At 68.6% G+C, this 113985-nt stretch carries 109 protein-coding genes (2 of these 109 running past the window's edge); 36 read left to right on the top strand and 73 right to left on the bottom strand.

Translation table 11 applies throughout. The features are described 5' to 3' along the window. A protein-coding gene (locus tag QNI14_RS12260; protein ID WP_283716908.1) for an alpha/beta fold hydrolase crosses the window boundary here: on the top strand, nucleotides 1–335 show its end. 358 nt of this gene lie to the left of the window's left edge; the window shows 335 of its 693 coding nt (coding positions 359–693); its start codon lies beyond the left edge, outside the window; it ends in the stop codon at nucleotides 333–335. Between the two features lie 6 nt (nucleotides 336–341). Here the strand turns inward: QNI14_RS12260 and QNI14_RS12255 are convergent, their stop codons facing one another. Further along, nucleotides 342–1052 (bottom strand): beta-ketoacyl-ACP reductase, encoded by a 711-nt coding sequence (locus tag QNI14_RS12255; RefSeq protein ID WP_283716907.1) that lies wholly within the window; start codon nucleotides 1050–1052, stop codon nucleotides 342–344. Between the two features lie 91 nt (nucleotides 1053–1143). On the opposite strand from QNI14_RS12255, the gene QNI14_RS12250 reads away from it, so the two are divergent. Genes QNI14_RS12250 through QNI14_RS12235 form a run of 4 tightly spaced genes read left to right on the top strand, consistent with a single transcriptional unit; the run spans nucleotide 1144 to nucleotide 3071 of the window. After that, a complete protein-coding gene (locus tag QNI14_RS12250) occupies nucleotides 1144–1677 on the top strand; it encodes a DUF4190 domain-containing protein (RefSeq protein WP_283716906.1) in 534 nt (177 codons plus the stop codon). Between the two features lie 16 nt (nucleotides 1678–1693). Next, nucleotides 1694–2044, top strand: a complete 351-nt coding sequence (locus QNI14_RS12245; protein WP_283716905.1) for a DUF3099 domain-containing protein — start codon at nucleotides 1694–1696, stop codon at nucleotides 2042–2044. Then, entirely contained in the window at nucleotides 2041–2244 is a 204-nt protein-coding gene (locus tag QNI14_RS12240) for a hypothetical protein (RefSeq protein ID WP_283716904.1), read from the top strand. Before QNI14_RS12245 ends, QNI14_RS12240 begins: the two co-directional genes overlap by 4 nt. Next, nucleotides 2241–3071: an SURF1 family cytochrome oxidase biogenesis protein gene (locus QNI14_RS12235; protein WP_283716903.1), complete on the top strand. Its 831-nt coding sequence runs from the start codon at nucleotides 2241–2243 to the stop codon at nucleotides 3069–3071. The genes QNI14_RS12240 and QNI14_RS12235 overlap by 4 nt, the downstream gene beginning before the upstream one ends. A gap of 45 nt (nucleotides 3072–3116) precedes the next feature. Here the strand turns inward: QNI14_RS12235 and QNI14_RS12230 are convergent, their stop codons facing one another. Beyond that, a complete protein-coding gene (locus tag QNI14_RS12230) occupies nucleotides 3117–4715 on the bottom strand; it encodes an ABC-F family ATP-binding cassette domain-containing protein (protein WP_283716902.1) in 1599 nt (532 codons plus the stop codon). A 160-nt stretch (nucleotides 4716–4875) separates the two neighbouring features. Between QNI14_RS12230 and QNI14_RS12225 the strand changes: the two genes are divergently transcribed. The 6 genes from QNI14_RS12225 to QNI14_RS12200 all read left to right on the top strand — a co-directional run bounded on the left by QNI14_RS12225 (nucleotide 4876) and on the right by QNI14_RS12200 (nucleotide 10490). Continuing rightward, nucleotides 4876–5508 (top strand): biotin transporter BioY, encoded by a 633-nt coding sequence (locus QNI14_RS12225; protein WP_283716901.1) that lies wholly within the window; start codon nucleotides 4876–4878, stop codon nucleotides 5506–5508. Between the two features lie 126 nt (nucleotides 5509–5634). Further along, complete coding sequence (locus QNI14_RS12220; protein ID WP_283716900.1) at nucleotides 5635–6651, top strand: iron-siderophore ABC transporter substrate-binding protein; 1017 nt, start codon at nucleotides 5635–5637, stop codon at nucleotides 6649–6651. Further along, complete coding sequence (locus tag QNI14_RS12215; protein WP_283716899.1) at nucleotides 6648–7703, top strand: FecCD family ABC transporter permease; 1056 nt, start codon at nucleotides 6648–6650, stop codon at nucleotides 7701–7703. Before QNI14_RS12220 ends, QNI14_RS12215 begins: the two co-directional genes overlap by 4 nt. Continuing rightward, on the top strand, nucleotides 7703–8767 hold the full coding sequence (locus QNI14_RS12210) for a FecCD family ABC transporter permease (RefSeq protein ID WP_283716898.1): 1065 nt from the start codon (nucleotides 7703–7705) through the stop codon (nucleotides 8765–8767). Before QNI14_RS12215 ends, QNI14_RS12210 begins: the two co-directional genes overlap by 1 nt. After that, a complete protein-coding gene (locus QNI14_RS12205) occupies nucleotides 8764–9570 on the top strand; it encodes an ABC transporter ATP-binding protein (RefSeq protein ID WP_283716897.1) in 807 nt (268 codons plus the stop codon). Before QNI14_RS12210 ends, QNI14_RS12205 begins: the two co-directional genes overlap by 4 nt. Before the next feature lie 14 nt (nucleotides 9571–9584). Then, nucleotides 9585–10490 (top strand): siderophore-interacting protein, encoded by a 906-nt coding sequence (locus tag QNI14_RS12200; protein ID WP_283716896.1) that lies wholly within the window; start codon nucleotides 9585–9587, stop codon nucleotides 10488–10490. 6 nt (nucleotides 10491–10496) lie between these two features. Here the strand turns inward: QNI14_RS12200 and QNI14_RS12195 are convergent, their stop codons facing one another. From QNI14_RS12195 to sufB, 6 genes are all read right to left on the bottom strand, one after another. Continuing rightward, nucleotides 10497–11657 (bottom strand): MalY/PatB family protein, encoded by a 1161-nt coding sequence (locus QNI14_RS12195; RefSeq protein ID WP_283716895.1) that lies wholly within the window; start codon nucleotides 11655–11657, stop codon nucleotides 10497–10499. A 79-nt stretch (nucleotides 11658–11736) separates the two neighbouring features. Beyond that, entirely contained in the window at nucleotides 11737–12066 is a 330-nt protein-coding gene (locus tag QNI14_RS12190) for a metal-sulfur cluster assembly factor (protein WP_283716894.1), read from the bottom strand. A 9-nt stretch (nucleotides 12067–12075) separates the two neighbouring features. Continuing rightward, entirely contained in the window at nucleotides 12076–12846 is a 771-nt protein-coding gene (sufC, locus tag QNI14_RS12185; protein WP_283716893.1) for a Fe-S cluster assembly ATPase SufC, read from the bottom strand. Between the two features lie 14 nt (nucleotides 12847–12860). Then, nucleotides 12861–13190: a non-heme iron oxygenase ferredoxin subunit gene (locus QNI14_RS12180; RefSeq protein WP_283716892.1), complete on the bottom strand. Its 330-nt coding sequence runs from the start codon at nucleotides 13188–13190 to the stop codon at nucleotides 12861–12863. Continuing rightward, nucleotides 13187–14386, bottom strand: a complete 1200-nt coding sequence (sufD, locus tag QNI14_RS12175) for a Fe-S cluster assembly protein SufD (RefSeq protein WP_283716891.1) — start codon at nucleotides 14384–14386, stop codon at nucleotides 13187–13189. Before sufD ends, QNI14_RS12180 begins: the two co-directional genes overlap by 4 nt. Continuing rightward, nucleotides 14386–15804, bottom strand: a complete 1419-nt coding sequence (gene sufB / locus QNI14_RS12170; protein WP_184218125.1) for a Fe-S cluster assembly protein SufB — start codon at nucleotides 15802–15804, stop codon at nucleotides 14386–14388. The genes sufD and sufB overlap by 1 nt, the downstream gene beginning before the upstream one ends. Nucleotides 15805–16029: 225 nt before the next feature. Here sufB and QNI14_RS12165 point away from each other — a divergent pair, with 225 nt between their 5' ends. Together QNI14_RS12165 and QNI14_RS12160 are read left to right on the top strand one after the other, a co-directional pair. Then, the gene (locus QNI14_RS12165) at nucleotides 16030–16947 is read left to right on the top strand and encodes a COX15/CtaA family protein (protein WP_283716890.1); all 918 of its coding nucleotides are present in this window, start codon (nucleotides 16030–16032) and stop codon (nucleotides 16945–16947) included. An 83-nt stretch (nucleotides 16948–17030) separates the two neighbouring features. Next, a complete protein-coding gene (locus QNI14_RS12160; protein WP_283716889.1) occupies nucleotides 17031–17447 on the top strand; it encodes a dinucleotide-utilizing enzyme in 417 nt (138 codons plus the stop codon). A gap of 154 nt (nucleotides 17448–17601) precedes the next feature. On the opposite strand, the gene QNI14_RS12155 is transcribed toward QNI14_RS12160, so the two are convergent. Beyond that, on the bottom strand, nucleotides 17602–18528 hold the full coding sequence (locus QNI14_RS12155) for a heme o synthase (protein WP_283716888.1): 927 nt from the start codon (nucleotides 18526–18528) through the stop codon (nucleotides 17602–17604). A 214-nt stretch (nucleotides 18529–18742) separates the two neighbouring features. Here QNI14_RS12155 and tkt point away from each other — a divergent pair, with 214 nt between their 5' ends. The 5 genes from tkt to pgl are packed head-to-tail and all read left to right on the top strand — an operon-like array spanning nucleotide 18743 to nucleotide 25193. Further along, nucleotides 18743–20824 (top strand): transketolase, encoded by a 2082-nt coding sequence (gene tkt, locus QNI14_RS12150; protein WP_283717126.1) that lies wholly within the window; start codon nucleotides 18743–18745, stop codon nucleotides 20822–20824. Continuing rightward, nucleotides 20821–21933: a transaldolase gene (tal, locus tag QNI14_RS12145; protein WP_283716887.1), complete on the top strand. Its 1113-nt coding sequence runs from the start codon at nucleotides 20821–20823 to the stop codon at nucleotides 21931–21933. Before tkt ends, tal begins: the two co-directional genes overlap by 4 nt. A gap of 2 nt (nucleotides 21934–21935) precedes the next feature. Next, nucleotides 21936–23483, top strand: a complete 1548-nt coding sequence (gene zwf / locus QNI14_RS12140; RefSeq protein WP_283717125.1) for a glucose-6-phosphate dehydrogenase — start codon at nucleotides 21936–21938, stop codon at nucleotides 23481–23483. After that, nucleotides 23480–24415 carry a glucose-6-phosphate dehydrogenase assembly protein OpcA gene (locus QNI14_RS12135; RefSeq protein ID WP_283716886.1) on the top strand — a complete coding sequence of 312 codons (936 nt, stop codon included), beginning with the start codon at nucleotides 23480–23482 and terminating at the stop codon, nucleotides 24413–24415. The genes zwf and QNI14_RS12135 overlap by 4 nt, the downstream gene beginning before the upstream one ends. A gap of 7 nt (nucleotides 24416–24422) precedes the next feature. After that, nucleotides 24423–25193 (top strand): 6-phosphogluconolactonase, encoded by a 771-nt coding sequence (gene pgl, locus QNI14_RS12130; protein WP_283716885.1) that lies wholly within the window; start codon nucleotides 24423–24425, stop codon nucleotides 25191–25193. A gap of 54 nt (nucleotides 25194–25247) precedes the next feature. Here pgl and QNI14_RS12125 read toward each other — a convergent pair whose 3' ends face one another. From QNI14_RS12125 to QNI14_RS12075, 11 genes are all read right to left on the bottom strand, one after another. After that, nucleotides 25248–25604: an RNA polymerase-binding protein RbpA gene (locus QNI14_RS12125; RefSeq protein ID WP_283716884.1), complete on the bottom strand. Its 357-nt coding sequence runs from the start codon at nucleotides 25602–25604 to the stop codon at nucleotides 25248–25250. Further along, nucleotides 25604–25852 carry a preprotein translocase subunit SecG gene (gene secG, locus QNI14_RS12120; protein ID WP_283716883.1) on the bottom strand — a complete coding sequence of 83 codons (249 nt, stop codon included), beginning with the start codon at nucleotides 25850–25852 and terminating at the stop codon, nucleotides 25604–25606. Before secG ends, QNI14_RS12125 begins: the two co-directional genes overlap by 1 nt. A gap of 101 nt (nucleotides 25853–25953) precedes the next feature. Next, nucleotides 25954–26745 carry a triose-phosphate isomerase gene (tpiA, locus tag QNI14_RS12115; protein ID WP_283716882.1) on the bottom strand — a complete coding sequence of 264 codons (792 nt, stop codon included), beginning with the start codon at nucleotides 26743–26745 and terminating at the stop codon, nucleotides 25954–25956. Beyond that, complete coding sequence (locus tag QNI14_RS12110; RefSeq protein WP_283716881.1) at nucleotides 26733–27950, bottom strand: phosphoglycerate kinase; 1218 nt, start codon at nucleotides 27948–27950, stop codon at nucleotides 26733–26735. The genes tpiA and QNI14_RS12110 overlap by 13 nt, the downstream gene beginning before the upstream one ends. 2 nt (nucleotides 27951–27952) lie before the next feature. Continuing rightward, a complete protein-coding gene (gene gap, locus QNI14_RS12105) occupies nucleotides 27953–28963 on the bottom strand; it encodes a type I glyceraldehyde-3-phosphate dehydrogenase (RefSeq protein WP_283716880.1) in 1011 nt (336 codons plus the stop codon). 140 nt (nucleotides 28964–29103) lie between these two features. Continuing rightward, a complete protein-coding gene (locus tag QNI14_RS12100) occupies nucleotides 29104–29730 on the bottom strand; it encodes a superoxide dismutase (protein WP_283716879.1) in 627 nt (208 codons plus the stop codon). A gap of 111 nt (nucleotides 29731–29841) precedes the next feature. Further along, a complete protein-coding gene (gene whiA, locus QNI14_RS12095; RefSeq protein WP_283716878.1) occupies nucleotides 29842–30819 on the bottom strand; it encodes a DNA-binding protein WhiA in 978 nt (325 codons plus the stop codon). Between the two features lie 40 nt (nucleotides 30820–30859). Next, nucleotides 30860–31735, bottom strand: a complete 876-nt coding sequence (gene rapZ, locus QNI14_RS12090) for an RNase adapter RapZ (RefSeq protein WP_283716877.1) — start codon at nucleotides 31733–31735, stop codon at nucleotides 30860–30862. A 33-nt stretch (nucleotides 31736–31768) separates the two neighbouring features. After that, nucleotides 31769–33688: an excinuclease ABC subunit UvrC gene (gene uvrC, locus QNI14_RS12085; protein ID WP_283716876.1), complete on the bottom strand. Its 1920-nt coding sequence runs from the start codon at nucleotides 33686–33688 to the stop codon at nucleotides 31769–31771. Between the two features lies 1 nt (nucleotide 33689). Continuing rightward, the gene (gene uvrA, locus QNI14_RS12080; protein WP_283716875.1) at nucleotides 33690–36575 is read right to left on the bottom strand and encodes an excinuclease ABC subunit UvrA; all 2886 of its coding nucleotides are present in this window, start codon (nucleotides 36573–36575) and stop codon (nucleotides 33690–33692) included. Nucleotides 36576–36629: 54 nt separating this feature from the next. Further along, nucleotides 36630–37082: a MarR family winged helix-turn-helix transcriptional regulator gene (locus QNI14_RS12075; RefSeq protein ID WP_283716874.1), complete on the bottom strand. Its 453-nt coding sequence runs from the start codon at nucleotides 37080–37082 to the stop codon at nucleotides 36630–36632. Nucleotides 37083–37123: 41 nt separating this feature from the next. Here QNI14_RS12075 and QNI14_RS12070 point away from each other — a divergent pair, with 41 nt between their 5' ends. Beyond that, nucleotides 37124–37360, top strand: coding sequence for a hypothetical protein (locus tag QNI14_RS12070; protein WP_283716873.1), 237 nt, complete (start codon nucleotides 37124–37126; stop codon nucleotides 37358–37360). Nucleotides 37361–37396: 36 nt separating this feature from the next. Here the strand turns inward: QNI14_RS12070 and uvrB are convergent, their stop codons facing one another. From uvrB to QNI14_RS12040, 6 genes are all read right to left on the bottom strand, one after another. Then, nucleotides 37397–39478: an excinuclease ABC subunit UvrB gene (uvrB, locus tag QNI14_RS12065; RefSeq protein WP_283716872.1), complete on the bottom strand. Its 2082-nt coding sequence runs from the start codon at nucleotides 39476–39478 to the stop codon at nucleotides 37397–37399. 58 nt (nucleotides 39479–39536) lie between these two features. Beyond that, entirely contained in the window at nucleotides 39537–40136 is a 600-nt protein-coding gene (coaE, locus tag QNI14_RS12060; RefSeq protein ID WP_283716871.1) for a dephospho-CoA kinase, read from the bottom strand. A gap of 49 nt (nucleotides 40137–40185) precedes the next feature. After that, entirely contained in the window at nucleotides 40186–41373 is a 1188-nt protein-coding gene (locus QNI14_RS12055; protein WP_283716870.1) for a diguanylate cyclase, read from the bottom strand. Further along, a complete protein-coding gene (locus QNI14_RS12050; RefSeq protein WP_283716869.1) occupies nucleotides 41373–43091 on the bottom strand; it encodes a sensor histidine kinase in 1719 nt (572 codons plus the stop codon). The genes QNI14_RS12055 and QNI14_RS12050 overlap by 1 nt, the downstream gene beginning before the upstream one ends. A 98-nt stretch (nucleotides 43092–43189) precedes the next feature. After that, complete coding sequence (rpsA, locus tag QNI14_RS12045; RefSeq protein WP_283716868.1) at nucleotides 43190–44641, bottom strand: 30S ribosomal protein S1; 1452 nt, start codon at nucleotides 44639–44641, stop codon at nucleotides 43190–43192. A gap of 146 nt (nucleotides 44642–44787) precedes the next feature. Beyond that, entirely contained in the window at nucleotides 44788–45084 is a 297-nt protein-coding gene (locus QNI14_RS12040) for a YchJ family protein (protein WP_347177837.1), read from the bottom strand. Between the two features lie 243 nt (nucleotides 45085–45327). Here QNI14_RS12040 and QNI14_RS12035 point away from each other — a divergent pair, with 243 nt between their 5' ends. The 3 genes from QNI14_RS12035 to QNI14_RS12025 all read left to right on the top strand — a co-directional run bounded on the left by QNI14_RS12035 (nucleotide 45328) and on the right by QNI14_RS12025 (nucleotide 47601). Next, a complete protein-coding gene (locus tag QNI14_RS12035; protein ID WP_283716866.1) occupies nucleotides 45328–45828 on the top strand; it encodes a hypothetical protein in 501 nt (166 codons plus the stop codon). Nucleotides 45829–45938: 110 nt separating this feature from the next. Continuing rightward, nucleotides 45939–46667, top strand: a complete 729-nt coding sequence (locus QNI14_RS12030; RefSeq protein WP_283716865.1) for a hypothetical protein — start codon at nucleotides 45939–45941, stop codon at nucleotides 46665–46667. A gap of 16 nt (nucleotides 46668–46683) precedes the next feature. Beyond that, complete coding sequence (locus QNI14_RS12025) at nucleotides 46684–47601, top strand: 5'-3' exonuclease (protein WP_283716864.1); 918 nt, start codon at nucleotides 46684–46686, stop codon at nucleotides 47599–47601. Between the two features lie 3 nt (nucleotides 47602–47604). Here the strand turns inward: QNI14_RS12025 and QNI14_RS12020 are convergent, their stop codons facing one another. Next, on the bottom strand, nucleotides 47605–48594 hold the full coding sequence (locus QNI14_RS12020; protein WP_283716863.1) for a PHP domain-containing protein: 990 nt from the start codon (nucleotides 48592–48594) through the stop codon (nucleotides 47605–47607). A gap of 4 nt (nucleotides 48595–48598) precedes the next feature. Then, the gene (trpD, locus tag QNI14_RS12015; protein WP_283716862.1) at nucleotides 48599–49651 is read right to left on the bottom strand and encodes an anthranilate phosphoribosyltransferase; all 1053 of its coding nucleotides are present in this window, start codon (nucleotides 49649–49651) and stop codon (nucleotides 48599–48601) included. Between the two features lie 123 nt (nucleotides 49652–49774). On the opposite strand from trpD, the gene ctaE reads away from it, so the two are divergent. The 5 genes from ctaE to QNI14_RS11990 all read left to right on the top strand — a co-directional run bounded on the left by ctaE (nucleotide 49775) and on the right by QNI14_RS11990 (nucleotide 54730). After that, the gene (gene ctaE, locus QNI14_RS12010) at nucleotides 49775–50419 is read left to right on the top strand and encodes an aa3-type cytochrome oxidase subunit III (RefSeq protein WP_283716861.1); all 645 of its coding nucleotides are present in this window, start codon (nucleotides 49775–49777) and stop codon (nucleotides 50417–50419) included. 24 nt (nucleotides 50420–50443) lie between these two features. Further along, nucleotides 50444–51244 carry a cytochrome bc1 complex diheme cytochrome c subunit gene (qcrC, locus tag QNI14_RS12005; protein ID WP_283716860.1) on the top strand — a complete coding sequence of 267 codons (801 nt, stop codon included), beginning with the start codon at nucleotides 50444–50446 and terminating at the stop codon, nucleotides 51242–51244. 40 nt (nucleotides 51245–51284) lie between these two features. Continuing rightward, nucleotides 51285–52364 (top strand): cytochrome bc1 complex Rieske iron-sulfur subunit, encoded by a 1080-nt coding sequence (qcrA, locus tag QNI14_RS12000; protein ID WP_283716859.1) that lies wholly within the window; start codon nucleotides 51285–51287, stop codon nucleotides 52362–52364. Continuing rightward, a complete protein-coding gene (qcrB, locus tag QNI14_RS11995; protein WP_283716858.1) occupies nucleotides 52361–54205 on the top strand; it encodes a cytochrome bc1 complex cytochrome b subunit in 1845 nt (614 codons plus the stop codon). Before qcrA ends, qcrB begins: the two co-directional genes overlap by 4 nt. A 93-nt stretch (nucleotides 54206–54298) precedes the next feature. Continuing rightward, nucleotides 54299–54730, top strand: a complete 432-nt coding sequence (locus QNI14_RS11990; RefSeq protein ID WP_283716857.1) for a rhodanese-like domain-containing protein — start codon at nucleotides 54299–54301, stop codon at nucleotides 54728–54730. Nucleotides 54731–54736: 6 nt separating this feature from the next. On the opposite strand, the gene QNI14_RS11985 is transcribed toward QNI14_RS11990, so the two are convergent. From QNI14_RS11985 to QNI14_RS11960, 6 genes are all read right to left on the bottom strand, one after another. Further along, nucleotides 54737–55528, bottom strand: a complete 792-nt coding sequence (locus tag QNI14_RS11985; protein ID WP_283717124.1) for a PP2C family protein-serine/threonine phosphatase — start codon at nucleotides 55526–55528, stop codon at nucleotides 54737–54739. Between the two features lie 17 nt (nucleotides 55529–55545). Further along, on the bottom strand, nucleotides 55546–55980 hold the full coding sequence (locus QNI14_RS11980) for a cytochrome c oxidase subunit 4 (RefSeq protein ID WP_283716856.1): 435 nt from the start codon (nucleotides 55978–55980) through the stop codon (nucleotides 55546–55548). Continuing rightward, the gene (ctaD, locus tag QNI14_RS11975) at nucleotides 55980–57722 is read right to left on the bottom strand and encodes an aa3-type cytochrome oxidase subunit I (protein ID WP_283716855.1); all 1743 of its coding nucleotides are present in this window, start codon (nucleotides 57720–57722) and stop codon (nucleotides 55980–55982) included. The genes QNI14_RS11980 and ctaD overlap by 1 nt, the downstream gene beginning before the upstream one ends. Continuing rightward, entirely contained in the window at nucleotides 57722–58627 is a 906-nt protein-coding gene (gene ctaC / locus QNI14_RS11970; protein ID WP_283716854.1) for an aa3-type cytochrome oxidase subunit II, read from the bottom strand. Before ctaC ends, ctaD begins: the two co-directional genes overlap by 1 nt. Nucleotides 58628–58741: 114 nt before the next feature. Continuing rightward, nucleotides 58742–59107: an iron-sulfur cluster insertion protein ErpA gene (erpA, locus tag QNI14_RS11965; RefSeq protein ID WP_283716853.1), complete on the bottom strand. Its 366-nt coding sequence runs from the start codon at nucleotides 59105–59107 to the stop codon at nucleotides 58742–58744. An 81-nt stretch (nucleotides 59108–59188) separates the two neighbouring features. Beyond that, complete coding sequence (locus tag QNI14_RS11960; protein ID WP_283716852.1) at nucleotides 59189–60583, bottom strand: dipeptidase; 1395 nt, start codon at nucleotides 60581–60583, stop codon at nucleotides 59189–59191. Nucleotides 60584–60635: 52 nt separating this feature from the next. On the opposite strand from QNI14_RS11960, the gene QNI14_RS11955 reads away from it, so the two are divergent. After that, nucleotides 60636–61196 carry a DUF3043 domain-containing protein gene (locus QNI14_RS11955; RefSeq protein ID WP_283716851.1) on the top strand — a complete coding sequence of 187 codons (561 nt, stop codon included), beginning with the start codon at nucleotides 60636–60638 and terminating at the stop codon, nucleotides 61194–61196. Between the two features lie 74 nt (nucleotides 61197–61270). On the opposite strand, the gene QNI14_RS11950 is transcribed toward QNI14_RS11955, so the two are convergent. The 5 genes from QNI14_RS11950 to dnaE all read right to left on the bottom strand — a co-directional run bounded on the left by QNI14_RS11950 (nucleotide 61271) and on the right by dnaE (nucleotide 68807). Beyond that, nucleotides 61271–62299, bottom strand: coding sequence for a quinone-dependent dihydroorotate dehydrogenase (locus tag QNI14_RS11950; protein ID WP_283716850.1), 1029 nt, complete (start codon nucleotides 62297–62299; stop codon nucleotides 61271–61273). Between the two features lie 25 nt (nucleotides 62300–62324). Further along, nucleotides 62325–62798, bottom strand: a complete 474-nt coding sequence (nrdR, locus tag QNI14_RS11945) for a transcriptional regulator NrdR (RefSeq protein WP_283716849.1) — start codon at nucleotides 62796–62798, stop codon at nucleotides 62325–62327. 12 nt (nucleotides 62799–62810) lie between these two features. Next, complete coding sequence (gene hisD, locus QNI14_RS11940) at nucleotides 62811–64112, bottom strand: histidinol dehydrogenase (protein WP_283716848.1); 1302 nt, start codon at nucleotides 64110–64112, stop codon at nucleotides 62811–62813. Between the two features lie 20 nt (nucleotides 64113–64132). Then, nucleotides 64133–65176, bottom strand: a complete 1044-nt coding sequence (locus QNI14_RS11935; protein WP_283716847.1) for a hypothetical protein — start codon at nucleotides 65174–65176, stop codon at nucleotides 64133–64135. Between the two features lie 112 nt (nucleotides 65177–65288). Next, the gene (dnaE, locus tag QNI14_RS11930) at nucleotides 65289–68807 is read right to left on the bottom strand and encodes a DNA polymerase III subunit alpha (protein ID WP_283716846.1); all 3519 of its coding nucleotides are present in this window, start codon (nucleotides 68805–68807) and stop codon (nucleotides 65289–65291) included. Between the two features lie 47 nt (nucleotides 68808–68854). Between dnaE and QNI14_RS11925 the strand changes: the two genes are divergently transcribed. Further along, complete coding sequence (locus tag QNI14_RS11925) at nucleotides 68855–69328, top strand: NUDIX hydrolase (RefSeq protein ID WP_283716845.1); 474 nt, start codon at nucleotides 68855–68857, stop codon at nucleotides 69326–69328. Nucleotides 69329–69477: 149 nt separating this feature from the next. Here the strand turns inward: QNI14_RS11925 and QNI14_RS11915 are convergent, their stop codons facing one another. The 21 genes from QNI14_RS11915 to QNI14_RS11815 all read right to left on the bottom strand — a co-directional run bounded on the left by QNI14_RS11915 (nucleotide 69478) and on the right by QNI14_RS11815 (nucleotide 89967). Then, nucleotides 69478–71082, bottom strand: a complete 1605-nt coding sequence (locus QNI14_RS11915; protein ID WP_283716844.1) for a hypothetical protein — start codon at nucleotides 71080–71082, stop codon at nucleotides 69478–69480. Next, nucleotides 71054–71644: an RNA polymerase sigma factor gene (locus tag QNI14_RS11910; RefSeq protein ID WP_283716843.1), complete on the bottom strand. Its 591-nt coding sequence runs from the start codon at nucleotides 71642–71644 to the stop codon at nucleotides 71054–71056. Before QNI14_RS11910 ends, QNI14_RS11915 begins: the two co-directional genes overlap by 29 nt. Nucleotides 71645–71703: 59 nt before the next feature. Further along, nucleotides 71704–72624 carry an RluA family pseudouridine synthase gene (locus QNI14_RS11905; RefSeq protein ID WP_283716842.1) on the bottom strand — a complete coding sequence of 307 codons (921 nt, stop codon included), beginning with the start codon at nucleotides 72622–72624 and terminating at the stop codon, nucleotides 71704–71706. Between the two features lies 1 nt (nucleotide 72625). Then, nucleotides 72626–73207 carry a signal peptidase II gene (lspA, locus tag QNI14_RS11900; RefSeq protein ID WP_283716841.1) on the bottom strand — a complete coding sequence of 194 codons (582 nt, stop codon included), beginning with the start codon at nucleotides 73205–73207 and terminating at the stop codon, nucleotides 72626–72628. An 11-nt stretch (nucleotides 73208–73218) separates the two neighbouring features. Further along, nucleotides 73219–73824, bottom strand: coding sequence for a DivIVA domain-containing protein (locus tag QNI14_RS11895; protein WP_283716840.1), 606 nt, complete (start codon nucleotides 73822–73824; stop codon nucleotides 73219–73221). Nucleotides 73825–73935: 111 nt separating this feature from the next. Next, a complete protein-coding gene (locus QNI14_RS11890; protein ID WP_283716839.1) occupies nucleotides 73936–74238 on the bottom strand; it encodes a YggT family protein in 303 nt (100 codons plus the stop codon). A 4-nt stretch (nucleotides 74239–74242) separates the two neighbouring features. After that, a complete protein-coding gene (locus QNI14_RS11885; protein WP_283716838.1) occupies nucleotides 74243–74689 on the bottom strand; it encodes a cell division protein SepF in 447 nt (148 codons plus the stop codon). Nucleotides 74690–74720: 31 nt separating this feature from the next. Next, nucleotides 74721–75407: a YggS family pyridoxal phosphate-dependent enzyme gene (locus QNI14_RS11880; protein WP_283716837.1), complete on the bottom strand. Its 687-nt coding sequence runs from the start codon at nucleotides 75405–75407 to the stop codon at nucleotides 74721–74723. Between the two features lie 6 nt (nucleotides 75408–75413). Further along, nucleotides 75414–76562, bottom strand: a complete 1149-nt coding sequence (gene ftsZ, locus QNI14_RS11875) for a cell division protein FtsZ (RefSeq protein WP_283716836.1) — start codon at nucleotides 76560–76562, stop codon at nucleotides 75414–75416. Nucleotides 76563–76719: 157 nt separating this feature from the next. Further along, nucleotides 76720–77688 carry an FtsQ-type POTRA domain-containing protein gene (locus tag QNI14_RS11870; RefSeq protein ID WP_283716835.1) on the bottom strand — a complete coding sequence of 323 codons (969 nt, stop codon included), beginning with the start codon at nucleotides 77686–77688 and terminating at the stop codon, nucleotides 76720–76722. Nucleotides 77689–77690: 2 nt separating this feature from the next. Next, on the bottom strand, nucleotides 77691–79088 hold the full coding sequence (gene murC, locus QNI14_RS11865; protein WP_283716834.1) for a UDP-N-acetylmuramate--L-alanine ligase: 1398 nt from the start codon (nucleotides 79086–79088) through the stop codon (nucleotides 77691–77693). Between the two features lie 53 nt (nucleotides 79089–79141). Next, complete coding sequence (locus QNI14_RS11860; protein WP_283716833.1) at nucleotides 79142–80215, bottom strand: UDP-N-acetylglucosamine--N-acetylmuramyl-(pentapeptide) pyrophosphoryl-undecaprenol N-acetylglucosamine transferase; 1074 nt, start codon at nucleotides 80213–80215, stop codon at nucleotides 79142–79144. 10 nt (nucleotides 80216–80225) lie between these two features. Continuing rightward, complete coding sequence (gene ftsW, locus QNI14_RS11855) at nucleotides 80226–81443, bottom strand: putative lipid II flippase FtsW (protein WP_283716832.1); 1218 nt, start codon at nucleotides 81441–81443, stop codon at nucleotides 80226–80228. Then, entirely contained in the window at nucleotides 81394–82950 is a 1557-nt protein-coding gene (gene murD / locus QNI14_RS11850; protein WP_283716831.1) for a UDP-N-acetylmuramoyl-L-alanine--D-glutamate ligase, read from the bottom strand. The genes ftsW and murD overlap by 50 nt, the downstream gene beginning before the upstream one ends. Then, the gene (mraY, locus tag QNI14_RS11845) at nucleotides 82947–84056 is read right to left on the bottom strand and encodes a phospho-N-acetylmuramoyl-pentapeptide-transferase (RefSeq protein WP_283716830.1); all 1110 of its coding nucleotides are present in this window, start codon (nucleotides 84054–84056) and stop codon (nucleotides 82947–82949) included. The genes murD and mraY overlap by 4 nt, the downstream gene beginning before the upstream one ends. Next, nucleotides 84053–85465, bottom strand: coding sequence for a UDP-N-acetylmuramoyl-tripeptide--D-alanyl-D-alanine ligase (locus QNI14_RS11840; protein WP_283716829.1), 1413 nt, complete (start codon nucleotides 85463–85465; stop codon nucleotides 84053–84055). The genes mraY and QNI14_RS11840 overlap by 4 nt, the downstream gene beginning before the upstream one ends. A gap of 27 nt (nucleotides 85466–85492) precedes the next feature. Then, the gene (locus tag QNI14_RS11835) at nucleotides 85493–87304 is read right to left on the bottom strand and encodes a peptidoglycan D,D-transpeptidase FtsI family protein (RefSeq protein ID WP_283716828.1); all 1812 of its coding nucleotides are present in this window, start codon (nucleotides 87302–87304) and stop codon (nucleotides 85493–85495) included. Between the two features lie 5 nt (nucleotides 87305–87309). After that, nucleotides 87310–87885 (bottom strand): cell division protein FtsL, encoded by a 576-nt coding sequence (gene ftsL, locus QNI14_RS11830; protein ID WP_283716827.1) that lies wholly within the window; start codon nucleotides 87883–87885, stop codon nucleotides 87310–87312. Further along, entirely contained in the window at nucleotides 87882–88841 is a 960-nt protein-coding gene (gene rsmH / locus QNI14_RS11825) for a 16S rRNA (cytosine(1402)-N(4))-methyltransferase RsmH (RefSeq protein WP_283716826.1), read from the bottom strand. Before rsmH ends, ftsL begins: the two co-directional genes overlap by 4 nt. Nucleotides 88842–88938: 97 nt before the next feature. Further along, a complete protein-coding gene (gene mraZ, locus QNI14_RS11820) occupies nucleotides 88939–89370 on the bottom strand; it encodes a division/cell wall cluster transcriptional repressor MraZ (protein WP_283716825.1) in 432 nt (143 codons plus the stop codon). A gap of 222 nt (nucleotides 89371–89592) precedes the next feature. Continuing rightward, a complete protein-coding gene (locus QNI14_RS11815) occupies nucleotides 89593–89967 on the bottom strand; it encodes a DUF3040 domain-containing protein (protein ID WP_283716824.1) in 375 nt (124 codons plus the stop codon). A gap of 60 nt (nucleotides 89968–90027) precedes the next feature. Here QNI14_RS11815 and QNI14_RS11810 point away from each other — a divergent pair, with 60 nt between their 5' ends. Continuing rightward, on the top strand, nucleotides 90028–91128 hold the full coding sequence (locus QNI14_RS11810; RefSeq protein ID WP_283716823.1) for a polyprenyl synthetase family protein: 1101 nt from the start codon (nucleotides 90028–90030) through the stop codon (nucleotides 91126–91128). A 32-nt stretch (nucleotides 91129–91160) separates the two neighbouring features. Here QNI14_RS11810 and QNI14_RS11805 read toward each other — a convergent pair whose 3' ends face one another. Next, nucleotides 91161–91505: an Rv2175c family DNA-binding protein gene (locus QNI14_RS11805; RefSeq protein WP_283716822.1), complete on the bottom strand. Its 345-nt coding sequence runs from the start codon at nucleotides 91503–91505 to the stop codon at nucleotides 91161–91163. Nucleotides 91506–91679: 174 nt separating this feature from the next. On the opposite strand from QNI14_RS11805, the gene QNI14_RS11800 reads away from it, so the two are divergent. Then, nucleotides 91680–92894: a LysM peptidoglycan-binding domain-containing protein gene (locus tag QNI14_RS11800; protein ID WP_283716821.1), complete on the top strand. Its 1215-nt coding sequence runs from the start codon at nucleotides 91680–91682 to the stop codon at nucleotides 92892–92894. An 86-nt stretch (nucleotides 92895–92980) separates the two neighbouring features. Beyond that, the gene (pknB, locus tag QNI14_RS11795) at nucleotides 92981–94918 is read left to right on the top strand and encodes a Stk1 family PASTA domain-containing Ser/Thr kinase (protein ID WP_283716820.1); all 1938 of its coding nucleotides are present in this window, start codon (nucleotides 92981–92983) and stop codon (nucleotides 94916–94918) included. A gap of 105 nt (nucleotides 94919–95023) precedes the next feature. Here the strand turns inward: pknB and QNI14_RS11790 are convergent, their stop codons facing one another. Genes QNI14_RS11790 through QNI14_RS11780 form a run of 3 tightly spaced genes read right to left on the bottom strand, consistent with a single transcriptional unit; the run spans nucleotide 95024 to nucleotide 98024 of the window. Beyond that, nucleotides 95024–96352 carry a class II 3-deoxy-7-phosphoheptulonate synthase gene (locus QNI14_RS11790; protein WP_283716819.1) on the bottom strand — a complete coding sequence of 443 codons (1329 nt, stop codon included), beginning with the start codon at nucleotides 96350–96352 and terminating at the stop codon, nucleotides 95024–95026. Between the two features lie 47 nt (nucleotides 96353–96399). Further along, nucleotides 96400–97089, bottom strand: a complete 690-nt coding sequence (locus tag QNI14_RS11785) for a lysophospholipid acyltransferase family protein (protein ID WP_283716818.1) — start codon at nucleotides 97087–97089, stop codon at nucleotides 96400–96402. After that, nucleotides 97086–98024, bottom strand: a complete 939-nt coding sequence (locus QNI14_RS11780; RefSeq protein ID WP_283716817.1) for an ROK family glucokinase — start codon at nucleotides 98022–98024, stop codon at nucleotides 97086–97088. The genes QNI14_RS11785 and QNI14_RS11780 overlap by 4 nt, the downstream gene beginning before the upstream one ends. Before the next feature lie 151 nt (nucleotides 98025–98175). On the opposite strand from QNI14_RS11780, the gene QNI14_RS11775 reads away from it, so the two are divergent. Further along, nucleotides 98176–100011: an AMP-dependent synthetase/ligase gene (locus QNI14_RS11775; RefSeq protein ID WP_283716816.1), complete on the top strand. Its 1836-nt coding sequence runs from the start codon at nucleotides 98176–98178 to the stop codon at nucleotides 100009–100011. An 88-nt stretch (nucleotides 100012–100099) separates the two neighbouring features. On the opposite strand, the gene QNI14_RS11770 is transcribed toward QNI14_RS11775, so the two are convergent. Genes QNI14_RS11770 through QNI14_RS11760 form a run of 3 tightly spaced genes read right to left on the bottom strand, consistent with a single transcriptional unit; the run spans nucleotide 100100 to nucleotide 105459 of the window. Further along, nucleotides 100100–100588 carry a peptide deformylase gene (locus QNI14_RS11770; RefSeq protein ID WP_283716815.1) on the bottom strand — a complete coding sequence of 163 codons (489 nt, stop codon included), beginning with the start codon at nucleotides 100586–100588 and terminating at the stop codon, nucleotides 100100–100102. 1 nt (nucleotide 100589) lies between these two features. Then, the gene (locus QNI14_RS11765) at nucleotides 100590–101999 is read right to left on the bottom strand and encodes a MinD/ParA family ATP-binding protein (protein ID WP_283716814.1); all 1410 of its coding nucleotides are present in this window, start codon (nucleotides 101997–101999) and stop codon (nucleotides 100590–100592) included. Nucleotides 102000–102051: 52 nt separating this feature from the next. After that, nucleotides 102052–105459, bottom strand: a complete 3408-nt coding sequence (locus QNI14_RS11760) for a pyruvate carboxylase (protein WP_283716813.1) — start codon at nucleotides 105457–105459, stop codon at nucleotides 102052–102054. Nucleotides 105460–105557: 98 nt separating this feature from the next. Between QNI14_RS11760 and QNI14_RS11755 the strand changes: the two genes are divergently transcribed. Beyond that, nucleotides 105558–106370 carry a ParA family protein gene (locus QNI14_RS11755; RefSeq protein WP_283716812.1) on the top strand — a complete coding sequence of 271 codons (813 nt, stop codon included), beginning with the start codon at nucleotides 105558–105560 and terminating at the stop codon, nucleotides 106368–106370. A 66-nt stretch (nucleotides 106371–106436) separates the two neighbouring features. Here the strand turns inward: QNI14_RS11755 and QNI14_RS11750 are convergent, their stop codons facing one another. From QNI14_RS11750 to QNI14_RS11740, 3 genes are all read right to left on the bottom strand, one after another. Then, nucleotides 106437–106985 carry a MerR family transcriptional regulator gene (locus tag QNI14_RS11750; RefSeq protein ID WP_283716811.1) on the bottom strand — a complete coding sequence of 183 codons (549 nt, stop codon included), beginning with the start codon at nucleotides 106983–106985 and terminating at the stop codon, nucleotides 106437–106439. A gap of 99 nt (nucleotides 106986–107084) precedes the next feature. Then, complete coding sequence (ftsR, locus tag QNI14_RS11745; protein ID WP_283717123.1) at nucleotides 107085–107717, bottom strand: transcriptional regulator FtsR; 633 nt, start codon at nucleotides 107715–107717, stop codon at nucleotides 107085–107087. A gap of 44 nt (nucleotides 107718–107761) precedes the next feature. Next, nucleotides 107762–108250, bottom strand: a complete 489-nt coding sequence (locus tag QNI14_RS11740; protein ID WP_283716810.1) for an FHA domain-containing protein — start codon at nucleotides 108248–108250, stop codon at nucleotides 107762–107764. 106 nt (nucleotides 108251–108356) lie between these two features. Here QNI14_RS11740 and lpdA point away from each other — a divergent pair, with 106 nt between their 5' ends. After that, on the top strand, nucleotides 108357–109757 hold the full coding sequence (gene lpdA, locus QNI14_RS11735; protein WP_283716809.1) for a dihydrolipoyl dehydrogenase: 1401 nt from the start codon (nucleotides 108357–108359) through the stop codon (nucleotides 109755–109757). Nucleotides 109758–109864: 107 nt separating this feature from the next. Here the strand turns inward: lpdA and QNI14_RS11730 are convergent, their stop codons facing one another. Both QNI14_RS11730 and QNI14_RS11725 read right to left on the bottom strand, forming a co-directional pair. Next, complete coding sequence (locus tag QNI14_RS11730) at nucleotides 109865–110497, bottom strand: CYTH domain-containing protein (RefSeq protein ID WP_283716808.1); 633 nt, start codon at nucleotides 110495–110497, stop codon at nucleotides 109865–109867. Continuing rightward, nucleotides 110487–110732 carry a response regulator gene (locus QNI14_RS11725; RefSeq protein WP_283716807.1) on the bottom strand — a complete coding sequence of 82 codons (246 nt, stop codon included), beginning with the start codon at nucleotides 110730–110732 and terminating at the stop codon, nucleotides 110487–110489. Before QNI14_RS11725 ends, QNI14_RS11730 begins: the two co-directional genes overlap by 11 nt. A gap of 100 nt (nucleotides 110733–110832) precedes the next feature. Between QNI14_RS11725 and QNI14_RS11720 the strand changes: the two genes are divergently transcribed. Then, nucleotides 110833–111564: a glutamine amidotransferase gene (locus QNI14_RS11720; protein WP_283716806.1), complete on the top strand. Its 732-nt coding sequence runs from the start codon at nucleotides 110833–110835 to the stop codon at nucleotides 111562–111564. 1 nt (nucleotide 111565) lies between these two features. Here QNI14_RS11720 and QNI14_RS11715 read toward each other — a convergent pair whose 3' ends face one another. Beyond that, nucleotides 111566–113985, bottom strand: the 3' portion of a protein-coding gene (locus QNI14_RS11715; protein WP_283716805.1) for a glycogen/starch/alpha-glucan phosphorylase. Its footprint extends 76 nt past the window's final position; the window shows 2420 of its 2496 coding nt (coding positions 77–2496); its start codon lies beyond the right edge, outside the window — the gene reads right to left on this strand; its stop codon occupies nucleotides 111566–111568.

Here is a 113985-nt window from a genome sequence, read left to right as displayed (position 1 = left end):
TCCCGGGGTGGGACTTCTTCGACGACGAGGACGTCGACGACCTCGACCAGGCGACGCGTGAGCGCACCGCGCCGTTGACCGGCTCCGTCCCGGCGAAGGTGCCCACCGATGCGCTCACGCTCGAGGGCACGGCGCGCCACACCGTCCCGGTCACGATGCTCATGGGCGGGATGGACGAAGCGACCTTTCGGAGCGTCGTCGCCCAGTGGGGGGCGTTCGCAGCCGAGTTCGAGGCGATCGAAGACGCCCACGTCGTCCGGCTCGGAACCGGCCATTGGCCCCAGTTCTCGAACCCGACGGTCCTGATCCGAGAGCTGCTCGCCGCGATCGGATGACGCGGGTCAGTGCCCCATCCCGAGGCCGCCGTCGACGGGGATGACGGCACCGGAGATGTAGGCGGCGTCGTCGGAGGCGAGCCAGGCGACGACGGATGCCACCTCGGCGGCATCGCCGAAGCGGCCGGCCGGGATGTTCTTCTTGTACTCGGCCTGCGTGTCTTCGGGGAGCGCGGCGGTCATGTCGGTCTCGATGAAGCCGGGTGCGACCACGTTCGCGGTGATCGCGCGAGCACCGAGCTCACGAGTCAGCGAGCGGGCGAAGCCCACAAGCGCGCTCTTGGACGACGAGTAGTTGATCTGCCCGGCCGAACCATAGAGCCCGACGACCGAGGAGATGAGGATGACGCGTCCCCAGCGTGCGCGGAGCATGCCCTTCGCCGCGCGCTTGACGACGCGGAACGTCCCACCGAGGTTGGTCGAGACGACCGAGTCGAAGTCGTCCTCGCTCATGCGCAGCAGGAGCGTGTCCTTCGTGATCCCGGCGTTCGCGACGACGATCTCGACCGGCCCGAGCTGCTGCTCGACCTCGGCGTATGCGGCGTCGAGCGACGCGGCATCCGTCACGTCGGCACGCACCGTGAGCGTGCCCTCGGGGCCTTCGCCCGACCGCGCGGTGACGGCGACCTTGTAGCCGTCGGTGACGAAGCGCTCGGCGATGGCGCGGCCGATGCCGCGGTTGCCTCCGGTGACGAGGACGACGCGATCAGAGGACATGGTGCTCCTTGCTCGGGCAGCGGTGAACCGAACCAGCCTAGCCGCGTCGCGACGAGTACGCTGGTGGTGCAGCCGCATGAAGGAGATGTCCGTGACCGACGACACGAACCCCACCCCGCCGACGCCGCCCGAGGGCGAGGTCCCGCAGCCGCCTTCCGGTGCCGTGCGGCCGCCTGTCGGTGACGCGCCCACCCCTCCGCCCGCAGGATACGACGCTCCCCCGTCCGGGGCGTATCCCCCGCCGGCCGCACCGGTCTACGGCGCACCCGGATACGCGGCCCCGCAGTATCCGCCGCCGGCCTACGGCCAGCCCGCACCCGCATACGGCTACACGTACGCGCCACCTCGCCCGACCAGTGTGCTCGCGATCGTGTCGCTCATCGCATCGGTCGCCGGGCTTTCGCTCATCCCGTTCATCGGCTCGATCGCCGGCGTGATCACCGGGCACATGGCGCTCAAGAACCTGAAGACCTCGGGTGAGAACGGTCGTGGCATCGCTCTTGCCGGCACGATCGTCGGCTGGGTCGGCACCGGCATCTGGCTGCTGTTCATCGTCTTCTGGGTGATCTGGTTCGTCTTCGTCATCGGGCTCGCGGCATCGTCGGGCTCGGGTTCTTGGAGCTGATCACACGTCACGCCGCATGAGATCGAGCTCCACACCGTCGGCGACCTCCCTCGCCACGGCGCCGGAGGACGACGCCCGCGCGCGCTCCCGCAAGTACTACATCACCATGGGCGTGCGCATGGTGTGCCTCGTCCTGATGGCCACCGTGACGCCGTACAGCTGGTACACCTGGGTGTTCGCGCTCGGAGCGGCAGTGCTGCCCTACGTCGCCGTCGTGGTGGCGAATGCCGGCAGCGCACCGACCGCGCGGCGCGCGGTGGACCCGCGACGCGCGGTCGAGGCGCCTCCTGGTGCGCCGCGCGCGGCCGAGCCCGACGACCCCGGCGTCTTCCGGATCAACGAATCGCCACGATCGGAAGACTCGTGAGCGGCGCCCAGTGCTCCCGCGCCGGATGCCGCGCCGTCGCCGGATGGCAGGTGGTGTGGCGCAACCCCCGGATCCATGGACCCGAACGACGGAAGATCTGGGCGGCCTGCGACGCGCACCGCGAGTTCCTCCACGACTACCTCGCCTCGCGCGAATTCCCCGTGGAGGTCATCCCCATGCCCGTCTCGGATGCCTCGTGAACAGTCGCACCGCGCTCCGGTGGAGCGGCTACGTCGCTGTCGCGATCGTCTTCGCGATCGCCTGCGCCATGTTGTCGAACTGGCAGTTCGCGCGCACCGCCGAGCGCGACGCGGAGCTCGCCCTCGTCGCCGGGAACTACGACCAGGCTCCCGTCGCACTCGCTGAGGTGATCGCTCCCGGCGCGAGCTTCGACGCCGACGACGAGTGGCGCCCGGTGCTGCTGCGGGGCACGTACCTCACCGACGAAACGGTGCTGGTGCGGAACCGGCCGCGCGGTGGCACCAGCGCGTTCGAGGTCCTCGTACCGTTCCTCACCGATGACGGACGGATCGTCGTCGTCGATCGCGGCTGGGTTCCGCCGGGTCGAGACCAACCCGAGCCGGATGAGATCCCCGCCGCCCCCGACGGAGAGGTCGTCGTGACCGGCCGCCTGCTTCCCGGGGAGCAATCCGCCCGCGATGGCCGTTCCGCCCCTGACGGGCAGGTGCCCACGATCGATCTCCCGCTGATCTCGGACGGGATCGATGCCGGCGACGCGATGCTCACGTCGGCCTACGTCCTCATGTCCGCGGAGGATCCCGCCCCGGCGACGGCGCCGAACCAGCTCGAAGCGCCGTCGGAGGACCCCGGACCGCACCTGTCGTACGCCATCCAGTGGATCCTGTTCGCCGTGATGGGCTTCGCGTTCATCTGGTACATGATCCGCACCGAGGTGAAGCATCGCCGCGAAGACGACGAGGACGAGGCATCCGCTCCCCAGCGCACACCGCGCGCACGTCGCGATCGCGACATGGAAGCCGAGGACGAGCTCCTCGACGCCCGCTGAGCCCGGGTCAGCCGGACCGCGTCACGCCAAGGTGCCCGGACCGCGTCACGCCAAGGTAATCAGGTCGATGTAGTCGCGACCCCAGATGTCCTCGACACCGTCGGGGAGGATGAGCACGCGCTCGGGGTTCAGCGCCTGCACCGCACCCTCATCGTGCGAGACCAGCACGACCGCGCCCTCGTAGTGCGCGAGTGCGCCGAGGATCTCTTCGCGCGACGCCGGGTCGAGGTTGTTGGTCGGCTCGTCGAGCAGCAGCATGTTCGCCGACGACACGACGAGCGTCGCGAGCGAGAGTCGGGTCTTCTCACCGCCCGAGAGAACACCGGCCGGCTTCAGGACGTCGTCACCGGTGAAGAGGAACGACCCGAGCACCTTGCGCGCCTCGGTCGCCGTGATGTCGGGGGCGGCCGACATCATGTTCTCGAGCACAGACCGGTCGACGTCGAGGTTCTCGTGCTCCTGGGCGTAGTACCCGACCTTGAGGCCGTGCCCGGGCTCGATGACACCGGTGTCGGCCTTGTCGACGCCCGCGAGGATACGCAGCAGCGTGGTCTTGCCGGCACCGTTGAGGCCGAGCACGACGACCTTCGAGCCGCGGTCGATTGCAAGGTCGACGCCCGCGAAGATCTCGAGCGACCCGTACGACTTCGACAGGTCCTTCGCCATGAGCGGCGTCTTGCCGCACGGCGCAGGCTTCGGGAACCGGAGCTTCGCGACCCGGTCTTCCTGGCGAACCTCCTCGAGGCCCGACAGCATCTTCTCGGCGCGCGCGACCATCTGGTGGGCAGCAGCGGCCTTCGACGCCTTCGCACCGAAGCGGGCGGCCTGCAGCTGCAGCGCGGTCGCCTTCTTCTCGATGTTGACGCGCTCCTTCTTGCGGCGCTCCTCGTCTGCGACGCGCTGACGCAGGTAGTTCTTCCAGTTCATGTTGTAGGTGTCGATGACCTGACGCATCGCGTCGAGGTAGAACACCCGGTTGACCGTCTCGCCGACGAGCTCGATGTCGTGACTGATGACGATGAGGCCGCCCTTGTAGCCCTTCAGGAACTCGCGGAGCCACACGACGCTGTCTGCGTCGAGGTGGTTCGTCGGCTCATCGAGGATCATTGTCTGCGCGTCGGAGAACAGGATCCGGGCGAGCTCGATGCGGCGGCGCTGGCCGCCCGACAGCGTCTTGAGCGGCTGGTCGAGGATGCGGTCGGGCAACGAGAGGTTGTGGGCGATGGATGCCGCCTCCGCCTCGGCCGCGTAGCCGCCGAGGGCCTCGAACCGCTCGGTGAGGTTGCCGTACCGGCGCATCGCTTTGTCGGCGACGGCAGGGTCGTCGTGGCCCATGAGCTCGGTCGCCTCACGCATGCCGAGCGCGAGCGTCCCGAGCCCGCGGGCGTCCAGGATGCGGGTGCGGGCGAGCATCTCGGGGTCGCCGGACCGGGGGTCCTGCGGCAGGTAGCCGAGTTCGCCGGATCGTTCGACCTTGCCGTCGGCCGGGATGAGGTCGCCGGCCAGGACCTTGGTCAGCGTGGTCTTGCCGGCGCCGTTGCGACCGACGAGGCCGATCTTGTCTCCGGGCGACACACGGAAGGAGACCTCGGACATGAGGGTGCGCGCGCCCACGCGGATCTCGAGATCGTGCACGGCGAGCACAGCGGACGTCCGTTCTTCGGGAGGGAAAGCGGCCGATCGGCCAAATCCCCAGTATAGATCTTGTCTCGTGTCCACATCGTTTCGCGCGCCCGGGGAAGCGGCCCATAGGATTGCGCCGAACGAGCGCGCCCCCGCGCGCACCGACGCTCCAGGAGGCCGCATGTCCCTGTCCACCGCCGTCCGGCGCCCCGTCCTCGCCGATCTGATCGCGCAGCCCACGACGCGTGCACGGTCGCTCGCGACAGATGCCGCGCTCGTCGTCGCGGGCGTGGCCCTCGTCGCCCTGCTCGCCAAGGTGTCGTTCTTCATCGGTCCGGTGCCGATCACGGGGCAGACCCTCGGCGTGATCGTCGTCGGTGCGGCGCTCGGCGCACGACGCGGTGCGATCGCACTCACCTCGTACATGCTTGCGGGCCTCGCCGGAGCGCCGATCTTCGCGGGCGCCCTCGCCGGCCCTGCATACGTGCTCAGCCCCTCGTTCGGGTTCATCCTCGGATTCATCCCCGCCGCGTTCCTCGCCGGCTGGTTCGCCGAACGCGCGTGGGACCGGAAGCCCGTGCTCGCATTCGTCGGCTTCGTCGCCGCCTCGATCATGCCGTTCCTCGTGGGCGTCCCCTACATGGCGCTGATCCTCGGCGCCGTCGTCGGCACCGACGTGACGTTCGCGCTCGTCATGAGCTCCGGCGTGCTCCCGTTCATCGTGCCCGGCCTCATCAAGGCGGCGTTCGCCGCGCTGCTCGTCCCGGCCGCATGGCTCGGCGTCCGGGCGGTGGAGCGCCACCGGCGCCGCTGACCGACGACGTCTCGACGAAACGGCCTCCACTTGGGTGGGGGCCGTTTTCGCGTCGTCACGGATTTCGTCAGGGGTCTGCGCGGTTGTAAGGTTAGGCGACCCTAATCAATCGAACCAGGAGCATCCGTGCCTCGCATTCGCTCTGCCGTCGCCCTCTCGGCGGCATCCCTCCTCTTCCTCACCGGTTGCGCGACCACGCCCACCGGTGACGCCACTCCCGGTGCCGCTGCCGACGACGCGTTCCCCGTGACCATCACGCACGCGTTCGGCGAGACCGAGATCGCCGCGAAGCCGGAGCGTGTCGCGACGGTCGGGTGGAGCAACCAGGACGTCGCGCTTGCGCTGGGCATCATCCCGGTCGGCACCGACACCCAGGTCTGGAACTGGACCGGCGACGCCGAGCCCGGCCTCTACGAGTGGAGCCTCGACAAGATCGAGGAGCTCGGCGGCGAGATGCCCGCCCTGTTCACGACGTCCGCCGGCACCGACTTCGAGGCGATCGCCGACACCGACCCCGACGTGATCCTGGCCGCCCAGTCCGGTCTCGACGAGGCGAGCTACGGCACGCTGAGCGACATCGCCCCGGTCGTGGCGTACCCCGAGGTCGCCTGGTTCACCTCGTGGCGCGACACCATCACGATCAACGCCGAGGCGCTCGGCCTCGCTGCTGAGGGCGACCAGCTCGTCGCCGACCTCGAGACCGAGATCGCGGATGCCACCGCCGACGCCGACTTCTCGGGCAAGACCGCCGCGTTCTTCTCGGCGAGCGCCGCCGACCTCTCGAAGGTCTCGATCTACACCGAGGGTGACGCGCGCACCGCGTTCCTGGGCGACCTCGGGTTCGACATGCCCGCCGCCGCCGACGCGAGCGACGGCTCGTTCTACAAGGACTTCAGCGCCGAGAACGCCGACCAGCTCGCCGACATCGACGTCATCGTGACGTACGGCGACGGCGACGTGGCGGCTGCCCTCCAGGCAGACCCGCTGTGGAGCACCCTCCCCGCGGTCAAGGCGGGCGCGATCATCGAGGTCGGCATGGGCGACGCACTCAGCGCCGGTGTCAGCCCGACCGCGCTGTCGATCCCGTGGGTCCTCGACCGCTACGTGCCGCTCCTCGAAGAAGCCGCCGCAAAGGTTCAGTGACCACCGCAGTCAGCACCGCACGCCGCGCGCCCACCACCTCGGTGGGCGCGCGGCGCCGCGTGGCGATCCTGCTCGTCGGGGCCGCCGCGCTCCTCGTGTCGATCGCACTCTCGCTCGCGTTCGGCTCCCGCCCCGTCTCGATCGGCGAGGTCGTTGACGGCATCACGATGTGGTTCCGTGGCGAAACCCCGACCGAGATCGGTGCGATCGCGGTGCAGAGCCGCATCCCCCGGACAGTGCTGGCCGTCATCGCCGGAGCCGCCCTCGCGCTCTCCGGCGCGCTCATGCAGGCGATCACCCGCAACCCCCTCGCCGATCCCGGCATCCTCGGTGTGAACACCGGCGCAGCGCTCGCGGTCGTCTCGGGCATCGCGTTCTTCGGCATCTCGAGCGCCACCGGCTATCTCGCACTCGCCTTCATCGGCGCCGCGATCACCGCGATCTTCGTGTACTTCATCGGCTCGATCGGCGCCGGCGGCACCACGCCGATCAAACTCGCCCTCGCCGGCGCTGCGACGACCGCCGCGCTGAGTTCGCTCATCTCGGCGATCCTCCTCCCCCGGCAGAACGTCATGGACGAGTTCCGCTACTGGCAGATCGGCAACGTCGGTCGCGCCTCATGGGAGACGATGGCCGTCGTCGCGCCCGTGCTCCTCATCGGCGCGCTCGTCGCGATCCTCTGCGCCTCGGCGCTCAACGCCCTCGCCCTCGGTGACGACCTCGCCGTCGGCCTCGGCGTCCATGTCGGCCGCATCCGCCTCATCGCCGCGATCGCAGGCGTCGCGCTGTGCGCCGCCGTCACCGCCGTCGCGGGACCGATCGGGTTCGTCGGGCTCATGGTGCCCCACATCGTCCGCATGGTGTCTGGACCCGACCAGCGGTGGCTCCTCCCGTTGTCCGCCGTCGGCGGCGCCATCCTGCTGGTTCTCGCCGACACCATCGGTCGCGTGATCGGCTTCCCGAGCGAAGTCGAGGCGGGCATCGTCACCGCGTTCCTCGGCGCACCGGTCCTCATCGTCATCGCACGCCGCACCCGACTGAAGGGGCTGTGATGGCGACCCTCCTCGCTCCCCTCGACCTCGCCTCCGCGCCACAGATCGAGCGCGTGCGCGCTGGACGCCGCCACCGCACCCGCCGCCGCGTCATCGCCATGTCGGCGCTGGGGGTCCTCCTGCTCGCGCTGATCGCAGCGATGCTGATGCTCGGCAACACGATCTACCCGCCCTCGGACGTGCTCGCCGTCATGTTCGGCCAGCAGGTGCAAGGTGCCACGTTCACCGTCGGCACACTGCGCATTCCTCGCATGATCATCGCAGTCCTCGCGGGCATCGCGTTCGGCGTCGCCGGCGCGACCTTCCAGACCATGCTCCGCAATCCCCTCGCGAGCCCCGACGTCATCGGCATCACCTCGGGCGCGAGTGCCGCCGCGATCCTGTCGCTGATCGTCCTCGGTTGGAGCCACGGCGCGACGAGTGCGCTCTCGCTCGCAGCAGGCGTCATCACCGCCCTCGCGATCTCCCTCGCCGCGCGCGGAGGCACCTCGACCGGCGGCCGACTGATCCTCATCGGCATCGGCATCGGCGCGATGCTCGACTCCGTCGTGTCCTTCCTCATCGTCCGCGCGAACGTGTACGACGTGCTCGTCGCCGCGCGGTGGCTCACCGGAAGCCTCAACGGCTCGCGCATGGAGGACGTGCCGACCCTCGGGATCGCCGTCGCGATCCTCGTTCCGATCGTGCTGTTCCTCAGCCGTGATCTGAGCGCGCTCGAACTCGGCGACGCATCCGCCACCGCGTTGGGCGTGAAGGTCGATCGAACCCGCATCCTCCTTGTCGTCGCCGCCGTCGCCCTCGCATGCTTCGCCACCGCGACCACCGGCCCGATCGCGTTCGTGTCCTTCCTCGCGGGTCCGATCGCCGCGCGCCTCGTGGGACCGGGTACGCCCGTGATCCTGCCCGCCGCATTGACCGGCGCCTGCCTCGTCCTGGCAGCCGACCTGATCGGACAGTTCGCGTTCGGCACGAAGTTCCCCGTCGGCGTCATCACCGGCATCCTCGGGGCGCCGTACCTCATCTACCTCCTCATCCGTACGAGTCGCCGCGGAGGATCTTCATGACCGTGCAGCACGCGATCCGCACCGAGCGCCTCGTCGCCGGCTACGGCGGGAAGACCATCGTCGACGGGATCGATCTCGAGATCCCGCCTGGACGCGTCAGCGTCATCGTGGGCGCGAACGCGTGCGGCAAGTCCACACTCCTGAAGACGCTGTCCCGCCTGATCACGCCGCTCGAGGGCGGTGTCGTCCTCGACGGCAAGCGCATCGATCAGATCCCCACGAAGGAGCTCGCCCGGACGCTCGGACTGCTCCCGCAGCAGCCGGTGTCTCCCGAGGGCATCGTCGTCGCCGACCTGGTCGGTCGCGGGCGGCATCCGCACCAGAAGCTGTTCCGCTCCTGGACGCCGGACGATGACCGCGCCGTCACCGAAGCGCTCGCAGCGACCGGCGTGCTCGAACTCGCCGACCGCGCCGTCGACGAACTGTCGGGTGGGCAACGCCAGCGCGTCTGGATCGCCATGGCCCTCGCGCAAGAGACCGAGATCCTGCTCCTCGATGAGCCGACGACGTTCCTCGACGTGTCCCACCAGATCGAGGTGCTCGATCTTCTGACCGATCTCAATGCCGCGCGCGGCACGACGATCGTGATGGTCCTGCACGACATCAACCTCGCCGCACGCTACGCGGACCACATCTTCGCGCTTCGCGCCGGCTCCGTCGTCGCCAGCGGAGCACCAGCCGACATCGTGGACGCCGACCTGATGCGCGAGGTCTTCGACCTCGACTGCCGTGTCATCCCCGACCCGGTGTCCGGCGCACCCCTCGTCCTCCCCCGCGGTCGCCACCGCCTCCTCGCCGACTGACCAAGGAACGCATCATGTCCACCGTCACCAGCCGCTTCTTCCGAGTCCGCGTCACCGCGATCACCGACCTCACCGCGAGCTTCCGTCGATTCACGCTCGCCGGCCCCGACCTCGCCCACTACGGCGACCCGGGCTTCGACCAGCGCATCAAAGTGGTGTTCCCCACCGCGACAGTGAGCATCGACGACATGCCCATCGGCGAGGACTGGTACACGGAGTGGCGAGAGCTGCCCGAAGACGCTCGCCCGCCGTTCCGCACGTACACGACCCGCTACGTCCGCAACGAGGCGTGCGAGGTCGACATCGACATGGTCGCGCATGATGTCCTCGGTCCCGCCTCGGACTGGATCGCGCGTGCCGAGGTCGGCGACGAGCTGCTCGTCTTCGCACCCACGACGGCCCACCGTGGGGTGAGCTTCGGCATCGACTTCGTCCCCCCGAAGCAGACCGACGGCATCCTCCTCGCGGGCGATGAGACCGCCGCACCGGCGATCGCGGTCATCCTCGAGCAGCTCCCCGAGACCGCTCGGGGCACGGTGGTCCTCGAGGTTCCCCACGAATCGGATGCCGCCTACCTCCCGACCCACCCCGGCTTCGAGTACCGCGTGGCCGCCCGTCCGACCCACGACGCCCGCCACGGCCACCTCGTGCCGGCGGTGGAAACCGCAGCCGCGCTCCTCGCGCCCGCGGGCAAGGGGGCGGAGGTCGAAGAAGTCGACATCGATGGCGGCATCCTCTGGGAGGTCCCGCGGACGGCGAAGGGCGGCGCCGCGCTGAAGAGCGCACATCTCTACGCTTGGCTCGCGGGCGAGGCCGGCGCGATCAAGTCGCTCCGGCGGCACCTCGTGTCGCAGCTCGGCGTCGACCGTCGGGCCGTCGCCTTCATGGGTTACTGGCGACTCGGGCGCGCCGAGAACTGACGCGGCTCAGCCCCGCGTCATCGCGCCGATCTTCGCGACCGCGGTCCGGAGCAGGTCGGGCGAACACCCGAAGTTGAGCCGCACGTGTCCGATGCCCTGCGGGCCGAAGAGCGGCCCGTGGTGGAGCGCCACGCCCACCTCGCGCAGGATGCGGCGAGCCGGGTCGTCGCCCCAGCCGTAGGCCGACAGGTCGATCCACGCCAGGTATCCGGCATCCGGGATCCGATACGTGGCCTCGGGCAGGTGCTCGGCGAGCAGATCGGCGAGGAGCCTGCGGTTCACGTCGAGCGCGGCGAGAAGTCCGTCGAGCCACGCGTCGGACGCCACGTCGAACGCCGCGATCGCGGCACGCGCGCCGAACAGGCCGGTGCGCCACTCCACTTCCTTGGGCAACGCGCGGACGACCCTCCGCGTATCGTCCGCCGCGGTGACGATGACGGCACACTTGAGCCCCGCGAGGTTGTAGGCCTTCGACGCGCTCGTCACGGTGTACCCGACCGCCGCGGCGTCGTCCGACACCGCGAGGAACGGGGTGAACGTCCCGGGCGTGTGGACGAGCGGCGCGTGGATCTCATCGCTGATGACAACGGCGCTGTGCCGGCGAGCGGATGCCGCGACGGCCGCGAGCGCCTCGCGGGAGTGCACCGTCCCGGTCGGGTTATGCGGGTTACTGAGGAGCACGGCCCGCGCGCCGGCCGCGAGGGCCGCATCGATCCCCTCGACGTCGAGCTCCCACCCAGTTCCCGTGTCGCGGAGCGGCACGGCCTCGACGACCGCACCGGACTCCTCCGTGCACATCGCGAAGGGCGGGTACACCGGTGGGGTCGTCACGACCCGCTCGCCGGGCGCCACGACGGCGCGGAGCACTTCGACGACACCCATCATCACGTCGCCGGTCGTCAGGACGTGCGACGCATCGACCTGCCAGCCGAAGCGCCGGTCCGCAAACGCCGCGAAGGCCTCGCCCACGCCGGGACGCGGTGGGGTGTATCCGGTGTCGCCGAGCTCGACCGCCTCCGCGAGCACACGCGTGATCTCGGGCGCGAGCGGGAAGTCGGTCTCGGCCACGAACATCGGAATGACGTCGTCACCGTACGTGCGCCACTTCGAGCTCGAACGGCGTCGAAGGGTCTCCAGCGGGAGGGATTCGAGGGGTGGGACCGTCACCGTTCGAGCCTATTCAGCACGCCGACGGATGCCACGTCGATGACGACCTGTGACAGTCGCGGCGCCGACCGGGGCGACCTCAGATGGCGAAGCCGAGCGCCCGCATCATGTCGCGACCGTCGTCGGTGATCCGCTCAGGTCCCCACGGCGGCATCCAGACCCAGTTGATCCGGAACCGGTCCACGACACCGTCGAGTGCCTGTCCGGTCTGCTCTTCGAGCACATCGGTGAGGGGGCAACCGGCCGAGGTGAGCGTCATGTGGATGACGAGGGCGTCGTTCTCGTCGTCCCAGCCGAGGTCGTAGATCAGCCCGAGGTCGACGACGTTGATCCCGAGCTCGGGATCCATGACGTCTTTGAGCGCTTCGGTGACCTCGTCGTACTTCTCAGGTGCGAGGGTCTCGGTCATGCCTCGATCCTAGGCCTCGTCGGTGCCCGCCGGGGCGAGGAATCGGTCGTAGCCCTCGTCCTCGAGGCGAGCGGCGAGCTCGGGGCCGCCCTCTTCGGCGACGCGGCCGTTCACGAGGACGTGCACGAAGTCCGGCTTGATGTAGCGGAGGATGCGCGTGTAGTGCGTGATCAGGAGCACGCCCATGTCGGACTTCTCCTTGGCGCGGTTGACGCCCTCGGAGACGATCTTGAGTGCGTCGACGTCGAGGCCGGAGTCGGTCTCGTCGAGGACGGCGAGCTTCGGCTGGAGGAGCTCGAGCTGCAGGATCTCGTGACGCTTCTTCTCGCCGCCCGAGAACCCCTCGTTGACGTTGCGCGCCGCGAACTTCGGGTCCATGCGGAGGTTCTGCATCGACTCCTTCACGTCCTTCGACCACTGGCGGATCGAGGGCGCCTCGCCCGAGATCGCGGTCTTCGCGGTGCGCAGGAAGTTCGTCACGGTGACACCGGGGATCTCGACGGGGTACTGCATCGCGAGGAAGACGCCGGCGCGGGCGCGCTCGTCGACGGACATCTCGAGGACGTCCTGGCCGTCGAAGGTGATGCTGCCGCTGGTCACCGTGTACTTCGGGTGTCCGGCGATCGTGTAGGCGAGCGTGGACTTGCCGGAGCCGTTGGGGCCCATGATGGCGTGGGTCTCACCGGTGCGGACGGTCAGCGTGACGCCGTTGAGGATCGGGGTCTCGCCGGCTTCGGTCTCGACCGTCACGTGCAGATCGCGGATCTCGAGGACAGACATGTCAGCTACTTTCTTCAGTTCGATGCTTTGGTCACGGCGGGGTCGATGAGGATGTCGTCCCCGTCGATCGTGACCTCGTAAACGGGCACCGGCTCGTACGCCGGCAGATTCAGGGGGCGGCCGGTCCGCAGCGAGAACGCGGAGCCGTGCGCCCAGCACTCGAGCGACTCGCCTTCGACGAAGCCGTCGGCGAGTGAGATGTCACCGTGCGTGCAGGTGTCGCCGATCGCGTGGACCTCGCCCTGGCTGTCGAGGACGACAGCGATCGCGACGCCGTCGACCTCGACGCGCACGGCGGTGTCCTGCGTCAGCTCACTGAGCTGCAGCACCTTCTGTGCGGTCATGCCTGCGCACCGCCGGCGAGCTCCGCCTCGATCGCGGCGGTGAATTCCTCCTCCAGCGACGGGATGCCGACCTTCTGCACGATCTCGACGAGGAAGCCGAGGACGACCAGGCGACGCGCTTCCTCCTCGTCGATGCCGCGGGCCTGGAGGTAGAAGAGCTGCTCGTCGTCGAAACGCCCGGTCGCACTCGCGTGCCCGGCGCCCTGAATCTCGCCGGTCTCGATCTCGAGGTTCGGGATCGAGTCGGCGCGCGCACCGTCGGTGAGCACGAGGTTGCGGTTCGCCTCGTAGGAGTCTGTGCCCACGGCATCCGGTCCGATGAGGACGTCGCCGATCCAGACGCTGCGGGCGCTCTCGCCCTGGAGCGCGCCCTTGTAGAGCACGTCACCCGTGGTGTGCGCACCCTTGTGGTGGAGGTAGACCTGGCTCTCGAGGTGCTGCCCGGCATCTGCGAAGGAGAGGCCGTAGAGCTTGCCCTCGGAGCCCGCGCCGGCGAGCTCGACCGACGGGTTCACCCGCACGACGCCGCCACCGAGGCTCGCGACGATGTGCGTGAGTTTCGCGTCGCGGTCGACGCGCGCCTGGTGCGCCGAGAGGTGCACCGCGTCGTCGTCCCAGCGCTGCACCGACACGACCGTGAGTGCGGCGCCGTCGCGGACGATGATCTCGACGTTCTGCGACTGCTGCGCGGTGCCCTCGTGGCGGAGGATCACGGTGCCGCGCGAGTTTGGCTGCGCCTCGATCACGACGTGCGCGTGCGCGACCCCGCCCGTGCCGGTCAGCCGGACGATGACGGGCTCGTCGAGCTCCACGTTCGCGGGGATGCGGATGAGCGGCGCCTCGGCCTCCTGCGACCAGGCGATCGCGCTGGGCAGGTCTTCGGGGCGGAACACCTCGCCGCGCGGGGCCTCGCCGGGAGCCAGCCGAAGCTGCACGACCTCGTCGGGGGCGGTCACCTCGACGCCGATGACGCCGTGCGGCGCGGCCTCGTCGACGAGGAGCGCCTTCACCCGATCGAGCGGGGTGTGCTTCCAGTTGACTTCACGGCCAGTCGGCGCGCCGAAGTCGGCGGGGTCGAACGACCACGGCCGCTCGGAGCGAGTCTGGACCGGCACGAACGCGCCGTCGGAGAGCGTCGCCGCAGGGTCGATGTGGCCCTTCGCGTCGTTCGCGGGGGCCTGCGTCGCGGTCGTCATCAGCCGACGGATCCTTCCATGCCCATCTCGATGAGCTTGTTGAGTTCGAGCGCGTATTCCATGGGCAGCTCGCGGGCGATCGGTTCGATGAAGCCGCGCACGATCATCGCCATCGCCTCGTCCTCCGGCATCCCACGGCTCATGAGGTAGAACAGCTGTTCCTCGCTCACCTTCGAGACGGTCGCCTCGTGGCCGAGCTGCACGTCGTCGACGCGGATGTCGATCGCGGGGTAGGTGTCGGAGCGCGAGATCGTGTCGACGAGCAGGGCGTCACAGCGCACGGTGTTGGCCGAATGGTGGGCGTTCGCGTCCACGCGCACCTCACCGCGGTAGCCGGCGCGACCGCCGCCGCGGGCGATCGACTTCGAGACGATCGACGACTGCGTGTACGGCGCCATGTGGATCATCTTCGCGCCGGCGTCCTGGTGCTGGCCGGGGCCCGCGAACGCGACCGACAGGGTCTCGCCCTTGGCGTGCTCGCCCATCAGGTAGATCGACGGGTACTTCATCGTCACCTTGGAGCCGATGTTGCCGTCGACCCACTCCATCGTCGCCCCCTCGTGCGCGACCGCACGCTTGGTGACGAGGTTGTAGACGTTGTTCGACCAGTTCTGGATCGTCGTGTACCGAACGCGCGCGTTCTTCTTCACGATGATCTCGACGACGGCGGAGTGCAGCGAGTCGCTCTTGTAGATCGGCGCGGTGCAGCCCTCGATGTAGTGCACGTAGCTGCCCTCGTCGGCGATGATCAGCGTGCGCTCGAACTGGCCCATGTTCTCGGTGTTGATCCGGAAGTAGGCCTGGAGCGGGATCTCGACGTGGACGCCCGGGGGCACGTAGACGAACGAGCCGCCCGACCAGACGGCCGTGTTCAGCGCGGCGAACTTGTTGTCGCCGGCGGGGATGACCGTGCCGAAGTATTCCTCGAAGAACTCCGGGTGCTCGCGAAGCGCCGTGTCGGTGTCCATGAAGATGACACCCTGCTTCTCGAGTTCCTCGTTGATCTGGTGGTAGACCACCTCGGACTCGTACTGCGCGGCGACGCCGGCGACCAGGCGAGCACGCTCGGCCTCCGGGATGCCGAGCTTCTCGTACGTGTTGCGGATGTCCTCGGGGAGGTCCTCCCACGACTGCGCCTGCTTCTCGGTCGAGCGCACGAAGTACTTGATGTTGTCGAAGTCGATTTCGGAGAGGTCTGCGCCCCACGTCGGCATCGGCTTGCGGCCGAACAGCTGGTGCCCCTTCAGACGGGTCTTCAGCATCCATTCCGGCTCGGACTTGAGTGCGGAGATGTCGCGCACGACGGCTTCGTTGAGGCCGCGCTTGGCGCTCGCGCCGGCGGCGTCGGGGTCGTGCCAGCCGAACTCGTACACCCCCAGGCCTTCGAGCTCGGGACGGTCGATGAGCACATCCGACATGACGTTTCCTCCTCCCGGCCCGGGCGATGTCATCCGCTCCGGCATTCCCGTACCCACGAGGAGTGCGCGAGGGGGGATGCCGCTTGCTGGGCCGCTCTTCCGGCACGTGACCGCGCCTAGAATCGTTGTGCGAGCCGCGACCGGAGTCGCTCTCGCCTACCCCGCCATTCTACAGGCACCGCCACCACCCGCGGCCGTGCCGAACGCACGCCCGGAGTCGTCCCCATGCTGACCAGCGAGTCCCCCACGAGCACCACCGCGGTCGCGCCGATCACCCGGACCCTTCGTATCGTCGCCTGGCTTTCGTTCCTGGCCGAGACCCTCATCATCGCCACCGGCGGCGCCGTCCGCCTCACCGGCTCCGGCCTCGGCTGCCCGACCTGGCCGACGTGCACGCCCGAGTCGCTCGTGGCCACCCCCGAGATGGGGATCCACGGGATCATCGAGTTCGGCAACCGCACCCTCACGGGGCTCGTCGGCATCCTCGCGCTTGCGGTCGTCGTACTCGTGTGGCGGATGCGCCGTGATCGCCGCGACCTGTTCGTCCTCGCGCTCATCGTCCTCGGCGGCGTCGCCGCGCAGGCGGGTGTCGGCGGGATCACCGTGCTGACGGGTCTCAACCCGTTCATCGTGGGCTTCCACTACGTGGCATCCCTCGTCCTGGTCTGCGTCTGCGCGGCCTTCCTCGTCCGCCTCGACGAGCCCGCGGGGCGCCGTGTTCGCGCCGTGCCCGCCTGGTACGCCGGCCTCACCCACGCGACGACGGGAATCCTCGCCCTCACGATCGTGTTCGGCGTGCTCACCACCGGTGCGGGCCCCCACTCCGGTGATGCAGATGCAGGCCGCAACGGGTTCAACGCCGAGCTGCTGGAGCACGTCCACGCGTGGCCCGGGTACGCCCTCCTCGTCCTGACCGTCTTCCTCACCGTGGTCGCGTGGCAGCTCGGTCTGCGCACGAAGACCTGGATCGGCATCCTCCTCGCCGTCGAGATCGTGCAGATCGCCGTCGGCCTCTACCAGGCGCGCAACGGGCTGCCGGAGCTCGCAGTCGGCGTCCACATGGTGCTCGCGGCGCTCACCGCCGCAGCCATGACGGTCGTCGTGCTCCGCCTCAAGGCACCCGCAGACACCGAAACCTCATAGGTTCCGCAGAGGATTCGTCCGGGTCGGTCAGGAACAGTGGCGCAGGTCGTCCATCACGGGACGGCCCGACACGGAGGAGATCCATGAACACCCGCCCCCGCCTGATCCGCAGCATCCCGTTCTGGCTGCTGATCGTCGGCTCGCTCGCGTCCGTCGGCGTCGGAGCGTATCTGCTCATCGACAAGCTCGGCGCGATGGAGACCGCGCTCACGCAGGGGACGGCCACCGGGATCGAGGTGTACGTGGGCCAGATCTGGGCGGTCCTCGGCGCGATCCTCATCGGTGCCGGCGTCGTCGGACTCGGCCTCACCGCGACCCTCGGCGCGCTCCGCTCCCTCGCGGCACCCGCCGTCGTCGAGAACGTCCAGGTCGACTGGCAGGACGACCTCGACGCGCAGGACGAGACGCCGGTCAGCGACACGGAGGCACGTCCGGCGACCCTCGAGGATGCGGACGTCGAGACCTCGGCATCCGACCCCGCCCCCACCGCGACCCGCTGACCGCGCGCGATCGCGCCGCGCCCTCGCTCGCCTGTCACGACACCCCGTCCCCCACGGCAGTTCGTGACAGGCGAGCGTCGTTTCAGCCCGGACGACAACGGATGCCGCAACGCGGCGGACGGCCGAGCCCAGCTCAGCGCAGGGAATCAGCCCCTCAGAAGGGCAGCAGCGGGTCGATCGCGATCGCGACGAACAACAGCGTGAGGTACGTGATCGACGCGTGGAACACCCGCATCGGCTGCACCTTCTCGCCACGGACGGCGCGGGCGTAGAGCACGTGCGACTCGAAGATGAACCATCCGCCGAGCACGAGCGCCGACGCCGTGTACACGAGCCCCATGGGCGCGACCGGGATGAGCAGCAGCGAGCTGGCGATGGTCGCCCACGCGTAGAGGATGACCTGCAGACCCACCTGCACGCCGTCGCGCGTGGCTCCGAGCATGGGCACGTCGGCCTCTTCGTAGTCGCCCTTGTACTTCATCGAGAGCGGCCAGTAGTGCGGCGGCGTCCAGAGGAAGACGAGGAGGAAGAGGATGAGCGGCGTCCACGACAGCGACCCGGTGACGGCCGACCAGCCGATGACGACCGGGAAACAGCCGGCAATACCGCCCCAGACGATGTTCTGCTCGGTGCGTCGCTTGAGCAGCATCGTGTAGATCACGACGTAGAAGAAGATCGCGGCCGCGCTGAGCGACGCGGCGACCCAGTTCGTCGTGACGAGCAGCCAGACCGTCGACAGGATCGCGAGCGTCCACGAGAACGTGAGCGCGCCCCGCGGCGAGACCTCGCCGGTGACCAGCGGACGGTTCTTCGTGCGCTTCATCTGCGCGTCGATGTCGCGGTCGAGGTACATGTTGAAGGATGCCGCCGAGCCGGCGCTCATCGCACCGCCGAGCACCGTCGCGAGGATGAGCCAGAGGTCGGGAAGCCCTTCCTCGGCGAGGAACATGACCGGAATCGTGGTGACCAGCAGGAGCTCGAGGACTCGAGGCTTCGTCAGCTGGACGTAAGCACGGACGGTGCGGCCGAGGGACGCTCGAGGCGTCGTCTGCACGCGCCCGTCGGTCTCAGTGATTGCCATCGTCCCCGCCGCTGTTGATCGTCGCGTCGAGTCTACGGCATCACCGATCGCGGGCAGCCTGGCAATCAATTGCCGAATACGTCGTCATACAGCGTCCATACGGCCCCGCGCGCATACGCGAATCGATATGCTGAAAGTCCCGACGCGCGGGACGATCCCCTCTCATCTGATGACGGCCTTCGTTCGCGCCGACTCCCTCACGAAAGGCGACCAGGTGTCAGAGCTGGCTTGGGACGAGATCGATCGGCGTGCGGTTGACACCGCTCGCGTACTGGCCGCGGACGCGGTGGAGAAGGTCGGGAACGGCCACCCGGGGACGGCGATGAGCCTCGCCCCGGCCGCCTACCTCCTCTACCAGCGCGTGCTGCGTCACGACCCGACCGATGTCGACTGGCTCGGTCGCGACCGGTTCATCCTTTCGGCGGGACACTCGTCGCTCACGCAGTACGTGCAGCTCTACCTCGGCGGGTTCGGCCTCGAGCTCGACGACCTCAAGTCGCTCCGCACGTGGGGATCGCTGACCCCGGGGCACCCGGAGTACGGCCACACCAAGGGCGTCGAGATCACGACCGGTCCGCTCGGCCAGGGTCTCGCCTCGGCCGTCGGCTTCGCGTACGCCGCTCGCTACGAACGCGGTCTGTTCGACCCCGAAGCCGCTGCAGGCACGAGCCCGTTCGACCACTTCGTGTACGTCATCGCCGGTGACGGTGACCTGCAGGAGGGCGTCACCGCCGAGGCCGGCTCGCTCGCCGGCCACCAGCAGCTCGGCAACCTCATCGCGATCTACGACTCGAACCAGATCTCGATCGAAGACGACACGAACGTCGCGTTCACCGAAGACGTGCAGGCCCGGTACGAGGCCTACGGATGGCAGGTGCAGACGGTCGACTGGAAGCAGACCGGCGAGTACGTCGAAGACGTCGCCGCGCTCCACGCCGCGATCGAGGCCGCGAAGGCCGAGACCAGCAAGCCGTCGCTGATCGTCCTCAAGACGATCATCGGCTGGCCCTCGCCCGGGAAGCAGAACACCGGCAAGATCCACGGCTCCGCCCTCGGTGGCGACGAACTCGCCGCGACCAAGAAGGTCCTCGGGTTCGACCCGGCCGAGACGTTCGCCGTCGCCGACGACGTGATCGCACACACGCGTGGCCTTGCCGCTCGCGCCGCTGAAGCACGCGCCGACTGGCAGACGAGCTTCGACGCGTGGGCAACCGCGAACCCTGAGCGTAAGGCCCTCCTGGACCGACTCGAGGCCGGGGAGCTCCCCGCCGAGCTCTCGGCCCCCGTGTTCGAGTCCGGCAAGGATGTGTCGACCCGCGCGGCATCCGGTCAGGTCATCAACGCCCTCGCCGCCCAGCTCCCCGAGCTGTGGGGCGGCTCGGCGGACCTCGCCGAGTCGAACCTCACCACCATCAAGGACGCGAAGAGCTTCATCCCGTCAGAGTGGTCGACGCACGAGTGGTCGGGTGACCCCTACGGACGCGTGCTGCACTTCGGCATCCGCGAGCACGCGATGGGCGCGATCGTGAACGGCATCAAGCTGCACGGCCCGACGCGTCCGTTCGGTGGCACGTTCCTGATCTTCAGCGACTACATGCGCCCGGCCGTCCGTCTCGCAGCCCTTATGGACATCCCCTCGGTGTTCGTGTGGACGCACGACTCGGTCGCGCTCGGCGAAGACGGCCCGACGCACCAGCCGATCGAGCAGCTCGCGACCCTCCGCCTGATCCCGAACTTCACGGTCGTCCGCCCCGCCGACGCGAACGAGACCTCGGCCGCGTGGCTCGAGATCGTCCGCCGCGTCTCGGGCGGACCCACGGGTATCGCCCTGACCCGCCAGAACATCCCCACGTTCCCCCGCGGCGAGAACGGGTTCGCGACGACCGACGGTGTCGCGAAGGGCGCCTACGTCCTCATCGACGCCGATGGCGGAGCGCCCGACGTGATACTCATCGCGACCGGATCCGAGGTGCAGCTCGCCGTGGCAGCCCGCGAGACGCTCGCCGCCGAAGGCATCCGGGCACGCGTCGTCTCGGCGCCGTCGCTCGAGTGGTTCGCCGAGCAGGATGCCGCGTACCGCGAGTCCGTCCTGCCCGCTGCCGTCACCGCCCGCGTCTCGGTCGAGGCCGGTGCGACGGGCCTCTGGCGCGGCATCGTGGGCGACCGCGGCCGCACGGTCGGCATCGACCACTTCGGCGCGTCCGCCGACTACAAGACCCTGTTCGAGAAGTTCGGCGTCACCGCCGAGGCGGTCGTGGAAGCGGCCCGCGCAAGCGTCAAGGAGACCAACGCATGACCACCCCCACCAAGGACCTCTCCGCCGCGGGCGTCAGCATCTGGCTCGACGACCTCTCCCGGAAGCGCATCGACTCCGGCAACCTCGCCGAGCTCATCGAGACCCGCGACATCGTCGGCGTGACCACGAACCCGTCGATCTTCCAGGCGGCGATCGGCAACACGAACGACGACTCGTACGACGCTCCCCTCGCCGCGCTCGCGGCGAACGGCGCCGACGTCGACACGGCGATCTTCGAGCTCACCACGTCGGATGTGCGGGATGCCGCAGACCTGTTCCGTCCGCTCTACGAGAGCACCGGCGGCGTCGACGGGCGCGTGTCGATCGAGGTCTCCCCTGATCTCGCGCACGACACCGACGCGACGGTCACGCAGGCCAAGGAACTGTGGGCGAAGGTCGACCGTCCCAACACGCTGATCAAGATCCCCGCGACGCTCGCGGGCCTTCCGGCCATCAGCGCGGTGCTCGCGGAGGGCATCTCGGTCAACGTGACCCTGATCTTCTCGCTCGAGCGCTACGCGGCCGTCATCGATGCCTACCTCACCGGCATCCGCCAGGCAGCAGCGAACGGACACGACATCGCGACGATCCACTCGGTCGCCTCGTTCTTCGTGTCCCGCGTGGACACCGAGGTCGACAAGCGCCTCGACGCGATCGGCACCTCGGCTGCGACCGCACTCAAGAGCAAGGCCGGCCTCGCGAACGCGCGCCTGGCCTACGAGCTGTTCGAGCAGACGTTCGCCGAGCCGCGCGCGATCGAACTGATCGCCGCCGGCGCGAACGTGCAGCGACCACTGTGGGCCTCGACGGGCGTCAAGGACCCGTCGCTGCCCGACACGCTCTACGTGACCGAGCTCGTGGCGCCCGGCACCGTCAACACGATGCCCGAGAAGACGCTCGAGGCGACGTTCGACCACGCCGTCGTGACCGGTGACACGATCACGGGTGCGTACGCCGCGGCGCACCAGGTCTTCGCCGACCTGGCCGAGGCTGGCATCGACCTCGTCGACGTCACGCAGCTGCTCGAGGACGAGGGCGTCGAGAAGTTCATCGCGTCGTGGCACGACCTCCAGGGCACCGTCCGCACGGCGCTGAGCGCCGCGCACTGACGATGGCTGCAGAGATCTCCCGCGGGGTCAACCCGCTGCGCGACCCCGACGACCGTCGCCTCAACCGCATCGCCGGTCCGAGCGCGCTCGTCATCTTCGGCGTGACCGGCGACCTGTCGCGCAAGAAGCTCATGCCCGCGGTCTACGACCTCGCCAACCGCGGCCTGCTCCCGCCGGGCTTCGCGCTCGTCGGGTTCGCACGCCGCGACTGGGAGGACCAGGACTTCGCGAATGTCGTGTACGAAGCCGTGCAGAAGCACGCGCGCACGCCGTTCCGCGAAGAGACCTGGAACCAGCTGCTGCAGGGCATCCGGTTCGTCCAGGGCGAATTCGACGACCCCGCGTCGTTCGCTCGCCTGCGCGAGACCGTCGAGCTACTCGACGTCGAGCGCGGCACGATGGGCAACCATGCGTACTACCTGTCGATCCCGCCGAAGGACTTCCCGATCGTTGCGCGTCAGCTGCGCGACTCCGGGCTCGTCGACGACACCGCCGACAGCGATCGCTGGCGCCGCGTCGTCATCGAGAAGCCGTTCGGTAGTGACCTGCAGACCGCGCGGGAGCTGAACGAAGCGCTCGAAGTCGCCTTCCCCGCCGACGCGATCTTCCGCATCGACCACTACCTCGGCAAGGAGACGGTCCAGAACATCCTGGCGCTGCGCTTCGCGAACGAGCTGTACGAGCCGCTGTGGAACGCGAACTACGTCGACCACGTGCAGATCACCATGGCCGAGGACATCGGCGTCGGTGGACGTGCCGGGTACTACGACGGCATCGGCGCCGCGCGCGACGTCATCCAGAACCACCTGCTCCAGCTCCTCGCGCTCACCGCGATGGAGGAGCCCATCTCCCTCGACGCGGAGCACCTGCGCGCCGAGAAGGAGAAGGTGCTCGCGGCAGTCAAGCTGCCCGACGATCTGTCCACGGCGACTGCTCGCGGTCAGTACGCGGGCGGTTGGCAGGGTGGCGAGAAGGTCACCGGCTTCCTCGACGAAGACGGCATGGACCCGGCATCCACCACAGAGACGTATGCGGCCATCAAGCTCGAGATCGCGACCCGACGCTGGAACGGCGTGCCGTTCTACCTGCGGACGGGCAAGCGCCTCGGCCGCCGCGTCACCGAGATCGCCGTCGTGTTCAAGCACACGCCGCCGCTGCTGTTCCTGCGGAGCCAGGCACTCCAGCTGGGGCAGAACGCGCTTGTGATCCGCATTCAGCCCGACGAGGGCGTCACCCTGCGGTTCGGCTCGAAGGTCCCTGGCGCCGGCAACGAGGTCCGCGACGTCACGATGGACTTCGGCTACGGCCACGCGTTCACCGAGTCGAGCCCCGAGGCGTATGAACGCCTCATCCTCGACGTGCTGCTGGGCGACCCGCCACTGTTCCCCCGTCACGAAGAGGTCGAACTCTCGTGGCGCATCCTCGACCCCGTCGAGGAGTACTGGGCTGAGCAGGACGAACCGCTCGAGCAGTACTCCCCCGGTTCGTGGGGTCCCCCGTCCGCCGATGAGCTCTTGGCCCGTGACGGCCGCGTCTGGAGGCGCCCGTGATCGTCGATCTGCCCGATACGACGGTCTCCACCGTCGCCAAGAAGCTCGTCAGCGTGCGTGAAGAGGGCGGCGCCGTCGCGCTCGGTCGCGTGCTGACGCTCGTGATCGTCTCCACCGGCGGGTTCGACGAGGACGCCATCGAGGCCGCCAACGCGGCCTCGCGCGAGCATCCGATGCGCGTCATCGTGCTCGTCGTCGAGCCCGACGCGACCACCGGTCTCGACGCGCAGATCCGCGTCGGCGGCGACGCCGGTGCGAGCGAGGTCGTCGTCCTGCACGCGCGTGGCGAGGCCGCGAGCAACCAGGAGAGCCTCGTCAACGGCCTGCTGCTACCCGATGCACCCGTCGTCGCGTGGTGGCCCGAGGAGCCGCCCTCCGATCCCGCACAGTCGCCCATCGGGCGCATGGCGCAGCGTCGCATCACGGATGCCTCGACGAAACCGTTCCTCCGTGACCGGCTCTCGTCGCTCGGCACCGTCTCGCAGCCGGGTGACACCGACCTCGCGTGGACGCGTCTCACGCACTGGCGTGAGCAGCTCGCCGCCGTGCTCGACCAGCCGCCGTACGAGCCGGTCACGGGTGTCGAGGTCGTCGGCGCCGGCAGCTCGCCCTCGACGGGCCTGCTCGCCGCGTGGCTGCGCCTGAAGCTCGACGTCCCCGTGACGTGGCGGTACGCGCCGGCAGACGAGTGGAGCCACGGCATCCGCTCGGTCCGGCTCACGCGCGCCTCCGGCGACATCCTCCTCGAGCGCTCGAACGAAACGGATGCCACGCTCACCCAGAGCGGGCAGCCGACCCACGACATCGTCCTCCCCCGGCGGTCGCTCCGTGAGTGCCTCGCGGAGGAGCTCCGCCGGCTCGATCCCGACCTCTTGTATGGTCGAGTGATCACCGATGGGTGGGCGAAACTCGAGCCTCCCACGAAGTCGTAGGAGTCGAATGTCGCAGTTGCGCGCGGAGAAGCGTGTCGTCGTCCTCCCAGATGCCGATGTGCTCGCGGCGCGCGTCGCGGCACGATTCCTCCAGCGTCTCGGCAAGCGCAGCGCCGCCGGGAAGACGACGCACATCCTCGTGAGCGGTGGGACGGCGGTCACCGCAGTCCTCCGCGCCGCGGGCGTCGACAAAGCCCGGTCGACCGTCGATTGGTCGCTCGTGCATCTGTGGTGGGCGGACGAGCGATTCGGTGTGGATGCCACGCTCCGCAATGACGGCATCACGACCGACGCGCTGCTCGCGCACGTCGATATCCCGCACGAGAACGTCCATGCCTTCGCGGCATCCGATGTCGCACCGGATGCTGCGGCGGACGCCTACCGCGACGAACTCGCCCGATTCGCCCCGGAGGGCTCGTCGTGGCCGACGTTCGAGGTGTGCTTCCTCGGGATGGGGTCGGATGGCCACATCGCGGGACTCTTCCCCGACCGGTCCGAGATCGGTGAGACCGAAGCCGCAGTCCTGGCGGTCCACGATGCCCCGGTCGCACCGACCGAACGGACCACCCTCACGCGCCCGGTCCTGAATTCGGCACGACGCGTGTGGCTGGTGCTCCCGGGCGTCGACAAGGCCTCGGCCCTCGGGCTCGCCCTCGCCGGCGCGAGCTACCATTCGGTGCCGGCCGCGGGCGCGAAGGGGCGCAAGCAGACCGTCTTCTTCACCGACGCCGCCGCGGCCGGTGGGGTGCCCGAAGAACTCATCGATCCGGAGTTCTGAGACGAAGAACGCCACCTGCGTCGATGACACAGGTGGCGTTCGAGTACGAAGGCGTCAGTCCTGACCGCGCCGCTCGCGAAGCTGCTTGAGCGCGTCCTCGAGGATCGAGTCAGCCTCTTCGTCCGACCGACGCTCCTTCACGTACGCGAGGTGCGTCTTGTAGGGCTCGGTCTTGGCGACAGCGGGCGGGTTCGCCTTGTCACGACCAGCGGGAAGACCGGAATGCGGCGAGTCGATGACCTCGGGGATCTCCTCGTCGGGGATCCCTGCCGCGAAGTAGCGGACCGTCTCGTTGCCGAGGGCGTCCCAGTACGACACCGCGATGCGGTCGGCGTGGTGCCCGTGATCCTGCTCGCCCATGGGGCCGGCACCGACGCGGGTGCCGCGGATCGCGTTCCCCCCAGTCGCCATTAGAGGCCCTGGAACTTCGTGATGAGGCCCAACGCCACAATGGTGACGAACCAGACCAGCGCGAGCGCGACCGTGAACCGGTTGAGGTTGCGCTCGGCGAGGCCCGAGGACCCCATCGCCGAGCTCATGCCGCCGCCGAACATGTCGGAGAGACCGCCGCCGCGCCCCTTGTGCAGGAGGATCAGGAGGGTGAGCAGGAGGCTGGTGATGCCCAGCAGCACCTGCAGCACGAGCTGAAGGATGTCCACAGTCTTTGAAAGCCTTTCGGGTCGCCGAGATGCTCAGCGCACAACGCTCGAGTATACCGGCTGCGCGGCGCGACCCCGGGCGAGGTCACGCCGCGCACGGATCACACGCCGACGTGCTTCTGGTAACGGACGATCGCGGCGAACTCCTCCGCGATCAGGCTGGCGCCACCGACGAGCGCGCCGTCGACGTCGGGCTCGCGCATGAAGCTGGCGATGTTGCCGGACTTGACCGAACCGCCATACAGGATGCGGGTGCGTGCCGCGGCCTCGTCACCGAGGGACGCCGCGACGACCGCACGCAGCGCCGAGCAGACTTCCTGCGCCTGCTCGGGCGATGCGACCTGGCCGGTCCCGATTGCCCAGACGGGCTCGTAGGCGACCACGACGTCAGCGTCCGCCGGGACGCCCTCGAGCGCGACCTTGAGCTGCTCGACGGAGACGGCGGTGGGGCCGGACTCCTCGCGCTGCTCGAGGGTCTCGCCGACGCAGATCACGGGCACGAGGTCGTGACGGAGTGCCGCCTGGACCTTCGCAGCTACGTCGGCGTCCGACTCGTGGTGGTACTCACGACGCTCGGAGTGACCGATGATCACATAGCCGGCGTCGAGCTTCTTCAGGAACGCACCCGAGATCTCACCCGTGTACGCGCCCGAGTCCTTCGTGGACAGGTCCTGGCCGCCGAGGGCGAACGGGATCTTGTCCGCGTCGATGAGCGTCTGCACCGTGCGGATGTCGGTGAAGGGCGGGAAAACCGCGACCTCGACCGTGTCGTGCTCGTGGCCGGCATCCTTCAGCGTCCAGTGCAGCTTCTGGACGAACGCGACCGCCTGCAGGTGGTCGAGGTTCATCTTCCAGTTACCGGCGATGAGCGGCTTGCGCGTCACGCTTCCCATCCGAGGATCTCCAATCCGGGCAGCTTCTTGCCTTCGAGGAACTCGAGGCTGGCCCCTCCGCCGGTCGAGATGTGACCGAACTGCTCATCGTCGAAGCCGAGCTGCCGGACGGCAGCGGCCGAGTCTCCACCGCCGACGACGGAAAGACCGTCGACCTCGGTGAGGGCCTGGGCGACGTCCTTCGTGCCGGCTGCGAACGCCGCCATCTCGAAGACGCCCATCGGACCGTTCCAGAACACGGTCTTCGCGTCGCGGATCGCGGCGGCGAACAGCTTCGCCGTCCCGGGTCCGATGTCGAGGCCCATGCCCGACGCACCGAACTCGGTGTCTTCGAGCGCGTCTGCGGGGGCCACGACGTGCGCGGCATCCGCAGCGAATCCGGCCGCCATGACGGCGTCGACAGGGAGGACGAGCTCGACGCCGCGCTCGGCGGCCGTCGCGATGTACCCGCGGACGGTGTCGAGCTGGTCCTCTTCGAGGAGGCTCTTGCCGACCTTGTGACCCTGCGCGGCAAGGAACGTGAAGAGCATGCCGCCGCCGACGAGGATCTTGTCCACGCGAGGAAGCAGATGCTCGATGACACCGAGCTTGTCGCTGACCTTCGAGCCGCCGAGAACGACCGCGTAGGGACGTTCGGGACGCTCGGTCAGGCGGTCGAGGACGTCGACCTCCTTCTCGATGAGCAGGCCCGCAGCAGAGGGCAGCAGCTCGGCGAGGTCGTAGACGGACGCCTGCTTGCGGTGCACGACTCCGAACCCGTCCGAGACGAGCACGTCACCGAGCGCAGCGAGCTCGGCCGCGAACGCGCCGCGGACCGCGTCGTCCTTCGCCGTCTCGCCCGCGTTGAAACGCAGGTTCTCGAGCACGGCGACCTGGCCATCGCCGAGCCCGGCGACGACTTCCTGCGCCGATGCGCCGACGGTGTCACTCGCGAACACGACGGGAGCGTCGAGCAGTTCAGCGAGCCGCTCGGCCACCGGCGCGAGGCTGTACTTCGCGTCGGGCGCCCCGTCGGGGCGGCCGAGGTGCGAGACCGCGATCACGCGGGCACCCTGGCCCACGAGTGCGGTGATCGTGGGCAATGCCGCGCGCACGCGGCCATCGTCCGTGATGACGCCGTCCTTCAGGGGGACGTTGAAGTCGACACGGACGATGACGCGCTTGCCTGCGAGCGAACCCAGCGAATCGAGGGTGCGCAGAGCCATCGTCAGATCTTGCTGGCGACGAGCTCGGTGATGTCGACGAGACGGTTCGAGTAGCCCCACTCGTTGTCGTACCACGACGAGATCTTGACGAGGTTGCCCGACACGTTGGTCTGGCCTGCGTCGAAGACCGACGAGTGCGGGTCGAGCTGGATGTCGCTCGAGACGATCTCGTCGACGTTGTACTTGAGGTAGCCGACGAGGTCGCCCTCGGCAGCGGCCTTCTCGAACGCCGCGTTGATGACCTCGGCGGTCAGACCCTCGGTCGGGGTGATGACGGTGAGGTCGACGATCGAGCCGGTGGGAACCGGGACGCGGTACGACGAGCCGCTCAGCTTGCCGTTGAGCTCGGGCAGCACGAGGCCGATGGCCTTGGCGGCGCCGGTGGCGGCGGGGACGATGTTGATCGCCGCGGCACGGGCACGGTGCAGGTCGCCGTGGGGGCCGTCCTGCAGGTTCTGGTCGGCCGTGTAGGCGTGCGCCGTCATCATGAAGCCGCGCTCGATGCCGAAGTTGTCGTTGAAGACCTTGGCGATGGGGGCGAGGCAGTTCGTGGTGCACGACGCGTTCGAGATGACGTGCATCGTCTCGGGGTCGTACGAGCCGTCGTTGACGCCCATGACGAACGTGCCGTCGACGTCGGTTCCCGGAGCCGAGATGATGACCTTCTTGGCGCCACCGGCGATGTGCTTCTTCGCGTCGGCGGCCTTCGTGAAGCGACCGGTCGACTCGATGACGATGTCCACGCCGAGCTCGCCCCAGGGAAGGTTCGCGGGGTCACGCTCTTCGAAGACCTTGATGGTCTTGCCGTTGACCGTGATCGAGTCCTCGGTGTACGAAACCTCAGCGTCGAGACGGCCGCCGACCGAGTCGTACTTGAGGAGGTGCGCGAGGCTCTTGTTGTCGGTGAGGTCGTTCACCGCCACGATCTCGAGGTCAGCTCCCTGCGCGAGTGCCGCGCGAAGGAAGTTGCGTCCGATACGGCCGAAGCCGTTGATGCCGATCTTGACAGACACGTTGTCTCCCGTTTCTCGTCGCGCGCGACGCCCGGGAATGGGGCCGGAACGCGCTCTACTGAACATAAGGAAAGGATGCCGGAACTCGGCTCCCGTCGCCGGGAGGAGCCCGGCATCCTCACCTGTTTACGACCCTACTACTAGAGCAGGCCGGCCGTCTTCTCGCGGGCGGCATCGAGACGCTGTGCGACGTTCTGCCAGTTCGCGATGTTCCAGGCCGCCTTGACGTAGTCGGCCTTGACGTTGAGGTAGTCGAGGTAGAAGGCGTGCTCCCACATGTCGAGCTGGAAGATCGGGACCGTGCCCTGCGCCGTGTTCGACTGCTGGTCGAACAGCTGCTGGATGATGAGCTGCTGACCGATCGGGTCCCAGCTCAGCACCGCCCAACCCGAGCCCTGGATGCCGGTGGCCGCGGCGGTGAAGTGCGCCTGGAACTTGTCGAAGCCGCCGAAGAACTCGTCGATCGCCGCGCGCAGCTCGCCTTCGGGCTCACCGCCGCCACCCTGCGATGCGGGGGCGAGGTTCGTCCAGAAGATCGAGTGGTTGACGTGGCCGCCGAGGTTGAACGCGAGGTCCTTCTCGAGCTTGTTGACGTTCGCGAGGTTGCCGCTCTCTCGGGCCTCGGCGAGCTGCTCGAGCGCCGTGTTCGCGCCGGTGACGTATGCCTGGTGGTGCTTCGAGTGGTGGAGCTCCATGATCTTGCCGCTGATGCTCGGCTCCAGAGCCGAGTAGTCGTACGGGAGTTCGGGCAGCGTGTAGATCGCCATGTCCTCTTCCTTCGGTTGGTGCCGTGACCGCGCACGGCGGATCGGTTTCATCCTATTGACGAACAACGACCCGGGGACCGGGTTGCTTCCCGAGAAGAAGGAATGTAACGGTCAGTCCTCGAGTCCGGCCGGCACAGCCGACTCGGTGTCGGGGATACCCTCCTGGGCGGCCTTCTTGTCGGCCATCGCCAGCAGTCGGCGGATGCGACCTGCGACGGCATCCTTCGTCAGCGGCGGGTCGGCGTGGTGTCCGAGCTCGTCGAGGCTCGCGTCGCGGTGCGCGAGGCGGAGATCGCCCGCCTGCTTCAGGTGGTCGGGCACCGTCTCGCCGAGGATTTCGAGGGCCCGCTCGACGCGTGCGCAGGCGGCCACGGCGGCTTGGGCTGAGCGTCGGAGGTTCGCATCATCGAAGTTCACGAGCCGGTTGACGCCGGCGCGGACTTCGCGCCGCTGTCGCATCTCCTCCCATGCTGCGGCGGTCTTCTGCGCGCCCATCACGAGCAGCGCGTTGCGGATCGCCTCGCCGTCGCGGACGACGACGCGCGGGATGCCTCGAACCTCACGGGCCTTGGCGGCGATACCCAGGCGGTGCGCGGCACCGACGAGTGCCATCGCGGCCTCGCCTGAGGGGCAGGCGACCTCGAGCGCAGCGGAGCGACCCGGATCCGTGAGGGTGCCGGTCGCGAGGAATGCGCCCCGCCAGACCGCGGCGAGGTCGGGACGGGCGCCCGTCGTGATCTTGTTCGGAAGTCCGCGCACGGGGCGGCGGCGCTGGTCGAGCAGTCCGGTCTGGCGCGCGAGCGTCTCACCACCGTCGATGACGCGCACCGCGAACGAGTTTCCGCTGCGGCCGCCCGAGGCCTGCACATGTGCCAATTCGGGGCGAACGCCATACAGCTCGACGAGGTCGCGGGCGACGCGGCGGGCGAGGATGTCGGTCTCGAGCTCAGCTTCGACCGCGACGCGGCCGGCGATCGAGTGGAGGCCACCGGCGAAGCGGAGGATCGTCGTCAGCTCGGCGACCCGGGCTGTGGGTCGAGGGTCCCGAACCGAGGTCAGTTCCGTCTTCACGTCAGTGGTCAGTGGCACGGGTGATCCTTCGGGAGATGCGGCGGGACAAAGGAACAGCTTACTCGCGCCCGAGGTCCCGATGCGTGACCCGCACCGCCACCCCCGGCTCCCCCGCGAGTCGATCCGCCAATTCGAGCGAGGTCACGACCGAGCGGTGCTTGCCGCCCGTACACCCGATCGCGACGACGGAGTGCCGCTTGTTCTCGCGCTGGTAGCCGGCAAGAACGGGGCGCAAGGCGCTCGCGTACGCATCGACGAACTCGACGGCGCCCTCCTGGCCCAGGACGAAGTCGCGCACCGTCTCGTCCTCCCCCGTCAGCGCGCGGAGCTCCGGCTCCCAGTACGGGTTCGGCAGGAACCGCATATCGGCGACGAGGTCGACGTCCGGTGGCAGGCCGTACTTGAACCCGAAGCTCATGACGGTGACGGTGTGCCGGGCGTCGCCCTCCTCGCTGAACAGATCGACGATACGGTTCGCGAGCTGGTGGATGTTGAGCGCGCTGGTGTCGACGATCACATCCGCAGCCTCGCGGATCGCGGTGACCCGCTCACGTTCCCGGCGGATGCCGTCGAGGATCGTGCCCTCGCCCTGGAGCGGATGCGGCCGCCTGACGGCCTCGAACCGGCGCACGAGCACGTCGTCCGTGGCATCCAAGAACAGCACGCGCAGGTGACGGCCGTCGCGGAGCGCCCGGGTCACAGCGGGAAGCTCCCCGAACAGCTGTCGGCCACGCACATCGACCACGGCCGCGACCTTCGGCAACGCGTCCGCCGCGAGCGCGGTGAGGTCCAGCAGCGGACGCAGCATCTGCGGTGGGAGATTGTCGACGACGTACCAGTCGAGGTCTTCGAGTGCGTTGGCGGCCGTCGTGCGGCCGGCTCCGGACATGCCCGTGACGATCAGGATCTCGCCTGGCGTCTTGCCGTCGGTCACCGCACCCACTCCTGTCCGCGTCGGGAGGCCAGCCTATCGACCTTCGTCCTCGCCACGCGAACCTTGTGCGAGGTGCGCGTGCACGCTCTCGGCGAGGCGCGGACCGATGCCCGGGAGCTCCTGGATCTCGTCGATCGTCGCCTGCTTCAAGGCACTCACCGAGCCGAAATGTCGGAGGAGCGCCTTGATCCGCGCGGCCCCGAGCCCGGGCACCTCCGACAGCACCGTGGTGATGTCGCGCCCCCGCTTCTTGCGCTGGTGCGTGATCGCGAATCGGTGCGCCTCATCGCGGAGCCGCTGCAAGAGGTACAACGCCTCGGACGTGCGCGGCAGGATCACCGGATAGTCCTCGCCCGGCATCCACACCTCCTCGAGGCGCTTGGCGATGCCGCACAGCGCGATTTCGGGATGGCCGCTGTCGCGGAGCGCCCGCGCGGCCGCCTCGACCTGCGGCTTGCCACCGTCGACGAGCAGCAGCTGGGGACGGTACGCGAACCGCGCCTTCTTGCGCGTGGTGTCGACCTCCCCGTCGGCCGTCGGATCGATCGCCTCCTGCTCGGCCTCGTCGCGTTCGATGTGCGCGAGGCGGCGCATGAGGACCTGGTACATCGAGTCCGTGTCGTCGGTGGTCTCCGCGACCGAGAACGAGCGGTACTGATCCTTCCGCGGCAAGCCGTCCTCGAAGACGACCATGGATGCCACGACCCCGGTGCCACCGAGGTGCGAGACGTCGAAGCATTCGATCCGCAGCGGCGCCTCGGTGAGCTCGAGCGCCTCCTGCAGGTCGGTGAGCGCTTTCGTCCGCGACGTGTAGTCGCTGGATCGACGCGTCTTGTGGAGCATGAGCGCCTGCTGCGCGTTCATGGTCGCGGTGCGCATCAGGTCGGCCTTCTGCCCCCGCTGCGCGACCTGCAACGTGACCTTCTTCCCACGGCGGGCTTGGAGCCACTGCTCGAGCTCAGCGGCGTCGTCGGGCAGCGTCGGGACCAGGACCTGGCGTGGCACGTCCTCGGACGCCGCGTCGCCGTATGCACGCTGCAGCAGCTGGTCCACCAGCTCCGCACCCGTGATGTCGAGCTCCTTGTCGATCGTCACGGCACGGATGCCGCGCACGCGGCCGCCGCGGACGATGAAGTGCTGTACGGCGGCGAAGAGTTCATCCTCGGCGATGCCGAAGAGGTCGGCATCGGTGTCCTCGCTCAGCACGAGCGCGCTGCGGTTCAGCACGGCATCCATCGCCTGCAGTTTGTCGCGGTAGTCGGCCGCGGACTCGTAGTCCATGGCCGCCGCCGCCTCGCGCATCCGGGAGGCGAGCTGCTTCACGAACCGCTGGTCGCCGCCCGACATGAACGCGACGAAGTCGTCGACGATCGCGCGGTGCTCTTCGATCGTCACCTTCATCGAGCACGGCCCCCCGCACCGGCCGATCTGTCCGGGGAAGCACGGACGGCCGGTCGCCATCGCCTTCTTGTACGACGAGTCGCTGCACGTGCGGATCGGGAAGACCTTGATGAGCTGGTCGATCGTGTCGTGCACCGCCCAGACCTTCGGGAACGGGCCGAAGTACTTCGCACCGCGGATCTTGCGATTGCGCGTGACGATGACGCGCGGTGCCTCGTCGCCGAGGGTCACCGCCATGTACGGATACGACTTGTCGTCCTTGTACCTGACGTTGAACGGCGGCGAGTACTCCTGGATCCACGTGTACTCGAGCTGCAGTGAGTCGACGTCGGTCTTCACGACCGTCCACTCGACGCTCGCCGCGGTCGTCACCATCCGCCGGGTTCGCTCGTGCAGCGTGTGCAGTGGCGCGAAGTAGTTCGAGAGCCGCGCGCGCAGGTTCTTCGCCTTGCCGACGTAGAGGATGCGCCCGTCCGCGTCACGGAACCGGTAGACGCCCGGATTGGTCGGGATCTCCCCCGGCTTCGGCTTGTACGGCAGAGCGGATGCCACGTCAGCCCGCCTTGCGCGCCGGTGCAGCCCCCAGGATCTCGGCGAGGAACTGGCCGGTGTGACTCTCCTCGACGGCGGCGATCTGCTCGGGCGTCCCCGTCGCGAGGATCGTGCCGCCACCCGACCCGCCCTCGGGGCCGAGGTCGATCACCCAGTCGGACGACTTGATCACGTCAAGGTTGTGCTCGATGACGAGCACCGTGTTGCCCTTGTCGACGAGGCTGTTCAGGACCTCGAGCAGTCGCTGCACGTCTTCGAAGTGCAGCCCGGTCGTCGGCTCGTCGAGCACGTAGATCGTGCGCCCGTTGGAGCGGCGCTGCAGCTCGGTGGCGAGCTTCACACGCTGCGCCTCGCCACCCGAGAGGGTGGTCGCCGACTGTCCGAGGCGGACGTAGCCGAGTCCGACGTCGACGAGCGTCTTGAGGTAGCGGTGGATGGCCTGGATCGGCTCGAAGAACTCCGCCGCCTCGGAGATCGGCATGTTCAGGACCTCGGCGATGTTCTTGCCCTTGTAGTGCACGGCGAGCGTGTCGCGGTTGTACCGCTGTCCGTGGCACACCTCGCAGTCGACGTAGACGTCGGGCAGGAAGTTCATCTCGATCTTGATCGTGCCGTCACCAGAGCACGCCTCGCACCGGCCGCCCTTGATGTTGAAGCTGAAGCGACCGGGCTGGTAACCGCGGGTCTTTGCCTCGGTGGTCTCGGCGAACAGCGAGCGGATGCGGTCGAACACGCCCGTGTACGTGGCGGGGTTCGACCGCGGGGTGCGGCCGATGGGCGCCTGGTCGACGTGCACCACCTTGTCGAGGTGCTCGAGCCCGGTAACACGCGTGTGCTTGCCTGCGACCCGACGTGCACCGTTGAGCTTCGTGGCGAGCACCTCGTAGAGGATGCCGTTCACGAGCGACGACTTGCCGGATCCGCTCACGCCCGTCACCGAGGTGAGGACGCCGAGCGGGAAGTCGACCGTCACGTTCTGCAGGTTGTTCGCACGCGCCCCGACGACGCGCACCTGGCGCGACTTGTCGATCTTGCGGCGCTTGTTCGGCATCGTGATCGCACGGCGGCCGCTGAGGTACGCGCCAGTGATCGACTGCTCGTCGGTGAGGAGCTGGTCGACCGGACCAGAGTGGATGACGTTGCCGCCCTCGACGCCGGCGCGGGGGCCGATGTCGACCACCCAGTCGGACGCGTGGATGGTCTCCTCGTCGTGCTCGACGACGACGAGGGTGTTGCCGAGGTTCTTCAGTCGCACCAACGTCTCGATGAGGCGCCGGTTGTCACGCTGATGGAGGCCGATCGACGGCTCGTCGAGCACGTAGAGCACCCCGGTCAGCCCCGATCCGATCTGGGTCGCCAGGCGGATACGCTGCGCCTCGCCGCCCGAGAGCGAGCCCGCGGAGCGGCTGAGGCTCAGATAGTTGAGGCCCACCTGGATGAGGAAGTCGAGCCGCGCCCGGATCTCACGCAGCACGGCCGCGGCGATCGTCGCCTCGCGAGCCGAGAGCTCGAGCTGGTTGAAGTACGCCTGCGCCTCGCCGAGGCTCAGGCGCGAGGCATCCGCGATCGAATGCCCGTGGACGAGCACTGAGAGCACCTCGGGCTTCAGCCGGTCGCCGTCGCAGACGGGGCACGGCACCTCACGGAGGTATTCCGACCACCGCTGACGCTGGGTGTCGCTCTCGGCCTGGGTGAACTGGCGCTCGATGTACGGGATGACCCCTTCGAAGCCCGACGCGTACCGCATCTCGCGGCCGTACCGGTTCTTCCACTTCACGGTGACCTTGTAGTTCTCACCGGCGAGCACCGCATCCTGCACCTCGGGGGCGAGGTCCTTCCACGGCGTGTCGAGTGAGAAGCCGAGGTCGTCGGCGAGACCGACGAGCAGCCGCTCGTAGTACTGGAAGAGCCCCTTGCCCTGCGTGGTCCAGGGGATGATGACACCCTCGGCGATCGACAGCTCCTCGTCGCCGAGCAGCAGTTCGGTGTCGACCGACATGCGGGTGCCGAGACCCGAGCATGCCGGGCAGGCGCCGAACGGGGCGTTGAACGAGAACGTGCGCGGCTCGATCTCGGTGAGCTGCAGCGGGTGGCCGTTCGGGCACGCGAGCTTCTCGCTGAAGTTCTGCCAGGCGTCGTCACCTTCTTCGTCGACGAAGTTGATCTGCAGGATGCCGCCTGCGAGGCCGAGCGCGGTCTCGACGGAGTCCGTGACGCGGCTCAGGATGTCGGGGCCGGCGACGAGGCGGTCGACGACGACCGCGATGTCGTGCTTGTAGCTCTTCTTCAACGTCGGTGGTTCGGCGAGCTGGATCTGCTCGCCGTCGACGATCGCGCGGGCATATCCCTTGGCCGACAGCTCCTTGAAGAGGTCGACGAACTCGCCCTTCTTCTGCGTCACCACCGGTGCGACGACCTGATAGCGGGTGCGCTCGGGCAGCTCCATGAGCTGGTCGGCGATCTGCTGCACGGTCTGCCGCTGGATCTGCTCGCCGCACTCCGGGCAGTGAGGCACGCCGATGCGTGCCCACAGCAGACGCATGTAGTCGTTGATTTCGGTGATCGTGCCGACCGTCGAGCGCGGGTTGCGGTTCGTCGACTTCTGGTCGATCGAGACGGCGGGGCTCAGCCCTTCGATGAAGTCGACGTCGGGGCGGTCGACCTGACCGAGGAACTGGCGCGCATAGGAGCTCAGCGACTCGATGTACCGACGCTGACCCTCGGCGAAGATCGTGTCGAACGCGAGGCTCGATTTGCCCGATCCGGACAAGCCGGTGAAGACGACCAGCGAGTCCCGCGGGATCTCGAGGTCGACGTTCTTCAGGTTGTGGACGCGGGCACCGCGAACGCGGAGCGTGGAGTCAGTGGGAACCGGAACGATGGGCACCGCTCAATCCTAGATTGGGCCTCCGACATCGGCTCCGGGGTCCGCTGGAGGCGATCAGTCCTTGTCGTTCTCGCCCGTTCGACTGCCCGCAAACGGCTGCAGTCCGTCTCGAAGACGTTCGACGTCTGACCGCTGCATCCCCACCCGGTCCATGATCTCGCCCGGGACCGAGAGCGCGCGTTCCCGAAGGCGCGCACCCTCCTCCGTGAGGGTGATCTCCAGTACGCGCTCATCGCTACCGCGGCGGCGCCGGGCGATCCTCCCCTGAGCCTCGAGCCGTTTGACGGTGGGCGATAGCGTGGCGGGCTCGACAGCGAGCGCTGCGGCCAACTCGCTCAACGACTGCGGTGCACGTTCCCAGAGCGCGAGCATGACGAGGTACTGCGGATGAGTCAGACCGAGCGGTTCGAGGACCGGCCGGTAGATGGAGACGACGTTCCGGGCGGCCGTCACGATGGCGAAGCACAGTTGATTCTCGAGTGCGAGCACGTCCTCGACGTCGGCCATGACTCCCCCCCCCCTCCCCTAATGGTTAGTACACTAAGTATATGAGCCGCCGCGATCCGAACCGCCCACCGCTCCGCGAACGCGTCCGCGCGGCAGGCGGGTGGTACAGCTACTGGAACAGCCGCCTCATCCGGTACGCGGGCCCGGCGTCGGTCGGGCCGTACGAGACGGAGCCCGAGCCGGTCCGCACCGAGCGCGCCTGCCCGTTGTGCGGCAACGCGATGTCGGCGCACACGTTCGACCGCTCCGGTGAGCGCCCGCTCATGCACTGCCCCTGACGACACCGGATGCCGCGCGCCTGACGGGCATCGACCTCAGGCGTGACCGGCGTTCTCCATCGCCCGCAATTCCTTCTTGAGGTCCTGCACCTCGTCGCGCAGGCGGCCTGCGAGCTCGAACTTCAGTTCGTCCGCGGCGGCGAGCATCTGTCGGGTGAGGTCTTCGATCGTCGCCTCGAGCTGGTTCGCCCCTTCGGCCGCGATCCCCTCGCGCCGCAACTGCGGTGTCGGACTCTTCCCCTTGCCCGACTTCGTCTTGCCGGCGCTGCGGCTGTTCATCATGTCGCGGGTGTCGGTCGCCTCGCGTGCGAGCGCATCGGTGATGTCGGCGATCTTCTTGCGCAGCGGCTGCGGGTCGATCCCGTGCTCGAGGTTGTAGGCGATCTGCTTCTCGCGGCGCCGCTCGGTCTCTTCGATCGCAGCCGCCATCGAGTCGGTGATCTTATCGGCGTACATGTGCACCTGCCCCGAGACGTTTCGCGCGGCACGCCCGATGGTCTGGATGAGCGAGGTGCCCGACCGCAGGAACCCTTCTTTGTCGGCATCCAGGATCGCGACGAGCGAGACCTCGGGAAGGTCGAGTCCCTCACGGAGCAGGTTGATGCCCACGAGCACGTCGTACACGCCCTGACGGAGCTCGGTCAGCAGCTCGACTCGACGCAGCGTGTCGACGTCGGAGTGCAGGTATCGCACGCGGACGCCGTGCTCACCGAGGAAGTCGGTGAGCTCTTCGGCCATCTTCTTGGTGAGCGTCGTCACGAGCACACGCTCGTCGCGCTCCACCCGTACGCGGATCTCTTCGAGCAGGTCGTCGATCTGCCCCTTCGAGGGCTTGACGATGATCTCGGGGTCGATGAGGCCCGTCGGGCGGATGATCTGCTCGACCACGCCGTCGGCGATGCCCATCTCGTACCGGCCCGGTGTCGCCGAGAGGTACACGGTCTGTCCGATGCGCTGCTTGAACTCGTCGAAACGCAGCGGCCGGTTGTCCATGGCGCTCGGGAGACGGAAGCCGTGGTCGACCAGCGTGCGCTTACGCGAGGCATCCCCCTCGTACATCGCACCGATCTGCGGCACGGTCACATGCGACTCGTCGATGACGAGGAGGAAGTCGTCCGGAAAGAAGTCCAGGAGCGTGTGGGGCGCCTCACCGGGATTCCGCCCATCGAGGTGACGGGAATAGTTCTCGATGCCGGAACAGAAGCCGAGTTGCTGCAGCATCTCGAGATCGAACGTCGTGCGCATCCGCAGTCGCTGCGCCTCGAGGAGCTTGCCTTGCGACTCGAACTCCTTGAGTCGGATCGCGAGCTCCTCTTCGATCGTCTTGATCGCCCGCTGCACCGTGTCGGTGCCGGCGACGTAATGGGAAGCCGGGAAGATCGGGACGCTGTCGAGCTTCTGCACGACGTCACCCGTGAGCGGGTGCAGCATATAGAGCGCCTCGATCTCGTCGCCGAAGAGCTCGATGCGCACGGCGTACTCCTCGTACACCGGGATGATCTCGATCGTGTCACCACGTACGCGGAAATTGCCGCGCGAGAAGTCGACGTCATTGCGGTTGTACTGCATCGCGATGAACTTGCGGATGAGCGCATCGCGGTCGTACCGCTCCCCCACCTGCAGCGCGACCATCGCGCGGAGGTACTCCTCGGGCGCACCGAGGCCGTAGATGCACGAGACCGTCGACACCACGACGACGTCGCGTCGGCTGAGGAGCGAGTTCGTGGTGGAGTGGCGGAGTCGTTCGACCTCGGCGTTGATCGACGAGTCCTTCTCGATGAAGGTGTCCGTCTGCGGGACGTACGCCTCGGGCTGGTAGTAGTCGTAATAGCTGACGAAATACTCGACCGCGTTGTTCGGCATGAGGTCGCGGAACTCGTTCGCGAGCTGCGCGGCGAGCGTCTTGTTGTGCGCGAGCACGAGCGTGGGTCGCTGCACCTGCTCGACGAGCCACGCGGTAGTCGCGGACTTGCCGGTACCCGTCGCACCGAGGAGGACGACGTCAGTCTCACCGGCGTTGATTCGGGATGCCAGGTCGGCGATGGCCTGCGGCTGATCGCCGCTGGGCATGTACTCGCTGACGACCTCGAACGGCCGGACGGAGCGCGTGGTCTGCATCGTTCCAGGGTAGGCCGCACCTCCGACACCCGGGGCGGCCGTTCGCCCATGGCGTGGTTCAGGCGTCGCGCAGCCTCGTCCAGAGCGCGTCGGTCTGGGCGATCGTCTCGTCCAGAGCGCCCGACGTGTCGATGACCACGTCGGCGATCGCGAGGCGCTGCTCGTCTGAGACCTGCGCTGCGAGCCGCGCATCGGCGGCATCCGTCGTCATCCCCCGCAGCTCGACCATCCGGCGACGCCGCTCCGCGACGGGCGCATGTGCCACCACGATCAGCTCCCACGGGTCGGACGCGCGGGCCTCGACAAGCAGTGGCACGTCGTACACGACGACCGCGGCCGGATCCGCAGCGGATGCCGCGGCGAACCGGCGAGCGGACTCCGCCTGCACCGCGGGGTGCACAATTGCGTTCAGTCGAGCGACCGCCGACGGATCGCCGAAGACCCGTCCGGCGAGACCGGGGCGATCGAGCGAGCCGTCGGGACCGATGAGGTCGTCGCCGAACTCGTCCGCGATCGCCGCGAGCACCGGCGAACCCGGTTGCTGCACCTCGCGAACGATCGCATCCGCATCGACGACCACGGCGCCGTGCTCGGCGAGTCGGGCCGCGATGGTCGATTTGCCCGATGCGATGCCGCCGGTGAGTGCGATGAGGGTCACGATTCGAGGATGCCACGACCGCGTGGTGGGATCATCGCGGCGACGCACCTCAGGGCAGGGCAGCCCGCACCTCGTCGACACCACCGAAGAGGACGGAGGATTCGAGGCTGCTCGATGCGCGGACCGCTGCGGATCGTGCCGACAGCAGAAGATGCTTGGGGTCGTAGCCGACGGTCTCGGTGAGTGCGACGCCGACACCGACGACCGGGAGCAGACCCGTCAGCCCACCCGCGAGCTCGTCGATGCACCCGCGATAGATGGCCGCCGCCTGGCGCCTCGCGTCTGCCGCGGTGCTCGCCAACCCGCAGACCGAGAGGGTGGCATCCTCGTCCTCGCCGACGAGCGCGGCAGCGGGCGCGTAACGCCGAACTGCGCCCCGCCAGGTTGCGGTGAGATCGTCAACCGCGTCCGATCCGAAAGCCGCGGTCATCTCTTCGAGCCCATCGACGTGGACGACGATGACGCTCACGAGCTCTCGGCGCCAACTCGCGCGCTCCGTGAGGTCGTTGAGCGCATCGCGGTAGGTGCGCGCCAACATGATGCCGTCGGCCGCGACCCCGTTCTCGCTCAGCCACTCGTACCGCTGGGTGGCACTCTTCGCCGTCCGAAGGATCGAGGTGACGACGACGGCGACCATCGTCAGCACGACGGTCGCGATGTTGGCCGAGATCGACCCGAACCAGCGGTTGAAGAAGTCGCCTTCCGCGCCGTCCACGAGGAAGACGACGAGCCGCACGAAGTAGTACGCCGCGCCCGCGAGCAGGACACCGGTGAACAATCGCGCGTTCCCGATCCGACCCATCGGCCGCCGTAGCGCCTCCCACGCGCCGAGCACGAAGAACACGACGATCGTCGCGGCCATGAACTCCCAGCCACCCCATGCCCCGTGCGTCGGGACGAAGATGAGCGCCGTGATGAGCGTGACAGCACCGAGCGCGCCCACGACGAGCGACGGCCACGTGAGCCGGCGATCGTTGAACCGTCGGTTCCCGAGCCAGATGAATCCGGGCGTGAGCGTGAACGCGGCATTGCCGATAGCGATCGCCACGGCGCCGCCGATCCCGGCGGCCCACGAGATATACGCGAACGTGGTCGCCGTGCCGCAGAGATACCCGACCGCCCAGAGCCTTCCGGCACCGGTGTCTCGTCGGCGGAGTGTCTCGACGACGAAGAGCCCGCTTGCGACGAGCGCGACGAGGGCGGTCATGACCGTGACCGAGAGCAGGTCGAGTTCCATCAGTCGCCCTCCTCCGTGATCGTGACCTCGGATGCCGCGATCTCGGCATTGGCGGGCAGCTGCACCATGAACGTGGTCCCGAGTCCGAGGGTGGACGTCACGGTGATGTCGCCGCCGTGGGCGCGGACGATCTCGAGGCTGATCGCGAGGCCTAAACCCGTGCCCGGGACGCCGCTCTCCGCCCGGAAGAAGCGCTCGAAGACCCGCTGGCGGTCGTCTTCGGAGAGCCCGATGCCCGAGTCACGCACGAGGAACCAGGTGTGCGTCCCGTCCGAGGAGCTCCCGAGCGTGACCACTCCCCCGTCGCGGTTGAATTTGATCGCATTGCTCACGAGGTTGTCGATCACCTGTCGCATCCGCGCCGGATCGATGAAAGCGGGCGCCGGGACGACATCGTCGACGTCGATCTTGATCGCTCGCTCCTTGGCGACCGGGCCGAGATCGGATGCCGATGCGCGCAGCAGGGTCGCGACGTCGAAGTACTCCGGCGAGATGGTGACCTCGGCGGACATCCGCGACGCGGTGGATGCCGCGAGGATGCCGGAAACGATCCCGAGCAGCCGCTCGCTGTTGCGGTACGCGACGTCGATCTGACGTCGAGCAGCATCGGGAAGCTCGCCGCTGTCGAGTGCGAGTTCGAGGTAACCGAGGATCGAGGTGAGCGGGGTGCGGAGTTCGTGCGAGACAGAGGCGACGAGGCTGTCGCGCGCCTTCAGCGCAGTCCGCTCGTCCGTGACGTCACGCGCGACGAGGACGACACCGGCCGGGTGCCCCTCGGCATCGGTCAGGCGGCGTGCCGTGAGGCTGAGCGCCGCGCGACGTGAATCGGAGATCGGGAACCAGACGACCAGATCATCGAAGGCCTCGCCCCGGACGATGCGCGACAGCGGCCGGTCGTGGGGGTCGAGCAGTGTCTGTCCGTCGGCCGCGTAGATCTCGGTGACGCTGTCGAGCTTGCCGAACCCCGGAATGCGCTGTTGGAACCTGCCGAGCGCGTCGTTCACGAACGTGATCTCGCCGTTCGCGGCGATGCGGAGCACGCCGAAGTCGACGGTATCGAGCACTTCGGCGAGCAGGAGCTCCTGCTTGCTCGCATGGCGGAGCGCCGCGGTGAGCCGGCCCGTCTGCTTGTCGAGCAACACTCGCTGCGCGATGAATCGCCGCGTCGCGTTGTGCGTCGAGGCACCGATCGCGATGATGACCGCCGGGAGGACGATGACGGCCCAATTCCACTCGAAGTTCGGGATCAGCGCCTGTGTCGTCCAGTACGCCCCGATGACGCTGACGCACGCGATGATGAACCACGCCCGTCCCATCGTCGACAGCCACATCGTCGGGAACGCCCACAGCAGCGCGACGCCGGGCACGTCGGACACGCGCATGAGTGCGATCGCGACGATGTCGACGAGTGGCACGACCGCGACCCACGCCGGAGGCAGTCGTGACCACGGCACCGCGAGACTCGCGAGTGCGGCGACGACGATGATCGCGACACCGGCCGCGAACTGGGGCACATCGGCGAGCCAGCCTGCGGCGATGCCGGAGAGGTAGATCGCTGCGACGATGCCCGCGAGGAGGATCTGGTTATTGGCGACCACACGGTCGCGAAGTTCGGTGAGCGGCATCCGCCCGGCATCGCTGCGGAGGAAGCGCGCGATACCACCGCGTCGCACCTCCGACGGCGCGTCCTCGCGCCGCTCAGGCGTTGCAGTACTCACACATGAACGTTACCGCCCGCGGCCCCGTGAACTCGGCTCGGAAACGACCGAGGGGCCGGAGCCTTTCGGCTCCGGCCCCTCGGGTGATGCGGGTTCGATCAGCGACCGGAGAGCTTCTCGCGAAGCGCAGCCAGTGCCTCGTCGTCGGCGAGGGTGCCGGCACCGCCGGAGACCTCGGACGAGAAGGACGACGCGCCGGTCTCGACCGGAGCAGCAGCCTCGGCCTCGAGCGCCTTGGCGACCGCAGCCTTGTGCGCCTCCCAGCGGCCCTGGGCAGCCGCGTACTCGGCCTCCCAGGCGAGACGAGCCTCGTCGAAGCCGTCCTTCCACTGGTTGGTCTCCGGGTCGAAGCCCTCGGGGTACTTGTACTCGCCGTTCTCGTCGTACTCGGTGACCATGCCGTACAGCGCCGGGTCGAACTCGGTGCCGTTGGGGTCGACCGACTCGTTCGCCTGCTTGAGCGAGAGCGAGATGCGACGACGCTCGAGGTCGATGTCGATGATCTTGATGAAGACCTCTTCGCCGACCGAGACGACCTGCTCTGCGAGCTCGACGTGCTTGCCCGAGAGCTCCGAGATGTGGACGAGGCCCTCGATGCCGTCTGCGACGCGGACGAACGCACCGAACGGAACGAGCTTCGTGACCTTACCCGGGGCGACCTGGCCGATCGCGTGGGTACGGGCGAAGACCTGCCACGGGTCCTCCTGGGTCGCCTTCAGCGACAGCGAGACGCGCTCGCGGTCGAGGTCGACCTCAAGGATCTCAACGGTGACCTCCTGGCCGACCTCGACGACCTCGGACGCGTGCTCGATGTGCTTCCACGAGAGCTCCGAGACGTGGACGAGACCGTCGACGCCACCGAGGTCGACGAACGCACCGAAGTTGACGATCGACGAAACCGTGCCCTTGCGGACCTGGCCCTTGTGGAGGTTGTTGAGGAAGTTCGAGCGCGACTCCGACTGGGTCTGCTCGAGCAGCGCACGACGCGAGAGCACGACGTTGTTGCGGTTCTTGTCGAGTTCGAGAATCTTGGCCTCGAGCTCCTGGCCGAGGTACGGCGTGAGGTCGCGGACGCGGCGCAGCTCGATGAGCGACGCAGGCAGGAAGCCGCGGAGGCCGATGTCGACGATGAGACCACCCTTGACGACCTCGATCACGGAACCGGTGACCACACCGTCGTTCTCCTTGATCTTCTCCACGTCGCCCCAGGCGCGCTCGTACTGAGCGCGCTTCTTGGACAGGATGAGGCGGCCTTCCTTGTCCTCCTTCTGGAGAACGAGGGCTTCGACCTCGTCGCCGACCTTGACGACCTCGTTGGGGTCGACGTCGTGCTTGATGGAGAGTTCGCGCGAGGGGATGACGCCCTCGGTCTTGAACCCGACGTCGAGGAGGACCTCGTCGCGGTCGACCTTCACGACGGTGCCCTCGATGAGGTCTCCGTCGTTGAAGGACTTGATCGTCAGTTCGACCGCGGCCAGGAAGTCTTCAGCAGATCCGATGTCGTTGATGGCGACCTGCTTGGTGGCCGGGGCGGTCGTTGCGGTAGTCATGTAGTGGGTTGTCCTTGGATGGGGTTGTCTTCGGGCCCCGAAGAGCGCCGCACGCGGACGCGCGGAAACCGATCGAGGCGTGATGGGTGATGTTGCGATGTCGCGCAGGCGTGGCAGAAGAGCCACATGCGTGACGCTCCAGGGTATCAGACAGCGTCGACGTAGTACCAGGCGCCGGCCCGCCGCGCGAACCGGCTGCGTTCCTCGAGCACACCGCGCGACCCGCTCCCCCGTTCGTGCCAGTGCGCGCGGAACGACACCATCCCACGATCGCCGTCCTCGGTGTGCGCCACCACCTCGAGTCCGACCCACTCCGTATCGGCATCGAGCGTGAGATCTTCTGGACGGGTTCCGGGATGCCACGTGTCGCGGAGGTGGCGCACATCGCCGAGCGCGAACGCGGTGTACCGCGATCTCATGAGACGTTCGGGGGTGCCAGCCATCGCGCCCGCGAGCACCGGTCCGCAGCATTCGCCGAAGCGGCCCGCGCCGCACGGACAGGCGGCGTCCGCCGCCGGGCGGCGCCCCCTCGGGACGGATGCGGCTGCGCCGAACGTCATCCTTCTCCACCCTTGCTGCTCATCGGGCCTCGAGCCTACGACCTGTGGACAACACCGCGCCGCCCGGACACCGCTGGCTACGGTGGTCGCATGCGTCGAGGACACGGGATCGGGTGGACTGCCGGAGTGATCGCGCTCAGCGCGCTGCTGGCAGGCTGCGCCCCGTCGCCCGCGCCCACACCGACGCCGACCGGCTTCGCGTCCGAGGAGGAAGCCTTCGCCGCAGCCGAGGCCACCTACCGCGCGTACGTCGATGCGCTAAATGAGGTCGACCTCGCAGATCCCGCGACCTTCGAGCCCGTGTATGCGCTAACTAGCGGCGAGCTGAATGACCTCGATCGGAAGAGCTTTTCCGAGATGCATGCGTCCGGGACCCTGGTTAGTGGCCGTACTGAAGTGCTCTCAATCGAAGGGTCACAGGTCAGCGACGACTCCATCACGCTTGATGTGTGTACGGATGTGTCCGACGTGCATGTCGTGGACGCGGACGGGAACTCTTTGGTCTCCGACGACAGAAAGGATCTTCAATCCACTCGAGTCTCGGTCGCACAAGTCGACGAGTTGCTTGCGCTCACGAAGATTGAGCCAAGGGCGGAGGACGAACCGTGCGCGTCGCCGCGGCCGTAATCGCCTCGACGCTAGTCACGCAGGCGTTCGCATCTGCCGCTCTCGGCGGAACCTGCGGGAGTAACAGTGGCTGGCTCGGGGACTGCGAGGTGCAGAACGACGGGCAATCGGTGACGATCGGGGCCGAGCAGGAGGTCGAGCATGGCGGCCGAGACGGGGGCAGCGGCAGCACCGACGGACCGGGCGGCCGGACGTACCCCGAGTTCGTGCCGGCCGACGAGCTTCCGGAACCGATCCGGGTCCTCTACCCGGGCGGCGTGACCTCCGACCTGCACGAGACCGACTGCGCCTACGAGTGGTTCTGCGACCGCTTCGCATTGATCCCCACCGACCCCGAGTCGACCGGCCCGGACGTCACGACCGCGACGATCGACGACGTCGCGGCATACGCACCGACCCCGACGGGGCTCCAAGGCGAACCCGGCGGCATGGGCGTCGTCGGCATGCCAACCAATTTCGTCGTCGACGTGCAGACGCACTCGGTCGACGGGGAGATCTTCGACGTACCCGTGACGGTCCGCTTCACGCCGGTCGGGTATACCTTCCACTTCGGCGACGGCACCAGCCGCGAGACGACGACCGCCGGCACAAGCTGGGACGAGCTCGGTGCACCGCAGTTCACGGCCACGGACACCAGCCATGCATACGCCGAGGCCGGGACGTACGCGGCATCCGTCGACGTCGAATACGCCGCGGAAGGCGACGCCGGCTTCGGCTGGTTCCCCGTCGCGGGCACCCTCGAGCGCTCGACGCCGGACACCACGATCCGGATCGTCGAGGTCGAGACCGCCCTCGTCGAGCGGACCTGCGTCGAAGACCCCGCCGGCGCCGGCTGCTGAGTGCGAGGATGGCGGCGTGACCGACCGCCTCATGCTGCTCGACACCGCTTCGCTCTACTTCCGCGCCTTCTACGGCGTGCCCGACACCGTCAAGGCGCCCGACGGACGACCGGTGAACGCCGTCCGCGGACTGCTCGACATGATCGCGAAGCTCGTCTCCGCCTACGAGCCCACCCACGTCATCGCCTGCTGGGACGACGACTGGCGTCCGCAGTGGCGCGTCGACCTGATCCCCAGCTACAAGGCGCACCGCGTCGTCGAGGTCGTCGCGGCCGGACCTGACGTCGAAGAGGTGCCCGACCCGCTCGAGATCCAGATCCCCGTCATCCGGCAAGCCCTCGGCGTCCTCCGCATCCCCATCGTCGGTGCCGCCGAGCACGAGGCCGATGACGTGATCGGCAGCCTCGCCAGCCAGAGCGACATCGCCGTCGACGTCGTCACCGGCGACCGGGACCTGTTCCAACTCGTCGACGACGCTCGCGGCATCCGCGTCATCTACACCGGACGCGGCATGAGCAACCTCGAAGTCCTCACCGACGCCGCCGTCACGGCGAAGTATGCCGTCCTCCCGACGCAGTACGCCGACTTCGCCGTCATGCGCGGCGACGCATCCGACGGACTCCCCGGAGTCGCAGGGGTCGGCGAGAAGACCGCGGCGACCCTCCTCGCAGCACACGGCGACCTCGCCGGCATCCAGGCAGCAGCCGCCGCCGGTGAAGGCATGAGCGTCGGCGTCCGCACCAAGATCCTCGCCGCCGCCGACTATCTCGCCGTCGCACCCACGCTCGTCGAGGTCGTCCGCGACCTCGACCTCCCCAGCGTGGACGCCCGCCTCACCGTCCCCGACGAAGCAGAGGTCAGCGCCCTCGCCTCGGCCTGGTCGCTCGGCTCCTCGGCAGACCGAGCCGCGCAGGCGATCAGCGCGCGAGCCTGAGCGTCAACCGCGCGACCATGCGCGCAGCCGATCCAGCGGCCACGTCGTGACGATGCGGTCGGGGTCGATCCCCATCCGCTCTGCGCGCACCGCACCGTGGTCGAGCAGCGACAACTGGCCCGGCGCGTGCGCATCCGAGTCGATTGCGAACAGGCAGCCGATCTCGACCGCGAGAGCCAGAAGATCGTCCGGCGGATCCTCGCGCTCGGGGCGCGAGTTGATCTCCACGGCGACATCGTGCTCCGCGCACGCCTCGAACACCGCTCGCGCGTCGAAGGTCGACTGCGGCCTCGTGCCGCGCGCGCCGCTGACGAGTCTCCCGGTGACGTGACCGAGCACGTCGACACGCGGATTCGACGCGGCCGCCACCAACCGCCGCGTCATCGGACGCGATTCCAGCCGGAGCTTGGAATGCGCGGATGCCACCACGATGTCGAGCTCGCCGAGGAGCGCGTCCTCCTGGTCGAGCGACCCATCGTCGAGGATGTCGACTTCGATGCCACTGAGAAGCGTGAACCCGTCGCCCGAGAACGCGGGGAGCAGTTCGAGCTGTTCACGCAGTCGCTCGGCGGACAGCCCGCGCGCGACGCGGAGGCGCGGCGAGTGGTCGGTCAGCGCCAAGTACTCGTGCCCAAGGGCACGCGCGGCATCCACCATCAGGTCGATCGACGTCAGGCCGTCCGACCACTCCGAGTGCGCATGCAGGTCGCCGCGCAGCCGTGCGCGCAACGCAGAGGAGGTCGGCGGCGCCACACGGGCACGCAGTTCGTCGAGGTAGTCGGGAACACGCCCGGCCAACGCCTGCGAGATGACCGCGAACGTCGAGTCGCCGATGCCCTTCCGAGACCGGAGGCGAGCGGTGTCGGCGAGTTCGGCAGCAGACATCGAACCGACGGTCTGCGCCGCCGCGCGGAACGCCTTCGACTTGTACCGGGACGCCCGGTCGCGCTCGAGGAGCTCGGCGATCTCGGTCAGCGCGGCGACGGGGTCCATCCGGTCATCCCTGCGTCGCAGCGACCCACGCGTCGAGCTTCGCGGCGGCGGCACCCGAGTCGACCGCGGCGGTCGCGTCGGCGAGCCCGTCGGCGAGCCGCTCCAGGAACGGCCGCTGCGACTGCGAGGCATCCTGCGAGAGCCGGAACGACACGAGGCCGGCCGCAGCGTTCAGCAGCACGATGTCCCGCACCGCACCGCGCTCTCCCCCGAGCATCCGCCGAACGATATCGGCGTTGTGCGTCGCGTCCCCACCGAGCAGATCCGAGATCTCGGCGCGGGCGAGGCCGAGGTCGCGCGGGTCGAGATCGTGTTCGCGGACGTCGCCCCGGGTGATCTCCCACACGCGGCTGTGACCGGTCGTCGTGAGCTCGTCCATGCCATCGTCGCCGCGGAAGACCAGCGCGGTCGCGCCGCGGGTGCGGAACACGCCCGTGATGAGCGGCACCCGGTCGAGCTGCGCGACACCGACCGCGTTGGCCTCGGCGCGCGCTGGGTTGCACAGCGGCCCGAGGAAGTTGAAAACCGTCGGGATGCCGAGCTCGGCGCGTGTCGGCCCGGCGTGGCGAAACCCGGGGTGGAATGCCGCCGCGAACGCGAACGTGATCCCGACCTCCTCGAGGACGGATGCCACCCGCTCCGGGCTCTGCGTCAGGTCCACGCCGAGCGCGGCGAGCACGTCGGACGAGCCGGACTTCGAGCTCGACGCCTTGTTCCCGTGCTTCACGACCGGCACACCGGCCGCCGCCACGACGATCGACGCCGTCGTCGAGACGTTCACCGTGCCGAAGCGGTCGCCGCCCGTGCCGACGATGTCCAGGACGTCGGCGGGAACCGGGAGTGGCACAGCCGCCTCGAGGATCGCATCACGGAACCCGACGATCTCGTCGACCGTTTCGCCCTTCGCGCGTAGCGCGACCAGGAACGCCGCCAGTTGCGACGGCGTGGCATCCCCCGTCATCACCTGCCGCATCGCCCATGTCGACTCCGACACGCTGAGATCGTCCTTCGCGAGAAGGGAGGTGAGGATCTCGGGCCACGTGGAGGTATCCGCCATGACCCCCGATCCTACTCAGCAGTCTGTCAGCGGACTCGCGGCCCGAACTTAGGTCGCCCTCACCTCACCGAAAGACGGAACCACCTTCAGGGATGCGAAACCTCGTGCTCGAAATCGGCCATAATGGGGAGCGTGACGACCACTCCTGCGACCTACAACCAGGCACTGCGTTCGGTGAAACGACCGGACCCGGTTGCCGTCGGCACCATCGTCTGGCTCGGCAGCGAGGTGATGTTCTTCGCAGGTCTGTTCGCGATCTACTTCACGATCCGCAACACCTCCCCCGGCCTGTGGGAGGAGCGCACGGAGCTGCTGAACGTCACGTTCGCCGCCGTGAACACCGCGATCCTCGTGTTCTCCTCCGTGACCGCCCAGGCCGGCGTCTTCGCCGCTGAGCGGTTCCAGCCGTACCGCAAGGGCTCGATCTGGAACTTCCGCCAGTGGGGCATGGTCGAATGGTTCTTCGCCTCGTTCATCCTCGGCGCGATCTTCGTCTCGGGCCAGGTCTGGGAGTACGCGACCCTCGTCGCCGAGAACATGGCCATCAGCGCGGACTCGTACGCGTCGGCGTTCTACATCACGACCGGCTTCCACGCGTTGCACGTCACCGGCGGTCTGATCGCCTTCCTCCTCGTCATCGGCCGCGCCTACGCGGTCAAGAACTTCGGTCGCAAGGAGATGACCTCCGCCATCGTCGTGTCGTACTACTGGCACTTCGTCGATGTCGTGTGGCTCGTCCTCTTCGGCGTCATCTACTTCCTCAAGTAACACAGAGCGGAGCTGAGTACCTTCATGGCATCCAAGACCCCGCGTCGGCAGACCGGCCGTCGTAGCAAGTGGGCCGCAGCCGCCCTCATCGGCGTCGGCCTCCTGCTGACGGGCGGCATCTACGCGGGCGCATCCGCGGCGATGGCGTCCACCGAGTCGACCGACACGGCCTCGACGCTCACCGTCGAGGACGGCAAGAAGCTGTTCCAGGCGAACTGCGCGACCTGCCACGGCCTCGACATGGAGGGCACCGCGGACGGCCCGTCGCTGTACGGCGTCGGTGAGCTCTCGGTCGAGTTCCAGATGGCGACCGGCCGGATGCCGCTGCAGGCGCAGGGACCGCAGGCACCGCAGAAGACCCCGCAGTTCACGCAGGAGCAGATCGAGGCGATCGCCGCGTGGGTGCAGTCCGTGGCCCCCGGACCGACGTACCCCGAGCCGGAGATCCTCGACGGCGGCGGCAACCTGACAGAGGGCGCCGAGCTCTTCCGCATCAACTGCGCCATGTGCCACAACGTCGCCGCAGCCGGTGGCGCGCTCACCGAGGGCAAGTACGCCCCCGCGCTGACCGAGACCAGCCCGCTGCACATCTACGCAGCGATGGTCACCGGCCCGCAGAACATGCCGGTCTTCAACGACATGACCCTCACCACCGAGGAGAAGCGCGACATCATCTCGGCGCTCATGTATCTCCAGGACAGCGAACCCGTCGGCGGTTTCACCCTCGGCTCGCTCGGCCCGGTCTCGGAAGGTCTGTTCATCTGGATCTTCGGTATCGGCACCCTGATCGGCATCACCGTGTGGATCACGGCGAAGTCCAACTGAGCCCACACTGACGCAAGAGAATTTCGAACCGAGGAGCACAATGTCACACGAGGAAGAGCCGCAGGCACTCGAGAAGGCGACGCCTTCGTCGGGACTCGCCGTCGCGGTGACCGACCCCGTGCAGAACCCGGGCCTTCCGCCGCACCGCGAGCGGATGACCGACAAGGACCCGGCCGCCATGAAGCGCGCCGTCCGTACCGTCTACACGCTGTTCTACATTTCGCTCGCTGCGAGCCTGTGGGCGGTCGCCGCCTACATGCTGTTCCCGATCGAGAGCGGCGACTTCGGCGCCATCCGCAACAACAACCTCTTCATCGGTCTCGGCATCGCCTTCGCGCTGCTGGCCATCGGCATCGGCGCCATCCACTGGTCGAAGGCGATCATGTCGGACAAGGAGCACATCGAGGCCCGCCACAGCACGCGCGGTCAGGAGTCGACCCGCGAGGCCGCCGTCAACGTGTTCCGTGAGGCGAACGAGGAGTCCGGCTTCGGGCGCCGCACGGCGATCCGCGGCTCGCTGATCGCTGCGCTCGTGGCGTCGATCATCCCCGGCGTCACGCTCTTCCGCGGTCTCGCACCGCACGGCTCGAACGACCCCGACCACCCGTTGGTCGGAGACCCGGTCGCGCTCCTCAAGCACACGATGTGGAAGAAGGGCGACCGCCTCGCGCACGACCCCTCGGGCCTCCCCATCCGCGCCGCGGACGTCGCGCTCGGCTCGGCCGTGCACGTCATCCCCGAGAAGCTGAAGGACCTCAGCCACCACGACGGATACCTCGAGGAGAAGGCCAAGGCGATCGTCCTGCTCATGCGCCTTCTGCCCGAGCAGCTCCCCGCCGAGCACAACCGCCTTGAGTGGTCGTACGACGGCATCGTCGCGTACTCCAAGGTCTGCACGCACGTCGGCTGCCCCGTCGCACTGTACGAGCAGCAGACCCACCACCTCCTCTGCCCGTGCCACCAGTCGCAGTTCGACGTGTCGCGTGGTGCCGAGGTCATCTTCGGCCCGGCTGCACGTCCGCTGCCGCAGCTGCCGATCACCGTCGACGCTGAGGGCTACCTCGTCGCCATGAGCGACTTCGAGGAGCCCGTCGGCCCGAGCTTCTGGGAGCGTCATTGAGCACCGCGACTGAGACCGCACCGGCAGCCGCCGCGAAGCCGGCGGACAAGCCCCTCGGCGGACGCTTCGTCGGAGCGACCGCGAACTACCTCGACGAGCGCACGAGCATCTCCGGGCTCGTGAAGGAGCTCGGCCGGAAGATCTTCCCCGACCACTGGTCGTTCATGCTCGGCGAGATCGCCCTGTGGAGCTTCGTGGTCGTGTTCCTCTCGGGCACGTTCCTCACGTTCTTCTTCGAGGCCTCGATGGCGCCGACCCACTACAACGGCGCCTACCTCCCGCTGCGTGGCATCGAGATGTCGGCGGCCCTCGAGTCGACCTTGGCTATCTCGTTCGACCTCCGCGGTGGTCTGCTCGTCCGCCAGATGCACCACTGGGCGGCACTGCTGTTCGTGGCGTCGATCGGTGTGCACATGCTGCGCATCTTCTTCACCGGTGCGTTCCGCAAGCCTCGCGAGCTCAACTGGGTCGTCGGCTTCATCCTCTTCATCCTCGCGATGGCTGAGGGCTTCACCGGCTACTCGCTCCCCGACGACCTGCTCTCGGGGAACGGCCTCCGCATCATCGACGGCATGATCAAGGCTTTCCCCCTGATCGGCACCTGGACCTCGTACCTGCTCTTCGGCGGCGAGTTCCCGGGCATGGCGATCGTCGGCCGCCTGTACACGCTGCACATCCTGCTGCTGCCGCTGATCCTCATCGGCCTCCTGGTCGTGCACCTGATGCTGATGATCATCAACAAGCACACGCAGTACGCCGGCCCCGGCCGCACCAACGACAACGTCGTCGGGTACCCGATGGTTCCGATCTACATGTCGAAGATGGGTGGCTTCCTCTTCATCACGTTCGGTGTGATCGTGCTGATCGCGTCGCTGTTCACGATCAACCCGATCTGGAACTATGGCCCGTACGACCCCTCCCCCGTGTCCGCCGGTACCCAGCCCGACTGGTACATCGGCTTCGCGGACGGCGCGCTTCGTCTGGCTCCGTCGAACCTCGACTTCGTCATCTTCGACCACACGCTGTCGCTCGGCATCCTGATCCCGGTCCTGGTGCTCGGCCTGTTCATCGTGCTCGTCGCGGTCTACCCCTTCATCGAGGCGTGGATCACCGGCGACAAGCGTGAGCACCACATCGCTCAGCGTCCGCGTCACGCGCCGACCCGCACCGCCATCGGTGTCGCCGGCGTCATCTTCTACGCAGTGCTGTGGGCTGCGGCATCCTCCGACATCATCGCGACGCACTTCTCGCTCACGATGGAAGGTGTCATCCACACCCTGCAGGCGCTCCTGATCATCGGCCCCGTCATCGGCTACTTCGTGGCCAAGCGGATCGCGATCGCGCTGCAGAAGAAGGACCGCGAGATCGCGCTGCACGGCTACGAGTCGGGCCGCATCGTCCGCCTCCCCGGTGGCGAGTACATCGAGGTGCACCAGCCCGTCGACGCCTACGAGCGCGTGAAGCTGATCGACTTCGAGATCAACGAGCCGCTCGTGGTGCGTCCGAACGATCAGGGCCGTATCCCGTGGCACCAGCACCTGCGCTCGTCGCTGTCGCGCTGGTTCTTCGAGGACCGCCTCTCCCCCGTCACCCAGAGCGAGATCGACGCTGCGGTTGCCCACCAGCACCACGAGCTCGACCACATCGCCGAGGAGGAGGCCGCCGAGATCCAGGGCGCCCACGAGCGCGCCGGTGTGCCGGACGCTCCGCTGCACCCGATCGAGGACGGTCACAACCCGGAGACTGCGAACCGGCCGTCGAACATCATCGTCCCCGACGATGCGCCGAAGTCGACCAAGAAGCCCCGCAAGCCGAAGGGCGACGCCGACTCGGCGGAGTGATCCTCGCTGGCCGATGCAGGCTGGCAGAAAAGCGGTGGGGAGTGACCGAGAGGTCGCTCCCCACCGCTTTCGCGTTGCCGTAGCGTCGGCGTCATGAGCGTGAACGACACCCAGACCTACTTCGAGCAGAAGCTCCGGCACGAGACCGATGCGAGCGACGCCTATGCGGCGCAGCAGGCGGGCGATCGCTTCGTGCTCGTCGACGTCCGGAGCATCGATGCGTGGAACCAGGGTCACGCGCGTGGCGCGCTGCACATGCCCTACCGCGACATCGCTGCACGGGCGGCATCCGAGATCCCGTCCGACACCCCGGTGGTCGTCTACTGCTGGAGCCCTGGATGCAACGCCGGCGCGAAAGGCGCCGTCGAGTTCGCGAAACTCGGGTACGAGGTACGCGAGATGATCGGCGGGTACGAGTACTGGGCGCGGGAGGGGTACCCGGTCGATGGCGTCGACGGTCCGCTCCCCCGCACGTTCGACCCGCTCGTCATGGTCGTTCGGCCACGTTCGGTCGACGCGAGCTGAGACGCGTCAGGCGGTCGCCAACCCCGCTTCGATGACTTCGGGGTAGCGAATTGCGGCTGCGCCCGCCACAACCGGCACAGCGCGCGGCTGACGCTCGCCCGATTCGATGTCGCAGACGACTGCGGTGACGTTGTCGCGAGACGACGCCTCGAGCGCGAGCCCGACGATCAGGTCGGCGGCGTGCTGCGGGTCGGTGGTCCCGGCGAGCAGCGGTGCGAGCTCAGCCTCGGGGACGTAGTCCGTCACACCATCGCTGCACAGCAGCCACCGGTCCCCGGGCTGCGCATCTCGGGTCTCGACACGGACGACGTCGCCCTCCGAGCCGCTCAGCGACGCGGTGATAATGTTGCGACGCGGGTGCGACCACGCCGCTTCGGGTGTGAGCATCCCGCGCTCCACGAGCATCTGCACGAACGAGTCGTCGCGCGTCTCCCGGGTCAGCTGGCCGTCACGGACGAGATAGGCACCGGAGTCTCCCGTGTGCGCGAGCAGCAGCCCTCCGGACTCGGTGAGCCACACGCCGGTCAAGGTGCTGGCCATGCCGGCGAGCTCGGGATCGCGGCGGACGTACGCGCCGAGATCCCAGTTCGCGGCCCGCAGTCGCACGACGAGGTCTTCGGCCTCGGTGATCGATGCGCCCGCGGCGATCAGCCGGTGGATGAGCGCCGCGGACGCGAGATCACCCGATGGGCCCCCGCCGACGCCGTCCGCGACTGCTGCCGCCCACGGCGCCGTGAATGCGGCATCCTGATTGACATCGCGAAACGCGCCGACGTCGGAACGGACGCCGGCGCGAATGCGCAGATCTGAGGTGCTCAGCGTGCGAAGTACCCGCGGTAGTACTCGTAGACCCAGCCGATGATCGCGACAGCGAAGACGCCGAATCCGATCGGGACCATCCAGTCACCGACGGCGAGCCCGATGAACGCGAGCGCCGCGGAGAAGGCGAGCACGAGCGGCCACCACGACCAGGGCGAGAACTCACCCATCTCGGGGTCACCGTCGTCGATGTCGGCCGTCAGCGAGTCCTCGGGCAGCTCTCCACCCTGGGCGCGCTCGACACGCGACGTGTAGAACGCGATCATCGCGGCCATCGCCGTGACGAACACGAGGGCGACGGATCCGACCCACTCGATCGCGTTGTACCAGACGAGCGAGGGGTGAGCGAGGATGCTCCAGACCGTGTAGACCACGGCCACGAGGCCGAAGAAGGCCGTGAGGATCCACCACAGGTTGACGTTGGTCTTCATTACTTGACCTCACCGTTCGCCAGATCCATCACGGGTGCGTCGGGCGCGTCCTTGGCCGGGCCGACGCCGACCGGGATCCCGGCCTCAGGGTGGTTCAGATCGAATGCCGGACGCTCACTGCGGATGCGCGGGATCGACGTGAAGTTGTGCCGCGGCGGCGGGCAGCTGGTGGCCCACTCGAGCGAACCGCCGTACCCCCAGGGGTCATTGACGGTGACCTTCGGCGCGGTGCGTGCCGTGATCCAGACATTCAGGAGGAACGGGACCATGGATGCTGCGAGGACCATCGAGCCCACCGTCGACACCTGGTTCTGCCACGTCCAGCCGTCGGCCGCGGAGTAGTCCGCGTAGCGACGGACCATGCCGTCTGCGCCGAGCCAGTGCTGGATGAGGAAGGTCAGGTGGAAGCCGATGAACAGCAGCCAGAAGTGCACGAGGCCGAGGCGCTCGTTCAGCATCTTGCCGGTCCACTTCGGCCACCAGAAGTAGAAGCCGGCGAACATCGCGAACACGACCGTGCCGAAGACGACGTAGTGGAAGTGCGCGACGACGAAGTACGAGTCCGACACGTGGAAGTCGAGCGGCGGCGACGACAGGATGACACCGGTCAGACCACCGAACACGAACGACACCAGGAAGCCGAGCGCGAACACCATCGGCGTCTCGAACGTGATCGACCCACGCCACATCGTGCCGATCCAGTTGAAGATCTTCACACCGGTCGGAACCGCGATGAGCATCGTCATCAAGGCGAAGAACGGCAGGAGCACGGCGCCGGTCACGTACATGTGGTGAGCCCACACCGACACGGACAGCGCCGCGATGGCGATGGTCGCGTAGACCAGGGTCTTGTACCCGAAGATCGGCTTGCGGCTGAAGACCGGGAAGATCTCCGACACGATGCCGAAGAACGGCAGCGCGATGATGTACACCTCGGGGTGGCCGAAGAACCAGAAGAGGTGCTGCCAGAGCAGGACACCGCCGTTGGCCGGGTCGTAGATGTGCGCGCCGAGGACGCGGTCGGCGGCAGCCGCCAGCATCGCCGCAGCCAGCACCGGGAAGGCCATGAGGATCAGGATGCTCGTGACGAGCGTGTTCCAGCTGAAGATCGGCATGCGCCACATCGTCATGCCGGGGGCGCGCATGGTCATGATCGTGGTGATGAAGTTGACACCACCGAGGATCGTGCCGAAACCGCTCATACCGAGGCCCAGCATCCAGAGGTCTCCACCGGCACCAGGCGAGAAGCTCTCGTTGGCGAGCGGCTGGTAGGCAAACCACCCGAAGGCGGCGGCACCCTGCGGGGTGAGGAATCCGGCGACCGCGATCAGCGAGCCGAACGTGAAGAGCCAGAAGGCGAAGGCGTTCAGACGCGGGAAAGCGACGTCAGGGGCACCGATCTGCAGCGGCAGCAGCGCGTTGGCGAAGCCGGCGAACAGCGGCGTCGCGAACATCAGCAGCATGATCGTGCCGTGCATCGTGAACAGCTGGTTGTACTGCTCCTTGGTCGGGACGACCTGCATTCCCGGCTCGAAGAGCTCTGCGCGGATGATGAGCGCCATGACGCCGCCGAGCATGAAGAACAGCACGGAGGCGATCAGGTACATGTACCCGATCGTCTTGTGGTCGGTGGAGGTGATCCACTTGACGATGATGTTGCCCTTGTGCTCCACGCGGCTGCTGCTGAGCAGCGCCGCCTGGCGCGGCGGGAGCGGCTGTCCGGAGGGGACGTTGGTGGCCATCAGTGCTCTGCTCCCTCGGCTTCGCCCGAACCGTCGGTTCCGGGCAGGTTCTGCTGACGGTCGTAGACGTCGTCGATGTCACCGGTCTGGCCGGCGGCCTCGAGCTCGGCGAGGTAGTCCTGGTACTCGTCCTGCGAGACGACCTTCACGTTGAAGAGCATCATCGAGTGGTACTGACCGCAGAGCTCAGCGCACTTGCCGACGAACTCGCCTTCCTTCGTGGGCTCGAACGACCAGTAGTTGTCGCGGCCCGGGTACATGTCCTTCTTGTAGAGGAAGTCGATGATCCAGAACGAGTGGATGACGTCGCGGGACTCGAGCTTCAGGGTGACCTTCTGGTTCACCGGGAGGACGAGCTCGGGGACCTCGTTGATGACATTGCCCTCGGCGTCCGTCTGCGCCTGGACGCCCATGGTCCAGACCGCGTCCGACGGGTCTTCGCAGTCGTTGCCGTTGTACTGGAAGTCCCACGCCCACTGCTTGCCGATGGCCGTGATGCAGACGTCGGGGTCCTCGTACTGCGTCTCGAGGATGGCCTGGTCCCGCGCAGTGAACGCGAAGAAGCCGAGCACCAGGATGACCGGCGCGATCGTGAAGAACATCTCGATCGGCATGTTGTAGCGCAGCTGCACCGGCAGGCCCGACTGGCCCTTGCGACGGCGGTACGCGACGGCGGCGAAGCCCATGAGCGCCCAGGTGATGACACCGACGGCGAGGACGACGATCCAGGACGTGGTCCACAGGCCGGCGATCATCGACGTGTGGTTGGTCGCCTGGCTGCCATCGCCGTCTTCGAAGCCGGGGAGGAAGCCGTTCGCAGTGGTCGGGCTACATGCCGCGAGGGTGATCGCCACGGCGATTCCCAGCGGGAGAGCGGCCAGGCGGAGTCGGCGTTTGACGCGCACGGTGCACCTTTCGGGGACATGAAGGTCAGACTCATGCCAGTCTAGGGCAACCTCTGGGACGATTCCGGCCAACCGCTCAGGATGACCGGAATCGCCGGAGGCGACCCGGGTGGATCAGTGGAAGCTGTCGCCGCAGGCACAGCTGCCCGCGGCATTGGGGTTGTCGATCGTGAAGCCCTGCTCCGAGATCGTGTCCTTGAAATCGATCTTCGCGCCGTCGAGGTACGGGACCGACATGTCGTCGACGATGACCTCGACGCCGTCGAAGTCGACCGTCTGGTCGCCGTCGAGGTAGCGCTCGTCGAAGTAGAGCTGGTAGATCAGGCCGGAGCAGCCGCCGGGCTGCACCGCGACCCGCAGGCGCAGGTCGTCACGGTTCTCCTGCGCGAGCAAGCTCTTCACCTTGTCCGCCGCAGCGTCGGTGAGGGCGACACCGTGCGCGGGCGCGGCGTCCGTGGTCTGCGTGGCGATGTCGGTCATGACTCTCCCCGTGGGTTCGGGTCGCCAGTGCTCTTCAGGAGCGGGGGCGACGTGCTCAGTCGATTCTACGCCGCGAGGTCGTCAACGGACGGTCGCGTCGAGGCTTTCGAGCAGGAGCGCCTCCGACACGAGCGCGTGGCGGAAGGTTTCGATGTGCAGCGACTCGTTCGGGCTGTGCGCGCGCGCGTGCGGGTCTTCGACGCCGGTCACGAGGATCTGCGCTCCGGGGAACTCCCGGACGAGGTCGGCGATGAACGGGATCGACCCCCCGACGCCGATGTCGACCGGATCGACGCCGTACCCGGATGCCAGCGCGTCACGCGCCTGCGAGACAGCCCAGCCGCTCGTGTCGACGAGGAAGGGGTTGCCGAAGTCGACGTCGCGGAACGCGAGCCGAGCCCCGAACGGCGCGTTCGCGCGCAGGTGCGCCTCGATCGCCGCGTACGCCTCCCTGGCGTCCTGTCCGGGGGCGATCCGGCAGCTGAGGACGACCGAGGTCTTCGGCGCCAGGGTGTTCGACGCGTTCTTCACGGTCGGCGCGTCGATCCCTGTGATCGTGACCGACGGCTTGTTCCAGATGCGGCTGAGGATCGAATCGCGACCGATCGGGGTGACACCGTCGGGGAGGCCCGCTTCGTCGCGCAGCGTCTCCTCGCGGTACTCGGGCGTGTCGGCGTCACGACTGGTGAGCCCGTCGACGGCGACCGCGCCGTCCTCGTCCCACAGCGTGTCGAGCAACCGGACCGCAGCCATCATCGCGTCGGGCACGGCCCCGCCGAACATGCCGGAGTGCGACGCGTGCTCGAGCGTCTCGATATCGAGGGTGAAGCGCACGTTGCCGCGGAGTGACACCGTGAGCGCCGGGGTCGCGGCATCCCAGTTGCCGGAATCGGCGACGACGATCACGTCGGCACGGAGGGCATCGGCGTTGTCGGCGAGGAACTGCGCGAACGAGGCGGAGCCCGCCTCCTCCTCACCCTCGAAGAAGAGGTTGACGCCGAGGTCGAAGTCGGCTCCGAGGGCTTCGCGGAGCGCCCGGAGCGCACCGACGTGCGCCATGATCCCGGCCTTGTCGTCGGCGGCGCCGCGACCGTAGATGCGACCGTCACGGACGGTGGGCTCGAACGGCGGGGACTCCCAGAGGTCCTCGTCGCCGACGGGCTGCACGTCGTGGTGCGCGTAGAGCAGGATCGTCGGCCGACCGTTTTTGGCGGCGCGGGTCGCGAGGACGGCCGGCATCCCCTCCTCCCCCGTCTCGGGGATGACGGCGGTCTTAATCTCGACGCGGTCGAACAGGTCGAGCTCGTCGACGAGCGCCGAGACGGCCTCGGCGCTGCGCTGCACCTCTGCACGGTCGAACCCGGGGAACGCGATCGAAGGGATCCGGACGAGGGCTCCGAGATCGGCGAGTGCGGCGGGGACGGCGCCGAGGGCGGCCTCGCGGACCGCCTCCGGACGGGAGGTGTCGGAAGTCATGCGGGTAATCTTAAAGGCGCACGCACTTCACCGAACCCGAGGATCCACTCCCGTGGCCAAGACCCCGCCCCCCGCAGACACCGCTCCCGAGACGCCGAGCGGACCGGGAAAGAACCGCCCCACGCCGTCCCGCGCCGACCAGGAGGCCGCACGGAAGCGGCCCCTCGTCGCGAACACGAAGGAAGCCCGCGCCCGCGCCAAGGCCGACCTCGCTGCAGCCCGCGAGAAGGCGCGCATCGGCATGGCCAACGGCGAGGAGCGCTACCTCACTCCGCGTGACCGCGGGCCGCAGCGCAAGTTTGCGCGCGACTACACGGATGCCGGGTGGCACGCGGGCGAGCTCGTCATGCCGCTCCTCGTGCTCGTGATCCTGCTGTCGCTCGTCCCGAACACCAGCATCGTGTTCTACGCGTACCTCGGACTCTGGGCGTTCATCCTGTTCGTCGTCGCCGACATGATCATGCTCAGCCGCAAGGTCAAGAAGCTCGCCGCCGAGAAATGGGGCGACCGGCGCGAGAAGGGCCTCGGCTGGTACGCCGCGATGCGCTCGGTGCAGATGCGCTTCATGCGCCTGCCGAAGCCGCAGGTCGCGCGTGGAGCATTCCCCGCCTGACATCAACGCAACACGAAGGGCCCGCACCGATCAGGTGCGGGCCCTTCGTGTTGCTGGATCTTTATCGTGACTGGTCAGCCGCGAAGCGCCGCAAGGCCCCGGTTGAGCTTTCGACCCCAGAACGGGCCCTCGTAGATGAAGGCGCTGTAGCCCTGCACGAGGTCGGCGCCCGCGGCGAGGCGCTCGGCGACATCGGCGGCCGTCTCCACACCGCCGGCCGCGATCACGCAGAAGTCCTCGGGGACGGCGGCGCGGACGCGGCGGAGCACCTCGAGCGCGCGGGCACGGAGCGGTGCGCCCGAGAGGCCACCGGCGCCGTAGGCCTCGACGACTGCGGCATCTGTCGTCAATCCTTCGCGCGAGATGGTCGTGTTCGTCGCGACGATGCCCGCGAGGCCCACGTCGACCGCGAGCGCGGCGATCGCATCGATCTCGTCGTCCTCGAGGTCGGGCGCGATCTTCACGAGCAGCGGTGTCGCGCCGGCGGCCTCCAGGACGGCCTCGAGCAACGGGCGGAGCGTCTCGGCGGCCTGCAGCCCGCGAAGCCCGGGCGTGTTCGGCGAAGAGACGTTGACGACGAGGTAGTCGGCGACGGGGGCGACCGCGCGGGTGCTGGTGACGTAGTCGGCGGTCGCATCCGTGACGTCGACGACGCGGGACTTGCCGATGTTCACGCCGATGACCGGGCGCGGATGCCGCGCGCGCATACGCTCGAGGCGCGCGGCAGCGGCGGCCGCACCGCGGTTGTTGAAACCCATGCGGTTGATGAGCGCACGGTCGGCGATGAGGCGGAACAGGCGCGGCTTCGGATTACCGTCCTGCGGAATCGCCGTGACGGTCCCGACCTCGATGTGGCCGAAGCCGAACGCCCACAGACCCATCGCACCGACCGCGTTCTTGTCGAAGCCGGCCGCGATCCCGAACGGCGACTCGAAGACGAGGCCCATCGCCTCGGTGCGCAGCCGCGGATCGGGACGGGTGAACGGGCGCAGGATCGGCGAGACGATGCGGAGCCCCGCGAGGCGCACGACCGCCATGCCGAGATGGTGTGCGGTCTCGGCGTCGAAGCGGCGGAGGACGAGGTCGAAGAGAAGGCGATACATCGCCTCACAGCCTAGAGCGCGACGCTCACTCCCCCGCGCGCTCCTGCTTGTGGAGACGGTCCTCGCGGAGCAGGCCGATCGCCTCGTCGAAGTCTTCGAGCGTCTCGAACGCCTGATAGACGCTCGCGAAGCGGAGGTACGCGATTTCGTCGAGCTCGCGGAGCGGGCCGAGGATCGCGAGCCCGATCTCGTTCGTGTCGATCTGCGAGACGCCGGTCTGCCGAACCGCCTCTTCGACGGCCTGTGCGAGCACCGCGAGATCACCCTCGGTCACCGGGCGCCCCTGGCACGCCTTGCGCACGCCCGACATGACCTTCTCGCGGCTGAACGGCTCGATGACGCCGGACCGCTTGATCACGTTCAGGCTCGCCGTCTCGATCGTCGAGAAGCGGCCGCCGCACTTCGGGCACTGCCGACGGCGTCGGATGCTGAGGCCGTCGTCGCTCGTGCGCGAGTCGATGACGCGGGAGTCGGAGTGGCGGCAGAACGGGCAGTGCATGGCGAGTCCAGATTAGTCGTCGAGGCGAGCCGTGACGGCTTCGCCGTGTGCGGGGAGCGCCTCCGCGCTCGACAGCGCGACGATCTCGTCGGCGACGGCCGCGAGCGCGGCGCGGTCGTAGGTGATGATCTGTTGCGGCCGGAGGAACGTCGATGCCGACAGCCCGGCGGCATAGCGCGCCTGACCTCCCGTGGGCAGCACGTGGTTGCTCCCGGCGAGGTAGTCACCGAGGCTGACGGGCGTCCACGGCCCCACGAACACGGCGCCTGCGTTGACGTAGTCCTCCGGCCGGGGGTCGGCGAGGTGCAGTTCGAGGTGTTCCGGCGCGTAGGCATTGCTGAACGCGGTGGCCGTCGCGAGGTCGTCGACGATGACGATCGCCGACTGCGGGCCCGCTAGGGCCTGCGCCACGCGGTCGGCGTGCCGAGTGGATGCCGCGCGCGCGACGACCGCTTGCGCGACGGCCGCCGCCAGGTCGGTCGATGCGGTCACGAGGACGGCTGCAGCCTGCTCGTCGTGCTCGGCCTGGCTGACGAGGTCGGCAGCGACGAGGTTCGCATCCGCAGTGTCATCGGCGACGACGAGGATCTCGGTCGCGCCGGCCTCGGAGTCGGTGCCGACCATGCCCGCGACGACCCGCTTGGCGAGTGCAACGAAGTTGTTGCCCGGGCCCGAGATGACGTCGACGCGGGCGAGATCCAGCGACGGGACACCGTGCGCGTACGCGCCGATCGCGCCGGCGCCGCCCATCGCGTACACCTCGGTGACACCGAGGAGCTTCGCCGCCGCCAGGATCGTGGGGTGGACTCGGCCGCCGTGTTCGCGCTGGGGCGGCGACGCGAGCGCCACCTGGGTCACTCCCGCGACCTGCGCGGGAACGACGTTCATCACGACGCTCGACGGGTAGACCGCCTTACCGCCCGGAACGTAAACGCCGACCCGACGGACCGGCCGCCACGTCTGCTCGATCCGCGCTCCCGGTCCGACCTCGGTCACGACCGTCGGCGGGACCTGCGCTGCAGAGGCGCGACGCACCCGTTCGATCGCACGCTCGAGCGCTGCTCGGACCGCCGGATCGAGCCCGTCGAGCGCCTCATCAAGGTGGTCGGCGGGGACGCGAATCGCGTGATCGCTCGCGCCGTCGAATCGTGCCGCCTGCTCGCGGAGCGCGGCCTCGCCGCGCGCCGCGACGTCGGCGACGATGGCGGCAGCGGTGGCGAGGGCCTCATCGCGTGCGGCTGCAGCGCGCGGGACGGCAGCGAGCAGTTCGTCGGGGGTCGCCGCGCGTCCGCGGAGGTCGATCGTGCGGAGCATCCCCCCAGGCTACCGGGGCGTCAGCCCCGTGTGACGCCCGTGACGTCCGTCAGGTATCCGATGCGGCCGTCCTCGTGACGCACGACGAAGCTGTCGCCGCGGTCCTCGATGACGAGCGCCCAGGCCGTCGGTCCGATGCGGAACAGCGGAATGCCATTGTCATCGACGACGTCGCGCTCGGCGGGGACGAGCGCCCAGAACGCCTGGTGCGCGGGCGCCGCGATCGGTGCGGGCTCGTCGTCATCGATCGGGTCACCGAGCGGCGCGGGCTCCGGGTCGATCGACGGTGCCGCCATCGTGTACCGCGCATCGGAGACCGGACGGGTCACGACCGGGCGGGCGCCGCGAGCGACACGGTGCGAGACCGTCTCGGCGCGGTGAAGGAAGTCTTCGTGGAACGGCGGGATGAAGGGCGCGACGACCGTGAGACCGACGGCTGCGACCATGAGGAAGACCTCGGCCCAGACGACCCAGCTGCTCAGCCAGAAGCCGCTGTCGATGCCGCGCGCGATATTCGCCCACAGCCAGCCGATCCACACCAGCGCGGCGACCGAGAAGGCGACCGACGCGAACTGATCGATGCCGAGCGATCCGACGCGCCGGATGCCGTCGGGCGAGAAGCGACGCAGCACGAGGAGGAAGACCGCGGCAGTCGGCGCACCGATGGCGAGGATCCAGTCGATGCCCGAGGTCCAGACGGTCGCACCACCGAAGAAGCGGCTGAAGTCGTTGTCGACGTAGAGCGGGAAGAACGAGAACAGGAACGCGAGCAGCCAGACACCGCCGAGCGAAACCTCGCGGAGCGAGAACGGTCCGATGCCGTACTGCGGCGGCACACCACCGGCGGCAACCTCATCGGCCACGATCGACGATTCATCGGCCGGAGCCTCGACCGGACCTTCGTCCGCTGCCGGGTACACGGCCGTCTCGTCGTCGGTCGGCACCTCCGTGATGACAGCATCCGCCTCGATCGGCTGGGACTCCGGCGCCCGCACGACCGTGTCGTTCAGGTCCTCGGGCCCGTAGGCCTCCGTGGGGTTCTCGGGGGTCTTCTCGTCGGTCACGATGCTCCTTCCGCACGGCGTCCGTCGGCACGCCGTGGCGATCCTATCGCGTGAGGCTCAGGCAGCAGCCCAGGCAACACGGGTCCGCGCAGACCACGCAGGGTGGGTCAGGTCAACCCAGGCATTGCGGCCCGAGAAGCCCCTTCAGCTCGCCGTAGAGGTCGACGGTGACATCGACCTGCGCCGGGACCTCGAAGACCTTCGCCGTGCCGCCGCGGTGGAGCTTCAGTGTCACCTCGGTCGATCCGGGGTGCCGGTCGAGCACCGCCGCGAGGCCCGCGATGGTGGTCTCGGTGGCTCGATGCTCGGGCAGCAGCAGGACGAGCGGACCTGCGGCATCCACCGCACCGAGGTCGGGTGCGAAGACGGACTGACCGTGGAGATTCCGACCGTCATCGCGCTGGGAGACCCGGCCACGGACGACGAGGATCGCATCGGCTTGGAGCATCGACTGGAACTCGGTGTACGTCTTGCCCATGAACATGACGGTCACCTCGCCGTCGAAGTCCTCGACCGTGATCATGCCGTACGGGTTGCCGCTCTGCTTGGCGACGCGGTGCTGCACGCTCGTGACGAGACCGGCGACGGTCACGGTGTCGCCGTCGCCGATGTCTTCCGATGCAAGGAGATCGTGGATCGACGTCGACGCGTGCTTCGCGAGCGGGATCTCGAGCCCCGCGAGCGGGTGATCCGACACGTAGAGACCGAGCATCTCGCGCTCGAATGCGAGCTTGTCCTTCTTGGTCCACTCCGGTCGCTCCGGGACGCGGGCGACCTGCTGCGGCTCGTCGTCGCCCCAGAGGCTGTCGAAGTCGAAGCCGACCTCGCCGTTGGCCTCGCGGCGCTTGTCGAGGACGGCCTGCTCGGTGGCATCCTCGTGGATCTCCATGAGTGCACGGCGGGTCGAGCCGAGCGAATCGAACGCGCCGGCTTTGATGAGCGACTCGACCGTGCGCTTGTTGGCGACGTGCGCGGGAACCTTCGACAGGAAGTCGTGGAAGCTCGAGTACGTCTCGGCCTCACGGGCCGCGACGATCCCGTCGACGACGTTCGCGCCGACGTTGCGGACGGCGCCCAGTCCGAAGCGGATGTCCTCGCCGACGGCCGCGAAGAAGCGGATCGACTCCCCCACGTCGGGAGGCAGCACCTTGATGCCCATGCGACGGCACTCGTTGAGGTAGACGGCCATCTTGTCTTTGGAGTCGCCGACGCTCGTGAGCAGCGCCGCCATGTACTCGGCCGGGTAGTGCGCCTTGAGGTAGGCCGTCCAATACGAGACGAGTCCGTAGGCGGCGGAGTGCGCTTTGTTGAACGCGTAGTCCGAGAACGGCAGCAGGATGTCCCAGAGCGCGGTGATCGCGCCCTCGCCGAACCCGCGTTCCTTCATGCCCGCGGAGAAGCCCTCGTACTGTTTGTCGAGCTCGGACTTCTTCTTCTTGCCCATGGCACGCCGAAGAATGTCGGCCTGTCCGAGCGAGAACCCGGCGACCTTCTGGGCGATCGCCATAACCTGCTCCTGATAGATGATCAGGCCGTAGGTCGTGTCGAGGATGTCCTTCAGCGGTTCCTCGAGCTCCGGGTGGATCGGGGTGATCGGCTGGAGCCCGTTCTTGCGGAGCGCGTAGTTGGTGTGGGAGTTGGCACCCATGGGACCGGGGCGGTACAGGGCGATGACTGCGGAGATGTCTTCGAAGTTGTCCGGCTTCATCAACCGCAGGAGTGACCGCATCGGGCCGCCGTCGAGCTGGAAGACCCCGAGGGTGTCGCCGCGGGTCAGCAGATCGTACGCCGGCCTGTCATCGAGCGCGAGGTGCTCGAGGTCGAGTTCCTCGCCGCGGTTGGTACGGATGTTGTCGAGGGCGTCGGAGATGATCGTGAGGTTTCGCAGCCCCAGGAAGTCCATCTTGATGAGCCCGAGGGTCTCGCACGACGGGTAGTCGAACTGCGTGACGATCTGGCCGTCCTGCTCGCGACGCATGATCGGGATGATGTCGAGCAGCGGCTCGGACGACATGATGACGCCCGCCGCATGCACACCCCACTGGCGCTTGAGCCCTTCGAGGCCCCGCGCGCGCTCGAACACGGTCTTGGCTTCGGGGTCGGTGTCGATGAGGGCACGGAACTCGCTCGCCTCTTTGTACCGCTTGTGCTCGGGGTCGAACATGCCGCCGAGCTCCATGTCCTTGCCCATGACGGGCGGGGGCATGGCCTTGGTGAGCCGCTCCCCCATGCTGAACGGGAACCCGAGCACGCGGCCGGCGTCCTTCAGCGCCTGCTTCGACTTGATCGTGCCGTAGGTCACGATCTGCGCGACGCGCTCGGAGCCGTACTTCTCGGTCACGTACTCGATGACCTCGCCACGGCGACGGTCGTCGAAGTCGACGTCGAAGTCGGGCATCGAGACGCGGTCGGGGTTGAGGAAGCGCTCGAAGATGAGGCCGTGCTCGAGCGGGTCGAGATCGGTGATCTTCATCGCGTAGGCGACCATCGAACCTGCACCCGAGCCACGGCCGGGACCGACGCGGATGCCGTGGTCCTTCGCCCAGTTGATGAAGTCGGCGACGACGAGGAAGTACCCGGGGAACCCCATCTGGAGGATGATCCCGGTCTCGTACTCGGCCTGCTTGCGCACCTTGTCGGGGATGCCGCCGGGGTACCGGTAGTGCAGGCCTGCCTCCACCTCCTTGATGAGCCAGCTGTCCTCTGTCTCGCCGTCGGGCACGGGGAATCGCGGCATGTAGTTGGCGGAGGTGTTGAATTCGACCTCGCACCGCTCGGCGATGAGCAACGTGTTGTCGCAGGCCTCGGGGTGATCGCGGAACAGCTGCCGCATCTCCTGTGCCGTCTTGATGTAGTAGCCGTCGCCGTCGAACTTGAAGCGGTTGGGATCGTCCAGCGTCGATCCGGACTGTACACACAGGAGCGCTTCGTGCGCGTCGGCTTCGTGCTGGTGCGTGTAGTGCGAGTCGTTCGTGGCGACCAGGGGGATCTGAAGATCCTTCGCGAGGCGGATGAGATCACTCATCACTCGGCGCTCGATGGACAAGCCGTGGTCCATGATCTCGGCGAAGTAGTTCTCCTTGCCGAAGATGTCCTGGAACTCCGCGGCAGCCGCACGCGCCGCCTCGTACTGCCCCAGGCGCAAGCGCGTCTGCACCTCACCGGAGGGGCATCCGGTCGTCGCGATGAGCCCCTTGCCGTAGGTCTGGAGCAGCTCGCGGTCCATGCGCGGCTTGAAGTAGTAGCCCTCCATGCTCGAGCGCGAACTCAGCCGGAAGAGGTTGTGCATGCCCTCGGTGGTCTGGCTCCACATGGTCATGTGGGTGTAGGCGCCCGAACCCGAGACGTCGTCGCTCTTCTGGTCGGGTGAGCCCCACTGCACACGCGACTTGTCGCTGCGGTGCGTGCCGGGCGTGACGTAAGCCTCGAGGCCGATGATCGGCTTGACGCCGGCGTTGCGGGCCGCGTTGTAGAACTCGAACGCCGCGAAGGTGTTGCCGTGGTCGGTGACCGCGATCGCGGGCATCTTGTAGTCGGCCGCGGCCTGCGTCATCGCCGCGATCTTGGCGGCTCCGTCGAGCATCGAGTACTCGCTGTGCACGTGCAGATGAACGAAGGAATCGGATGCCACCACTCGAGTGTACGGTTGGCATCGGACACCGGACCTAGGCTTGCCGCATGGCCACTCCCGACTTCGTCCTCGAGCTCCGCGAGAAGATCGGCCACGCGCCGCTCCCCCTCGTCGGGGTGACCGCCGTCGTGTTCCGCGACGAGAAGATCCTGCTCGGCAAGCGTGCCGACAACGGGCAGTGGCAGCCCGTTTCGGGGATCGTCGACCCGGGCGAGGAGCCCGCGGACGCGGCCGTGCGCGAGTGCGCCGAGGAGGCGGGCATCGTGATCCGCGTCGATCGGCTCGCGCTCGTGCAGCAGATCCCCCGGATGACATACGCGAACGGCGACCAGGTCGACTACCTCGACCTCGTGTTCCGCTGCACCTGGGTCTCGGGCGACCCGCACCCCGCCGACGGCGAACTCACCGAGGTGGGGTTCTATGACCTCGGGGCGATGGGGCAGGTCGACCAGGAGCACGTCCGGAAGGTCGCGCTCGCGGTCGCGGAGGACGACCCGGCGACGTTCCGCGGCGGACGCTGACCCGCGTTCAGAGCGCGCGGCGCATGAGGAGGCGCGGCATCCCGTCGATGACGGAGTCGGTCTCGGCGGCGACCTCGAACCCGGCGGCTGCGAAGAGCGACTCCGTGCCGACGTAGGCCATCGTCTGGTTGACCTTCTTCGCGCTGCCCTCAGCGGCGCAGCTGCCTTCCTTCGAGGTAGGTCAGGTCGACGACCGCGCGATCGCCCAGCGGCGCCTCCAGCGTGACCGTGAACGGCACGGCGGCGCCCGTCGCGGGTTGGCACTCGGCGACCGCCCCGATCTTGCGCTGCGCGATGAGCAGTTCCACCGCATCGGCGGATTCGTGGCGCTGGACCACCTCGATGAGCGCCGGGTCGGTCGCGCAGGTGTCGGCGGACACGAGGAACTGCAGCTCGGTGGTGTCCGAGTCGAGCGCGACGTCGGGGTCGAGTTCGGCGGTCACGGTGTCATGGGCGGGCAGGACCTGCGTCATGAGGCACGGCGACCACGACTCCTGCGTCCAGGTGCCGTCCTCGCCGCGGACGAGGGTGAGGAGCTCGTGCGATGCACCCTCGAGCCCCGGCGGGAAGTTCTCACTCCACATCACAAGCATGTGCTGTACCGGCGTCCAGAGCACGACGCGGTCGGGTTCCTGGATGATGGCGAACCAATCAGCCGGTTCGAGGACCTCCCCGGCACTCGCGATCGCCTCGCGACCGGTGTCGTTCAGGGTGTCATCGAGGCCCGCCGTGCCGAACACCGACTCGGGGATCGGCACCGGCCCGCACGCGGTCGTTGCGATGTCGTCCACCGGCGGCTCGGGCGGGACCGCGTCGACGAACGAGACGGACCGCGTCCACGACGAGCCGGGCAGCCCAGGCGTCCACGAGCCTGACTGGCCGGCGAGCGGAACGAAGGTCGCACCGTCGAACTCGACGGTGCCGAAGACCGCGGCATCCCATTGCATGATCACACGTCCCTCGGCGAACGAGCGCTGGATGCCCTCCGCCTCGGCCACTTCGTCGATCACTGCCCACCGCTGCGCCGGAGAGAGGAAGTACCACGCGGGGTCGGGGAGGATCGCGAGCGAGAACAGGACGGGGCGATCGGTGTTCGCGTCGTGATCGCCATAGCCGTGTCGCTCGGCGAAGGCCCGGAAGATCCCGTCGCCGTCAGGCGGCAGCGCGTCGACCCACTCGCGTGTGGCCGCCGGCACCTCCGAGCGGTATCGCTCGTCAACCCCGGCGAAGTGCAGCGCCATCGCGGGACCGTCCTCGCCGACCTGGTCGAGCACCTCCGGCGGTTCATCCTCGGTCACGGAGACCCACGGACCGGACGCCCCGGCGTAGGACGCCGACACCGAGCGCACCAGCAGATAGCTCCCCTCGTCGGCGACCGCGCCGTCCGGCAACTCCACCAGTTTCGGTACCTCGCTCATCGTGGCGATGCGGAGCACCCGACCGTCGAGCTGGTCCCAGAGCGGTTGACTGAGATCCACCGTCTGCGGAGGCTCGGCCACCTGCGGCTTCGAGAACACCTGCGACGAGACGAGCGCACCGACCGCGATGGCGACGACGAGTACCGCAGCGACGGCACCGGCGAGGAACGCGGGAGACAGCGGGAGCCGCGGGAACCACGACGCTCGCGCGCGTCGGCGTCCGGAGCGTTCGGCGGCGATCGCAGCCTGCAGATCACGACGGGCGCCCGCGACGGCGGCATCCGTCCCGCGCACGTCGGGGGCGAGCTCACGCACCCTGCTCGACAGGTCGTCCATGCTGCTCCCCCTCCCTTCCCTGCTCGACACCATCCGCGCGAAGGCGTCGGCGCACCCGATTGAGTCGCGAGCGGACCGTTCCCACCGGGACCGACAGCGCGATCGCGATCTGCTCGTAGGTCATGTCGCCCCAGGCATAGAGCAGCAGCACGTCGCGATCCCGCGTCGGCAGTGCCGCGATCCGTGCCGCGAGAGGACGGAGCGCCGCATCCGCATCGGCGTGCGCCTCGGCGCGCTCGTGCAGATCGTCACCGTGTTCGATGGCCACGGATGCCGCCGCCGCGATCGCCCGCCATTGCTTCGCGTCCTGCCCGCGCATGCGGTGGATGACCCGGGTCGCGATCCCGAACAGCCACGGCTTCGCCGACTCCCACGAGTGGTCGAACGACCCGCGCCGCCGGAACGCGATGAGAAACGTCTCGCTCACGACGTCCTGACCCGCGTCGGTGCCGACGCGCTGGGCTGCGAACCGCGCGATTGCGGTCGCGTGACGCTCGAACACTTCGGCGAACGCCGACGGCTCGCTCAGGGAGCGCCGGATGATGCCGCTGTCGGTGGTCACACCTCATATTCCCCGGGTCACGGGAAACGGTTCACGATCCACCGTCCGGGCGTGTCGCGTCACTCGTCGCGGAGCATCTCGAGCGCGTGTCGCAGATCGGCAGGGTAGTCCGAATGGAACGTCGACCACGCGCCGCCCGCCGGATGCGCGAACGACAGCTCGTGCGCGTGCAGCCACTGACGGGTGAGTCCGAGGCGGGCGGCTTGCGTCGGATCCGAACCGTACAGCGGATCGCCGATGCACGGATGCCGGTGGGCGGCCATGTGCACGCGGATCTGGTGCGTTCGCCCGGTCTCGAGGTGCACCTCGAGCAACGTCGCGCCGCGGAAGGCCTCGAGCGTCTCGTAGTGCGTCACCGAATCCTTGCCGTCGGGCGTCACCGCGAACTTCCACGAGTGACTCGGATGCCGACCGATGGGCGCATCGATCGTGCCCGAGAACGGATCGGGGTGCCCCTGCACGACCGTGTGGTAGATCTTGTCGACCTCGCGTTCCTTGAACGCCCGCTTGAGCGCCGTGTACGCGTGCTCCGACTTCGCGACGACCATCAGCCCGCTCGTGCCGACATCGAGGCGGTGGACGACGCCCTGTCGCTCCGGTGCGCCAGACGTGGCGATCCGGAACCCCGCGGCTGCGAGCGCGCCGACGACGGTCGGCCCCTCCCAGCCGAGCGAGGGGTGCGCGGCGACACCGGCCGGCTTGTCGACGACGACGATCTCATCGTCGTCGTGCACGATGCCGAGATCGGGGACCGGGATCGGCACGATCTCGGGACCGCGCTTCTCCTCCCACTCGACCTCGAGCCACGCTCCGGCAGCGAGCTTGTCGGACTTCCCGAGCAGCCGCCCGTCCTGGCGGACGCCACCCGACTCGGCGGCCTCCGCCGCGAAGGTGCGCGAGAACCCGAGGAGCTTCGCGAGCGCGGCATCCACTCGGACGCCGTCGAGTCCGTCGGGGGCAGGCACGCTACGAGTGGGCATCTCAGACGTCCGCGTCGGGATCAGCCGCTGCCGTCTCGGCGTCCTTCTCCTTGGTGCCGTCGAACCGGAGCCCGACGAGGACGAGGAGTGCGACGCCGATCATCATCGTGACGATGAAGATGTCCGCGATGTTGTAGATGGCCGAGGGGAAGCCGAGCCACAGCCACGGCGTGTGGATGAAGTCCACGACGTGACCGACGAGGAACCCGGGCTCCCTCAGCAGACGGTCCGTGAGATTCCCGAGGATGCCACCGAGCAGCAGGCCCAGCACGACCGCCCACGCCCGCGAGCGGATGCGCGTGACCGCGAGCACCACGATCGTGATCGCCGCGGCCATGAGGATGAGCGTGAAGATCCACGTGACCTCTTCGCCGAGGGAGAATGCGGCGCCGGGATTGAAGGTCAGGTAGAGCTGGAAGAACTCGCCGAGGACGGGGACCGCCCGACGCTCGGACAGGTGCTCGAGGGCGAGGAACTTGGTGAACTGATCAGCGGCCAGCACCAGCACCGCGAGGATCGCGATGGTGGTGCCGGCCGCTGCAGCGTGCAGAGTCGTCCGGGGCGCGGACGTACGGCTCGACAAGGTGCGAGTCGTCAGGAAGCCGAGATCGGCGTAGCGCCCGAGGTGCCTGCCACGTCGAGGTCGCGCAGCTTCTCCTCGATGAAGCCGCGCAGCTGGACACGGTAGTCGCGCTCGAACTGGCGGAGCTCGCTGATGCGGGCTTCGAGGGTACCGCGCTCGCTCTCGAGGCGGGTGATCTCGTCACGCGCCTTGGTGCGCGCCTCGGTGAGGATGGTGTCGGCCTCGGTCTGCGCCTCGCTGAGGAGCTTCTCCTTCTGGGCCTTACCCTCGGCGACGTGCTCGTCGTGCAGACGCTGTGCGAGCTCGATGATGCCGGCCGATGCCGCGGCGGGCTGCATGTCGGTCGCGACAGGCGCGGGGGTGGGAGCGGGGACCTCGTCGACGATCTCCTCGGGAGTCTCCTCTTCGGCGATCGGAGTCTCGACCGGAGCAGCCGGGGTCTCACCAGACTCGTACGCGGCGAGCTTGGCCTTCAGCTCCTCGTTCTCGGCGAGGGCCTTGCGCCACTCGACGACGATCTCGTCGAGGAAGTCGTCGACCTCGTCCGGGTCGAAGCCCTCCTTGAAGCGAACGTGCTGGAACTGCTTGGTGACGACGTCTTCAGGGGTCAAAGGCATGTGTCTTTCCTCTTTCCGGGCTCAGGAGGCGGGCCGGTCAATGACTGACCCGCAAGGCGCGAGCCGTACCCCGCCAGCATAGTCGGACGTCGTGGCGGGTGCGACGGCGACTCAGACGCGGCTGAGCACCTGCGTGATCGAGAGCAGGATGAAACAGCTGAGCATCGTCAGCGGGAAGCCGAGGTCGAGCGCGATGGGCCCGAGCCGCAGCGGCGGGATGAACCGACGGAAGAACTTCAACGGCGGATCGGTGACCGTGAAGACCACCTCGGCGACGACGAGCATCGCCCCGCGCGGACGCCACTCCCGATTGAACATCGGGATGTACTCCAGGATCAGACGGCCCAGGAGGAAGAGCACATAGATCAGGAGCAGCGTGTTGAGGATCCCGGCGACGAAGCCGATGACCGACACGACGTCAGTGGGCGAACGGGGTGCTGTCGGCGTCGCCTGCGGCGATCGCCCCCTCACCCGACACTGCGACGTTCTCCGGCGACAGGAGGAACACCTTGCTGGTCACCCGCTCGATACGGCCGTACAGGCCGAGCGAGAGGCCACTCGCGAAGTCGATGAGGCGCCGCGCGTCGGCGTCGCTCATCTGCGAGAGGTTGATGATGATCGGGATCCCGTCCCGGAAGTTCTCGGCGATCGACTGCGCGTCGCGGTACTGCTTGGGGTGCACGGTGACGATCTCGCTGATCGCCGACGCCGCGGGCTGACGCACCACGGCAGGGCGGTGGATCGGCGTCACGGGAGCGGTCTTGTGCTCGACCTGCTTGTCGCGGCGCGGCGCCGGCTCCTCGTAGACCTCTTCCTCGTCGGCGAGGCCCAGGTACACCATGGTCTTCTTGAGCGGGTTCGACATCGCATCCTCCGTTTGCTCGTCTGTGTCGAGGTTAACCGTGCACGGGCCGCGGACCCGTGATTGCCGAGCCGATCCGCAGGTGTGTCGCGCCTGCGGCGATCGCCTCGACGAAATCGCCGGTCATGCCGGCCGAGATCCACGTGGCATCCGGTGCGGATCTCCGCACGATCTCGGACGTCCGCGCGAGTCGCTCGAACGCGGATGCCGGTGCCTCGTCGAGCGGCGCGACGCCCATGACACCGCGCAGGTGCAGGGACGGGCATGTGCCGAGCACGTGCTCGGCGAGCTCCGCGACACCGGCGGGGACGACACCACCGCGGCCGGGGTCGTCGGTCAGGTTCACCTGCAGCAGGACGTCGAGGACCGAGTCGTCACCGTCGGATCGTGCGTTGTGCAGTGCGTCGGCGAGCTTCGCCCGATCGACCGAGTGCACCGCATCGGCGGCTGCGCGGATCGCGCGTGCCTTGTTCGTCTGCGCCTGACCGATGAAGTGCCACCGAAGCGCCGGGCCGTCGTAATCGGCACGCTTCGCACTGAGCTCCTGCTGTCGGTTCTCACCCACGTCCCGCACACCGAGGGCGGCGAGCTCGTCGACGAGGCCCACGGGGTGGAACTTCGTCACGACGATGCGCGTGAGTGCAGACGCGTCGCGGCCCGCCGACCGGGCGGCATCCGAGATGCGCGCATCGATGTCGGCGAGCCGCGACCGCAGATCCACTGCGGGTTACTTCAGGAAGTCGGGGATGTCGAGATCGTCATCACCGAAGGCGGAGTCGTACTCGTTGTTCGACACCGAGACCGACACGGACTCCTTGGTGGCCGCGGGCTCGGCCGCAGCGTCGCTCGCACGATCGGCGGGCAGCGGCGGCAGCACCGGCGCCGACGACGGCCGCGAAGCCATGATCGGCTCGACCTTCGCAGACGGCTCGCCGCCGTCGAAGCCGGCCGCGATGACCGTGACGCGCACCTCATCGCCGAGCGTGTCGTCGATGACCGTGCCGAAGATGATGTTGGCCTCGGGGTGCGCGGCCTCCTTCACCAGCTGCGCGGCATCGTTGATCTCGAAGATGCCGAGGTTCGATCCACCCTGAATCGAGAGCAGCACACCGTGCGCTCCCTCGATGGATGCCTCGAGCAGCGGGGACTCGACTGCAAGCTCGGCTGCCTTGATCGCACGATCGGCGCCGCGTGCGGAACCGATACCCATGAGCGCGGAGCCGGCACCCTGCATGACCGACTTGACGTCGGCGAAGTCGAGGTTGATCAAACCGGGGGTGGTGATGAGGTCGGTGATGCCCTGCACACCGGCGAGGAGCACCTGGTCGGCGGTGGCGAACGCCTCGATCATCGAGATGCCGCGGTCGCTGATCTCGAGCAGACGGTCGTTCGGCACCACGATGAGGGTGTCGACCTCTTCCTTCAGCTTCGCGACGCCCGACTCGGCCTGCGTCTGGCGACGGCGACCCTCGAACGAGAACGGCTTGGTGACGACACCGATGGTGAGCGCGCCGATCGACTTGGCGATGCGCGCCACGACCGGCGCACCGCCGGTGCCCGTGCCGCCGCCCTCACCGGCCGTGACGAAGACCATGTCGGCGCCCGCGAGCGCCTCTTCGATCTCCTCGGCGTGATCTTCGGCGGCGCGACGGCCGACCTCGGGGTCGGCACCGGCGCCGAGACCGCGGGTCAGCTCACGGCCGACGTCGAGCTTGATGTCGGCGTCGCTCATGAGCAGCGCCTGCGCGTCGGTGTTCACCGCGATGAACTCGACACCACGCAGACCGAGCTCGATCATGCGGTTGACGGCGTTGACGCCGCCACCGCCCACGCCAACGACCTTGATCACTGCAAGGTAGTTCTGGTTCTGGCTCACGCCGGCCTCCGTATCGTCCCGAACCTCAAGTGCAAACCTTCAACCTCAACCAGAGGTTTAAAGAATTGCCGAGTATGCAATTCCCGATTTCGAAGGTAAGGGCGCAGGCACGACGAACCCGCAACACGCTGGGCGTGTCGTCAGATCTGGATCTCGGTCAGCGGATGACGACGGCCGCCGGCGACGAGACGTCGTACAGCTCGACCTCGTCGGGCGGACTCGCCACCATCGCCGCGGCGAGCACGACCGCCTTCTGCGCCGAGTCCTCGGCGCCGCCCCAGAGCACGTCGGCGCCATCGATGGTCAGCGTCACGTCGTTCGCGGTCGTCGCGGTGATCGCGGTCACCTGCGAGCGGAGTTCCTCCGGGAGCGACCGGTACACCGTCCCTGCGGCGAGGAACGCCCGAGACCCGGCACCATCCTCGATGTCGAGCGAGGGATACCCCTCAGGCGCGCCCTCGGTCGTCGCGAGCGCGACACCGGCGGCATCCACCAACGTGTGACCGGCCTTCGACTCGATGGAACCGATCGGCGTCCGCTCGACGATGCGCACCACGAGCTCCTGCGGCGGGCGCGCCTCGAGCGTGTAGGTCTCGACGAGCGGGAACGCGACGAGCGCGGCCTTGACCTCGCTCGAGTCGACCAGCGCCAGTGGCGTGCCGAGCTGCCCTGCAAGAGCCTCTTCGACCGCCGCGGGCGCGAGCCGATCCGTCCCGACCACGGTGATCGTCGCCACCGCGAACATCGGGCTGTACGCGGCCGCGACGGCGCCGAGCGCGACCACAGCGACCGAGCCGAGCCCGATCAGCCACGCCAGCCGACGGCGCCGCTGCCGGACCGTGAACCGGCGGATCTCCCGGCGCAGCGCGCGACGGCGCGCACGTGCCGCAGCCCAGACGTCGCGGACGCCGAGCTGTCGCGCTGGCTGATCATCGACCTCGTCGGTCGCGGCTTCGGGTGCGGCATCCGCTTCGCGTGCGACGAACGGGACGACGTCCGCGAGCGGGCCGGTCGATTCGACGGGCGTGCCGGGGGTGTCGCGCAGGTGGATCTCGGGCTCGAAGGGCTGCTCGGGCTCGACCGGACGTGCCGACGGCGTCGACGGCAGCGGGGACGGCCGTCGCATGCTTACCGCTCCGACCCGAGCGCTTCGAGCACCTGGGGGATGATGCGGTAGACATCGCCGCAGCCGAGGGTGATCACGTAGTCACCGGGGCGGGCGACGGATGCCGTGTAGTTCGCGGCCTCCTGCCAGTCGGCGACGAAGTGCACCTTGTCGGCGTCGGCGAACGCGCCGCTGACGAGCTCGCCGGTCACCCCGGGCACCGGGTCTTCGCGAGCGCCGTACACGTCGAGGACGACGGTGTGGTCGGCGTGCGACTCGAGGACCTCCGCGAACTCGCGGAACATCGCCTGCGTGCGCGAGTACGTGTGCGGCTGGTGCAGCGCGATGATGCGCCCCTCGCCGATCACGGTGCGCGCCGCCGCAAGGGCTGCCGCGACCTCGGTCGGGTGGTGCGCGTAGTCGTCGTAGACGCTCACCTCGCGGCGGGTGCCGTGCAGCTCGAAGCGGCGGACGGTGCCGCCGAACTCCTCGACGGCACGCAGCGCGGACTCGAGCTCGTACCCCAGCGTCAGGAGCACCGCGACCGCGCCGGCCGCATTGATGGCGTTGTGCGCACCGGGGACCGCGAGGCGTCCGGTCGCGGCGAGCCCGGCGTAGTACACCGTAAAGGCGACGGGCCCTTCGGTGGTGATGTCTGCGACGCGCACGTCGGCCGTGTCGGCGAGCCCGAACGTCAGGACACGCTCGTGCCGCAGCGCCGCGGTGACCTCTTGTGCACCGGGGTCGTCGGAGGAGATGACAACGGCTTCGGAAGCGGCATCCGCGAATCGGACGAACCCGTCGTAGAAGGCCTCGCGCGACCCCCAGTGGTCGAGGTGGTCGGGGTCGACGTTCGTGATGAGCGCGACGGCCGTGTCGTACAGCAGGAACGAGCCGTCGGACTCGTCGGCCTCGATGACGACGACGTCATCGGAGCCGGTGCCGCTGGAGACGCCGAGCGACGCGATCACACCGCCGTTGACGAAGGTCGGGTCGGCGCCCGCGGCTCGGAGAGCGGTCACGACCATGCCGGTGGAGGTGGTCTTGCCGTGCGCGCCGGCGACGCTCACCAGGCGGCGCCCGCCGATGAGCCAGTGCAGCGCCTGCGAGCGGTGCAGCACGGGGACACCGCGCTCCTTCGCGAGGAGGTACTCGGGGTTCTCGGGCCAGATCGCCCCGGTGAACACGACCGCGTCGATGTCGTCCGGGAGGTTCGCGGCCTCATGCCCGACGTGCACGGTCGCGCCGCGAGCGGCGATCGCCTGCATCGCGGCGCTGTCGGAGCGGTCCGATCCGGACACGCGGATGCCGCGATCGAGGAACATTCCGGCGAGCCCGGACATGCCCGACCCGCCGATCCCGATGAAGTGGGCGGCGGTGATGTGCTCGGGGATCGGGAGCGTGAGATCGGGTCGAATCATGGCCCGTCAAGTCTAGGTCGCGGCTCCTGCACGCAGGCTGCGGCGCGCTGGGGTCAGCGCGCGAGCGCGCGGTCGATCAGCCCGAGCACGTTCTCGCTGCCGGTGCGGGTGCCGACGCCGTCGGCGGCGGCGCGCATGCGGGCCAGCGCGTCTGCGTCGCCGAGGAGCGGCGCGATGTCGCTGCGTACGCGGTCGGCGGTGAACTCGCCGTCGGCGATGAGGATCGCGGCCCCGGCCTTCACTGCGGATGCCGCGTTGAGCGCCTGCTCGCCGTTGCCGACGGCGTACGGGACGTACACCGCGGGGATGCCGAGCGCGCTGATCTCGCTGACGGTCGCCGCGCCGGAGCGCGACACGATCGCGTCGGCGAGGGCGAAGGCGAGGTCCATCCGGTCGATGTACGGGACGACACGGTAGTCGGGGCTGCCCGGGTCGACGAGCTCGTTGCGCTCCCCCACCGCGTGGAGGATCTGCCACCCGGCATCCGTCACCGACTGCCACCCCTCGGCGAACGCGCGATTGAGTCGCAGCGCGCCGAGTGAGCCTCCGAACACCAGCAGCACGGGTCGCGCCGGGTCGAGCCCGAACGCAGCGGCTGCCTCGGCGCGGAGCCCGTCGCGGTCGAGCGAGACGATCTCGGGCCGCAACGGCATGCCCACGACCTCTGCACCGCGCAGCGGCGTGCCGTCGAATGCGACGCCGGATGCCACGGCACCTCGCGCGCCCAGGATGTTGGCGAGCCCGGGCTTCGCGTTCGCTTCGTGCACGACGTACGGCACGCGGGCCCGGCGCGCGGCGACGTAGGCCGGCGCGGAGGCGTAGCCGCCGAAGCCGACGACGACGTCGACACCGTGCGCGCGGATGTGTCCGCGCACCTGCGCCACGGCCCGCGCGAATCGCGCCGGGAACCGCACCGCGGCGCCGTTCGGCCGACGCGGGAACGGCACCTTGTCGACGATCAGCAGCTCGTAGCCGCGGAGCGGGACGAGCCGGGCTTCGAGCCCCTCTTTCGTGCCGAGCACGAGCACCGTCGCCTCGGGGTCGCGCGCACGGAGCGCGTCGGCGACGGCGAGGAGTGGGTTGACATGTCCGGCGGTTCCGCCGCCCGCCAGAAGGTACGTGGTCACCGGATCGAGCCTACCGGCGCGCGGTGACCCCGACCGGCGTCGCCGTCGGGAGCGTCCGCGCGAACGCGAGGAGCACACCGCAGGCCATGAGCACCGACATGAGCGAGGTGCCGCCCTGCGAGATGAACGGCAATGGCACGCCGAGCACGGGGAACACGCGGAGGACGACGCCGATGTTGATCAGGGCCTGACCGATGACCCACACGACGATCCCGCCGGCTGCGATACGGATGAACGGGTCGTCGGTCTTGCGGATGATGTGGAACGCGCCGACGGCGAAGAGCATGAACAGCGCGAGGACGACGACGCAGCCGATGAGCCCGAGCTCCTCACCCACGATCGAGAAGATGTAGTCGTGCGCGGCCGCCGGCAGCCACGCGTACTTCTCGCGCGAGTTGCCGAGACCGAGCCCGAAGACGCCCCCGCTCGCGAGCCCCCAGATGCCGTGCAGCGGCTGGTAGCAGTCGCCGAGGTAGTCGGCGAGGCAGTCGGGGTTGAGGAAGCTGAGGATGCGGCGCATCCGGTCGGGGCTCGTGATGGCCAGCGTCGCGACCGCGACGACCGCGACGATGAGCGGGATCAGGAAAATCCGCAGCTTGACGCCGGAGAAGAACAGCGCACCGAGCAGGATGAGGACGAGCACCATCGCGGTGCCGAGGTCCTTTCCGGCGATGACGGACCCGATGACCATCGCGGAGACCGGCACGACGGGGATGAAGACGTGCCGCCAGTCTCCGAGCAGCGTGTGCTTGCGGTACAGGACGTACCCGAGCCACAACGCGAACGCGAGCTTGAGGAACTCGGAGGGCTGCAGCTGGAAGCCGGCGATCAGGATCCAGTTGCGGTTTCCGCCGTAGTCGAATCCGAGACCCGTGAACACGAGCAGCTGCAGGGCCTGCGCGCCGATGAGCGCGATCCACGCGATCCGCTTCCAGAACCGCATCGGCAGCCGGCTGAAGACGAACATCAGCGGGATGCCGATCACCGCGAAGATCGCCTGCTTGAGCGCGGTCTGGAACGGCCCTTCCTCCGCGGTGGTCGCCATCGTCGCCGACAGCACCATGACGAGGCCGAAGACGGTGAGGATGAGCGCCGTCGAGGCGATCAGCAGGAATTCGCTGGGGACGGGCGTGAACATCCGGCCCAGATGCACGCGGGCGGTGAAGCCGCGTCCGGGCTCAGTCGGCTCCGCCGGGACGGGACGGTCGGTCGTCGTGGTCACCGGCATCCCCTTCCCGTCCGTCGCCCTGCATCCGTGCCTGCACCGCGGCCGCGAATCGCGTGCCCCGGTCCGAGTACGACGCGAACTGGTCGAAGGATGCCGCGGCGGGAGCCAGGAGGACGACGTCCCCATCCCGTGCGACATCCGCGGCCAGCGCGACGGCCTCGGTCATGACATCTTCAGTGTCGGTGTGATCGACCTCGAACAGCGGCACCGAGGGCGCGTGTCGGGCGAACGCCGTCGTGATCTCGGTGCGGTCGACGCCGATCACGACGGCCGCCTTTACCGCGGCGCCGCGCGCCGCGACGAGACCGCTGATGTCGACGCCCTTGAGCAGCCCGCCGACCACCCAGATCGCGCCGGGGTAGGCCGTGAGGGACGATGCCGCGGCGTGCGGATTCGTCGCCTTCGAATCGTCGACCCAGGTGACGCCGTCGGCGACGCCCACGACCTCGATGCGGTGGGGGTCGAGCCGGAAGGTGCGGAGTGCGTCGCGGATCGCGGCAGGCTCGACGCCGAGCGAGCGCGCGAGCGCGGCTGCAGCGAGGATGTTGGCCACGACGTGCGGCGCGGTGAGCCCTGCCGCCGCGAGCTCGTCGAGCGTCGTCAGCTCGAGCGCGTTGGTGCGGCGTTCCTCGAGGAACGCCCGGTCGACGAGGATGTCGTCGACGACGCCGAGGTCGCTCGGCCCCGGCACACCGAGGTCGAAGCCGATGGCGCGGCAACCGTCCACGACCTCCGCGTCTTCGACCATGCTGCGTGTCGCGAGATCGCTCTTGTTGTAGACGCACGCGACGCGCGTGTTGTCGTAGACCTGCGCCTTGGCGTCGCGGTAGGCGTCGAAGGAGCCGTGCCACTCGAGGTGATCCTCGGCGAGGTTGAGGCAGACGCTGGCGTACGGGGAGACGCGATCGGGGCCAGCCTGGAGGCTGAGGTACCAGAGCTGGTGGCTCGAGACCTCGACGACGAGGACGTCGAACCCGGCGGGGTCGCGCACGGCGTCGAGGACCGGGATGCCGATGTTGCCGCACGGGGCGGCGCGGAGTCCGCCCTGGACGAGCATCGTCGCGGTGAGCTGGGTCGTGGTCGTCTTGCCGTTCGTACCCGTGATGAGCACCCACTCGGCGGGTGCGCCGTCGGCACGGACCACCTTGTCGCGCACGCGCCAGGCGAGCTCGAGGTCGCCCCAGACCGCGATCCCCTCGGCGCGCGCCCACGCGACCACGGGATGGTGCGGTGCGAATCCCGGCGAGGCGATCACGACGTCCGCGCCGAAGTCGGCCAGCGCCGCGGGAACCTCGTCGAGCGGACCTTCCCAGAGCGTCGCGCCGATCACCGGCAGCAGTCGGGCGTACTCCTCGGAGGCGGTCTCGGTCACGACGAGCACGTCTGCGCCGAGCTCGGCGAGGGTGTCGGCGACCGAGAAGCCCGTCATCGAGAGGCCGAGGACCGCGACCTTGAGGCCCTTCCAGTCGGCGTGCCAGCTGGTCAGTGCGGCGAGCCGGTCGCTCACAGGGCGGCCATCCAACCGACGTAGAACAGCGCGACACCGAAGATCGCGAGGATGCCGGCGATCAGCCACATCCGCACGACGATCGTGATCTCCGGCCACCCGCGCATCTCGAGGTGGTGGTGGAACGGGCTCATGAGGAATAGCCGCTTGCCGCCCGTCGCCTTGAAGTAGTACCGCTGCAGGATCACGGATGCCGGGGCGATGATGAAGGCGCCGGCAATGATGACGGCGAGGATCTGCGTCCGGCTGAGGACCGCCATCGCGACGACGACGCCGCCGATGGCCATCGAGCCCACGTCGCCCATGAACATCTTCGCCTTGGGTGCGTTCCACCAGAGGAAGCCGATGAGGGCACCGACGAAGGATGCCGCGACGATGGTGAGCCCCATGGGATCGCGCGTGTCGTAGCAGGCGTTCGTGTACTCGGCGACGAGTGCGGTCGAGTGACAGCGCTGCTGGAGCTGCCAGAACGAGACGAGGCTGTAGGCCGACACCGTGAAGATGCCGACGCCGGTCGCGAGGCCGTCGAGGCCGTCGGTGAGGTTCGAGGCGTTCGACCACGCGACCGCCTGGAACGAGATCCAGGCGAGGTAGAGGATCCACCCCGCGACCGCGCCGAGCGCCATGAACGACAGCGCCGGGATGTCGCGGAAGAACGAGATGTAGGCCGAGCCGGGCGTCTCGCCGTAGGCGTTCGGGAAGCTGAGCGCCATGACGCCGAACGGCACGGCGACGGCGATCTGGCCGACAATCTTGCGCCAGCCCGAGAGCCCGAGGCTGCGCTGCTGCCGGACCTTCATGTAGTCGTCGATGAAGCCGATGATTCCGAGGCCGACCATCATCCAGAGCACCAGGAGTCCGGAGACTGTGGGCGCGGTGCCGCCGGCATAACTGCCGACGAAGAACCCGACGACGGTGCCGAGGATGAACACGATGCCGCCCATCGTGGGCGTCCCGCGCTTGGTGTGGTGGCTGGGGTTGTTGATGTCCTCGGGTGTCCGGATGACCTGCCCCCAGCCGATCCGCTGGAACAGGCGGATGAACAGCGGAGTGAGGAACAGGGTGAACGCCAACGAGATCGTCGCAGCGGCAAGCAGAGATCTCACGAGAACGATTCTCCCAGACGATCGCCGAGGAACCGGAGCCCGGCGGAGTTGGACGACTTCACGAGGACGCGGTCCCCGTCGCGCAACTCGGCACGGAGGTACTCGAACGCTTCGTCGGCGGTCTCGAAGAAGACCGCCTCACCGTCCCACGACCCCTCGCTGATCGCGGCGAGGTAGAGCCGGCGGGCGGCGGTGCCGATGACGACGATGCGCTCGTACCGCAGGCGGACAGCCTGGAGCCCGACACGGTCGTGCTCCTCCCCCGCCTGCTCGCCGAGTTCGCTCATGGCGCCGAGGACGGCGACCTTGCGCTGGCCCGGCTCGGTGATCTGCGCCAGGGTCCGCAGCGCGGCCGACATCGAGTCGGGGCTCGCGTTGTACGCGTCGTTGATGATGCGGACGCGGTCGGAGCCCATCGGCTGCATGCGCCAGCGTTCGGCGATCTCGACCGTCTCGAGACGTGCGACGGATGCCGCCGGGTCGACGCCGAGCACCTGCGCGACGGTGATCGCGGCGAGGGCGTTCATCACGTGGTGTTCGCCGAGCACCCGGAGCCGCAACGGCAGACGCTGCTCGCCGACGACGACCGTGCAGGTCGTCCCGGAGGCTGTGACCTCGACGTCTTCGGCGCGGACGTCGGCGTTCGTAGCACGCCCGAACCACCGAACGGAAACGCCGCGGGTGTCGGCGACAGCCGCCATCGCCGCGACGCGCGGGTCGTCGGCGTTGAGGACCGCGACGCCGCCGGGGCGGACCGCCTCAACGAGCTCGGTCTTCGCTTTCTGCGTGGCTTCGACGCCGCCGAACCCGCCGGCGTGGGCGAGCCCGACCATGAGCACCGCGCCGATGTCGGGCGTGATGAGCCCTGCGAGCTCGGCGATACGACCGGGGCGCGATGCACCGAGCTCGCTCACCAGATACCGCGTGTGGTCCGAGACCCGCAGCATCGTGACGGGCGCACCGACCTCGTTGTTGAACGAGGCACGCGGCGCGACCGTCGGCCCTTCGTCCTGGAGGATGCGGGCGAGGAGGTTCTTGGTGGTGGTCTTGCCGTTGGAGCCCGTGATGCCGATGACCTGGAGCTCGCCACCGGCACGGACCCGGGCGACGACGACGCGTGCGAGGTCACTCAGCGCGGCGACGGCGTCCGGAACGACGATTTGCGACACCGGAGCGTCGAGGCGACGCTCGACGATCGCCAGTGCGGCGCCGGCTTCGACCGCGGCATCCACGAACAGATGACCGTCGGTGGTCTCACCCGGCTTCGCGACGAAGACCGAACCCGGCCCCATCTCACGGCTGTCGGTGTCGACGACGCCCGAGACGGTCGTCTCCGGGGTGTCGGGCGTGTGGACATGGAGCGTGCCGCCGACGGCGTGGGTCACCTCGGCGAGCGTCATGCGGATCATGCTGGGGGGTCTCCTCGTCCGCTCGGATCAGCCGTTCACGGGAAGGAGCGGGGTCTCCGATCCCGACGGCATGACGCGGTAGTGCGTGAGCACCTGCGTCATCGCCTTCTTGAACACCGAGCGGTTGGCCGACGACATGCGCTGCTTCTTGGGCTCGTCGAAGACCGTCAGGACAACATACTGCGGATCGTCGGCGGGAGCGTAGCCGACGAGGGACGTGAAGTAGAGGTTCGACTTGTAGCCACCCTTGCCGTCCGAGACCTGCGCGGTACCGGTCTTCCCGGCCATGCGGTAGCCGTCGATGGCGATGTCGTCGGCGAGCGTGCCCTGCGCGAACACGTTCTCGAGCATCAGCGAGACTTCTTCGGCGGTGTCCTCGGAGACGACCTGTTCGGGGTCGGCGAGCTCGGGCTCGATCACCGTTCCGTCGGCGAGCGTGCACGATTCGACGAGGGATGCCGGCATCTTCAGCCCCTTGTTCGCGAAGGTCTGGTAAACGCTCGCGACCTGCACCGCGGTCACCGTGAAGGCCTGCCCGAAGGTGGTCGTGTAGTACGTCTGGTTGTCCCACTGGTCGACGGGGTGCAGCGTGGTCGTCGGCTCGCCCGCCCAGTTCAGCCCGGACTGCTGGCCGACCCCGAACTTCTCGAGGTAGTCGTATCGGGTCTGCGCGTCGACGAGCGAGCCGAACTGCGACATCGCGACGTTCGACGAGTCGACGAGTCCACCGGTGAGGGTGAGGTTCTCGGTGACGTGGTCTTCGGAGTCGTTGATCACGGCGCCGTTGTCGAAGACCATCCTGTCGGGCACGGTCACCGAGCTCTCGTGCGTGGCAGCGCCCTCCTCGATCACGGTCGCCGCGGTCACGGGCTTGAACGTCGAGCCCGGCTCGTACGAGAACCGGAGCAACCGCGATCCGCGGTCTTCCGGTTCGCTGGCGCCGGGGTCGTTCGGGTCGACGGTGGGCGTCTCGGCCATTGCGCGGATCTTGCCCGTCGCCGTCTCCATGACGATGATCCCGCCCCAGTCCGCCTGGAACCGGTCGGACTCCTCTGCGATGAGCTGCTGCATGTACCACTGCAGGTCGGCGTCGATCGTGAGCTGAAGGGTGCCGCCGTTGACGGCCGGCTCCTCGACGGCCGTCCCGGGAATCGTGACGCCGTCGGCACCGCGCTGATAGCTGATGCTGCCGTCGGTTCCGGTCAGACAGGAGTTCTGCATCTCCTCGAACCCCTCGAGCGGGTCACCGTCACTGCCCACGAAGCCGAGGAGGTTTCCAGCGACCGCGCCGTTGGGGTACGTACGTGATGGGTGCGGATCGAACGTGAGGAAGGGGAGCTCGAGGTCGGCCAGCGCGCGGAACTCGGCGGTGCTGATGTACCGGTCGAGGTACTCGAACCGATCGGTGGGGTCGGCCGCGATGGCGTCGTTCACGATCGCGCGCACGTCGTCGACGTCCTGCTCGGTGACCTCGGCGATCCGCACCGCCAGCTCGTCCCAGGTGATCTTGACGGGCTTGCCGTCGTCGTCGCGGACGAGTGCACCGTTCTCGTCACGTTCATTGATCCCCTGCACGGCGAGCATCGGGTCGAGGTTCGCGTCGTAGAGGAGGTTGCTCGATGCGAGCACGGCGCCATTCGCGTCGACGATGTCCCCGCGGGATGCCGCGATCTCGGAGGTCGTCTCCATCCCCTTGTCGCGGGCGTCCTGCATGTGCTGGCTGGCGTTGACGATCTGGATGTCGACCAGCCGCACCACGAACGCCACCAGCACGATCAGCACGACGGCGAGGGCGACGACTGTCCGACGGCGTGGGCCACGGGTTGCTCGAGTCGTCATGCTTCTCAGTGTGTGGTCGGGGTCGGGAGTCCGTCGGTGATCGCAGGGGGTGTCGGCGTATTCAGCAGCAGCTGCTCATCGACGGACACGCCCGAGGCGATACTCGCCTCGGGGTCTGTGACCAACGGGACACCACTCACGAGTGCGTTTCCGACCGCGGCGCGCTTGAGTGCCTCGATGCTGGACCGGTCGGACGCTCCTGCACCCGAGCCGAGCGTCTTGCCGTCGGAGAGCTGCAGATAGTTCGGTGCGCCGCCGGCGACCAGTCCGAGTGCCGCGGCGTTCGCCGCCAGGAACTGTGGCGAACTGAGGCCCGCGATCTCCTCCTGGAGGATCTGCTTCTCCCACGTCATCGAGCGTTGCTGTGAGGTCAGCTCGCGCACCTCGTAAGCACCCTGTGTGGTGAGAATCGACAATCCCATCTGGATGCCGCCGATGGCGACCGCGCCGGCCACTGCGACGATCCCGAACACGAGGCGAGGTCGGCGGCGGGGCCGGGCTTCGGCGAGGACGCGCAGGCGATGCCCCACCCGCTCGATGGGACGGACGTCGACGACCGCGGTCTGTGCCTGGATGCTCATGCGGCCTCCCTGACTCGCTCGGCGGCGCGCAGGCGTACCGGCGCGGCGCGCGGGTTGCGCAACTTCTCTTCATCCGAGGCGAGCTCGGCGCCCTTCACGAGCAAGCGGAACTTCGCTGCGTGCTCGGGCGGTTCGATGGGGAGTCCGCGGGGCGCGGTCGACGTCGAGGCATCCGCGAAGATGCGCTTGACGAGCCGATCTTCGAGCGACTGGTACGACATGACCACGATGCGCCCACCGACGGGCAGCAGGTCGAGTGACGCCGGCATCGCGCGCTCGAGCACGGCGAGCTCGCCGTTGACCTCGATGCGCAGCGCCTGGAACACGCGCTTCGCAGGGTGCCCCGAGCGCTCACGCTGCACGGCGATCGGCGTCGCCGCGATGAGGACGTCGACGAGCTGCGCGGAGCGGGTGAGCGGCGCTTCCTGGCGAGCGGCGACGATCGCGCGGGCATACCGGCCCGCGAGCTTCTCTTCGCCGTAGCGCTCGAAGATGCGCCGCAGGTCGCCCTCACCGTAGGTGGCGACGATATCGGCCGCGGTGACCGGTGCCGTCTGGTCCATCCGCATGTCGAGCGGCGCATCCTGCGAGTAGGCGAACCCGCGGTCCGCCTCGTCGAGTTGCAGCGACGACACGCCCAGGTCGAACAGAATGCCGTCGACGCGGTCACGACCCGTCGAGCGAACCGCCTCGGCGATGCCGTCGTAAACGGTGTGCACGAGCGTCACGCGGTCACCGAATCGCTGGAGCCGCTCCCCCGCGATGCGCAGCGCGTCCGTATCGCGGTCGAGCCCGATGAGGTGCGCGTTCGGGAAGCGCTCGAGCATCGCCTCGGAGTGGCCGCCCATGCCCTCGGTCGCGTCGACGACGACGGCGCCCTCGTGCTGGAGCGCGGGGGCGAGGAGCTCGACGCAGCGGTCGAGCAGGACGGGGGTGTGGATCTCGTCGAGGGCCATGATGTGTCGGGCCGCTCCTCGGCTCCGATCCCCATCCGCTCCGACCTGGCACCGGGGAAGTGTGTCAGGGCGTGCGGCTGGGAGTCGCAACCGAGGATCAGAACAGTCCCGGGATCACCTCCTGCTCCATGTCCGAGTACGCGTCTTCGTTTCCGGCGGCGTACGAGTTCCAGGCATCCGCGTGCCAGATCTCGGCGTGCGCACCGACACCGGTGACGACGAGCTCCCGCTCGAGGCCCGCGTAGGTGCGCAGGTGCGGCGGGATCGTGATGCGGTTCTGGGAGTCGGGCTTCTCGGCGCTCGCGCCCGACAGGAACATGCGCTGGAAGTCGCGCGCCTGCTTGTTCGTGAGCGGCGCCTCGCGGATCCGCTCGTACACCCGCTCGAACTCGGCGGAGCTGAACACGTAGAGGCAGCGCTCCTGCCCGCGGGTGATCACAACCCCCGGCCCGAGGTCGTCGCGGAACTTCGAGGGGAGGATGACGCGGCCCTTCTCGTCGAGCTTGGGGGTGTGCGTGCCCAACAGCATCAGCGTCTCCCCCCTCTCCCGGCCCAGTGAAGTTGGCGCCACTCTACTCCACTTCCCTCCACTTCGCTATCCAAACGTGGGCGCGCCGAACCCTCGCGTCGTTCCGCGGAACGGCGGGACGATCGCGCCCCTCAGCGGACCTCAGTGGTCGTGCGGGCGCACAAAAAAGCACCGACCCGGAGGTCGGTGCTCATTTGGTGGAGGAGTGTGGAGGCGTTCCGCTCAGCGGTCTTCGTTCCGCCGATCCCAGCGGTCGTTCATGCGATCCATGAAGGACGCCGAGGACCGTGCGGGTGCCGGCTTGCGTGTGCCGGTGGATGCCGCGCGGCCGACGGTCCCGCCACGAGCGGGGGTGAAAGCGAGGACGACACCGCCGACCATCACGACGAAGGCGATGACACCGATCACGATGAGGGAGCTCGCGACACCGACGACGAGGCCGGCGATGCCGAGGAGCACGATGACGCACCCGTAGACGATGTTGCGGTAGCTCAGTGCACCGCCGCTTCGGTCCGCGCTGACGACGTCGGCGTCGTTGCGCATGAGATGGCGTTCCATCTCGTCCAGCAGACGCTGCTCCTGCTCTGACAGTGGCATGCATCCCCCTCGGGTCGGTCTCCCAATAGTACGCGTGTGCGTCCTCACTAGGCTAGGCCCGTGTCCTCCCTCGATTCGCCGATCGCCGCCGTTTCCCAGCGAGTCGAGAGGTTCGTCGACGAGCAGCGCGACGCGGTCGCAGGCTTCGGCGACGAAGCCGCGGCGTTCGTGGCATCCGGCGCCGACGCGGTCACGGGTGGCAAGCGCCTGCGCGCCCGATTCTGCCTCGCCGGGTGGCGCGCGGTGCGGGCCTTCGACGGGAAGCCCGAAGGCGACCTCCCCGACGCCGTCGTGGCCGCAGCAGCGGCGCTCGAGATCTTCCATGCCGCGGCGCTCGTGCACGACGACATCATCGACAACTCGGACACGCGGCGTGGCGCGCCGTCCGCGCACCGCGCGTGGGAGCGGCGGCACCACACCGCGGGCTGGGCCGGTGATGCCGATGCCTTCGGCCGCTCGGCGGCGGTGCTGCTCGGCGACCTGCTGGTGGCATGGAGCGACGACCTTCTCGAGGAGGGGCTGCGCACCGGCATCGACCAGACGCTCGCCGCGGCAGCGCGACGCGAGTACGCGCGGATGCGGCGCGAGGTCACGATCGGCCAGTTCCTCGACGTCGCGGAGGAGTCCGCGTACCGCGTCGTCGATGCGTCGACCCACGCGAATCGCGCGCTCCGTATCGCGTCGCTGAAGTCCGCGCGGTACAGCGTGCAGCATCCGCTCCTCCTCGGCGCAGCGCTGGCCGGCGCAGACAAGGCGCAGTACGACGCACTGAGCGGCTTCGGGCACCCCGTTGGAATCGCGTTCCAGCTCCGCGATGACGTCCTCGGTGTGTTCGGCGACGCGGCCGCCACCGGCAAGCCCGTCGGGGACGATCTGCGCGAGGGCAAGCGCACGCTGCTCGTCGCGTACACGCGCGAACGGCTCAGCGCCGGTCCGCTGCGAGCGTTCGACGAGCTCCTCGGCGACCCCGAGCTGACCGCCGAGCAGGTCGGCTTCCTGCAGCAGACGATCGTCGAGACCGGCGCACTCGAGCGCGTGGAGGCGCACATCGCCGCGGAAGCCGCCGATGCCGATCGGCACCTGCGTGGTGCCGCACTCGGGCACGCCTCGGTCAGTGAGCTCCGCGATCTCGCGCGCGCCGCGACGACGCGGACCGCCTGAGACCGCTCAGCGCAGCGGTCGCTCCTCCGCGGTCAGGCCAGCGACTGCGCGACGCGGCGCACTTCGCTCTTGCGACCCGCGCGCAGCGCGAGGATGGGTGCCGTCCCGATCGACTCCTCGGGCGCGAGCAACCAGTCGATGAGCTCGTCGTCCGAGAACCCGGCATCCTGCAGCACGATCACCGTGCCCCGCAACGACCCGACCGGCACACCGTCGACGAGGAAGATCGCCGGGACGCGCGGAGCGCCGTGCCGACGGGATGCCACGAGCTGACGTTCGTCGAGCAGGCGACGGACCCGCCCGAGCGGCTCTCCGGTCAGTTCGACGAGTTCCGGAAGACTCAGCCACTCGGTCTCGGTGGGGATCTCAACACTCACCGTCCCACTATCGCATCCTCACCGCTCACCGCGAGCGCGGGCACGTTCGACCACAGCAGTCACATCAGTCACATCAGTCACCTTGATTGACACCAGTCACCATCCGTGACACGGTGTGCGCGAAGAACACGACTGGGGTCGTGCACGTCTGGGGACGAACGAAGGAACGCGCTTTTGCACCGGACTGCCCTCGCCTCTGCGACCCCGCTCCGACTCGGGACGCCCGCCGTCCTCGGCTCGATCGCGCTGTCACTCTCGGCGCTGCAGGCCACGCCGGCCACCGCTGCGCCGGCCGACTCGCATGACCTCCCCCGTCCCGTCGCGACGCCGACACCGCCCGCTCCGGCGACTGTCGTCGGTATCGCCGCATCGTCGTCGGCGGTGCGAACCCACTCGGTCGCCGCCGGCGACACCGTCACGGCGATCGCCGCGAAGCATGGCCTCCGGACCCGCGATGTGCTCACGTGGAACGGACTCACGTGGCGGTCGGTCATCCACCCCGGCGACATCCTCCGGCTCGGACCGGCCGACGCGAAGCCTGCCGCGTCGAAGCAGACGTCGAGCCGAACCACAGCGACCACCCGCACCACCGCGAAGACCCACACCGTCCGCAGCGCCGACACCCTGTGGGCGATCGCACAGCGACACGGTGTGTCGGTCGCAGCGCTCGCGTCCGCCAACGGGCTCGGCGACGCCACCATGATCCGCCCCGACCAGACGCTCACGATCCCCGGGACCGCGAAGGTGACGCGCGCTGCGGCGCGCACGCCCGCGGCATCCGAGCGAGCAACGGCGAAGAGCCACGAGGTGGGCACCGGCGACACCCTCTGGCAGATCGCCGCCCGACACGACGTGTCCCTCGCGGACCTGCTGGGGGCCAACGGCCTCGATCAGGCATCGATCATCTACCCCGGGCAACGGCTCCAGATCCCGGGCGCGGCGCCACAGCATGTGTCGTCCACGTCGAGCGCAGCCACCGTCGCCCTCGACGACGAGCAGATCGCGAACGTCCGCACGATCATCGATGTCGGCCGCAGTCGCGGGGTCTCGCGCGACGGCATCGCGATCGCCCTCGGGACCGCGATGGTCGAGTCGTGGATCCGCAACCTCGACTGGGGTGACCGGGATTCGCTCGGGCTCTTCCAGCAGCGTCCGAGTGCGGGCTGGGGCTCGGAGTCCGAAGTGCGGGACACCCGGCGCGCGGCCGCGGCGTTCTTCGGCGGGTCGCAGGACCCGAACGGCAGCGACACGCGTGGCCTCCTCGACATCGACGGCTGGGAACGCATGTCGTTCGGCGAGGCGGCGCAGGCAGTGCAGATCTCGGCCCACCCGAAGCGGTACGGGCCGTGGGAGGAGCAAGCACACCTGTGGATCGACCTCTACGGGTGAGACCCGCCGGATCATCGGCGTTTTCACGGCGTCGGCAGGGTGAGCCGCTGCCCGGGCACGCGGCATCCGCTCCGTAGACTCGGAGCGTGAGTACGAGCCAGCCGACCGACCCGCTGATCGGCCGCCTGGTCGACAGCCGGTACCGGGTGCGCGCTCGGATCGCCCGTGGCGGCATGGCGACGGTCTACGTCGCCACCGATCTGCGGCTCGAGCGCCGCGTCGCGCTCAAGGTCATGCACGGGCACCTCTCGGACGACACGGTGTTCCAGAACCGGTTCATCCAGGAGGCGCGCTCAGCCGCGCGGCTCGCCGACCCACACGTCGTGAACGTCTTCGACCAGGGCCAAGACGGCGAGATGGCCTACCTGGTCATGGAGTACCTGCCCGGCATCACGCTCCGCGAACTCCTGCGCGAACAGAAGCGACTCACCCTCCCCCAGACGATCACGATCATGGACGCGATCCTGTCCGGGCTCGCCGCCGCGCACCGAGCCGGGATCGTGCACCGCGACGTGAAGCCCGAGAATGTGCTCCTCGCCGAAGACGGCCGCATCAAGATCGGCGACTTCGGCCTCGCACGGGCCACGAGCGCGAACACCGCCACCGGACAGATGCTGCTCGGCACGATCGCATACCTCGCGCCCGAACTCGTCACCCGCGGCACCGCGGACGCCCGCAGCGACATCTACGCGCTCGGCATCATGCTGTTCGAGATGCTCGCCGGCGAGCAGCCGTACAAGGGTGAGCAGCCGATGCAGATCGCGTACCAGCACGCGACGCACTCGGTGCCGCGACCGAGCACGAAGAACCCCGGCGTCCCCGAGCAGCTCGACGAGCTCGTCCTGTGGTCCACCGAGCGCAACCCCGAGGACCGACCGACCGACGCCCGCGAGATGCTCGACCGGCTCCGCGAGATCCAGAAGGAGCTCGGCGTCTACCCGCAGGTCGTGCGTTCGACCCCGGCAGGTGCGTCGGTCGTCGTCGAGGACGCGCTGGACTCGGACGAGCTCACCAAGGTCATGCCCGGCACGTTCACCGCACCGAGCGTCACTGCGGAAGTCGACAACGCGACGCGCCTGCGCACCGTCGCGCGGCGCCGCTCGGTCAAAGGCGGCTGGCTGTTGCTGATCGTCCTCCTGCTCGCAGCCGTCGCCGGCGGCGCCGGCTGGTGGTTCGGCAGCGGGCCGGGTTCGCAGACCTCGGTCCCCGACGTCGAGGGGATGAGTTTCGCGGCGGCTTCCGACCTGCTCGCAGAGTACGACCTGACCGCCGTCGAAGAGCGCGTCCACGATCTCGAAGTGCCGGCGGGAGACGCGCTCGGCTCGGACCCGAAGGCGGGAACGTCGCTCGATCGCGAATCCACCGTGACGATCTCGATCTCGGCGGGCCCCGCGACCGCCGATTTGCCGCGCCTGCAAGACCGTGAAGCCGACGCCGTGGCATCCCTCCTCGAACAGGTCAACATCTCTGTCGCCGAGACCAACCTGTTCTTCACGAGCTTCGACGCGGATCGCGTCGTCCGCGTGTATGTCACGCCGGGCGCCGGCACCGAGCCCGTCGAGTGCACCGAGGGTTGCTCCGTCCTGCAGGGCTCGACAGCGGAACTGCGCGTCTCGCTCGGCCCGGTCCCGGACGTCACCGGCGACACGGAAGACGAAGCCCGCGACACGCTCCGCGAGGTCGACCTCGAGGTCGAGACGACCGAGGAGTACAGCAGCGACGTCGAGGCGGGCCGCGTGATCCGGATGCTCGAACGCGACGGCGGCGGAAGCTTCCGCCCCGGCGACACCGTGAGCCTCGTGCTCTCGAAGGGGCCGGAGCTGTTCGAGGTGCCGAGTGTCGTCGGAATGACCCGCGACAACGCCGCGCAGACCCTCCGCGATGCCGGCTTCGAGCCGTCGTACTCCGCGCTCTGGAACGTATGGCCCGACGGGCTCACCGAAGTGACGGCGCAGGATCCGGGCGCCGGCGCGTTCCGCCAGGCAGGCGCCGAGATCACGGTGCAGATCACCGCCACCGGCTGACACCCAAAACGCGCGCACCGAACGTCGCGAGCCTCCACTCGTGTCACGCGGATCGGGCGGATCCGGGACACAGGTGGAGGCTCGCGTGCAGGCGGTGCCCGACGGTCAGCGCTTCTCGAGCTCCTCGGCCACGAGGAATGCGAGCTCGAGCGACTGCATGTGGTTCAGGCGCGGGTCACACAGCGACTCGTAGCGCGTGGCGAGGGTGGCCTCGTCGATCATCTCGGAACCACCGAGGCACTCGGTGACGTCGTCACCGGTGAGCTCGACGTGGATGCCGCCGGGGAACGTGCCGACCGCGCGGTGCGCCTCGAAGAAGCCGCGGACCTCGTCCACGACATCGTCGAAGCGACGCGTCTTGTAGCCGGTGGGCGTCGTGATGCCGTTGCCGTGCATCGGGTCGGTAACCCACAGCGGCGTCGCGCCGGAGTCCTTGACCGCCTCGAGCAGCGGGGGCAGCGCGTCACGGATCTTGCCGGCGCCCATGCGGGTGATGAAGGTCAGACGACCCGGCTCGCGCTCGGGGTCGAGCTTGTCGATGAGCGCGAGGGCGGTCTCGGGCGACGTCGTCGGGCCGAGCTTGACGCCGATCGGGTTGCGGATCTTCGAGAAGTAGTCGACGTGCGCACCGTCGAGCTCGCGCGTGCGCTCACCGATCCACAGGAAGTGGGCCGACGTGTTGTACGGCGTGTGCGTGCGCGAGTCGATGCGCGTCATGGGGTGCTCGTAGTCCATGAGCAGACCCTCGTGGCCGGTGTAGAACTCGACGCTGCGGAGCTCGTCGAAGTTGGCGCCGGCCGCCTCCATGAACTTGATGGCGCGGTCGATCTCACCGGCGAGGCCCTCATACCGCTGGTTGGCGGGGTTGGTCGCGAAACCCTTGTTCCAGCTGTGCACCTCGCGCAGGTCGGCGAATCCGCCCTGCGTGAACGCACGAATGAGGTTCAGGGTCGACGCTGCCGTGTGGTACCCCTTCAGCAGCCGGTTCGGGTCGGGCTGCCGCGAGGCGGCGGTGAAGTCGTACCCGTTGACGATGTCGCCGCGGTACGCGGGCAGCGTGACATCGCCGCGCGTCTCGGTGTCGCTCGAACGGGGCTTGGCGAACTGGCCCGCCATGCGACCCATCTTCACGACCGGCATCGAGGCGCCGTAGGTGAGCACGACGGCCATCTGGAGGACCGTCTTGATGCGGTTGCGGATCTGCTCAGCAGTCGCGCCCGCATACGTCTCGGCGCAGTCGCCGCCCTGGAGCAGGAATGCCTGCCCGGATGCCGCGCGCGCGAGGCGGTCACGGAGGTTGTCGACCTCGCCGGCGAAGACGAGGGGCGGGAGGGTCGCGATCTCGGCGGAGACCGCAGCGACGGCGTCCGCGTCGGGCCACAGCGGCTGCTGCTTGATCGGGAGCGAGCGCCAGTGGTCGAGAGAGGTGGGCATCCCTCAATCCTACCGGCGAGCGGGGGACGCCCGGCGCCGTGTGTCGCTCAGTCGGATGCCGCGGCGATCCGCTCTTTCACGGTCGAGGCGTACACGTCCGCGTACTCCTGCTCGCCGAGCCGGTGAAGCGCCACCATGATCTCGTCGGTCACCGATCGGAGGACGTACCGGTCGGACTCCATGCCGTGGAACCGGCTGAAGTCGAGGGGCTCCCCGATGATCATGCCGACGCGTCCGACTCGCGGGATGGACCGACCGATCGGCATGACCTCGTCGGTGCCGATCATGACGACAGGCACGACGGGGACGCGCGCGGTCAGTGCCATGCGCGCGAGCCCGGTGCGTCCGCGGTAGAGCTTGCCGTCAGGGCTGCGAGTGCCTTCGGGGTAGATCCCGAGGAGGTCACCTCGCCCCAACACCTGAAGACCGGTGTTGAGGGATGCTTCGGAGGCCTTCCCACCGGTGCGGTCGATGGGGATCTGGCCGGTCCCCTTCATGAAGAGTTTGGTGGCCCGGCCGCGGAGCCCCTTGCCGGTGAAATAGTCGCTCTTGGCGAGGAACGACATCGGCCGGTCGATCATCAGCGGGAAGAAGATCGAGTCGCTCACCGAGAGGTGATTGCTCGCGATGATCGCGGCGCCGGTGGACGGCACGTTGGTGCGGCCGACGATCCAGGGCCGGAAAACGGCCTTCACGACGGGTCCGATGATGAGGTACTTCAGGATCCAATAGATCATCTGGCACGGCTTCCGGCGAGGTCGGCCACGCCGATGAGTCCGGCGTCGTTGCCGAGCGTCGCGATCGCGAAGGATGCCACGGCGTGCTCGCCGTAGCCGGGGACGGCAGTCGCGTATGCCGAGCGCAGCGGCTGCAGGAGCCGCTCGCCGAGGTCGGCGACGCCGCCGCCGATGACGAACAGCTGCGGGTCGAGGACGGCCTGGAACGCACCGCATCCCTCACCGAGCGCGGTGGCGACACGGTGCACCGCCTCGATCGCACCGGGGTCACCCTCAGCGATCAGCCGCGCCATCGCGGCCGCGGGGACGATGCCTTCGGACGTGCGTGCGGCTGCGAGGCCCGCACCAGCTCCTCCGGATGCCGCGATGTCAGCGGCCTCGCGCTGCAAGGCCCGGCCGGACGCATACTGCTCGAGACAGCCACGCTGGCCGCAGCCGCAGGGACGCCCGCCGCGCTCGAAGCGGATGTGCCCGAGTTCCGCCGCGGTGCCGTTGCCACCGAGGAGGAGTTCCCCGTCGATGATGACTGCGCCGCCGACGCCCGTACCGAGCGTGATCATGACCATGTCGCGCACGCCGCGACCGGCACCGAATCGGAACTCGCCCCACCCTGCGGCGTTCGCGTCGTTCTCGAGGGTGACCGGTCGACCGATCCTCGCTTCGAGTTCCGCGCGGAGCGGTTCCTCGCGCCAGTCGATGTTCGGCGCGTGGAGGATGACCGATCTCGACGCGTCGATGAATCCGGCGGCGGCGACACCGACCGCGCGGACGTCATGCACCGCGGTGAGCTCGGCCACCATGTCGGCGACGGCATCCGCGAGCGCGCTCGGATCGATGGGCGTGGGGACGCGCCGCTGCTCGAGGATCGTGCCGTCCTCGGCGACCACCCCGCCTGCGATCTTCGTTCCACCGATGTCGATGCCGACGTTGCGCACGCGATTCCTCTCCGGCCGCGCACGGGTCCGCGCGGCATCCGAGAGTCTAGTCCTGGGGAATCACGCTCCGGGGTCCATGGGATCGAGGCTCACGGTGACATAGACTCGGTCGCATATCCGACGCCAACCGGTACCGAAGGAGCTGCCGCCCATGAGCGCCGTTCAATTTGATGTTCCCGCTGTGGTCCCCGCGGACCCGACTGCGAACACGTCCGATCTCCTCGTCGAACGCGTGAAGGCGACACCGTCGCTCGCGTTGTTCGCGGTTCCCGACGGCGGGGGGTGGCGAGACATCAGCGCGGCGGAGTTCCAACGCGAGGTCGTCGCCCTCGCGAAGGGGTTCGTCGCCGCAGGGATCGAGCCGGGTGAGAAGGTCGCCTTCATCGCCCGCACGACCTACGACTGGACCCTCGTCGACTTCGCGCTCTTCTTCGCCGGCGCGGTCATGGTGCCCGTCTACGAGACGAGCTCGGCATCGCAGATCAGCTGGATCCTCTCAGACTCCGGTGCGGTCGCGATGATCGCCGAGGGCGCGAAGCATGCGGAGCGGATCGCGGAGATCCGGGACGAAGTGCCGATCGTGCGCGAGGTCTGGACGATGGAGTCCGGCGACCTCGACACGCTCCGCGCGAAGGGCGCCGAGATCACCGATGAGGAGATCGAACGTCGCCGGACGATCGCGAATGCCGACGACATCGCCACCCTCATCTACACGTCGGGTTCGACCGGCCGCCCCAAGGGTTGCGTGCTCACGCACAGCAATTTCGTCGAGCTGTCCCGCAACTCGGCGCGCGCCCTCCACGAGGTCGTCGAAGTCCCGGGGGCCTCGACGCTGCTGTTCCTCCCGGCCGCGCACGTGTTCGCCCGGTTCATCTCCATGCTCAACGTCCACGGCGGCGTGAAGACCGGCCACGAGCCCGACACCACCAAGCTGCTGGGCAGCCTCGGCTCGTTCAAGCCCTCGTACCTGCTCGCCGTGCCGCGCGTCTTCGAGAAGGTCTACAACTCGGCCGAGCAGAAGGCCGAAGCGGGCGGAAAGGGCAAGATCTTCCGCGCCGCAGCGGCCGTCGCGATCGAACACTCGCGCAAGCTGCAGGACGGCGAGAAGATCCCGCTCGGAATGAAGATCAAGTTCGCCGTGTTCGACAAGCTCGTCTTCAGCAAGCTCCGCGCCGCGATGGGCGGGCGCGTGCAGCACGCTGTCTCGGGTTCGGCGCCGCTCGGACCTCGTCTCGGGCACTTCTTCCACAGCCTGGGCGTGCACATCCTCGAGGGTTACGGCCTCACCGAGACGACCGCGCCGGCCTCGGTCAACCTGCCGTCGAAGTCGAAGATCGGCACTGTCGGTCCGGCCCTCCCCGGTGTCGGCATCCGCCTCGGCGACGACGGCGAGGTCGAGGTTCGCGGCATCAACGTCTTCAAGGAGTACTGGCGCAACCCCGAGGCGACGGCTGAGGCGTTCCACGACGGGTGGTTCAAGACGGGCGACATCGGTTCGTTCGACGACGAGGGCTACCTGACGATCACGGGCCGCAAGAAGGAGATCATCGTGACTGCGGGCGGCAAGAACGTCGCCCCCGCCGGTCTCGAGGACCCGATCCGCGCGAACCCGATCGTCGGTCAGGTGGTCGTGGTCGGTGACCAGAAGCCGTTCATCGGCGCGCTCATCACCTTGGATCACGAGATGCTGCCGACCTGGCTCTCGAACAACGGCCTGCCGGGCGACCTGCCGATGTCGGAGGCGATCCGCAACGAGAAGGTGCTGGCCGAGGTGCAGACCGCGGTCGACCGTGCGAACAAGACGGTGTCCCGCGCCGAATCGATCCGCAAGTTCACGCTGCTCGACACCGAGTGGACCGAGGCCTCCGGCCACCTCACCCCGAAGATGAGTATCAAGCGCAATGTGATCCTCACCGACTTCGCGGCCGACATCGAGGAGCTCTACGCCTCGAACGTGTCGACCTCGAGCATCGCCCTGGGGAACTGAGCACCTGGGGAACTGAGCACCGGCGACGCCGACCCGGAATCGCAGAAGGCCCCGATCCTCGGATCGGGGCCTTCTGCGTGCGTGCGTGTCAGAACCAGTCGGACTCGCGGACCTCGCGCATCGCCTGGCGGCGCGCGTCCTTCGGAAGCCGGTCGAGGTAGAGCATCCCGTCGAGGTGGTCGCATTCGTGCTGGAGCGCCTGCGCGAGGAGCCCCTCCCCCTCGATCACGATCGTCTCGCCATCGAGGTCGGTACCGGTGACGCGTGCCCACGGATGCCGCGGGGTGTCGTGCCACAGGCCCGGGACCGACAGGCAGCCCTCACCGGTGGGTTCGGGCTCGCCGGACACCTCGAGGACAGGGTTCAGCACGTAGCCGATGACGCCGTCGACGTTGTAGCTGAACGCGCGGGAGGACACCCCGATCTGCGGCGCGGCGACACCGGCTCGACCGGGCAGCGCGACCGAGTCGACGAGGTCCTGGACGAGGCCGCGGACACCGTCGTCGATCGCGTCGACGCGCGCGCACGCGCTGCGGAGCACCGGGTCGCCGAAGACCCGGATCGTGCGGGCGGTCACGTCAGTGCCCCGCGACCGGGGTGCGGAGACCCTCGACGACGATCGCCGCGAGCTCTCGTGCCGCGTGCCGGGTGGCCGGGTCGAGCTCTCGGAACGACACGGCGCCGCCGGTGGCGATGTGGGTGTCGTACGGCATCGACACGACAGCGCGGACGCGGCTGCGGAAGTGCGCCTCGAGCTCGGCGGGCTTGACCAGGCTCGCGCCGGGACGCGACGTGTTGAGGACGACGATCGCCCCGCGAACCTGGTCGGCGTACCCGTTCGTCTCGAGCCACGTGAGCGTCTCGGACGCGAGCCGGGCTTCGTCGATGCTGCGGCCGGCGACCACAACGAGCTGGTCGGCGAGTTCCAGCGTGGCATCCATCACCGAGTGCACGATCCCGGTCCCGGTGTCGGTGAGGACGACCGAGTAGTAGTGTGCAGCGACCGAGGCGACGTCGTGGTAATCGCGGTCGCTAAACGCCTCGGACAAGTGAGGATCCGCGTCGGACGCGAGCACGTCGAGACGGGTCTCGTCGCGGGCGACGATCGAGGACAGGTCGTTGAAGCCTTTCACCTCGGCGCGCATGCGCACGAGGTCGCGAACCGTCTTGCCGCCAGTTCGGCCGATGCGCTCCGCGAGCGTGCCACGGTCCGGATTGGCGTCGACGGCGACGACGCGGTCTTCGCGTGCATCCGCCAAGGCCATTCCGAGGAGCGTGGTGACACTCGTCTTGCCGACGCCGCCCTTGCGCGAGAGCACCGGGACGAACTTCGCCCCGCCTGCCAGCGGTGCGGCGATGCGACGGTCGAGCTCCTTGCGGGCACGGGCGCGCTTGCTGTCGCCGAGGTGGATCCGCTTGCCGCTCGCGGTGTAGACGAGGCGCTGCCAGGTGCCGTCGGGCTCGCTCGGCGCGACACGGGTCGTGTCGATGAGGCGGTCCGCGGTGAGCAGGTCCGCGGTCTCGCGGTCGGCACCGAGCTGGTCGAGACGTCGCGACTGCAGCGGGTCTTCGTCGACGCGCGTCGCGCGCACGCGCTCGAGCGCGTGCTTGTCGACCGCACCGGCGTGCGCCTCCCGACGCGTTTGCGCCGTCACGATCGAGCTGCTCGGGGTGGCATCGACGACGATGTCCGCGTCGACGACATCGTCGGCGGCATCCACCATCGGTTCGTCCGGCTCGTCGACTGCCTCGGCTGCGGCGTCGTCCGCGCCCTCGGATGCGGCGTCGGCTTCGAGCGTCTCGATCGGCGCAGCGTCATCGACGTCCTCGTCGTCGAACTCGTCGACGTCGTTGAGGACGGGAAGCGTCACCTCGACCTGCGCGACGCCGCCGTCGATGATCCCGATCCCGGTCGTCTCGAGTCCCTCGGTGCTGGCGAGCACACCGTTGTCGACGTCGTCGGACGTCTCATTGTCGCGGTCACGCATCACGGCGGTTCACTCCTGGTTCAGCGGGCACGAACGCACCCGACGGACCAGATTACTCGGCGGGGCGAATGACCAGCAAAAGGTCACCCGCCTCGACCTGCGCCGTTCCGGGGATCACGAGCCGCTCCACGACGCCGTCGACGGGTGCGGTGATCGCCGCCTCCATCTTCATCGCCTCGATGGATGCCACCGGCTGACCGGCCTGCACCTTCGCCCCTTCGGCGGCTTTCAGCGTCACCACGCCCGAGAACGGAGCGGCGACCTGGCCGGGCTTCGACGTGTCGGCCTTCTCGGCCTGACGCGCCTCGACCTTGACGCTGTGATCGCGGACCGCGACGGGGCGGAGCTGCCCGTTGAGGGTCGCCATGACGGTGCGCATGCCCTTGTCGTCGACCGCGCCGATCGCCTCGAGACCGACGTACAGCTGCACGCCGCGCTCGATCTCGACGACGTGTTCCTGACCCGGGACGAGCCCGTAGAGGTAGTCCATGGTGTCGAGCACGCTGAGGTCGCCGAACGTCTCGCGCACTTCGTGGAACGCCTTCGTCGGCGCCGGGAACAACAGCCGGTTGAGGGTGCCGCGGCGGGTCGACGCGTCGGCATCCAGCGCGGTGGAGTCCTCAGGTGAGATGTCGGTCACGCCGACCTTGACGGAGCGGCCCGCGAGCACCTTCGACCGGAACGGCTCGGGCCACCCACCGGGGAGGTCACCGAGCTCGCCGGCCATGAAGCCGACCACCGAGTCCGGCACGTCGTACTTCTCAGGGTTCGCTTCGAAGTCGGCCGGGTCTGCCTTCACCGCGGCGAGGTGGAGCGCGAGGTCACCGACGACCTTCGACGACGGGGTGACCTTCGGCACACGGCCGAGGATCGAATTGGCCGCGGCGTACATATCCTCGATGAGCTCGAAGTCCTCGGCCAGTCCCAACGCGATCGCCTGCTGGCGCAGGTTCGAGAGCTGTCCGCCGGGAATCTCGTGGTGGTACACGCGGCCGGTGGGGCCGGGCAGCCCCGACTCGAACGGCGCGTAGAGGTTCCGCACCGCTTCCCAGTACGGCTCGAGGTCCGAGACACCCTGCAGATCGAGACCGGTGTCGCGGTCGGTGTCCGCGAGCGCCGCGACCAGCGCGGAGAGGGACGGCTGGCTCGTGGTGCCCGACATGGGGGCGGCCGCCGCGTCGACGGCATCCGCTCCGGCCGCGCTCGCGGCGAGCAGCGTCGCGAGCTGTCCGCCGGCGGTGTCGTGGGTGTGCACGTGGACGGGGAGGTCGAACCGCTCCCGGAGCGCCGTCACCAGTCGGGCGGCCGCAGCCGGGCGGAGGAGTCCAGCCATGTCCTTGATCGCGAGGATGTGTGCGCCCGCGTCGACGACCTGCTCCGCGAGGCGCAGGTAGTAGTCGAGTGTGTACAGGTCCTCGGCGGGATCCAGCAGGTTGCCGGTGTAGCAGATGGCCGCCTCGGCGACCGCCGTGTCGGTGGCGAGCACGGCGTCGATGGCGGGCCGCATCTGGTTCACGTCGTTGAGGGCGTCGAAGATGCGGAAGATGTCGACGCCGGATGCCGCCGCCTCGGCGACGAACGCGTCGGTGACCTTCGTCGGGTACGGCGTGTACCCGACGGTGTTGCGTCCGCGGAGCAGCATCTGAATCGCGACGTTCGGGAGCGTCGAGCGCAGCGCGTCGAGCCGCTCCCAGGGGTCTTCGCCGAGGAAGCGCAGCGCGACGTCGTACGTCGCGCCACCCCACGCCTCGACCGAGAGCAGCTGCGGGGTGAGTCGCGCGACGTACGGTGCGACACGGGCGAGGTCCTTCGTGCGGACCCGCGTCGCGAGGAGCGACTGGTGCGCGTCGCGGAACGTGGTCTCGGTGACGGCGAGCCCCTTCTGTGCGCGGAGGTCTGCCGCGAACCCGGCGGGACCGAGTTCGAGCAAGCGCTGCCGCGAACCGGCGGGCGGCGTAGCGAGCAGGTCGGCGGCCGGCAGCTTCGCCGCCGGGTCGATGCTGACCGGGTTCTCGCCGTGCGGGCGGTTGACGGTGACGTCGGCGAGCCACGACACGACCTTCGAGCCTCGGTCCTTGGACTCGCGACCGTTGACCAGCTCGGGCCGCTCGTCGATGAATGCCGTGCTCAGGTCGCCCGCGACGAATGCGGGGTCGTCGAGCACGCGCTGGAGGAACGGGATGTTGGTCGAGACGCCGCGGATGCGGAACTCCGCGAGCGCGCGGCGCGAGCGCACCACGGCGGCGGCGAAGTCGCGGCCGCGGCAGGTGAGCTTCGCGAGCATCGAGTCGAAGTGCGGGCTGATCTGCGAGCCCGCAGCCGTCGTGCCGCCATCGAGTCGGATGCCGGCACCGCCGGGCGACCGGTAGGTGGTGATCTTGCCGGTATCGGGGCGGAAGCCCTGCGCCGGGTCTTCGGTCGTGATACGGCACTGGAGGGCCGCGCCGCGCAGGTGGATGTCCTCCTGCCGAAGGCCCAGCGCGTCGAGGGACTCCCCCGCGGCGATGCGCATCTGCGACTGGACGAGGTCGACGTCGGTGACCTCCTCGGTCACCGTGTGCTCGACCTGAATGCGCGGGTTCATCTCGATGAAGACGACCTCGCCGGTGCGGGATCCGGCGGTCTCGAGCAGGAACTCCACGGTGCCGGCGTTCTCGTACGAGATCGATTTCGCGAACGCGACGGCGTAGTCGTGCAGGTTGCCACGGATCTCGTCCGACAGGTTGGGCGCGGGCGCGATCTCGACGACCTTCTGGTGGCGACGCTGCACAGAGCAGTCGCGTTCGAACAGGTGCACCGTGTGCCCGGTCTTGTCGGCGAGGATCTGCACCTCGACGTGACGGGGACGCTGCACGGCCTGCTCGAGGAACACGCGGGCGTCGCCGAAGGCACTCCCCGCCTCGCGCATGGCCTCGGCGAGGGCGGGCGGGAGCCCGTCCTTCGTCTCGACGCGGCGCATGCCGCGCCCGCCACCGCCGGCGACGGCCTTGACGAAGATCGGGAACCCGATGTCATCGGCCTGCGAGACGAGCGCGTCGACGTCGTCGGATGCCTCGGTGGAGCGGAGCACCGGCACGCCCGCCGCGATGGCGTGCTGCTTGGCGGTGACCTTGTTGCCGGCCATCTCGAGGACGGTGGCGGCGGGGCCGATGAACGCGATGCCGTTCGCCGCTGCCTTCGCCGACAACTCGGGGTTCTCGGAGAGGAATCCGTAGCCGGGGTAGATCGCGTCGGCACCGCTCTCGACGGCGACGCGGATGATCTCGTCGACATCGAGGTAGGCGCGGACCGGGTGACCGACCTCGCCGATCTGGTACGCCTCGTCCGCCTTCAGGCGGTGCAGCGAGTACCGGTCCTCGTAGGGGAAGACGGCGACGGTGCGCGCCCCGAGTTCATACGCCGCGCGGAATGCACGGATGGCGATCTCACCGCGGTTCGCGACCAGGATTTTGCGGAACATGCTTCACCTCGACAGGGTGCAGGGGCGCCACGACACCGGGGCCGCCGTCGTTCGTGCTGAGTACCCTCACAGCCTAGGGGACGGTAACGTAGTGCCTCGTGCACGTACTCTCCGTCAGCTCCCTCAAGGGTGGCGTCGGCAAGACGACCGTGACCCTCGGCCTCGCCTCGGCGGCGTTCGCACGTGGGGTGCGGACCCTCGTCGTCGACCTCGACCCGCAGTCAGACGTCTCCACCGGCATGGACATCCAGGTCGCGGGACGCCTGAACGTCGCTGACGTACTCGCCAACCCGAAGGAGAAGGTCGTCCGTCAGGCGATCACCTCGAGCGGCTGGGCGAAGGTGCACCCGGGCACGATCGACGTCATGATCGGCAGCCCGTCGGCCATCAACTTCGACGGTCCTCACCCGAGCGTCCGCGACGTCTGGAAGCTCGAGGAAGCACTCGCGACGATCGAGGCGGACTACGACCTCGTCCTCATCGACTGTGCCCCCTCGCTCAACGCGCTGACGCGCACCGCATGGGCGGCATCCGATCGGGTCATCGTGATCACCGAGCCCGGTCTGTTCTCGGTCGCCGCAGCCGACCGCGCATTGCGCGCGATCGAGGAGATCCGCCGCGGCCTCTCCCCTCGCCTGCAGCCCCTCGGCATCGTCGTGAACCGCGTGCGCCCGCAGTCGATCGAGCACCAGTTCCGCATCAAGGAACTGCGCGACATGTTCGGTCCGCTCGTCCTCACACCGCAGCTCCCCGAGCGGACGTCGCTGCAGCAGGCGCAGGGTGCCGCGAAGCCGCTGCACATCTGGCCGGGAGACTCGGCGCAGGAGCTCGCCGCTGATTTCGACGCGCTGCTCGACCGCATCGTCCGCACGGGTCGCATCCCCGTCGCGGGTGCATCGACAGGCGCCTGATCGAGCGACGCGCTCCGCAACCACGGAGCGTCAGACGCTCACGCGTCCGAGGCGTGTCGCAGCGGGTCAGGCCGTACGAGCCGCGCGACGCGCTGCGAGCTCGTCGACAGGGTCCAGTGCCTGCGGGTCCTCGAATTCGACGAGGGTCGTCTCGACTTCGCGCAGCACCTTGCCGACGGCAATGCCGAAGACGCCCTGTCCGCGGCTGACGAGGTCGATGACCTCGTCGTTCGACGTGCAGAGGTAGACCGATGCGCCATCGCTCATGAGCGTGGTGCCGGCCAGATCCCGGATGCCCGACGCGCGGAGCTGGTCGACCGCGACGCGAATCTGCTGCAGCGAGATGCCGGTATCGAGCAGTCGCTTGACGAGCTTGAGGACCAGAATGTCGCGGAAGCCGTAGAGACGCTGCGATCCCGACCCGCTGGCACCGCGCACGGTGGGCTCCACGAGCTCAGTGCGTGCCCAGTAATCGAGCTGGCGGTACGTGATGCCGGCCGCACGCGCTGCCTGCGCGCCGCGGTAGCCGACCTCGTCGTCCATCGCGGGGAGGCCATCGGTGAACAGCAGTTCGGTGGAGAACTTCTGCTCGCCCAGCGCATCATGCGCGGTCATCGGGACCTCCTGCGGGTGTCGGTGCTTCCACGCTAGATGAGGGAGTGGGCAGCGGCAACGACATCCGGCTCGGGGGCGTCGGCGTGTCGCGCTGCACGCTCACGGCGTCAGCCGTTCGAGCGCAGCGCGCACGAACGTGTCACGGATCTCGTCGATCCGCTTCGCCAACTCCGGGGCGAGCTCGTTCGCGCGCGCTCGCGACGCGGCATCCGAGCGACGGAGCAGCGGTGCGATCGCGCTCTCGATGAGGGCGACCTCCCGCTCGGCGGTCTGGCGGACACCTCGGATGTGGCGGGGCTGGATGCCGTGCGCCTCAAGCGTCACAAGGGAGCGGAGCAACGCCAGTGCGCGCTCGTCGTATGTCTCCGCCGCCGTGATCAGTCCCGCGCTCACCGCATCATTGAGCAAGCCCGTGCTCGCACCTGCTCTCGCAATGAGCTCGTCTCTCCGATATCGACGCGAAGTCTGGACGATCGACGGGGGCGCTGCCGGCGCATCCGCGTCGACGTGCTCCTCCAGGTACTCACGGATCCGGGCGAGTGGGATGCCGAAGTCGCGCTGCATGGTGAGTGCGGTGCGGAGTCGCTCGACATCTCCCTGCGAGAACTTGCGATACCCGGACTCGGTGCGCACCGGTGTGACGATGCCCTGCACTTCGAGGAAGCGCAGCTTGCTCGCGGTGAGTGCGGGGAACTCGGGACTCAGCCGAGCCAAGACCTGACCGATACTCAGTGGCCCCGCGGACGACGATCGTCCTCGGGGCGCGGTGGCCGGGCTCACGCGCCGATCGCCCGTTCGGCCGGTGCGACGAAGAAGTTCAACCGGAACTTGCCGACGCGAACTTCGGCCCCGTCGACCAGGACGGCGCGATCGACGCGCTCCCCGTTGACATAGGTACCGTTCAGCGAGCGCTGGTCGATGAGCTCGAAGACCGAGCCGGTGCGGGTGATCTCCGCATGACGACGCGATACCGTCACATCGTCGAAGAAGATGTCGGCCTCGGGGTGACGCCCGACGGTCGTGACATCGGTGTCGAGCAGGTATCGCGCCCCCGCGGTGGGGCCGGACCGGACGATCAGCAGCGCCGAGCGTGCCGGGAGCGCGTTGATCGCGTCGACCTCCGCGGCCGTGAGCTCGCTCCCGAACGGGACGAAGGAAAGGTCCGAGTCGTGGCCGAACGTCTGCGTCGCATCGACGAGTCGCGGGTGCGCCGACGTCTCAGCGCCGCGATGGATGTCGCCGCCGGGTCGATGGGTGTCGTCCACGTTGTCCTCCTTCATCCACACTAACCGATCGCCTGTCCGATCTGTGAGCCCGCCCTCACCATCCGAGTCTGGGCGCGCGCTCCCTCGTGCGGACTAGGCTGGAAGCATGCCTCATTACGACGTCGTCATCCTCGGTGCCGGCCCCGGCGGTTATGTCGCAGCCGTCCGTTCGGCGCAGCTCGGACTGTCCACCGCCATCATCGAAGAGAAGTACTGGGGCGGTGTCTGCCTCAACGTGGGTTGCATCCCCTCCAAGGCCCTCCTGAAGAACGCGGACCTCGCACACACGTTCAACCACAAGGCCGAGCTCTTCGGCATCAGCGGCGACGTGAGCTTCGACTTCGGCACCGCCTTCGACCGCAGCCGCAAGGTCGCGGAGACCCACGTCAAGGGCATCCACTTCCTGATGAAGAAGAACAAGGTCACCGAGTACGAAGGTCGCGGGTCGTTCGTCGACGCGAAGACCATCGAGGTGACCAAGGCCGACGGCTCCAAGGAGACCGTCACCGCCGACAACGTCATCATCTCCACCGGATCGACCGTGCGACTCCTGCCCGGCGTCACCCTCAGCGAGAACGTCGTGACCTACGAGGAGCAGATCCTCACGCGGGACCTGCCGAGCTCGATCGTCATCGTCGGAGCCGGCGCCATCGGCATGGAGTTCGCGTTCGTGCTCTCCAACTACGGCGTCAAGGTCACGATCATCGAGTTCCTCGACCGTGCCCTCCCGAACGAAGACGTCGAGGTCTCGAAGGAGATCCAGCGCCAGTACAAGAAGTACGGCATCGACATCCTCACCTCGACCAAGGTCGAGTCGGTCGTCGACTCGGGCGACAAGGTCACCGTCGACTACTCCGCGAACGCCGACGGCGCCAAGGGCCAGATCGAGGCCGACAAGGTCCTCATGTCGATCGGCTTTGCCCCGCGCGTGGAGGGCTTCGGTCTCGAGAACACCGGCGTGAAGCTCACCGAGCGCGGTGCGATCGACATCGACGACTACATGCGGACGAACGTCGAGGGCGTGTACGCCATCGGCGATGTCACCGCGAAGCTGCAGCTCGCCCACGTGGCCGAGGCGCAGGCCGTCGTCGCCGCCGAGACCATCGGCAAGGCCGAGACGCAGACGCTCGGCGACTACCGCAACATGCCCCGTGCGACGTTCTGCTCGCCGCAGGTCGCGTCGTTCGGTCTCACGGAGCAGCAGGCCCGCGACGCCGGCTACGACGTCAAGGTCGCGAAGTTCCCCTTCTCGGCCAACGGCAAGGCGAACGGTCTCGGCGAGCCGGTCGGCTTCGTCAAGCTGATCGCGGACGCGGAGCACCTCGAGCTCCTCGGCGGCCACCTCATCGGCCCCGACGTGTCCGAGCTGCTCCCCGAGCTCACGCTCGCGCAGAAGTGGGACCTCACCGCGCTCGAGGCAGCGCGGAACGTCCACACCCACCCGACGCTGTCGGAGGGTCTGCAGGAGGCGTTCCACGGCCTCGCCGGCCACATGATCAACCTCTGATCGCAGGCAGCCGGGACCTATCGAGGCGCATACGCTTCGGCTACCCTGACTGACACGACTGACGCCGCCCCACCGAAGCCGGGGGCGGCGTCAGTGCGTTACGGGGTTCAGGCTCCGAGCGCGCGCCCCAGTTTCGATTCGGATGCCGCGGGGACTCCCCCGGCACGGCGCACCAGGTCTTCGGCGCGGGCGAACAGCTCCTCACGAGCGCTCTCATCGGGGGGCGCCGCGGGGCCGAGCTCGAGCTCCCACTCCCGCCACGTCGTGCTGCGGCCGGTGCGTTCGTCCGTCGCGTCGACGCGATCGTCGACGAACTCGGCGACCACCGCGCCGGCGGCAGACCTCAGCGCGTAGGCGGTGCGGTTGTTTCGGATGCGAGCGAGCACCGTGAAGGGGGGTGCCGCGATCTCCGCGACCGCCGCGGCCACGGCATCCGGCACCACGATCGTGTCGCTGGAGCCGTCGCCGTCCAGCGGCCAGCGCGTCTCGGCTTTGCCGTCCGGCGTCACGCGCTTGACGTGCCATCCCTCATCGGGGCCGCCGGTCCGGCGCCGGAGCGCGATGCGAGCGCGACCGAGCGCGCCGTCTGCACTGTCGAGGTATCGCGCGTCGAGTTGGCGTGGCTCCGGCGCCCCCACGGCGTCGACGCCGGGAAGCTCCGTCCAGTCCGGCAGGGGCGTTTCGGCGTCGACGTCGTACTTCCGCTCGATCTCGAGGGAGTGCTCGGCGTCAGATGTCACCGGTGTTGCGATCGTCGCGCTCGTCGGCGGACGGGTCGATGTCGCCCTCCGCCTCGACGAACTGGAACTGCGCCGAGGTGGGCCCGTCCCCCTCGCCGGTGTTCTCGTCGGCTCCCGCGCGCTCGTAGACCACCTGGGTCTCGCTGTAGGGCAGGATGAGGCGGTCGGTGAGCTCGCCCTCGACAGGGATCACCTGTCCGTCGAGCGGACCGCCGTGAAGTCGTGCAATGGCCATGTTCGTACCTCCTTCTCCGACTCTAATCCGGGCCGCAGGACGGCCTGACCCGGTTGCACGGCCGCCGGATGCGGTGCTAATCGCGCGTAACGTGTGAGGCATGAAGCCCTTCGTCCTGCTCGCGACGCGCGCCGAGGACGGACCGGCCGAAGAGGAGTACGAGCTTTTCCTCCGCCACGCCGGCCTCGCGGAGAGAGACCTCCTACGCCTGCGGTTGGAGCGGGATCGGATGCCGGCGCTCGACCTCGACGGGATCTCGGGGATCTTCGTCGGCGGCGGGCCGTACAACGCGTCCGACGAGCCGGCGCTGAAGTCGTCGGTGCAACGCCGGGTCGAGGCGGAGTTCGCGGCGCTGCTGACCGAGGTGACCGCTCGCGACACACCGTTCCTGGGCGCCTGCTACGGGATCGGGACGCTCGGCGCGCACATCGGAGCGACGATCGACCGCCGGTACGGCGAGCCGATCAGCGTCACCGAGGTGAGCCTGACGGAGGCCGGGCGCGTGGATCCGCTGCTGGCCGGAGTCCCGAACGCCTTCTCGGCGTTCGTCGGGCACAAGGAGGCGATCTCCGCTCTCCCTGCGAACGCCACCCTGCTGGCGTCGTCCGAGCGATGCCCGGTGCAGATGTTCCGCGTCGGCAGGAACGTCTACGCCACCCAGTTCCACCCCGAGCTCGACCTCGCCGGCATCCTGACCCGCATCGATGCCTACCGGCACCACGGCTACTTCGAGCCGCACGAGTTCCAGGCGACGATCGACGCCGTACACCGCGCACCGGTGACCGAGGCGGGTGCGGTGCTGCGCAACTTCGTCGCCCGTTACGCGCGCTGAGTCACCGCACCGGAGGCGTGTGCCAGATGCGGTCGATGTAGTCGCGCATCGACCGGTCCGACGAGAAGAATCCGCTCCGGGCCACGTTGAGGATCGCGGAGCGAGTCCACGCCTCGGTGTCGGCGTAGAGCGCGTCGACCTTCTGCTGTGCCGCCGCATACGACGTGAAGTCCGCCAACGCCATGAACGGGTCGTGGTGCACCAGGTTCGACACCACGGGCTCGAACACGGAGCCGTCGCCGCAGGAAAACGCGCCGGAGGAGATCAGGTCGAGCGCGCTCTGCAGGTTCTCGTCGGCGCGGACGAAGTCGATCGGGTGATATCCGGTCTCGGCCAGCGTCGCCACCTCGGGCTCCGTCATACCGAACAGGAAGAAGTTCTCGTCGCCTACGAGCTGACGGATCTCGACGTTGGCGCCGTCGTCGGTACCGATGGTGAGCGCGCCGTTGAGGGCGAACTTCATGTTCCCGGTGCCGGAGGCTTCCTTCCCCGCCAGGGAGATCTGCTCGGAGAGGTCCGCTGCCGGCACGACCCGCTCGGCGAGGGTTACGTTGTAATTCGGTGGGAAGAGCACCGCGAGGCGGCCCTCGACGCGCGGATCGGAGTTCACGACCTCGCCGACCGCGTTGATCAGGTGGATGATCCGCTTCGCCATCGCGTACCCCGGCGCGGCCTTCGCGCCGAAGACGAACGTGCGCGGCGTGACCTCGGCCGGCGAGACGCGTCCCGAGACGATCGCGTCGTATTGGCTGACGATGTGGAGCAGCTTCAGCGTCTGACGCTTGTACTCGTGCAGGCGCTTGACCATCACGTCGAGCATGTGGCCGTCATCGACGGTGAATCCATCGCGAGCGTGGAGTGTCTTCGCGAGCGCGCGCTTGTTCGCGGCCTTGACGGACGCGAACGCCTGTCGGAACGACGCGTCGTCCGCGAACGGCTCGAGCTCACGCAGCCGGTCCAGGTCGGTGAGCCATCCGGGCCCGATCGTGTCGGTGATGAGCCTGGACAGTCCGGGGTTGGCGAGCTTCACGAAGCGCCGCGGGGTGACACCGTTCGTGACATTGGTGAACTTGCCCGGGAAGAACTCGTCGAAGTCGGGCAGCACCTTCTCGCGGAGCAGCTGCGAATGCAGCTCCGCGACGCCGTTGACCTTCGAACCGGCGACCGTCGCGAGGAACGCCATGCGCACCGCACCGTCCGGCGCGATGATCGACATCCGCCGGATCCGGTCCTCGTCGTCGCCGTAGCGCTCCCGCACCTCATCGAGGAACTCGTCGTTGATGCGGTAGATGATCTCGAGGTGCCGCGGCAGCAGCCGGCCGAGCAGGTCTGAGGGCCACACCTCCAGCGCCTCGGGCAGGAGGGTGTGGCAGGTGTAGGCGAAGCACTCGCGGGTGATCGCCCAGGCGGCATCCCACTCGAGGCCCTTCTCGTCGACGAGGACCCGCATGAGTTCGGGCACGCCGATCACGGGGTGCGTGTCGTTGAGCTGGAAGATCACGCGCTCCGGGAGGCGGGTCAGGTCGAAATCGCGAGGCAGGATGAGGTTCACGAAGTCGCTGATGGATGCCGCCACGAAGAAGTACTGCTGCTGGAGACGCAGCTCCTTGCCCTGCGGAGTCGAGTCCTCGGGGTAGAGCACCTTGGAGATGTTCTCGGCGTAGGTCTGCGCGCGAACCGCCTCCTGGTAATCACCGGAGTTGAAGGTACGCAGATCGAAGCCCTGCGTCGCCTGCGCGCTCCACAGCCGCAGCGTGTTGACGCGCCCGTTGTGGTAGCCGGGGACCATGTAGTTGTGGGGCACCGCCTGGACGTTCCACGCCGGGATCCAGCGCGACCGCACGACGCCGTCGTCGTCGTAGGTTTCGGTGTGCCCTCCGAAGGAGATGGTCTGGGCCGCCTCCGGGTGCGGGAACTCCCACGGCGAGCCGAGGGAGAGCCACGAGTCCGCCTGCTCGACCTGCTGACCGTCGACGAAGGTCTGGCGGAAGATGCCGTACTCGTACCGAATGCCGTAGCCGATGTTGGGGACACCCATCGTCGCGAGCGAGTCGATGAAGCAGGCCGCCAGCCGGCCGAGACCCCCGTTGCCGAGGCCCGGTTCGATCTCGAGGGCGCGGACCTCGTCGATGTCCAGCCCGCAGGCGGCCAGTGCCTCCCCCGCGATCTCCGTCAGACCGGTGGCGAGGAGGTTGTTGTCGAGCTGACGGCCGAGCAGGTATTCCGCCGAAAGGTACGCCACGCCCTTGGACTGCGCCGTCCGCTGTCGACGGACGTCTTCGAGCCACCGGGCCATCAGGTAATCGCGGACGGTGGCTGCCAGGGCGAAGTAGCGGTCGTTCGGGGTGGATGCCGACAGGGCCACGCCTCGGCCGTTGTTGAGGTTCCGGAGGAACTGCTCGACGAAGCCGTCCACGGTGG

Origin of the sequence: Microbacterium dauci, from assembly GCF_030065535.1 — a bacterium.
Classification (GTDB): Bacteria; Actinomycetota; Actinomycetes; order Actinomycetales; family Microbacteriaceae; genus Microbacterium; species Microbacterium dauci.
This window is presented reverse-complemented; position numbering and strand designations above follow the sequence as displayed.

Excerpts from the sequence above, each read along its gene's own strand:
- QNI14_RS12255 (WP_283716907.1), bottom strand. The coding sequence starts at position 1,052 with ATGTCCTCTGATCGCGTCGTCCTCGTCACCGGAGGCAACCGCGGCATC.
- QNI14_RS12245 (WP_283716905.1), top strand. The coding sequence starts at position 1,694 with ATGAGATCGAGCTCCACACCGTCGGCGACCTCCCTCGCCACGGCGCCG.
- QNI14_RS12225 (WP_283716901.1), top strand. The coding sequence starts at position 4,876 with ATGTCCCTGTCCACCGCCGTCCGGCGCCCCGTCCTCGCCGATCTGATC.
- QNI14_RS12210 (WP_283716898.1), top strand. The coding sequence starts at position 7,703 with ATGGCGACCCTCCTCGCTCCCCTCGACCTCGCCTCCGCGCCACAGATC.
- QNI14_RS12205 (WP_283716897.1), top strand. The coding sequence starts at position 8,764 with ATGACCGTGCAGCACGCGATCCGCACCGAGCGCCTCGTCGCCGGCTAC.
- QNI14_RS12200 (WP_283716896.1), top strand. The coding sequence starts at position 9,585 with ATGTCCACCGTCACCAGCCGCTTCTTCCGAGTCCGCGTCACCGCGATC.
- QNI14_RS12190 (WP_283716894.1), bottom strand. The coding sequence starts at position 12,066 with ATGACCGAGACCCTCGCACCTGAGAAGTACGACGAGGTCACCGAAGCG.
- sufC (WP_283716893.1), bottom strand. The coding sequence starts at position 12,846 with ATGTCTGTCCTCGAGATCCGCGATCTGCACGTGACGGTCGAGACCGAA.
- QNI14_RS12180 (WP_283716892.1), bottom strand. The coding sequence starts at position 13,190 with ATGACCGCACAGAAGGTGCTGCAGCTCAGTGAGCTGACGCAGGACACC.
- sufD (WP_283716891.1), bottom strand. The coding sequence starts at position 14,386 with ATGACGACCGCGACGCAGGCCCCCGCGAACGACGCGAAGGGCCACATC.
- sufB (WP_184218125.1), bottom strand. The coding sequence starts at position 15,804 with ATGTCGGATGTGCTCATCGACCGTCCCGAGCTCGAAGGCCTGGGGGTG.
- QNI14_RS12165 (WP_283716890.1), top strand. The coding sequence starts at position 16,030 with ATGCTGACCAGCGAGTCCCCCACGAGCACCACCGCGGTCGCGCCGATC.
- QNI14_RS12160 (WP_283716889.1), top strand. The coding sequence starts at position 17,031 with ATGAACACCCGCCCCCGCCTGATCCGCAGCATCCCGTTCTGGCTGCTG.
- QNI14_RS12155 (WP_283716888.1), bottom strand. The coding sequence starts at position 18,528 with ATGGCAATCACTGAGACCGACGGGCGCGTGCAGACGACGCCTCGAGCG.
- tal (WP_283716887.1), top strand. The coding sequence starts at position 20,821 with ATGACCACCCCCACCAAGGACCTCTCCGCCGCGGGCGTCAGCATCTGG.
- zwf (WP_283717125.1), top strand. The coding sequence starts at position 21,936 with ATGGCTGCAGAGATCTCCCGCGGGGTCAACCCGCTGCGCGACCCCGAC.
- pgl (WP_283716885.1), top strand. The coding sequence starts at position 24,423 with ATGTCGCAGTTGCGCGCGGAGAAGCGTGTCGTCGTCCTCCCAGATGCC.
- QNI14_RS12125 (WP_283716884.1), bottom strand. The coding sequence starts at position 25,604 with ATGGCGACTGGGGGGAACGCGATCCGCGGCACCCGCGTCGGTGCCGGC.
- tpiA (WP_283716882.1), bottom strand. The coding sequence starts at position 26,745 with ATGGGAAGCGTGACGCGCAAGCCGCTCATCGCCGGTAACTGGAAGATG.
- QNI14_RS12110 (WP_283716881.1), bottom strand. The coding sequence starts at position 27,950 with ATGGCTCTGCGCACCCTCGATTCGCTGGGTTCGCTCGCAGGCAAGCGC.
- QNI14_RS12100 (WP_283716879.1), bottom strand. The coding sequence starts at position 29,730 with ATGGCGATCTACACGCTGCCCGAACTCCCGTACGACTACTCGGCTCTG.
- QNI14_RS12075 (WP_283716874.1), bottom strand. The coding sequence starts at position 37,082 with ATGGCCGACGTCGAGGACGTGCTCGCACTCGAGAATCAACTGTGCTTC.
- QNI14_RS12070 (WP_283716873.1), top strand. The coding sequence starts at position 37,124 with ATGAGCCGCCGCGATCCGAACCGCCCACCGCTCCGCGAACGCGTCCGC.
- uvrB (WP_283716872.1), bottom strand. The coding sequence starts at position 39,478 with ATGCAGACCACGCGCTCCGTCCGGCCGTTCGAGGTCGTCAGCGAGTAC.
- QNI14_RS12055 (WP_283716870.1), bottom strand. The coding sequence starts at position 41,373 with ATGGAACTCGACCTGCTCTCGGTCACGGTCATGACCGCCCTCGTCGCG.
- rpsA (WP_283716868.1), bottom strand. The coding sequence starts at position 44,641 with ATGACTACCGCAACGACCGCCCCGGCCACCAAGCAGGTCGCCATCAAC.
- QNI14_RS12040 (WP_347177837.1), bottom strand. The coding sequence starts at position 45,084 with ATGGCTGGCACCCCCGAACGTCTCATGAGATCGCGGTACACCGCGTTC.
- QNI14_RS12020 (WP_283716863.1), bottom strand. The coding sequence starts at position 48,594 with ATGGACCCCGTCGCCGCGCTGACCGAGATCGCCGAGCTCCTCGAGCGC.
- trpD (WP_283716862.1), bottom strand. The coding sequence starts at position 49,651 with ATGGCGGATACCTCCACGTGGCCCGAGATCCTCACCTCCCTTCTCGCG.
- ctaE (WP_283716861.1), top strand. The coding sequence starts at position 49,775 with ATGGGGAGCGTGACGACCACTCCTGCGACCTACAACCAGGCACTGCGT.
- qcrC (WP_283716860.1), top strand. The coding sequence starts at position 50,444 with ATGGCATCCAAGACCCCGCGTCGGCAGACCGGCCGTCGTAGCAAGTGG.
- qcrA (WP_283716859.1), top strand. The coding sequence starts at position 51,285 with ATGTCACACGAGGAAGAGCCGCAGGCACTCGAGAAGGCGACGCCTTCG.
- QNI14_RS11990 (WP_283716857.1), top strand. The coding sequence starts at position 54,299 with ATGAGCGTGAACGACACCCAGACCTACTTCGAGCAGAAGCTCCGGCAC.
- QNI14_RS11980 (WP_283716856.1), bottom strand. The coding sequence starts at position 55,980 with ATGAAGACCAACGTCAACCTGTGGTGGATCCTCACGGCCTTCTTCGGC.
- ctaD (WP_283716855.1), bottom strand. The coding sequence starts at position 57,722 with ATGGCCACCAACGTCCCCTCCGGACAGCCGCTCCCGCCGCGCCAGGCG.
- erpA (WP_283716853.1), bottom strand. The coding sequence starts at position 59,107 with ATGACCGACATCGCCACGCAGACCACGGACGCCGCGCCCGCGCACGGT.
- QNI14_RS11960 (WP_283716852.1), bottom strand. The coding sequence starts at position 60,583 with ATGACTTCCGACACCTCCCGTCCGGAGGCGGTCCGCGAGGCCGCCCTC.
- QNI14_RS11950 (WP_283716850.1), bottom strand. The coding sequence starts at position 62,299 with ATGTATCGCCTTCTCTTCGACCTCGTCCTCCGCCGCTTCGACGCCGAG.
- nrdR (WP_283716849.1), bottom strand. The coding sequence starts at position 62,798 with ATGCACTGCCCGTTCTGCCGCCACTCCGACTCCCGCGTCATCGACTCG.
- hisD (WP_283716848.1), bottom strand. The coding sequence starts at position 64,112 with ATGCTCCGCACGATCGACCTCCGCGGACGCGCGGCGACCCCCGACGAA.
- QNI14_RS11925 (WP_283716845.1), top strand. The coding sequence starts at position 68,855 with ATGGCCACTCCCGACTTCGTCCTCGAGCTCCGCGAGAAGATCGGCCAC.
- QNI14_RS11915 (WP_283716844.1), bottom strand. The coding sequence starts at position 71,082 with ATGGACGACCTGTCGAGCAGGGTGCGTGAGCTCGCCCCCGACGTGCGC.
- QNI14_RS11905 (WP_283716842.1), bottom strand. The coding sequence starts at position 72,624 with ATGCCCACTCGTAGCGTGCCTGCCCCCGACGGACTCGACGGCGTCCGA.
- QNI14_RS11895 (WP_283716840.1), bottom strand. The coding sequence starts at position 73,824 with ATGCCTTTGACCCCTGAAGACGTCGTCACCAAGCAGTTCCAGCACGTT.
- QNI14_RS11885 (WP_283716838.1), bottom strand. The coding sequence starts at position 74,689 with ATGTCGAACCCGCTCAAGAAGACCATGGTGTACCTGGGCCTCGCCGAC.
- QNI14_RS11870 (WP_283716835.1), bottom strand. The coding sequence starts at position 77,688 with ATGCGACGGCCGTCCCCGCTGCCGTCGACGCCGTCGGCACGTCCGGTC.
- murC (WP_283716834.1), bottom strand. The coding sequence starts at position 79,088 with ATGATTCGACCCGATCTCACGCTCCCGATCCCCGAGCACATCACCGCC.
- ftsW (WP_283716832.1), bottom strand. The coding sequence starts at position 81,443 with ATGCCGGTGACCACGACGACCGACCGTCCCGTCCCGGCGGAGCCGACT.
- QNI14_RS11840 (WP_283716829.1), bottom strand. The coding sequence starts at position 85,465 with ATGATCCGCATGACGCTCGCCGAGGTGACCCACGCCGTCGGCGGCACG.
- QNI14_RS11835 (WP_283716828.1), bottom strand. The coding sequence starts at position 87,304 with ATGACGACTCGAGCAACCCGTGGCCCACGCCGTCGGACAGTCGTCGCC.
- ftsL (WP_283716827.1), bottom strand. The coding sequence starts at position 87,885 with ATGAGCATCCAGGCACAGACCGCGGTCGTCGACGTCCGTCCCATCGAG.
- rsmH (WP_283716826.1), bottom strand. The coding sequence starts at position 88,841 with ATGGCCCTCGACGAGATCCACACCCCCGTCCTGCTCGACCGCTGCGTC.
- mraZ (WP_283716825.1), bottom strand. The coding sequence starts at position 89,370 with ATGCTGTTGGGCACGCACACCCCCAAGCTCGACGAGAAGGGCCGCGTC.
- QNI14_RS11815 (WP_283716824.1), bottom strand. The coding sequence starts at position 89,967 with ATGCCACTGTCAGAGCAGGAGCAGCGTCTGCTGGACGAGATGGAACGC.
- QNI14_RS11790 (WP_283716819.1), bottom strand. The coding sequence starts at position 96,352 with ATGCCCACCTCTCTCGACCACTGGCGCTCGCTCCCGATCAAGCAGCAG.
- QNI14_RS11785 (WP_283716818.1), bottom strand. The coding sequence starts at position 97,089 with ATGATCTATTGGATCCTGAAGTACCTCATCATCGGACCCGTCGTGAAG.
- QNI14_RS11775 (WP_283716816.1), top strand. The coding sequence starts at position 98,176 with ATGAGCGCCGTTCAATTTGATGTTCCCGCTGTGGTCCCCGCGGACCCG.
- QNI14_RS11765 (WP_283716814.1), bottom strand. The coding sequence starts at position 101,999 with ATGCGTGACCGCGACAATGAGACGTCCGACGACGTCGACAACGGTGTG.
- QNI14_RS11760 (WP_283716813.1), bottom strand. The coding sequence starts at position 105,459 with ATGTTCCGCAAAATCCTGGTCGCGAACCGCGGTGAGATCGCCATCCGT.
- QNI14_RS11750 (WP_283716811.1), bottom strand. The coding sequence starts at position 106,985 with ATGACCGCGCATGATGCGCTGGGCGAGCAGAAGTTCTCCACCGAACTG.
- lpdA (WP_283716809.1), top strand. The coding sequence starts at position 108,357 with ATGCCTCATTACGACGTCGTCATCCTCGGTGCCGGCCCCGGCGGTTAT.
- QNI14_RS11725 (WP_283716807.1), bottom strand. The coding sequence starts at position 110,732 with ATGGCCATTGCACGACTTCACGGCGGTCCGCTCGACGGACAGGTGATC.
- QNI14_RS11720 (WP_283716806.1), top strand. The coding sequence starts at position 110,833 with ATGAAGCCCTTCGTCCTGCTCGCGACGCGCGCCGAGGACGGACCGGCC.